Source organism: Treponema sp. JC4 (assembly GCF_000260795.1).
In the GTDB taxonomy this organism is placed as follows: Bacteria; Spirochaetota; Spirochaetia; order Treponematales; family Treponemataceae; genus Treponema_D.
In genome coordinates this window covers 1-115,343 of sequence record NZ_AJGU01000004.1, presented here as the reverse complement: position 1 = coordinate 115,343, position 115,343 = coordinate 1, and the positions used below count along the sequence as shown (strand labels likewise).

The 115,343-nt window shown below is 41.2% G+C and carries 108 protein-coding genes and 2 tRNA genes (1 of these 110 running past the window's edge); 34 read left to right on the top strand and 76 right to left on the bottom strand.

Features of this window, described 5'->3' with window-relative positions; translation table 11 throughout:
- The 4 genes in view from MSI_RS03800 to MSI_RS03785 are tightly spaced (at most 11 nt apart) and all read right to left on the bottom strand, a layout consistent with a single transcriptional unit that may run on beyond the window.
- Positions 1–304 carry the 5' end (the start) of an ABC transporter ATP-binding protein gene (locus MSI_RS03800; RefSeq protein ID WP_009103896.1) on the bottom strand. Its footprint begins 401 nt before the window's first position, so only the first 304 of its 705 coding nucleotides appear in the window; its start codon is at positions 302–304; its stop codon lies beyond the left edge, outside the window.
- Complete coding sequence (locus MSI_RS03795) at positions 298–1,101, bottom strand: ABC transporter ATP-binding protein (protein ID WP_009103895.1); 804 nt, start codon at positions 1,099–1,101, stop codon at positions 298–300. The genes MSI_RS03800 and MSI_RS03795 overlap by 7 nt, the downstream gene beginning before the upstream one ends.
- On the bottom strand, positions 1,101–2,105 hold the full coding sequence (locus tag MSI_RS03790) for a branched-chain amino acid ABC transporter permease (RefSeq protein ID WP_009103894.1): 1,005 nt from the start codon (positions 2,103–2,105) through the stop codon (positions 1,101–1,103). The genes MSI_RS03795 and MSI_RS03790 overlap by 1 nt, the downstream gene beginning before the upstream one ends.
- 11 nt (positions 2,106–2,116) lie before the next feature.
- Entirely contained in the window at positions 2,117–3,001 is an 885-nt protein-coding gene (locus MSI_RS03785) for a branched-chain amino acid ABC transporter permease (RefSeq protein WP_009103893.1), read from the bottom strand.
- Between the two features lie 252 nt (positions 3,002–3,253).
- On the opposite strand from MSI_RS03785, the gene MSI_RS03780 reads away from it, so the two are divergent.
- Positions 3,254–4,132 carry an MBL fold metallo-hydrolase gene (locus tag MSI_RS03780; RefSeq protein WP_050983895.1) on the top strand — a complete coding sequence of 293 codons (879 nt, stop codon included), beginning with the start codon at positions 3,254–3,256 and terminating at the stop codon, positions 4,130–4,132.
- Between the two features lie 75 nt (positions 4,133–4,207).
- Here the strand turns inward: MSI_RS03780 and rpmB are convergent, their stop codons facing one another.
- The 5 genes from rpmB to radC all read right to left on the bottom strand — a co-directional run bounded on the left by rpmB (position 4,208) and on the right by radC (position 9,130).
- A complete protein-coding gene (gene rpmB, locus MSI_RS03775; protein ID WP_009103891.1) occupies positions 4,208–4,435 on the bottom strand; it encodes a 50S ribosomal protein L28 in 228 nt (75 codons plus the stop codon).
- 91 nt (positions 4,436–4,526) lie between these two features.
- On the bottom strand, positions 4,527–6,524 hold the full coding sequence (uvrB, locus tag MSI_RS03770; RefSeq protein WP_009103889.1) for an excinuclease ABC subunit UvrB: 1,998 nt from the start codon (positions 6,522–6,524) through the stop codon (positions 4,527–4,529).
- Between the two features lie 98 nt (positions 6,525–6,622).
- Entirely contained in the window at positions 6,623–7,882 is a 1,260-nt protein-coding gene (locus tag MSI_RS03765) for a S1C family serine protease (protein WP_009103887.1), read from the bottom strand.
- A gap of 226 nt (positions 7,883–8,108) precedes the next feature.
- Positions 8,109–8,447 carry a PEGA domain-containing protein gene (locus MSI_RS03760; RefSeq protein WP_009103885.1) on the bottom strand — a complete coding sequence of 113 codons (339 nt, stop codon included), beginning with the start codon at positions 8,445–8,447 and terminating at the stop codon, positions 8,109–8,111.
- Positions 8,448–8,464: 17 nt separating this feature from the next.
- Positions 8,465–9,130, bottom strand: coding sequence for a DNA repair protein RadC (radC, locus tag MSI_RS03755; RefSeq protein ID WP_009103883.1), 666 nt, complete (start codon positions 9,128–9,130; stop codon positions 8,465–8,467).
- Positions 9,131–9,316: 186 nt separating this feature from the next.
- Between radC and MSI_RS03750 the strand changes: the two genes are divergently transcribed.
- Positions 9,317–9,787 (top strand): glucosaminidase domain-containing protein, encoded by a 471-nt coding sequence (locus MSI_RS03750; protein WP_009103880.1) that lies wholly within the window; start codon positions 9,317–9,319, stop codon positions 9,785–9,787.
- Between the two features lie 189 nt (positions 9,788–9,976).
- On the opposite strand, the gene pyrH is transcribed toward MSI_RS03750, so the two are convergent.
- From pyrH to cysS, 5 genes are all read right to left on the bottom strand, one after another.
- Entirely contained in the window at positions 9,977–10,675 is a 699-nt protein-coding gene (gene pyrH / locus MSI_RS03745) for a UMP kinase (protein WP_009103877.1), read from the bottom strand.
- A gap of 92 nt (positions 10,676–10,767) precedes the next feature.
- Positions 10,768–12,477 carry a transglutaminase domain-containing protein gene (locus MSI_RS03740; protein WP_009103875.1) on the bottom strand — a complete coding sequence of 570 codons (1,710 nt, stop codon included), beginning with the start codon at positions 12,475–12,477 and terminating at the stop codon, positions 10,768–10,770.
- A complete protein-coding gene (locus MSI_RS03735; RefSeq protein WP_009103873.1) occupies positions 12,477–13,205 on the bottom strand; it encodes an anti-sigma factor in 729 nt (242 codons plus the stop codon). Before MSI_RS03735 ends, MSI_RS03740 begins: the two co-directional genes overlap by 1 nt.
- Positions 13,186–13,752, bottom strand: coding sequence for an RNA polymerase sigma factor (locus MSI_RS03730; RefSeq protein ID WP_009103871.1), 567 nt, complete (start codon positions 13,750–13,752; stop codon positions 13,186–13,188). Before MSI_RS03730 ends, MSI_RS03735 begins: the two co-directional genes overlap by 20 nt.
- Before the next feature lie 209 nt (positions 13,753–13,961).
- The gene (gene cysS, locus MSI_RS03725) at positions 13,962–15,512 is read right to left on the bottom strand and encodes a cysteine--tRNA ligase (RefSeq protein WP_009103869.1); all 1,551 of its coding nucleotides are present in this window, start codon (positions 15,510–15,512) and stop codon (positions 13,962–13,964) included.
- A gap of 163 nt (positions 15,513–15,675) precedes the next feature.
- Between cysS and murB the strand changes: the two genes are divergently transcribed.
- The 3 genes from murB to MSI_RS03710 are packed head-to-tail and all read left to right on the top strand — an operon-like array spanning position 15,676 to position 17,682.
- Entirely contained in the window at positions 15,676–16,659 is a 984-nt protein-coding gene (murB, locus tag MSI_RS03720) for a UDP-N-acetylmuramate dehydrogenase (protein ID WP_009103867.1), read from the top strand.
- Between the two features lie 31 nt (positions 16,660–16,690).
- The gene (locus MSI_RS03715) at positions 16,691–17,230 is read left to right on the top strand and encodes a hypothetical protein (RefSeq protein WP_009103865.1); all 540 of its coding nucleotides are present in this window, start codon (positions 16,691–16,693) and stop codon (positions 17,228–17,230) included.
- Positions 17,227–17,682 carry a DUF192 domain-containing protein gene (locus MSI_RS03710; RefSeq protein WP_009103862.1) on the top strand — a complete coding sequence of 152 codons (456 nt, stop codon included), beginning with the start codon at positions 17,227–17,229 and terminating at the stop codon, positions 17,680–17,682. Before MSI_RS03715 ends, MSI_RS03710 begins: the two co-directional genes overlap by 4 nt.
- Before the next feature lie 8 nt (positions 17,683–17,690).
- Here the strand turns inward: MSI_RS03710 and MSI_RS03705 are convergent, their stop codons facing one another.
- The 34 genes from MSI_RS03705 to rpsL all read right to left on the bottom strand — a co-directional run bounded on the left by MSI_RS03705 (position 17,691) and on the right by rpsL (position 37,840).
- Positions 17,691–18,839, bottom strand: a complete 1,149-nt coding sequence (locus MSI_RS03705; RefSeq protein WP_009103860.1) for a tetratricopeptide repeat protein — start codon at positions 18,837–18,839, stop codon at positions 17,691–17,693.
- 63 nt (positions 18,840–18,902) lie between these two features.
- Entirely contained in the window at positions 18,903–20,201 is a 1,299-nt protein-coding gene (locus MSI_RS03700) for a PilZ domain-containing protein (protein WP_009103858.1), read from the bottom strand.
- Between the two features lie 69 nt (positions 20,202–20,270).
- Positions 20,271–21,461: a Crp/Fnr family transcriptional regulator gene (locus MSI_RS03695; RefSeq protein ID WP_009103856.1), complete on the bottom strand. Its 1,191-nt coding sequence runs from the start codon at positions 21,459–21,461 to the stop codon at positions 20,271–20,273.
- A gap of 165 nt (positions 21,462–21,626) precedes the next feature.
- Complete coding sequence (locus tag MSI_RS03690; protein ID WP_009103854.1) at positions 21,627–21,863, bottom strand: hypothetical protein; 237 nt, start codon at positions 21,861–21,863, stop codon at positions 21,627–21,629.
- 29 nt (positions 21,864–21,892) lie between these two features.
- Positions 21,893–22,429, bottom strand: a complete 537-nt coding sequence (gene rplQ, locus MSI_RS03685; RefSeq protein ID WP_009103852.1) for a 50S ribosomal protein L17 — start codon at positions 22,427–22,429, stop codon at positions 21,893–21,895.
- Positions 22,419–23,474, bottom strand: coding sequence for a DNA-directed RNA polymerase subunit alpha (locus MSI_RS03680; protein WP_009103850.1), 1,056 nt, complete (start codon positions 23,472–23,474; stop codon positions 22,419–22,421). Before MSI_RS03680 ends, rplQ begins: the two co-directional genes overlap by 11 nt.
- Positions 23,475–23,544: 70 nt before the next feature.
- Positions 23,545–23,925, bottom strand: a complete 381-nt coding sequence (gene rpsK, locus MSI_RS03675) for a 30S ribosomal protein S11 (protein ID WP_009103848.1) — start codon at positions 23,923–23,925, stop codon at positions 23,545–23,547.
- Positions 23,926–23,940: 15 nt separating this feature from the next.
- Complete coding sequence (gene rpsM / locus MSI_RS03670) at positions 23,941–24,309, bottom strand: 30S ribosomal protein S13 (RefSeq protein WP_009103846.1); 369 nt, start codon at positions 24,307–24,309, stop codon at positions 23,941–23,943.
- A 10-nt stretch (positions 24,310–24,319) separates the two neighbouring features.
- The gene (gene rpmJ / locus MSI_RS14275; protein WP_009103844.1) at positions 24,320–24,433 is read right to left on the bottom strand and encodes a 50S ribosomal protein L36; all 114 of its coding nucleotides are present in this window, start codon (positions 24,431–24,433) and stop codon (positions 24,320–24,322) included.
- 142 nt (positions 24,434–24,575) lie between these two features.
- Complete coding sequence (secY, locus tag MSI_RS03665; RefSeq protein ID WP_009103842.1) at positions 24,576–25,910, bottom strand: preprotein translocase subunit SecY; 1,335 nt, start codon at positions 25,908–25,910, stop codon at positions 24,576–24,578.
- Positions 25,911–25,925: 15 nt separating this feature from the next.
- Positions 25,926–26,414: a 50S ribosomal protein L15 gene (rplO, locus tag MSI_RS03660; RefSeq protein ID WP_009103840.1), complete on the bottom strand. Its 489-nt coding sequence runs from the start codon at positions 26,412–26,414 to the stop codon at positions 25,926–25,928.
- A 1-nt stretch (position 26,415) separates the two neighbouring features.
- Positions 26,416–26,595, bottom strand: coding sequence for a 50S ribosomal protein L30 (gene rpmD, locus MSI_RS03655; protein WP_009103837.1), 180 nt, complete (start codon positions 26,593–26,595; stop codon positions 26,416–26,418).
- A gap of 3 nt (positions 26,596–26,598) precedes the next feature.
- A complete protein-coding gene (rpsE, locus tag MSI_RS03650; protein WP_009103835.1) occupies positions 26,599–27,117 on the bottom strand; it encodes a 30S ribosomal protein S5 in 519 nt (172 codons plus the stop codon).
- Positions 27,118–27,126: 9 nt separating this feature from the next.
- The gene (gene rplR / locus MSI_RS03645) at positions 27,127–27,489 is read right to left on the bottom strand and encodes a 50S ribosomal protein L18 (RefSeq protein ID WP_009103833.1); all 363 of its coding nucleotides are present in this window, start codon (positions 27,487–27,489) and stop codon (positions 27,127–27,129) included.
- 11 nt (positions 27,490–27,500) lie between these two features.
- Positions 27,501–28,040, bottom strand: a complete 540-nt coding sequence (gene rplF, locus MSI_RS03640; RefSeq protein ID WP_009103831.1) for a 50S ribosomal protein L6 — start codon at positions 28,038–28,040, stop codon at positions 27,501–27,503.
- A 12-nt stretch (positions 28,041–28,052) separates the two neighbouring features.
- Positions 28,053–28,451 carry a 30S ribosomal protein S8 gene (gene rpsH, locus MSI_RS03635; RefSeq protein WP_009103829.1) on the bottom strand — a complete coding sequence of 133 codons (399 nt, stop codon included), beginning with the start codon at positions 28,449–28,451 and terminating at the stop codon, positions 28,053–28,055.
- Positions 28,452–28,460: 9 nt separating this feature from the next.
- The gene (locus tag MSI_RS03630) at positions 28,461–28,646 is read right to left on the bottom strand and encodes a type Z 30S ribosomal protein S14 (protein ID WP_009103827.1); all 186 of its coding nucleotides are present in this window, start codon (positions 28,644–28,646) and stop codon (positions 28,461–28,463) included.
- Positions 28,647–28,653: 7 nt separating this feature from the next.
- Positions 28,654–29,205: a 50S ribosomal protein L5 gene (gene rplE / locus MSI_RS03625; RefSeq protein ID WP_009103824.1), complete on the bottom strand. Its 552-nt coding sequence runs from the start codon at positions 29,203–29,205 to the stop codon at positions 28,654–28,656.
- Positions 29,205–29,522: a 50S ribosomal protein L24 gene (rplX, locus tag MSI_RS03620; protein WP_009103822.1), complete on the bottom strand. Its 318-nt coding sequence runs from the start codon at positions 29,520–29,522 to the stop codon at positions 29,205–29,207. Before rplX ends, rplE begins: the two co-directional genes overlap by 1 nt.
- Before the next feature lie 12 nt (positions 29,523–29,534).
- Positions 29,535–29,903, bottom strand: coding sequence for a 50S ribosomal protein L14 (gene rplN / locus MSI_RS03615; protein ID WP_009103819.1), 369 nt, complete (start codon positions 29,901–29,903; stop codon positions 29,535–29,537).
- Positions 29,904–29,922: 19 nt separating this feature from the next.
- Positions 29,923–30,198 carry a 30S ribosomal protein S17 gene (gene rpsQ, locus MSI_RS03610; RefSeq protein WP_009103817.1) on the bottom strand — a complete coding sequence of 92 codons (276 nt, stop codon included), beginning with the start codon at positions 30,196–30,198 and terminating at the stop codon, positions 29,923–29,925.
- A gap of 10 nt (positions 30,199–30,208) precedes the next feature.
- The gene (rpmC, locus tag MSI_RS03605) at positions 30,209–30,421 is read right to left on the bottom strand and encodes a 50S ribosomal protein L29 (RefSeq protein ID WP_009103815.1); all 213 of its coding nucleotides are present in this window, start codon (positions 30,419–30,421) and stop codon (positions 30,209–30,211) included.
- A gap of 11 nt (positions 30,422–30,432) precedes the next feature.
- The gene (gene rplP / locus MSI_RS03600) at positions 30,433–30,852 is read right to left on the bottom strand and encodes a 50S ribosomal protein L16 (RefSeq protein WP_009103813.1); all 420 of its coding nucleotides are present in this window, start codon (positions 30,850–30,852) and stop codon (positions 30,433–30,435) included.
- A gap of 2 nt (positions 30,853–30,854) precedes the next feature.
- On the bottom strand, positions 30,855–31,592 hold the full coding sequence (gene rpsC / locus MSI_RS03595) for a 30S ribosomal protein S3 (protein WP_009103811.1): 738 nt from the start codon (positions 31,590–31,592) through the stop codon (positions 30,855–30,857).
- Position 31,593: 1 nt separating this feature from the next.
- On the bottom strand, positions 31,594–31,950 hold the full coding sequence (gene rplV / locus MSI_RS03590; RefSeq protein ID WP_009103809.1) for a 50S ribosomal protein L22: 357 nt from the start codon (positions 31,948–31,950) through the stop codon (positions 31,594–31,596).
- A 12-nt stretch (positions 31,951–31,962) separates the two neighbouring features.
- Positions 31,963–32,247: a 30S ribosomal protein S19 gene (rpsS, locus tag MSI_RS03585; protein ID WP_009103807.1), complete on the bottom strand. Its 285-nt coding sequence runs from the start codon at positions 32,245–32,247 to the stop codon at positions 31,963–31,965.
- Between the two features lie 14 nt (positions 32,248–32,261).
- On the bottom strand, positions 32,262–33,089 hold the full coding sequence (gene rplB, locus MSI_RS03580; RefSeq protein WP_009103805.1) for a 50S ribosomal protein L2: 828 nt from the start codon (positions 33,087–33,089) through the stop codon (positions 32,262–32,264).
- A 28-nt stretch (positions 33,090–33,117) separates the two neighbouring features.
- A complete protein-coding gene (locus tag MSI_RS03575; protein ID WP_009103803.1) occupies positions 33,118–33,402 on the bottom strand; it encodes a 50S ribosomal protein L23 in 285 nt (94 codons plus the stop codon).
- A complete protein-coding gene (gene rplD, locus MSI_RS03570; protein ID WP_009103801.1) occupies positions 33,402–34,040 on the bottom strand; it encodes a 50S ribosomal protein L4 in 639 nt (212 codons plus the stop codon). Before rplD ends, MSI_RS03575 begins: the two co-directional genes overlap by 1 nt.
- Positions 34,041–34,052: 12 nt before the next feature.
- Complete coding sequence (gene rplC, locus MSI_RS03565; protein WP_009103799.1) at positions 34,053–34,673, bottom strand: 50S ribosomal protein L3; 621 nt, start codon at positions 34,671–34,673, stop codon at positions 34,053–34,055.
- A 127-nt stretch (positions 34,674–34,800) separates the two neighbouring features.
- Positions 34,801–35,109 carry a 30S ribosomal protein S10 gene (gene rpsJ, locus MSI_RS03560; RefSeq protein ID WP_009103797.1) on the bottom strand — a complete coding sequence of 103 codons (309 nt, stop codon included), beginning with the start codon at positions 35,107–35,109 and terminating at the stop codon, positions 34,801–34,803.
- Between the two features lie 67 nt (positions 35,110–35,176).
- Positions 35,177–36,364 carry an elongation factor Tu gene (gene tuf / locus MSI_RS03555; RefSeq protein WP_009103795.1) on the bottom strand — a complete coding sequence of 396 codons (1,188 nt, stop codon included), beginning with the start codon at positions 36,362–36,364 and terminating at the stop codon, positions 35,177–35,179.
- Positions 36,365–36,982: 618 nt separating this feature from the next.
- Entirely contained in the window at positions 36,983–37,453 is a 471-nt protein-coding gene (gene rpsG / locus MSI_RS03550) for a 30S ribosomal protein S7 (protein WP_009103793.1), read from the bottom strand.
- A gap of 12 nt (positions 37,454–37,465) precedes the next feature.
- Complete coding sequence (rpsL, locus tag MSI_RS03545; protein ID WP_009103791.1) at positions 37,466–37,840, bottom strand: 30S ribosomal protein S12; 375 nt, start codon at positions 37,838–37,840, stop codon at positions 37,466–37,468.
- A 480-nt stretch (positions 37,841–38,320) separates the two neighbouring features.
- On the opposite strand from rpsL, the gene MSI_RS03540 reads away from it, so the two are divergent.
- Positions 38,321–39,229 (top strand): hypothetical protein, encoded by a 909-nt coding sequence (locus MSI_RS03540; RefSeq protein ID WP_009103789.1) that lies wholly within the window; start codon positions 38,321–38,323, stop codon positions 39,227–39,229.
- 94 nt (positions 39,230–39,323) lie between these two features.
- Here the strand turns inward: MSI_RS03540 and rpoC are convergent, their stop codons facing one another.
- The 11 genes from rpoC to MSI_RS03485 all read right to left on the bottom strand — a co-directional run bounded on the left by rpoC (position 39,324) and on the right by MSI_RS03485 (position 51,076).
- Complete coding sequence (gene rpoC / locus MSI_RS03535) at positions 39,324–43,637, bottom strand: DNA-directed RNA polymerase subunit beta' (protein WP_009103787.1); 4,314 nt, start codon at positions 43,635–43,637, stop codon at positions 39,324–39,326.
- Positions 43,630–47,172 carry a DNA-directed RNA polymerase subunit beta gene (gene rpoB, locus MSI_RS03530; protein WP_009103785.1) on the bottom strand — a complete coding sequence of 1,181 codons (3,543 nt, stop codon included), beginning with the start codon at positions 47,170–47,172 and terminating at the stop codon, positions 43,630–43,632. Before rpoB ends, rpoC begins: the two co-directional genes overlap by 8 nt.
- Before the next feature lie 214 nt (positions 47,173–47,386).
- Positions 47,387–47,764: a 50S ribosomal protein L7/L12 gene (gene rplL / locus MSI_RS03525; protein ID WP_009103783.1), complete on the bottom strand. Its 378-nt coding sequence runs from the start codon at positions 47,762–47,764 to the stop codon at positions 47,387–47,389.
- Between the two features lie 222 nt (positions 47,765–47,986).
- Complete coding sequence (gene rplJ / locus MSI_RS03520; protein WP_009103781.1) at positions 47,987–48,502, bottom strand: 50S ribosomal protein L10; 516 nt, start codon at positions 48,500–48,502, stop codon at positions 47,987–47,989.
- A complete protein-coding gene (rplA, locus tag MSI_RS03515; protein ID WP_009103779.1) occupies positions 48,502–49,182 on the bottom strand; it encodes a 50S ribosomal protein L1 in 681 nt (226 codons plus the stop codon). The genes rplJ and rplA overlap by 1 nt, the downstream gene beginning before the upstream one ends.
- Position 49,183: 1 nt before the next feature.
- The gene (gene rplK / locus MSI_RS03510) at positions 49,184–49,615 is read right to left on the bottom strand and encodes a 50S ribosomal protein L11 (protein WP_009103777.1); all 432 of its coding nucleotides are present in this window, start codon (positions 49,613–49,615) and stop codon (positions 49,184–49,186) included.
- A gap of 293 nt (positions 49,616–49,908) precedes the next feature.
- Positions 49,909–50,472 (bottom strand): transcription termination/antitermination protein NusG, encoded by a 564-nt coding sequence (gene nusG, locus MSI_RS03505; RefSeq protein ID WP_009103775.1) that lies wholly within the window; start codon positions 50,470–50,472, stop codon positions 49,909–49,911.
- Positions 50,473–50,481: 9 nt separating this feature from the next.
- Complete coding sequence (gene secE / locus MSI_RS03500; RefSeq protein WP_009103773.1) at positions 50,482–50,664, bottom strand: preprotein translocase subunit SecE; 183 nt, start codon at positions 50,662–50,664, stop codon at positions 50,482–50,484.
- A gap of 21 nt (positions 50,665–50,685) precedes the next feature.
- A tRNA-Trp gene (locus tag MSI_RS03495) sits at positions 50,686–50,758 on the bottom strand.
- A 39-nt stretch (positions 50,759–50,797) separates the two neighbouring features.
- Positions 50,798–50,974, bottom strand: a complete 177-nt coding sequence (rpmG, locus tag MSI_RS03490; RefSeq protein WP_009103771.1) for a 50S ribosomal protein L33 — start codon at positions 50,972–50,974, stop codon at positions 50,798–50,800.
- A gap of 29 nt (positions 50,975–51,003) precedes the next feature.
- Positions 51,004–51,076 (bottom strand) — tRNA-Thr (locus tag MSI_RS03485).
- A 291-nt stretch (positions 51,077–51,367) separates the two neighbouring features.
- Between MSI_RS03485 and epsC the strand changes: the two genes are divergently transcribed.
- The 6 genes from epsC to MSI_RS03455 all read left to right on the top strand — a co-directional run bounded on the left by epsC (position 51,368) and on the right by MSI_RS03455 (position 61,062).
- Positions 51,368–52,237 carry a serine O-acetyltransferase EpsC gene (epsC, locus tag MSI_RS03480; RefSeq protein ID WP_009103769.1) on the top strand — a complete coding sequence of 290 codons (870 nt, stop codon included), beginning with the start codon at positions 51,368–51,370 and terminating at the stop codon, positions 52,235–52,237.
- 484 nt (positions 52,238–52,721) lie between these two features.
- Positions 52,722–54,344 carry a WD40 repeat domain-containing protein gene (locus MSI_RS03475; RefSeq protein ID WP_009103766.1) on the top strand — a complete coding sequence of 541 codons (1,623 nt, stop codon included), beginning with the start codon at positions 52,722–52,724 and terminating at the stop codon, positions 54,342–54,344.
- Positions 54,345–54,356: 12 nt separating this feature from the next.
- The gene (locus tag MSI_RS03470) at positions 54,357–54,857 is read left to right on the top strand and encodes a hypothetical protein (RefSeq protein WP_009103764.1); all 501 of its coding nucleotides are present in this window, start codon (positions 54,357–54,359) and stop codon (positions 54,855–54,857) included.
- An 88-nt stretch (positions 54,858–54,945) separates the two neighbouring features.
- Positions 54,946–57,666: a hypothetical protein gene (locus tag MSI_RS03465; protein ID WP_009103762.1), complete on the top strand. Its 2,721-nt coding sequence runs from the start codon at positions 54,946–54,948 to the stop codon at positions 57,664–57,666.
- Positions 57,667–57,782: 116 nt separating this feature from the next.
- Positions 57,783–59,942 (top strand): hypothetical protein, encoded by a 2,160-nt coding sequence (locus tag MSI_RS03460; protein ID WP_009103761.1) that lies wholly within the window; start codon positions 57,783–57,785, stop codon positions 59,940–59,942.
- 16 nt (positions 59,943–59,958) lie between these two features.
- Positions 59,959–61,062 (top strand): omptin family outer membrane protease, encoded by a 1,104-nt coding sequence (locus tag MSI_RS03455; protein ID WP_009103759.1) that lies wholly within the window; start codon positions 59,959–59,961, stop codon positions 61,060–61,062.
- 50 nt (positions 61,063–61,112) lie between these two features.
- Here the strand turns inward: MSI_RS03455 and MSI_RS03450 are convergent, their stop codons facing one another.
- From MSI_RS03450 to MSI_RS03440, 3 genes are all read right to left on the bottom strand, one after another.
- Positions 61,113–62,060, bottom strand: a complete 948-nt coding sequence (locus MSI_RS03450; RefSeq protein ID WP_009103757.1) for an Rpn family recombination-promoting nuclease/putative transposase — start codon at positions 62,058–62,060, stop codon at positions 61,113–61,115.
- 179 nt (positions 62,061–62,239) lie between these two features.
- Entirely contained in the window at positions 62,240–62,476 is a 237-nt protein-coding gene (locus MSI_RS03445; protein ID WP_009103756.1) for a hypothetical protein, read from the bottom strand.
- A 53-nt stretch (positions 62,477–62,529) separates the two neighbouring features.
- Positions 62,530–64,107 carry a hypothetical protein gene (locus MSI_RS03440; protein WP_155815471.1) on the bottom strand — a complete coding sequence of 526 codons (1,578 nt, stop codon included), beginning with the start codon at positions 64,105–64,107 and terminating at the stop codon, positions 62,530–62,532.
- Between the two features lie 123 nt (positions 64,108–64,230).
- On the opposite strand from MSI_RS03440, the gene MSI_RS03435 reads away from it, so the two are divergent.
- Together MSI_RS03435 and radA are read left to right on the top strand one after the other, a co-directional pair.
- Positions 64,231–64,731, top strand: coding sequence for a helix-turn-helix transcriptional regulator (locus MSI_RS03435; RefSeq protein WP_009103751.1), 501 nt, complete (start codon positions 64,231–64,233; stop codon positions 64,729–64,731).
- A gap of 143 nt (positions 64,732–64,874) precedes the next feature.
- Positions 64,875–66,236, top strand: coding sequence for a DNA repair protein RadA (gene radA / locus MSI_RS03430; protein WP_009103749.1), 1,362 nt, complete (start codon positions 64,875–64,877; stop codon positions 66,234–66,236).
- Between the two features lie 11 nt (positions 66,237–66,247).
- Here radA and MSI_RS03425 read toward each other — a convergent pair whose 3' ends face one another.
- Positions 66,248–67,201, bottom strand: a complete 954-nt coding sequence (locus MSI_RS03425; protein WP_009103747.1) for a phosphatase PAP2 family protein — start codon at positions 67,199–67,201, stop codon at positions 66,248–66,250.
- Between the two features lie 587 nt (positions 67,202–67,788).
- On the opposite strand from MSI_RS03425, the gene MSI_RS03420 reads away from it, so the two are divergent.
- The 4 genes from MSI_RS03420 to MSI_RS03405 all read left to right on the top strand — a co-directional run bounded on the left by MSI_RS03420 (position 67,789) and on the right by MSI_RS03405 (position 74,404).
- The gene (locus tag MSI_RS03420) at positions 67,789–68,211 is read left to right on the top strand and encodes an Hsp20/alpha crystallin family protein (RefSeq protein WP_009103745.1); all 423 of its coding nucleotides are present in this window, start codon (positions 67,789–67,791) and stop codon (positions 68,209–68,211) included.
- 235 nt (positions 68,212–68,446) lie between these two features.
- Entirely contained in the window at positions 68,447–69,781 is a 1,335-nt protein-coding gene (locus tag MSI_RS13840) for a divergent polysaccharide deacetylase family protein (RefSeq protein ID WP_009103743.1), read from the top strand.
- Between the two features lie 84 nt (positions 69,782–69,865).
- Complete coding sequence (gene tsaD / locus MSI_RS03410; RefSeq protein WP_009103741.1) at positions 69,866–70,897, top strand: tRNA (adenosine(37)-N6)-threonylcarbamoyltransferase complex transferase subunit TsaD; 1,032 nt, start codon at positions 69,866–69,868, stop codon at positions 70,895–70,897.
- A 129-nt stretch (positions 70,898–71,026) separates the two neighbouring features.
- Positions 71,027–74,404, top strand: a complete 3,378-nt coding sequence (locus MSI_RS03405) for a hypothetical protein (protein WP_009103739.1) — start codon at positions 71,027–71,029, stop codon at positions 74,402–74,404.
- Between the two features lie 151 nt (positions 74,405–74,555).
- On the opposite strand, the gene MSI_RS03400 is transcribed toward MSI_RS03405, so the two are convergent.
- The 5 genes from MSI_RS03400 to MSI_RS03380 form a co-directional block, all read right to left on the bottom strand.
- Entirely contained in the window at positions 74,556–75,557 is a 1,002-nt protein-coding gene (locus tag MSI_RS03400; protein ID WP_009103736.1) for a LacI family DNA-binding transcriptional regulator, read from the bottom strand.
- A gap of 18 nt (positions 75,558–75,575) precedes the next feature.
- Complete coding sequence (locus tag MSI_RS03395) at positions 75,576–77,504, bottom strand: glycosyl hydrolase 53 family protein (protein ID WP_009103734.1); 1,929 nt, start codon at positions 77,502–77,504, stop codon at positions 75,576–75,578.
- An 83-nt stretch (positions 77,505–77,587) separates the two neighbouring features.
- Positions 77,588–79,840, bottom strand: coding sequence for an EAL domain-containing protein (locus MSI_RS03390; protein ID WP_009103732.1), 2,253 nt, complete (start codon positions 79,838–79,840; stop codon positions 77,588–77,590).
- 83 nt (positions 79,841–79,923) lie between these two features.
- The gene (locus tag MSI_RS03385) at positions 79,924–81,825 is read right to left on the bottom strand and encodes an AMP-binding protein (protein WP_237706482.1); all 1,902 of its coding nucleotides are present in this window, start codon (positions 81,823–81,825) and stop codon (positions 79,924–79,926) included.
- Between the two features lie 55 nt (positions 81,826–81,880).
- Positions 81,881–82,147, bottom strand: coding sequence for a phosphopantetheine-binding protein (locus MSI_RS03380; protein WP_009103728.1), 267 nt, complete (start codon positions 82,145–82,147; stop codon positions 81,881–81,883).
- 89 nt (positions 82,148–82,236) lie between these two features.
- Between MSI_RS03380 and MSI_RS03375 the strand changes: the two genes are divergently transcribed.
- The 6 genes from MSI_RS03375 to MSI_RS13835 all read left to right on the top strand — a co-directional run bounded on the left by MSI_RS03375 (position 82,237) and on the right by MSI_RS13835 (position 88,184).
- Positions 82,237–82,995, top strand: a complete 759-nt coding sequence (locus tag MSI_RS03375; RefSeq protein ID WP_009103726.1) for a glycosyltransferase family 2 protein — start codon at positions 82,237–82,239, stop codon at positions 82,993–82,995.
- Positions 82,996–82,998: 3 nt separating this feature from the next.
- A complete protein-coding gene (locus MSI_RS03370; protein ID WP_009103724.1) occupies positions 82,999–84,018 on the top strand; it encodes an acyltransferase in 1,020 nt (339 codons plus the stop codon).
- Positions 84,019–84,020: 2 nt separating this feature from the next.
- Positions 84,021–84,446, top strand: a complete 426-nt coding sequence (locus tag MSI_RS03365; RefSeq protein ID WP_009103722.1) for a thioesterase family protein — start codon at positions 84,021–84,023, stop codon at positions 84,444–84,446.
- Positions 84,443–85,021, top strand: coding sequence for an outer membrane lipoprotein carrier protein LolA (locus MSI_RS03360; protein ID WP_009103721.1), 579 nt, complete (start codon positions 84,443–84,445; stop codon positions 85,019–85,021). Before MSI_RS03365 ends, MSI_RS03360 begins: the two co-directional genes overlap by 4 nt.
- Positions 85,008–87,350, top strand: coding sequence for an MMPL family transporter (locus MSI_RS03355; protein WP_009103719.1), 2,343 nt, complete (start codon positions 85,008–85,010; stop codon positions 87,348–87,350). The genes MSI_RS03360 and MSI_RS03355 overlap by 14 nt, the downstream gene beginning before the upstream one ends.
- An 81-nt stretch (positions 87,351–87,431) precedes the next feature.
- Entirely contained in the window at positions 87,432–88,184 is a 753-nt protein-coding gene (locus tag MSI_RS13835; protein ID WP_009103717.1) for a hypothetical protein, read from the top strand.
- A gap of 15 nt (positions 88,185–88,199) precedes the next feature.
- Here MSI_RS13835 and MSI_RS03345 read toward each other — a convergent pair whose 3' ends face one another.
- From MSI_RS03345 to nth, 6 genes are all read right to left on the bottom strand, one after another.
- Positions 88,200–88,862, bottom strand: a complete 663-nt coding sequence (locus MSI_RS03345) for an amino acid ABC transporter permease (protein WP_039924150.1) — start codon at positions 88,860–88,862, stop codon at positions 88,200–88,202.
- Between the two features lie 244 nt (positions 88,863–89,106).
- Positions 89,107–89,886 carry a transporter substrate-binding domain-containing protein gene (locus MSI_RS03340; protein ID WP_009103714.1) on the bottom strand — a complete coding sequence of 260 codons (780 nt, stop codon included), beginning with the start codon at positions 89,884–89,886 and terminating at the stop codon, positions 89,107–89,109.
- Positions 89,887–89,959: 73 nt separating this feature from the next.
- Positions 89,960–91,576, bottom strand: coding sequence for an NAD(P)/FAD-dependent oxidoreductase (locus MSI_RS03335; RefSeq protein WP_009103713.1), 1,617 nt, complete (start codon positions 91,574–91,576; stop codon positions 89,960–89,962).
- Positions 91,577–91,618: 42 nt separating this feature from the next.
- A complete protein-coding gene (locus tag MSI_RS03330; protein WP_009103711.1) occupies positions 91,619–92,716 on the bottom strand; it encodes a hypothetical protein in 1,098 nt (365 codons plus the stop codon).
- Complete coding sequence (locus MSI_RS03325; RefSeq protein WP_009103710.1) at positions 92,709–93,554, bottom strand: mechanosensitive ion channel family protein; 846 nt, start codon at positions 93,552–93,554, stop codon at positions 92,709–92,711. Before MSI_RS03325 ends, MSI_RS03330 begins: the two co-directional genes overlap by 8 nt.
- Positions 93,555–93,663: 109 nt before the next feature.
- Positions 93,664–94,308: an endonuclease III gene (gene nth, locus MSI_RS03320; RefSeq protein ID WP_009103708.1), complete on the bottom strand. Its 645-nt coding sequence runs from the start codon at positions 94,306–94,308 to the stop codon at positions 93,664–93,666.
- Positions 94,309–94,492: 184 nt separating this feature from the next.
- Here nth and MSI_RS13830 point away from each other — a divergent pair, with 184 nt between their 5' ends.
- Genes MSI_RS13830 through MSI_RS13825 form a run of 3 tightly spaced genes read left to right on the top strand, consistent with a single transcriptional unit; the run spans position 94,493 to position 99,330 of the window.
- Positions 94,493–95,404, top strand: a complete 912-nt coding sequence (locus tag MSI_RS13830) for a DUF2156 domain-containing protein (RefSeq protein ID WP_009103706.1) — start codon at positions 94,493–94,495, stop codon at positions 95,402–95,404.
- A gap of 4 nt (positions 95,405–95,408) precedes the next feature.
- Positions 95,409–97,277, top strand: a complete 1,869-nt coding sequence (locus MSI_RS03310; protein WP_009103704.1) for a DMT family transporter — start codon at positions 95,409–95,411, stop codon at positions 97,275–97,277.
- A gap of 25 nt (positions 97,278–97,302) precedes the next feature.
- Positions 97,303–99,330 (top strand): SpoIIE family protein phosphatase, encoded by a 2,028-nt coding sequence (locus MSI_RS13825; RefSeq protein WP_009103702.1) that lies wholly within the window; start codon positions 97,303–97,305, stop codon positions 99,328–99,330.
- 73 nt (positions 99,331–99,403) lie between these two features.
- Here MSI_RS13825 and metK read toward each other — a convergent pair whose 3' ends face one another.
- Complete coding sequence (gene metK / locus MSI_RS03300) at positions 99,404–100,603, bottom strand: methionine adenosyltransferase (protein WP_009103700.1); 1,200 nt, start codon at positions 100,601–100,603, stop codon at positions 99,404–99,406.
- A gap of 229 nt (positions 100,604–100,832) precedes the next feature.
- Here metK and MSI_RS03295 point away from each other — a divergent pair, with 229 nt between their 5' ends.
- From MSI_RS03295 to MSI_RS03280, 4 genes are all read left to right on the top strand, one after another.
- Entirely contained in the window at positions 100,833–101,153 is a 321-nt protein-coding gene (locus tag MSI_RS03295; protein WP_009103698.1) for an isoamylase early set domain-containing protein, read from the top strand.
- 108 nt (positions 101,154–101,261) lie between these two features.
- Entirely contained in the window at positions 101,262–102,380 is a 1,119-nt protein-coding gene (locus MSI_RS13820; RefSeq protein ID WP_009103696.1) for a C40 family peptidase, read from the top strand.
- 7 nt (positions 102,381–102,387) lie between these two features.
- Positions 102,388–103,017 (top strand): hypothetical protein, encoded by a 630-nt coding sequence (locus MSI_RS03285; protein WP_009103694.1) that lies wholly within the window; start codon positions 102,388–102,390, stop codon positions 103,015–103,017.
- A 30-nt stretch (positions 103,018–103,047) separates the two neighbouring features.
- Entirely contained in the window at positions 103,048–106,053 is a 3,006-nt protein-coding gene (locus MSI_RS03280; protein WP_039924144.1) for a hypothetical protein, read from the top strand.
- A 76-nt stretch (positions 106,054–106,129) separates the two neighbouring features.
- On the opposite strand, the gene MSI_RS03275 is transcribed toward MSI_RS03280, so the two are convergent.
- Positions 106,130–106,897, bottom strand: a complete 768-nt coding sequence (locus MSI_RS03275) for an NAD-dependent protein deacylase (RefSeq protein ID WP_009103690.1) — start codon at positions 106,895–106,897, stop codon at positions 106,130–106,132.
- A gap of 126 nt (positions 106,898–107,023) precedes the next feature.
- Between MSI_RS03275 and MSI_RS13815 the strand changes: the two genes are divergently transcribed.
- The 3 genes from MSI_RS13815 to MSI_RS03260 all read left to right on the top strand — a co-directional run.
- Positions 107,024–113,179, top strand: coding sequence for an Ig-like domain-containing protein (locus MSI_RS13815; RefSeq protein ID WP_009103688.1), 6,156 nt, complete (start codon positions 107,024–107,026; stop codon positions 113,177–113,179).
- Positions 113,180–113,194: 15 nt separating this feature from the next.
- Positions 113,195–114,334, top strand: a complete 1,140-nt coding sequence (locus tag MSI_RS03265; protein ID WP_009103686.1) for a hypothetical protein — start codon at positions 113,195–113,197, stop codon at positions 114,332–114,334.
- A partial coding sequence (locus MSI_RS03260; protein WP_039924139.1) for a hypothetical protein occupies positions 114,321–115,343 on the top strand: 1,023 nt, incomplete at its 3' end. The genes MSI_RS03265 and MSI_RS03260, both read left to right, overlap by 14 nt.

Genomic DNA, 115,343 nt, shown 5'->3' with positions numbered 1-115,343 from the left:
AAGCGCCCAGCTCAAGATTTTCTTTTACAGAAAGATTTAAGAAAATGCGGCGTCCTTCCGGAACCTGAATAAGATTGCGGGTTACGATTTTATCGGCAGCAAGATTTGTAATGTCTTCGCCGTTAAAAGTGATTGTTCCGCTCTGCTTTTTAATAAGGTTGGAAATAGAATGAAGGGTTGTTGTTTTTCCAGCACCGTTACTTCCAATCAGGGTGATGATTTCACCTTTTTCTACATTAAAAGAAATATTTTTCAAGGCACGAATCGAGCCGTAATTTACACTTAAGTTTTCTACTTTTAACATGCTCCAGCCTCCGATCCAAGATATGCCTTGATAACATCCGGGTTCGACTTAATCTCCGCCGGACTTCCTTCCGCAATAATACGGCCGTAGTTCAAAACCATAATGCGTTCGCAGATGTTCATTACAAACTTCATGTCGTGCTCAATCAAAAGAACAGTAAGCTTAAACTCCTTTCTGATAAGCTCAATCATCTGGCGCAGCTCTTCAGTTTCCTGAGGGTTCATTCCGGCAGCCGGTTCATCAAGCAAAAGAAGCTTTGGATTAGAAGCAAGCGCACGGGCAATTTCAAGCTTGCGCTGCTCACCGTAAGGAAGATTTTTTGCAAGCTCATTTTTCTTTTCGCTGAGCTTCAAAATTGCAAGAAGCTGATCTACCTTCTGATCCATAAGCTGTTCGTCGCGGCGGAAACGAGGCAGACGAAGAAGCACGTCAAAAGGATTTACGATTCTCTGATTATGAAGGGCAATGCGGACATTATCAGCAACTGTCTGACTGTTAAAGAGGCGGATATTCTGGAAGGTTCGCGCAACACCCATCTTATTAAGCTGGGCTGGAGATTTTTTATTTGTAACCCGAACCTTGCCGTTTCTGTCCCAGAAAGTAATCTGACCGCTTGTAGGAGTATAAACTCCGCTCAGCATATTAAATACAGTAGTTTTACCAGCCCCGTTAGGACCAATCAAACCAATTAATTCGCCTTCCTTAAGATCGCAGGAAAAATTAGCAACCGCAGTAAGACCACCAAATACAATAGAAATATCTGCCGCCTGGAGAACTGATTTTCTTTCTTCACTCATTATTTTGCCTCCCCTGCACTTTTCTTTGAAAATACTTTCTTTAATCCGCCGGCCTTAATCCAGTCAACAAAGCCCACAAAAGAGAATTCCTTAAAGCCAAGAAGTCCCTGAGGGCGGAAAAGCATTACGATAATCAAAATTACAGGATAAATCAAAAGTCTGAAGTTCTTTAAGAAACGGAGGAATTCCTGCAGATAAGTCAAAACAAAGGCTGCAAGAACTGAACCGGTTGTAGAACCCATACCGCCAAGAACAACATAAATCAGATAGTTGATGGAGTTGTTGAAAGAAGCCTGTTCAGGTTTTACAAAGCCGATTAAAGAAACGTAAAGGCCGCCGCCGATTCCAGCTACAAAAGAAGCAATAACAAAACCAATCATTTTGTATTTGAAAATCGGAATGCCCGAGCTGTTTGCAGCAATTTCATCATCACGAACCGCAAGAATTGCACGGCCGTATGTCGAGCGGATAAAGTTCTGAATCAAAACAATCAGTAAAATCAGCGTTCCTATAATACAGAAGAAGGCAAGATTAGCGTCAAAAGCCATCATAGTTGTAAACTGCTTACCGTTTGGACCACCTGTAAGAGCCTTAAGGTTTACTAAAACTACGCGGATAATTTCACCAAAGCCTAAAGTTACGATTGCAAGATAGTCGCCGTCCAGCTTCAAAGTTGGAAAGCCGATTAAAAATCCAAAGAAGGCTGTAATCAAAGCTGCAATAATAATACTTACGCTAAGAGGAAGACCTGCAACCTCATTCAACATAATTGTAGAATAACAGCCGATAGCCATAAATCCAGCCTGACCAAGCGAAAGCTGACCTGTAATACCACAGATAATATTTACGCTCAAAGCCATAATGGCATTAATACCGCCCAGGTTGATAATCTGAGCTGTATAAGCGTCCATAATTTCAAACTTAATTAAAACAGACGGAATAAAAAGTGCCGCAAATGCAAAGCAGGCAAGAATTATTGTGCTTCTAACAAACTTATTTTTCATACCCCGCCCCCTTATACCTTTACAGTTCTCTTAGAACCAAACAAACCGGTTGGTTTTACAAGAAGAATAACAATCAGAATTGCAAAAGAAATTGCATCTGCATACTGGGAAGAAATAAATCCCTTAGTCAAAGTTTCTGCAATTCCAAGAATTACACCACCAACCATAGCACCAGGAATAGAACCAATACCGCCAAGAACGGCAGCAACAAAGGCCTTAAGACCAGGCATATAACCCATCATCGGATCAATCTGAGGGTAAGCAGTTGCATAAAGAACACCGCCCGCACCAGCAAGAACCGAACCAATAACAAAGGTAATTGCAATAGTTTTATTTACGCTAATACCCATAAGGCTTGAAGCACCCATATCAAAAGAAACGGCGCGCATAGCCTTACCGGTTTTTGTGTAATTTACAAGAATATTAAGGGCAACCATCAGCACTGCAGAAGAAATAATTACAATCAGCTGAAGGTTAGAAATAGAAACCACTCCCAAAGAGTAGTTCAAAAGTGGCATTGTAGGATACTGACGAGGGTTAGGACCAACAAAAGGAAGAACACGCATAACGTTCTGCAAAATAAGTTCAACCGCAATCGCAGTAATCAAAGAATTCAAGCGAGGGGCATTACGAAGCGGACGATAGGCAAAACGTTCAATAACAAGAGAAAAAAGTCCGCAGAAAATCATGGCAGCAAGGAATGCACAGGTCATACCAGCCACGTTAGCACCCATAGCACGCAAAACAAAATAGCCGGCATAAGCACCCAGCATCATAACATCACCATGTGCAAAGTTGATAAGCTTTACAATACCATAAACCATTGTGTAGCCCAAAGCGATAAGGGCATAAATACTTCCAAGTGATAAGCCGTTGATTAACTGCTGTAAAAACATACTAGCTCCGTCCAACGTTATCCTCCATCATAAAACGATTTTACAAAAAAAATGCGGAATGCCTGGTTCAAACTCGGACACCACTGCCTTCCGCTCACTTTTTAAGTGTATAAAATTCACTTTTTCATGTCAATGAAGAAATTAAGTATTTTTAAATATTAATAGAAGATATGGGATAGGAGTGTGGGTGGGAGGGGACGCCTCCTCCAGCTAACTCTTTCTTTTTTCAATTATCCGTCCTATAATTTTAATATGAAACTTACTTTCTTAGGCACAGGCACAAGTCATGGAATTCCGGTAATAGGCTGCGACTGCAAGGTTTGCAAATCAAGCGACCCGCACGACAGACGCTACCGCTGTTCAGCTTACGTTATCACAGATGGCGGAAAGCACCTTCTGATTGACTGCGGCCCCGAATTCCGCCTGCAGGCCCTGGAAAATAATATACGCGAAGTTGATGCAGTTCTACTTACCCACTCACACGCCGACCACCTGCACGGCCTCGATGACCTCCGCATTTTTTCAACAGCTTTTTCTCACAAGGTCACAAATCCAAAAGCCATTGAACAGATGAAAAAGCCGCCTATCCCGATTTATACAAATCAAAACACCCTCAGGGATGTAGAAGTCCGCTTTGACTATGTTTTCCGTACCCACAAGCAGGGTGGCGGAGTTGCAAAAATCCAGCTCTTCGCCCCGGAAAGTACTTTTGATTACGGCGATATAAAAATCACCCCAATCCCTATGATGCACGGAAGTCTCCCTGTTACAGGCTGGCTTCTTACAGAAAGTAACGACAAGGGCGAAAAAAAATCCATCGCCTATCTTACAGATTTAAATTATATAGAAGATTCTTCACTTGAACTGATAAATAAAAATTGTGGAAAACTTGAACACCTGATAATTGACGGTCTTCGCGTAAAGGAACATTCTACCCACTTCACGATTCTTCAGGCCATGCAGTGCGCCGCAAAAATCCCCGCAGAACACGTCTGGATGACTCATATTACCCACGAAAACAGCCACGAAGAAATTATCAAATATATAAATGAACAGCTTCCAAATGTGCCGGCTCTTGAAAAATGCAAGTCTGTTTTGCCGGCTTATGACAGACTCACAATTGAAACATAAACAGGGCGTTAAAATAAAAAACCGCCCTTGATTCAGGACGGCTTTCAAAGCGTTTGTAATAGACACAAATTCAAACTATTTGTTTTCTACCTGAGCTTCTTTTGGAACTCTTACTTTCTTTGTAACAAAACCAGCATTCAAGCAGTTCATGCAGATTTTGATTGTGCGTACAGTTCCGTTTCCAAGGTCAGCTCTGATAGTATGAAGATTTGGTCTCCAAGTTCTGCGTGTATGGTTATAAGATTTACTTACTTTATTTCCAGACATAACGCCTTTTCCGCAAACATCACACATTCTAGACATAATCTATTTCCTTCCTTACAATGAAATTCAGATTAAAAAGTAGTTTAAAAAATATATAGAAAATAGAAAATAAAGTCAACCATAGCAAACCTTATTTACCATATTGTGCCTCAATTTCCCTAATCTGGTCGCGGATAGCTGCAGCCTGCTCGTATTCCATTCTGTCGGCACAATCGCTCATCTGTTTTGTCAAAGCCTTAATCAGTTTTTTACGCTCTCCAGGATTAAAGAGGTTCGCAGATTTTTTAAGCACTTCTACATTCATGCGGGCATCTTCGTCGGCATCAGTTTTTTCGTGAACAAGAATATCCTGAACCGCCTTTTTGATTGTCTTAGGCGTAATTCCGTGTTCCTTGTTGTAAGCCATCTGAACTTCGCGGCGATGGGCGGTTTCCTTGATTGCGGCTTCCATGGCAGGACTTTTGTGGTCAGCATACATCACAACCTTACCTTCCGCATTTCGAGCCGCACGCCCGATTATCTGAATCAGAGAAGTTTCCGAGCGCAAAAATCCGATTTTATCGGCATCCAGAATTGCGATAAAGCTGACTTCCGGCAGGTCGATTCCCTCTCGCAAAAGGTTAATTCCAATCAGAACGTCAATTTCACCCTCGCGAAGGCTCTTCAAAATCTCAACACGTTCAAAAGTGTCAATTTCAGAATGAATATATTTTACCTTTAAATCAAGCTCAGTAAGATAATCCGTCAAATCCTCCGCCATCTTTTTAGTCAGAGTCAGAACAAGGCTGCGCTCCTGGCGGGCAATACGGTCTTTAATCTCCCGGTAAATATCTTCCATCTGACCTTCGCTAGGCCGCACTTCAATTTCCGGGTCAAGAAGACCTGTCGGGCGGATAAGCTGCTCAACAACCTGAGTACTCTGCTTAATTTCATCCGGACGCGGAGTTGCGGTAACGTAAATCACCTGATTTATTTTTTTATCAAACTCTTCTTTTTTAAGCGGGCGGTTATCAAGGGCACTCGGCAGGCGGAAACCAAAATCAATAAGATTCTGCTTGCGGCTGCGGTCGCCTTCGTACATGGCACCAATCTGAGGAACAGAAACGTGAGCCTCGTCAATCATGCACAAAAAGTCATCCGGGAAGTAATGCAAAAGGGTTGCAGGCGGCTGTCCGCGGCTTCGGCCGGAAATAGGGCCCGAATAATTTTCGATTCCCGGGCAGGTTCCCATTTCCTTAAGCATTTCAATATCGTAAGTTGTTCGGGTTTTAAGGCGCTCGGCTTCCAGCATTTTGCCGGACGCCCTGAACTCTTCAACCCGCTCTTCCATTTCCTTCTGGATTCTGTCACAGGATTCAAGCAGCTTATCATGAGGCACAACAAAGTGCTTTGCCGGGTAAAAAACCGTTTCATCAAGCTCTTCCAAGACGCTGCGGTTCAACACGTCAAAACGGCGGATTTTCACAACTTCGTCCCAGTCAAGCTCAATGCGGTAGGCGGCGTCAGTTTCCATGTAAGGCGGAAAAACTTCGATAACGTCACCCTTAATGCGGAAGTTGCCCCGGTCAAGTACATCATCATTTCTCGAATACTGCAGGGAAATCAGCTGTTCGGCAAACTTCTTTGTATTCAGAACCTGCCCCTTTTCCACGTGAACGCGCATTTCCTTATACAAATCCGGCATACCAAGACCGTAAATGCAGGAAACAGTGGCAACAACAATTACATCCCGGCGCTCCATAAGGCTGTAGGTGGCACTCAGACGCAGCTGGTCAATTTCCTTGTTGATATCGCAGTCTTTTTCTATATAAAGGTCACGCGCCGCAACGTAAGCTTCTGGCTGGTAGTAGTCGTAGTAAGAAACAAAATATTCAACCGCATTATTAGGAAAGAAAGATTTGAACTCGCGGTAAAGCTGGGCAGAAAGAGTTTTGTTGTGACTCAAAATCAAAGTCGGCCGCTGAACCTTTTCAATGATTTTTGCCATGGTAAAGGTTTTTCCAGAGCCCGTAACGCCCTTAAGGGTCTGATACTTATCACCCCGCAAAAATCCTTCAGAAAGCTTTTCTATCGCCTGCCCCTGATCCCCGCTTGGTTCAAAAGGCGAAACAACCTCAAATCGTCGCATTTAATCTCCTGTTGCCGTCGTAATTTTCTGAACAATAACAGTCTTCGTCACGGCAACATCAGCAGTCTGCAAGCATCCTGCTGACATTATAATCAAAATTACAACTTTATTCGCAAACTCTCATTACGTCTTCCCCGACGCACAACCACCGTAATCACATCTCCCGGTCTTTTACTCTCCAGCGCCGAATAATAATCAGCCAGAGTCTTCACATCAACATCATCAATTTTTGTAATAATATCGCCGCCCAGATAAATCACGCTGCTTCGGTTTCCATAGTAAGCCGCTTCAGAACCGCCCCTAAGTCCGGCAGCCTCAGCATTTCCGCCTTTAGTAACTTCCGAAACAAGCATACCAGTCGCAATATCAAGGCCCGCATACTGGGCAATACGACGGCTGTTCTGAACAAGCCGAGCCGCAATAGTTCCCCGGTTTACCTTTCCGTATTTAATCAAATCCGCAACAACGCGCACCGCAGTCTCGCTAGGCACCGCAAAACCAACCCCGCTTGAACTTCCCGAAGAAGACATAATCATCGTGTTGATTCCTATCATGCGTCCGTTAGTATCCAGCAAAGGCCCGCCCGAGTTTCCCGGGTTAATCGAAGCATCCGTCTGAATCATATTGCGGATAATTCTGTTATTGGAATTCTGAATAGGTCGTCCCAGCCCCGAAACAATTCCGGTCGTCATCGTACGTTCCATACCAAAAGGGTTACCAATCGCAATCACCTTCTGCCCAACCTTAAGCGCCGTAGAATCCCCAAAAGAAATCGTCTTCAGTTCCATTCCGCTTGGCGGCGTAAACTTAATCACCGCAAGGTCGCTGTCCAGATCCTGACCAACCACCTCCGCCTCATACTGAGTGCCGTCAAAAAGCGAAACATAAATCTTAGTCGCCCCCTGAATCACGTGCACGTTAGTCAGAATATAGCCGCGTTTATCAATAATCGAGCCCGACCCGGAACCACCGTCCTGCACATAAGGCTCCAGAAACCAGTCGTAACTCGTCACCTTAGTATTAATGTTCACAACCGCTTCGTTACAGGCAGCATAAACACCAATATTCTGCTGCTCATCCTGGGTATAGTTAGCGCCTCCCGTAGAAACAGGGATGATTACCGCCGGATTCTGCTCCAGCCCGTCAATCAGCTCATTACCCTGCTGACTTCCTTCCGCACTTGAAATCTGTCCATCGGGATTTATCTTCTCATTAACAGCGCCAGTCTCGTCCCGGTCTGCAGCCCCTGCTTCATCTTTTGCAAAAGACCGTCTTCCAGTAAAAGTTGAAACACCAAAAACCAAAACCGCCGTCAAAGCGCAGAATTTAAAAACCTGTGAACCCGAATACAATTTCATAGAAGTAAATTTAATAAATAGAAATGAATAAAGCAACCGTATTATAAATAAAAACAAATTAAAAAATGGCTTCCGGTCGCGGGACTTGGGACAAAACCGCGCAATAATGCGCTACACGTTGTTTGTGGCAAAGTAACTATTTGACCGGTCGCTCCCGCAACCTCCACAAACAAAGTGTTTTTGCCCCAAATCCCGCTCCCTCACGCCATTTTTTTTACAATTATTTTCACTCTAAATTTATAAAATACCTTTGCCCGTAATGCGCCTTTACAAAAATAGTATGCTCCTGAACTTCAAAGCCTTCTTTTTCGAGCCTGAGCTGGTAAAAGCCCGGAGTCAAATCATAAATTGTAAGGTTTGTCCGGCCCTGGTAAGTTCCGTTCAAAAAAACATTTACATCAGGCTGATTTGCAAAAATCTCAAGAACCGATTTATGACCTTCAATTTCATACATACGTTCCGGCTCTACAGTTTCCTGCGCAGGCAAGGACGCCCCACAAAAAGCCGTCATTACCAGAATCACAAAAAGAAAAAAATGTCTCTTTTTCAAAAGCCTGATTTTCATACACTAATTTTACCCCTCTAGTCATTATGAAACAAGATATCATGCTCCATAAAACTGCAGTAATTATCGCAGCTGACAATAATATGATCCAGAATTGCAATTCCCATAATTTCAGAAGCCTGTAAAAGAGTCCGGGTCGCCGCAATATCCTCGTCAGAAGGCGTACAATCCCCCGAAGGATGGTTGTGACACAAAACAAGAGCCGTCGCATTATCCTTTATAGCCTCAGAAAAAATCTCACGCGGATGAATCAAAGAACGGTTCAAAGTTCCCACACTCACCACGTGAATCCCGATAATCTGATAACCGCCATCCAGAGTAATCATCAGAAAATGTTCCTTATTGCTGACCGCATAATTCCGCACAAAAGGCACAATATCACTTGGGCAGGCAATCTTCTTTTTAAGATGCCCGTTCCGCCTCTTCCCAAGTTCCAGCGCCGCCGCCACCGCCAGTGCCTTTCCCGCACCAATTCCCCTCACCGCCATCAGATTTTTTACCACCTGATCAGGGTTACTTGCATCCAGAACCTCCCGTATTTTACGAGCCATAATTTCCACCGGCAGCTCTTTAGTGCCAGTTCCCAAAATCAGCATAAGAAGTTCCTCATCATAAGGATAAGACATTCCGTGCTCTAAAGCTTTTTCCCGCACGTCAGGATTATTTTTTATCAGCATTTTCATATATATACACTCCCTCAGATTTAACGTTTTTGACAAAAATTCCGAAAAATTTATTATGAAAAATGCAAAAATTTTACTTTTTTTACTTTACCCCTGATTTCCCTTCTTTTTTATTCCTGTAAATCGATTCCCCGGGAGCCTCAGCCTCTGTATGAACTTTCAAGAAATTTAAATGATAAAGGACAGATGAGTGCCGGCCAGCTTGCAAGTCTTTTTATTGCCCACAATCCTGAGGCCGATTACCAGGAAATAAAGGATTTTGCCCAGCTTTACATTGATGAAGCCGGAATGGAAGGAATTAATTCTGATATTGCTTTTTCTCAGATGTGCCTTGAAACAGGCTTTTTGCGCTTTGGAAATCTTGTGCAGCCGGAATGGCATAACTACTGCGGACTTGGCGCTCTTGGTCCTGAACAGCCTGGCGAACGTTTTGAAACAAAAGAAATTGGAGTCCGCGCCCATATCCAGCACCTTCAGGCCTATTCCACAACAGAAGAGGTTAAATTAAAAAACGAGCTTGTTGATCCCCGCTATAACTGGGTTCACAAAACCAAGCTCGTTACTGATATTTTCGGACTTACCGGCACCTGGGCCACCGACCCCAACTACGCCGCCAAAATTGAACGGCTGCTGCAGGAATTGGAAAGACAATATTAATTTAAGCAATATAATTTTAACTACAACCGGCTCCCGGTCGTGTAGCGTGGTTCAAAACCGCGCGATATCGCGCTACACGCTGATTGTTGCAAAGAAACCATCAGACTGACCGCTTTCGCGGTCACAACAATCAGAGTGTTTTTGAACCACGCTACACTCCCTCGCGCCAGTTACAGTTTATAATAAATATTATCCTATTGTAGTTCCAAAATATTCGTTATCGTTCAAAATCTTTTTAATATTTTCAATATCCTTTCCGCCCGCACAAATAACCTTCATACCAAGTTCGCTTGCTTTTTTAGAAGCAATCGGGTCGAAAGGACAGTTCTTTCCAGGAGTCCATTCATCGCCAACCATCTTGCGGAATTCTTCCCAGCTGATAGTATCAAGAGGCTTAGCATCTGGATTTTTGCGAGGGTCATCAGTATAAACCTTATCAATATTAGAAAGATTTACGATTGTCTTTGCATCAAATTTTTCACCAAGGTAAACAGCATCTGTATCTGTAGAAAATCCTGGTTTCCAGCCGCTTGCAACAAGCACCTGACCGTCAAACTTCAAAGCGGGATCAGTAGGATTATAAACAACATCGTTTTTGCAGTAATCGCCAAAGCTTGCCTTCAAAAGCTGAGCATTAATGCGGGTTGCCATAATTCCAATCCAGTCAGCAGCATTTGCATCAAAGTTAGCGCCAGTTTTTTCGCAAACTTCCTTGTATCCGTTCTGATATACACGTGCAGGAGCTCCGCCACCAGCAACCAGAATCAAACGACGGCTCTTATCTTCCTTGAGCCATTCTGTACACATAGAAATAAACTTTCCCAAAAACTCAGTATCCGGCTTATCCGGAACAATAATTGAACCACCAACACTTAAAATTTTAGTCATAAAAAAATCTCCTTACAATTGAATATTTTCCTAGCGGAGGCTAATTGCCGCCCCCGCTGTCCCCTGCTAAGAGGAAAACGCCTTCGGTTTTGCTAATACACACCCTTTACAACCGGCGTGCTCCAATACGAGCTGTATTTACTTACATTACTTGTCGCTTCTTCCCAGATAGACTGCAAGGCAAAACTTCTAGGCTGCTGAACAATCTTATTATCCACGCTGAAAGGCTTAAGCTCATTCAAACCGCGGCTGAAAAGAACACGGTGCGAATCAAGATTACCAAAATAATATTCCTTAGGCAGAATCTCAATATCACCCCAGCTTTTATATTCTAAACCCGCACCCAGCGAAACATCAACCGGAACCCAGCCGAAATTTTCCAGATAAAATTCGTTCCACCAGTGAGGCTGAGTCGTCAAATCCTGTCCGATTAAGACTCCCGCATCCATCAAACACGGAATACCGCTTGCACGAAGTAAAGCTGTATAAATTACAGCAAAATCATAAGCATCACCGCGTTTTTTAGAAACCAGGTCTTTCGGGTCAGCTCCGCCCTTCCTCATCTTCTTCAGAAGAGTAAAGTTTGAAATCATATACTCATAAATCAGTTTTGCCTTTTTATAAGCATTCTTTTCTTTTCCCGTAATCTGACTAGCAAGGGCAATTACATCAGCATTTTTTGCCGGAATCAAAGAATCAGCAGCAGTTCCAAGATCATAAAGAGGACGTGAATCAGCTTTAGAATAATTTCCAGCCCGTTCAGCAATCACATTTGTATTAATTTCATAAACAGGAAGAACAAAAGTATAATTCATCACATTTTTGATTGTGCTGGACTTTGTCTTTGTAATCTGATGAATAATATCATGCTGATACTTCATCAAAGAAGGAATCGGAGTTACCTCAATTGTTTCAACTCTAGGCTGGGCAGCTGTTTCAAAAGGAATAGGAGCCCGCAAAGTCAAGGTTGAAAGACCGTCACAGACAACATCAGCCACATCAGCAGAATAAGTCAAAAGATAAATCTTCTTGTTGATAAAGGTTTTTGCACCCGCACTTTCGCTTATAGTAAGCTCCATAGGCTCAGAACGCTGTTTGCCGGTATCAACCATAACAACGCCGCTAAAAGCACCGTCGGGCACAATCACGCTTATTTCCGTATTAGACCAGGAAATATAATCAAACTCATCCTCGTTAGCGCAAACCATATTTTCTGTAAAATAAGAAATATTCTTTACATTAGAGTCACGAAGGCGGCGGTTATAATCAATTGTAAAAAGCACCCGGGAATTATTGCGGGCATCACCAAAATTGTTTCCGTAAATTGTAAGCAGGTCGCCAACATTCACCTTAAGTGAAGAAAGTTTCAATATTACAGGGCGGCTTATCTGCTTTACAGTCGTAACAGGAACAGGAATATCAACCTCATTGGCAAAAAGCGAAGGATTTGAACGCATATCCTTAATTCCTACATAAACCAGACCATCTTTTACGTTAGAAGGAAGAACCAGCTTAATACTGCTGTCTGTCCAGGAAATATAAGAGCTGGCAGTCATACGGGTACCCGCAATTTCAACATAACTCATATCACGGGTAGCGCCAAAATTCTTTCCGTTGATTACAATAACATCACCCGGAGAACCTACCGGCGGCACGATAGAATCAATCTGAGGAATCCGTCTTGTAGTAAAACTGATAAAATAAAAAGAAAAAAGAATTATAGAAATAAAAAGCACCGCTACCAGCACACGCAGCAGCGGAGATTTACGCAGAAAATAACTTGTTTTTTTGGAAGAGTCCACTAAAATCTACCCGACATTACTTCGGCAGGCAGCTGGATTTCTGCAGTAACAGGAACAGAGTTCATACCCGGCAAAGTAATTTTAATTGAGATTGTCTCGTTTTCATCAAAATCAGGACGAAGAACTTCAACCCCTTTCATTATTTTACCAGGATTAGCATTTGCGCTTACATTCTGAATCTGGGCTTGAGCATTTCTTCCGCCGTGACCATGCGACGACAAAACTGACTCATTAATATTACCCGAAATCACCATATCATTTCCACTGTTAAAGGAAACATTGTTTGCAGCCGGAGTAAAGGATGTAGCTGTAGAAGCATTCTGTCCCAAAGCAGAAAGCTGAGTAGAAGCAATAGAAGAAGAGCCGGCAGCAGGAGCGTTACCCGCACGCAGAGGAAGCACTACAGCAAGAATAGCCGCAGCAGCAAGACCACTGACTGCATAAGTAATAGTTCGGAAATTAACTTTTGATTCCGATTTTTTACCGGTATTTTTAGCATAACTCATTTTAATCATGAGCCGCTCGTAAGATTTATCTAAAAAGTCGGCAGAAGGGTTAAGCGAATCAGCATCAGATGCCAGAAGCGCGCGCAAACCACGAAGTTTTTCCAGTTCCGCCTTGCACTTTGGGCATGAAGCAATATGAGACTCATACTCTGCCTTATAAATTTCCGGCAGTTCCTTATCCAAATAAACAGAATGAATATCTTTACTCGGGCAAAAAGACATTTTCCTCTCCTATTAATTTAATAAGTTGCTCCCTGGCCCTGAAAATTCTTACCTTTACATTGCCTTCTGTAATTCCAAGCACACGCCCAATTTCCTTGTAGTTCAACTCAGTGTACTCACGCAGAATTACAACTTCCTGCAAATGCTCAGGCAGCTTTTTCAAAGCCTCCCTTGCCTTATCAACAGATTCTTTTTTCAGAAGGTCAGTTTCACCAGATTCAGACTTGCGGTGGTCTTCATACAAAGCCTTTTCGTAAGCCTTACGTTCCCGCTCCTTGCGTTTAACGTAGTTCAATGCCGCATTTTTACTAACCCTGATAAGCCAGTATTTTGCGTCATTAATTGAAGGAAAGACAATTGCCTTTTCATTAGCCTTGATTAAAGAATCATGAGCTAAATCCTCGGCCGCTTCCTCGTCATTCACAATCCGGTAGCAGATTTTAAAAAGCATCATCATAGAAGCATCATAAATCTTTTTAAAATCCACAGGATTTCCGGCATTAAGCGGAGTATTATCTGTCTGACTTTCTACTGCATTATAAAACACGGAAATCCCCTAAAAGTTACATGCCGATTTCAATTTTTTTTGAAATTGCATGATTGCATTATTAAAACAAAAAAATCCAAACGATGGTTACATAATTTTGGCGCATCCCTGTCGGGTCGCTACGTTACGCCCTTCGCTACCGCTCATACGACGCAAGCTAACGCTTGCTTACGTACTTCGGGGCTTCACATCGCTTGCGCATCTACCCATTATCGGTGCCACACAGCTCCATTCGGGCCGTCTACGATAGTAATTCCTCTTGCACTCAGCTGATTACGAATCTCATCTGCGCGGGCAAAATCCTTATTCTTCTTTGCTGCAGTTCTTTCTGCAACCAGAGAGTTTATCTCTTCTGCTTCAGGGTCACCTGCGTGGTCATCCGCAGCCGGAGTAGAATTAATTTTCTGCTGTTTTTCAAGAACGTCAAAGGCATTCTTAATTACATCAAGGCTCAAAACTGCATCCATCTTCAAAATTGAAGCCAAAGCGTCACTTGCCTTTACGCCACCCTTAGCCTGAGCTTCCTTCTGAATTGCAGCCATAGCAACAGGAGTTGCAAGATCGTTTTCCAAGCCCTGCTTAAACTTTTCAAAGTTTTCGCTGTCGTAATTTATTTTTCCAAGGACTTCTGCAAAGTTTTCTTTTGTGAGTCCAAGTTTTTCTTCATCATTTGCGCGGGCAATCAATTTTGCAACGCGGGCATTCAAAGCAGCACGTCCGTTCTTAGCCGACTCAAGCGCATCCAGAGAGAAAATCAGCTGCTTTCTGTAGTGACCGCCCAAAAGGAAGAAGCGGTAATCAAGAGGTTCAAAACCCTTGTCTTTCAAACTGAAGCCCTTTTCTGCCGGAAGAGAAGTCTGCAGGGTAATAAAGTGCCCGCTGGACTTACTCATCTTTCCGCCTTCAAGAATAAGGAATTCGTTGTGCAGCCAGTATTTTACCCAAGGTCCCTGGGCTGCTTCTTCTGGAGTAAAGCTTCCTTCACTCTGGGCAATTTCGTTTGTATGGTGAACAGGCACGTGGTCAATTCCACCTGTGTGAATATCAATGTGCTTTCCAAGATATTTCATGCTCATTGCAGAACATTCAATATGCCATCCAGGATATCCGCGTCCCCAAGGGCTGTCCCAGGTCATAGCCTGATCTTCAAACTTTGAATTTGTAAACCAGAGTACAAAGTCGCCTGGATTGCGCTTGTTTTCATCAACAACTACAACCTTACGTTTTCCAGCTCCAGCTTTGAGCTCATCAAGGTTGAGGTTAGCAAGCTTTCCGTAATCCGGGTAAGTAGAAATATCAAAATAAAGGTTTCCGCCTGCCATATAGGTGTGACCGTTTGCTTCAATCTTTTTAATCAGCTCAATCATTTCCTGAATGTGCTCAGTTGCCTTACAGATTACGTCCGGGTGACGGATATTCAAAGCATCAATATCCTTCATAAAAGCGTCTGTATAAAAACGCGCAACTTCCAGAACCGACTGATGACGTTCCTCAGCAGATTTTTTCATCTTGTCCTCGCCGTCATCACCGTCGCCGGTCAAATGTCCAACGTCTGTAATATTCATTACGTGCTTGATGTCATAACCAAGCAAAGTCAAAGTCTTATCAAGAATGTCCAGAAAAACGTAAGCGCGAAGATTTCCAATATGCGCATAATTGTAAACTGTAGGACCGCAGCCATAAAAACCAACGTGGCCTTCAGTAATAGGATGGAATTCCTCCATCTTGCGTCCCATAGTGTTATACAATCTTAAACTCATTTTTTACCTCTAAATTACTCTATTATACCTAAAATCCAAGCTCTGGGCAAACGCATTGCATTATTTAAAGAAAACTGGCGCGAGGGAGCAAAGTGGGAGCCATTTTTTTAGATAAATCTTTTATGCGTTTGCCCTGAATCAGTTTTTTCATTAAAATTAAAATATGGAAGACTTTTCAAGCTTTGTTGAATACATAAAAAATCACGATAACTTTAAGGGCACAATCACAGAAAACGAACCTCTGGCTCAAAAATCCACTTTTAAGATTGGAGCCAATGCCCGCGTTTTTGTTGCCCCAACCGATTATTATTCCTTCCAGCTTACCCTGCGCCGCATTCTTGCACAAAAGCTTCCATTTTTTATTGTAGGCGGCGCTTCAAACCTTGTTTTCCCGGATGAGGATTTTAAAGGCGTAATTCTTTCTTCCCGCAACTTCAGTGACGCAATGATTTTCCCAAAAGGCGACCTGCCGGAAGATTTTGAACCATACGACTTCCAGAAAGACGATGTTCTAGTTACCTGTTTTTCCGGAACTCCAATGGCCCAGCTTGTAGATTTTTGTATTAAAAATGATTTAAGCGGAGCAGAAGAATTTGCAGGTCTTCCTGGAACCGTAGGCGGGGCCGCTTTTATGAATGCCCGCTGCTTTGAAAAATCCATTTCCGACCTGATTTTTTATTACACCTGGATGGATTATTCTGACCCGGACATTCCCCTTCATCATGACCGCATAAACTTGCAGGACTGGGATTATAAAAAATCACCCTTCCAGAACAACAAGCGTTTTGTAACAACAGTAACCTTCCTCTTAAAGCGTCTTCATGGTGATGCCAAAATGCAAATTGCAAAAAGAAGCCGCAGATATACTCTTGAACGTCTGGAAAAAGGACACTTCAAATATCCAAGCGCAGGGTCAGTTTTTAAAAACAACCACGACTTTGGTGCCCCTAGCGGAAAACTTATAGACGAATGCGGCTTAAAAGGCAGTCAGATTGGCGGCGCCCAAATTGCCCCTTTCCACGGAAACTTTATCATCAATGTTGAAAATGCTCGTGCTGCCGACGTAAAGGCTCTTGTAGAGCTCGCTCAGGAAAAAGTAAAGGAAAAGTTCGGCTTCCAGCTGGAAACAGAAATTATTTTCCTGTAAAAAATATTTTTTATCCTCCGATAATCAGAATATGAAAAAATCTATAGGATTTCTTGCCCTTCTTATTCTTATTATTCCTCTTTTTGCTCAGAATAAAGTTCCGGACGGCTTTAAGGATATTCATCTTGGCATGACCCTTGATGAAACAAAAGATGCCCTTATGAAAGATACAGATTTTGGCTATCACGGAGACCGCGATGTTTCTCTTCTTCCCGGCGAAAACAGAGTTTTAATAGAAACAGACGCAGAACGAGGCCTTGGCTCCAATTTTCTTACCCGCTGCTGGTTTCAGTTTTCAAAAGATTCACTTTATATAATTACAATCAATATGAACCGGGAACGCATGGATTATTACAGCGTTTTTACTACTTTAAAAGAAAAATACGGCGAACCGGATAACATTAATCCACAGATGGCAACCTGGAAATCTGATGCCGTTACAATGACTCTTGAAAAACCTCTTACTCTTAAATATATTGACAATGAAGTTTTTAAAAGCCTTCAGACAAACTCTAATATTCTGCCTTCTGGAAGAGAAATTTCACAGCAGATGTTTCTGGATAAATTATGATTAAAAAAAGTTTTCTTTATAAAACAGCAGCCGCTTTATTTTTTTTCTGCACCATCAGTCTTCCAGCCTTTTCAAAATCCTTAAAAAAAGCTGATATAAAGATAAACCTTCAGGACGGCACAAGCATAAACTGTAACTGTGAACTTGCCGTAAAACCCGAAGAACGCAACTACGGCTTTATGAACAGAAAAAACATTCCCGATGGAACAGGAATGCTTTTTATATTTGAGCAGGAACAGATTTTATCCTTTTGGATGAAGAACACCCCTCATCCGCTTTCAATTGCTTTTATTGATTCCCGCGGAAAAATCCGCAACCTTTACGACATGAAACCCTTCAGCCTTTCTTCCATCTCAAGTACAGTTTCATGCCGCTATGCACTGGAAGTACCGCAGGGCTGGTTTGCTAAAAACAATATCAAGACCGGCGATACAATCTCTTTAGATTTCTAAACTTATCTTCATTCCTGCTCAAGTTTCAAAAGTTCAGCAGCCGCAATTCTGTCATTTGAATCATATTCAAGTACAGTTGAAAAATACTTGCGGGCTTCTTCCTTATTACCCTGAGCCAGAGCAAGATAACCTAAATTAGAAATAATCTTTGTACTTTCAGGTTCAATAGCCATTGCCTTAAAAAGAGCATCCTTTGCAGCATCAAAATCTTTTTCCTGAACATAACAGAGAGAAAGCTCGTTATAAGTATCAGAATTTGAATCTCCACCACATTTCAATGCTTCCAGGAAAGCCATTCTAGCATCGCTGTAACGTTCAAGACGGCGAAGACCCCAGCCCAGCATAAACCAGGCATTCCATACCTTAGGATTATTCTGTAAGAAGCGTCTTATTTCTTCAAGACCTTTTTCTTCCTGTCCCTTGGAAATAAAATCATAGGCAGCACGGAAAGCTTCATCATCCATATTCTGATTTTTAATATTATCAAGGATTTCCTGAGCACGCTCTTTTTTGTAGATTCCGTTTTCGCCAAGGTCTTCATCTTTTATATCACAGGTAAGGGCAAGGTAAGTTTCAAAGGCATCCTTAGCTTCGCGGTATTTATGCTGCTTCATGTAATAAAAGCCTGCATTAAAGAAAGCATCCGGAAGAGGAGGTTCGGCATTCATTGCATTTGCGTAATATTCACCGGCATCGTTATCATAAGCATCGGCATCATCATTTAATCCCGAATTACGGTATGAGTCAGCACGCTGATCAAGAAAGAGGGCAAGATTAAGAATAATAGCAGGATCTTCAGGATCAAGACCATTCAGTGCCAGGAAGATTTCTTCAGCAAGATCAAAATCTTCATTCTTTGTTTTAAGGATAGCTGCCTCACAAAGTTCTTTTTTAATGTTTGGCTTTACCTTTTTAATGATACTTCGATAGTAATCCAGGTGTTCATTCTTTTTGTCATATGCAAGAAGTGTAAGAATACCGGCAAGTATTTGCTCTGTTGTAATTTCTGAAGGATTAAAACTTCCCGGAGCCTCATCAGGCTTTTTCTGAACAGGAAGCTGAATTTTTGTGTCAATTTTAAAAGCTTCATCAGAAGCAACAAAATTTTCTGGAATACTTATATAAAATACAGATTCCAAAGGATTAGAGGGATTCATAAATTTTCCTTACTAGATAGATTTGTCTAATAAAAATACTTATTTTACAAAGAAAGGTCAAATTTATTTCGAAATATCTGTCGCATTTTCAATTGCAGATTCAAGCTGATCATCAAGCTTATTCTTAAAACTTTCAGCCTTTTCTTCTGCTGCGCTCTTTATAAACTCGTGACCTTCAGTATCGATAATTTCATCGGAACCTTCAGATGCCTTTGGCTCAGAACCTTCAGCTTTTTCTTCTTTAGGAACTTCTGCCGCTGGACTTTCACCTGCACTTGCTTCACTTGCAGCCGGACTTTCCCCTTCTGCGCCCTGTGTCTGAGGTTCAGCCGGTTTTTCACCCTCTGCAGCAGCTTCAGCCTGCTCTTCACCCTGAGGATTTTGTGCTGCCTTGGCAGCAGCGACCTTAGCAAGAATCGCGTTCTTTTCTTCCTCTTTTTCAGCCGCCATATTTTCGGCAATTTTCTTTTCGCGTGCAGCCTTAGCTTCTTCTGCCTTCTTAGCCTCTTCCTCAGCAGCTTTAGCAGCAGCCTCAGCATTTTTCATCTGATTTTCGATGATCTTCTTCTGGTAAGAAGTAATATATCGGTTTATATGGAATTTATAGCTCATAGGAATTTCATTTGCATTAAACTGAATGTTTACAATTGAAATATCCTTGCGTCCTTCCATAAAGACAGCATTTACAATAGAGCCGTTAAGAGCAACCTGCTCGTTAGTATCAGAGAAAAGCAGCCTGAGCTGAACAAGTTTATCCTGAAGGAATTTCGGAATACCAAGAAGCATAACCCTTGCACCGCCAAAAGAAACGTCTTTTAAGATACAGCGTCTAGGAACATTGGCAATAAAAATTACCGATTCTTCTTTTAAAATTCCCAATTCACGCATTGAATTCTTATTAATTGCAATGCGCTCTTCCTTACGGATATTAAAGTTTTCGTTAACTTCAACAAATTCACCTACACGGGCAATCAAATCATCAGGCGGACGCTGAGTAAAGCTTAAATTTACAATCGCAAGTTCATTCGAACCCTGATAAGGCTTTACTTCCGCTACAGTACAGTTAACAAAGAAAAATATTGGTGCCCCGTCCTCATCTATAAAACAAAAACGAAGGCTGACAGGAGTTTCTTTTTTCTTATTGATTTCAACATAGGCTCCGCTTGAAGTTCCAACTATTACCTTTGCCATCTGTAAAGATGTAGAATTGATAATACAAGGCCATTGACCGCCATTACACTTAAGATAAATCTGGCGCGGATCCATTCGCAAAAAGTTCAGATTAGCTTTTGTGAAAACAACTTCTTTATCGCGAAAATAATCATAATATCTAGAAATCTTGGTAGTATTCTCAATGCCCATATATCACTTAATTTTAACCCATGCTTACAAATCAGGCAAGAATTTTATATAAAAACTTACGCTCTAAAATCAGACTCCAAAAGTCTTCAAATGCTTTCTTGCATAGAGCGAAGCCTTGTAAACTTCGGTGATATCCTTGATAAAGATTTTTCCTTCAATAATTTTAAAGCGCTTGTCATTTAAGAATTCTGAAATACCGACAGATGTTTTTCTTTCATCCATTCCGCACATTGTTGCAAGTTCTTTTACAGTAAAATCTGTCTGTTTCTGTTTTGAACCAAGAGTATTAAAATCGGTTCTCTGTTTTTCAAGCTGAAGACTTAAAATATCTATCATTTTTTCAAGCGGATTCTGTATATTTGCATTATCAAGCTGACGGTACATAGACCAGAGACGTTCACCAAGAGTTGTTGTAAGGCGTGAAATCAACTGAGGCTGAGTGCTTACCATTGTATTAAAGTTATGACGGTTTACAACCATAAGAGTACAGTCAGTTTTTGCAATAGCACTTGCAGAACGAGGTTTGTTTTCCAAAAGTGCCATCTCACCAAACATATCCCCTTTATCAAGAACTGCAAGTACAACTTCATTACCGTTTACAATTTTAGTGATAGAAACCTGACCACCCTGAATAATAAACATTTCAGCACCAGGAGCAGACTCAGAGAAAATCATAGTATCTGCAGGATAATTTCTTGTCATATCTGATGTCGGTTCAAAATATACAGCATGAGATTTAGGCTTCAAAAGCTTAAATTTATTCTGAGCCGGAATTAAATTAGGCCCTGTAGGACGGGTTTTCAGATACTGATAATAGCCGAACACAGCCACATCATATTTGAGCATTTTTTCATAATACTGCGCAATATGATAAATATGCTCATTATCATCATTTTCAACTTTATTTAAGGTTTTTTTTGTAAGCTGCTCATTCATCTGGCGCATTCGTGCAGCAAAAGTTTTAATAATTTTCAGAGCAACCGGAGTGTTGTTTACAATCAGATCTGAATATTGACTTCGCTGAACAGAAATAGCAATTACATCAGTTTCTGCAATTATTGTTTCAATCTGAGGACGATTTGCAAAACAGGAAACAACACCCAAAAAGTCTCCTGCTCCCAGACGAGTTTTTACACCATTTGCACCCTTCTGACAGCATACAGTACCACTCTGAATAATATAAAAATGATCAGAATTTTCTTTTCCTTCAACAATTATGTATGCCCCTGCCTGGAATCTGTTAACCTGTAAATGTAACAAAACCGTACCCCTGACTTTTAAAATAAAAACTTATATATATTATACCTTTAAAACGGTGCTTTTGCGAGTATTTTGTACTCTGTTTTTTCTGATTTACTATTTATATTTAAAATAAAAAAAATCCGTCCCCATCATAAAGGACGGATTTGCGTAAGCTAAGAATAATTACTCTGCCGATTCAGCAGGTGCTTCTGCAGACTCTTCAGCTGGTTTAGCTTTGCGAGCTTCTACTTTAGCCTTATTCTTCAAATTAGCGTTACAGAATTTACAGATTTTCACTGTCTTGCCATCAATGTCTTTTTCGTAAAGAACTTTAATATCTGTTTTTCCACAGATAGCACAAGTTCCTCTTCCTTTAGCTGGCAATGTTCGAATACCTGCTCCGCGGTGGTTCTTTGACATATCTAACTCCTAAATTAATGAGCTTCAGCTTACTCAGCTTTTGGCTCTTCTTTTTTAGCTGCAGCTTTTTTAGCAGGAGCTTTTTTTGCCTTTGCTTCACCGTCAGCTTCAGATTTTGCCTTAGCTGATTTTTTAGCTTTAGAAGCATCTGAATCAGCAGCTTTTTTAGCTTTCTTCTCTTCTTTAGTTTCTTTAGCTTCTGTATCGAGCTTGTAGTCAACTAATTCAAGAATTACAACATCAGCAGCGTCACCCTGGCGGAAACCGAGTTTAAGAACACGTGTATAACCACCGTTGCGCTCTTTCATGCGTGGACCAATTTCTGTAAAAAGTTTATTCAAGATTTTTTCATCCTGAATGAACTTTGCTACTTCACGACGATTATGAACTGAATCTACTTTTGCTCTTGTGATGAGCTTTTCAGCTGACTTTCTTACTTCAAGAGCCTTAGATTTAGTTGTAGTAATTCTCTCATATCTGAAGAGAGAAGTTACCATATTTCTTGACATAGCACGGCGGTGTGCTGTTGTTCGTGAAAGCGGATTAAAACCATTTCTATGATTCATCGTTTTCTTCCTTCTGCTTCTTTACATTAGCAGCATTCTTAAGATGACTGTAATCTGTCATTCCAAGAGTCAAATTCCATTCCTGGAGTTTTTCAATAATTTCCTGGAGTGATTTTTTACCAAAGTTTCTAGTCTTGGCAATGTCATCTTCTGTCTTACGAGTCAATTCACCAATTGTACGGATATTTTCTTTTCTCAAACAATTTGATGAACGTACGGAAAGTTCAAGTTCCTCAACCGGAGTGTTCAAAAGTTTCTGAATGCTTTCATCACCTTCGTCACCCTCATCAGATCCGATTACATCTTTATCATTGAAGTTTACGAAAATTGCAAAGTGATCTTTAGCAATCTTTGCAGCTTCAGCCAAAGCGTCCTCAGGATTGATAGTTCCATCTGTCCAGATTTCAAGAACCAGTTTATCGTAGTCATTGCGCTGACCAACGCGGCATGGTTCAATAGAATACTTTACTTTTGGAACTGGAGTAAAAATTGCATCCATCGGGATTGTACCAACAATTTCGATGTAATGTTCATTTGTCTCGGCAGGAACATATCCTCTTCCCAAATCAACCTGAATTTCAAGATCCAAGTGAGCGCCTTCCATCATTGTGAAAACAGTTGTGCCTTCAGTCATGATTTCAAGCTGACCTTCTTTTGCAAAATCTTCACTCTTTACAACGCCAGGTCCTTTGAATTCGTAGTTGATTGTGTCTTGTTCAACATCATTTGGCAAACGAAGACGAATCATTTTCAAGGTATTGATAATTTCGAGAGTATCCTCAGAAACGTGTGGAATTGCTTCGAATTCGCTTGAAATTACGTGAGAAATTCCATTCTCATCATAAGTTGTAATACGAATAGAAGTAATAGCATAACCCTGAATTGACGAAAGCAATACACGGCGAAGTGTATTACCTACTGTTGTACCAAACCCTGTCTCAAAAGGATATGCGGTAAACTTACCGTAATTTGGATTTGTACTGATGTGTTCAAATGAAATGCCTTTAGGCTTTTTAAAACCTTTAAGCAAATTTTTGCGAGCCATCCGAACTCCTTACCTAAGTGAATAATTACTCAATATTTGCAATCTTTCATAAGAAAAATTGCAAATAAACCTACATACGGCGTGTCTTTCTTGGACGACATCCGTTATGAGGAATTGGAGTAACATCCGAGATTGATTTTACTTTTAATCCCAAGGCACCAAGGCAACGGATAGCGTTTTCACGACCCATTCCTGGACCTTTTACATATACGTGAACTTCACGCAAACCATAACTTGCTGCTTTCTGTACTGCAGTTTCACAAACAGACTGAGCGGCAAATGGAGTTGATTTTTTAGCTCCACGGAAACCAAGTCCGCCTGAAGATGCCCAAGAAAGAGCATTTCCCTTCAAGTCAGTTACAGTTACGATAGTGTTATTGAACGTAGCCTGGATATAAATATTTCCTTCGAATACGCTCTTCTTTTCCTTTCGCTTTTTAACGGTAGCCATTATTTATCCTCGTTCCTATGCTTTCTTCTTATTAGCAACAGTCTTCTTCTTACCCTTACGAGTACGAGCGTTAGTTCTAGTGCGCTGACCACGTACTGGCAAGCCTCTCTTATGACGAAGACCACGATAGCATCCAATATCCATAAGACGCTTCAAATTAAGACCGATTTCAGAACGAAGACGACCTTCTACCTTATAGTCTCTATCAATAACTTCACGAATTTTACCAATCTCTTCCTGAGTCAGGTCATTAGCCATCTTCATTGGATCAAGTTTAGCTTCTTCGCAAATTTTTGCTGCCGCTGAACGGCCGATACCGTAAATGTAAGTCAATGCGGTACCTAAATGTTTGTTAGGGATATCTACACCCGCGATTCGAGCCATCTGTTACTCCTTAGCCCTGTCTCTGCTTATGTTTTGGATTATCACAAATGATACGGATGATACCGTTTCTTTTGATAACCTTACATTTATCACAGATAGGTTTTACACTGGTTCGTACTTTCATATAAAAGCCCCCATGAGAATATTTTTACCGAATCTTAAGCACCTCGCAATGAGAGCAATTCGGTAAAAGATAATATATCACATATTCCCATTTCTGTTCTACTAGGAATTCACGAAATTTTTAAAAGTTTATTATAAATCTTTTAGAGACTTCGTGATCTGATTTTGCCCTTTTTAGTAAGACCTTCGTGATGATGCATCTTCAAAAGAGCTTCAACCTGACTCATTGTATCAAGATCAACACCAACCATAATGATCAATGAAGTTCCACCCATAAGCATTGAAATTGACTGTGGGAATCCGAACAAGTGCTGAATCACTGTAGGGATAATAGCAATCAATGCAAGGAACAATGAACCTGGCAATACAAGTCTATTCAATATTTTTGTAAGATATTCTTCGGTTTTGTCGGTACGAACACCCGGAATAGATCCGCCATTTTCTCGAATATTTTTTGCAATTTCTGTAGGGTTCAGTGTTACCTGAGTGTAGAAGTATGCAAAGAAAATGATAAGAATAACTAACAAAACATTATACCAAACACCATTTGGAGTCAAAATGCGTGAAAGTGTACCAACCCACTTAGCAGCGTTCTGGCTCTGTGCGAATGTTGATGCAAGTGTTAATGGAAGAGTAAGAATAGAAGAAGCGAAGATCAAAGGAATTACGTTTGAAGGGTTTACTTTAAACGGAATGTAAGTTGTCTGTCCGCCGTACATTTTGCGTCCTACAACGCGTTTTGCATAGTGAACAGGAATCTTTCTCTGACCTGATTCTTCGTAAATTACCAAACCAATAATAGCAACAAACATGATAAGAACAAGGATGACAAATACAAGCTGAATCTCGTTGTTTGAAACCTTCTGTCCTAACTCAACAATTGCGTTAGGAAGGCGGGCAACGATACCAGCAAAGATCATCATTGAAATACCATTTCCAATACCACGAGCTGTAATCTGGTCTCCCAGCCAAACAGTAACCATAGAACCTGTTGTAACAGTCAGCATTGCAAGCAATTTGAATGCAAGCTGATTGTCCAGCATGATACATCCAGGGATACTGTTTGCATAAACAGTAACACCGAAAGACTGAATCAAACATACGATGATTGTTCCAAAGCGTGTGTAAGACGCAATCTTTCGCTGTCCACCATCCTCTTGAGAGATGCGTTTAAGAGATGGGAAAATAATCACAGCAAGCTGCATGATAATCTGCATAGAAATATAAGGCATTACACCAAGCATGAAGATAGAGAAGTTAGAGAAAGCTCCTCCAACAAAGAAGTCCATATAGCTTGCGAATGCATTTTTATTCTGTGATGCAAGGTCGTCAAAGTACTTAATAAGAACATTTGCGTCAATTCCTGGAATTGTAAGAACGCTTCCAAGTCTGAACACTGCCAGAATAAGCAATGTAAAGAACAAACGATCTCTAAGCTCTTTAACTCTAAACATATTTACGATTGGATTGCTTGCCATGTTTTAACTCCGCTTCTACTTGTTGCTTTCAGCAGCGTCATCAGTAACTTTTACTGAACCGCCAGCCTTTTCAATTTTAGCCTTTGCTGATGCAGAAGCTTTGTTTGCTTCAACTGTAAGTTTCTTTGTAATGTCGCCATTACCAAGAATCTTAATCAAAGCTTTTTCAGATGCTTTCTTAGAAACAAATCCCTTTGCAACCAAAGATTCTTTGTTTACTGTTTCACCATCATTGAATTTAGCTTCGAGCTGATCAAGATTAATGCAAACATATTCTTTCTTGAAAGGATAGTTTGAGAAACCTTTGTGAGCAATACGTCTGTAAAGAGGCATCTGTCCACCTTCGAAACCAACGTATGGTACGCTAGTTCCTGTACGTGACTGCTGACCTTTGTTACCTTTACCAGCTGTTGTACCGAGTCCTGAAGAAGAACCACGACCAACGCGCTTAGGTTTTTTATTAGCACCCTGAGGAGCGCTAAGAATTGGATTATATTCTGCCATTTTAGATCTCCTCAACTTTAACTAAATGAGATACAGCAGCAACCATACCTTTTACAGCATCTGTAGCCTCAAGAGTATTAGAAGAATGAATCTTCTTAAGACCAAGGCTTCTTACAGTTGCTTTTTTCTCTGGTTTCTGACCAATTACGCTTTTAATTAATGTAACTTTAATCTGTGCCATACATTAACCCCACAACTCGTCAAGAGTTTTACCTCTGTTAGCAGCAACTTTCTTTGCATCCATAATGTTTACGATTGCATCAAAAGTAGCGCGAACTACGTTTACAGCAGAGCTTGAACCGAGTGATTTAGAAATCAAGTCAGTTGCACCTGCAGCATCCATAATTGCACGAACAGTACCACCAGCGATAAGTCCAGTTCCGGAACAAGCTGGTTTCAACAAAACTGAAGAACTCTTGTATTTACCAAGAACTTCGTGTGGCAAAGTACCATTCTTAAGAGGGAGTACAACAAGGTTACGTTTAGCCTTATCGATACTCTTCTTGATTGCTTCAGATACGTCATTAGCTTTACCAAGTCCGTATCCTACACGACCTTTCTGATCACCAACAATTGTAAGAGCAGAGAAAGACATACGGCGTCCACCCTTTACAGTCTTACAAGTTCTGTTGAGAGTTACGAGTTTTTCTACAAACTCTTTCTCTTTTGGATCTTTATCAAATTTTTTCTGATGTTCTTCCATTTCAAACTCCTAGAATTCAATTCCGGCTTTACGAGCGCCATCAGCGAGTGCTTTTACAACACCATGGTAAAGATATCCGTTACGATCAAAAACGATCTTAGTAATCTTCTTTTCCTTAAGACGAGCTCCAATAGCTTCACCGAGCTTTGCAGCACCTTCAGTGTTAGGCTTAAGTGCAGCAAATTCTTTTTCCAAAGTAGAAATAGAAGCTAAAGTTTTACCTTCATCGTCGTCGATAACCTGAACAGAAATATTCTTGTTGCTGCGAGTAACAGTCATTCTTGGTCTGTCTGCAGATCCGCGAAGAGTCTTGCGGATGTGAATCTTTCTGTGCAAGCGTTTTCTGTCTTTATCGTTCAGTTTCTTAAACATATAGCTTCACCTTATTTTACACCAGTCTTACCAACCTTGCGGCGGATAACTTCGTTGTCGTAGCGGATACCTTTTCCTTTGTAAGGTTCAGGTTTGCGCAACTTACGAATCTGAGAGCTGAATTCACCAACCAACTGTTTATCAATACCAGTAATAGTTACTTTTCCATCTGGAGTTGTAGCAACTGTTACACCGTTAGGAATGATAACAATATAGTCACTTGAATATCCAAGGTTCATAACAAGTTCTTTACCTTTAACTTCTGCACGATAACCTACACCAGTGATTACCAGTGTCTTTGTAAAGCCTTCAGAAACACCTTTTACCATGTTGTTAAGAAGACTTCTGTAAAGACCGTGATCAGCACCAGCCTGTTTTGTATCGTTCAAAGTTGTAAGAACAGCCTCGTTTGACTGAACATCAATTTTAATGTTGCTTGAGAATGGCTGCTTAAGTTCACCTTTAGGACCTTTTACAGTCATTACGTTGTTAGCAACAGTTACTGTTACACCTGCTGGAATAGCAACAGGAAGTTTACCTACTTTAGACATCTCTTCCCCCTATTACCAGATTGTGCAAACTAATTCACCACCAACCATCTTTTCAGCAGCTTTCTTACCAGTTGTTACACCAGAAGAAGTTGAAACGATGATTGTACCATATCCGTTGAATACACGTGGCAAATCTTTATAACCAGAATAAACACGGCGACCTGGTGTAGAAATTTTCTTAACACCGTGGATTACCGGATTATTCTCATCATCATACTTCAAGAAAATGCGGAGAGTATTTTTTCCGTCTTCCTGAACCTTTTTGAAGTTTTTAATATAACCTTCAGTTTTCAGAATCTTCACGATTTCGAGCTTCAGCTTAGAGGCTGGAACATCTACTTTCTCGTGGCGGGCAACAGCCGCATTCCGAACCTTTGTAAGCATGTCTGCTACTGGATCTGATGCACTCATTTTATCCCCCTACCAACTAGATTTTGTAACGCCAGGAAGCTGACCTTCACTTGCTAATTTACGGAAGCAAAGACGACACATCTTAAACTTGCGCAAATATCCACGTGGACGACCGCAAATCTGACAGCGATTGTATTCGCGTGTAGAATATTTCTGTTTGCGGGCTGCTTTAATAATCATTGATTTCTTTGCCATACTTCACCTACTTTCTGAACGGCATGTTGAACTTGGTAAGCAAAGATTTTGCTTCAGCGTCTGTCTTTGCGCTAGTTACTACAGTAATATTCATACCAGCAATTTTTACGATTTTATCGAAATCAATTTCTGGGAAAATAATCTGCTCTGTAATACCAAGAGAGAAATTTCCATGACCATCGAAACCAGTAGCTTTAATTCCACGGAAGTCTTTTACACGTGGGAGAGCAACGTTGATAAGGCGGTCAAGGAACTCATACATGATGTTTCCACGCAATGTTACCATTGCACCAACTTCATTACCCTCACGAAGTTTAAAGTTAGCAATACTCTTCTTAGCTCTAGTTTTTACAGCTTTCTGACCAGTGATAGCAGTCAAGTCAGTAACTGCGGCATCAAGGAGTTTCTTATTTGTGAGAGCTTCACCAACACCCATACTTACAACAACTTTTTTGATTGCAGGAATCTGCATCGGAGTTGTGTAGCTGAACTCTTTTACAAGAGCCGGTGCGATTTCGTCTTTATAGACTTTCTTAAGCCGAGGTACGTAATTTGCCATTACAAGATATCTCCACATTTACGGCAAACACGAACTTTCTTGTCGCCGTCGATTTTGTAACCAATTCTAACTGGTTTACCGCATTTTTTACATACGATTCCAACGTTAGAAATATTAAGAGGAGCCTCAACCTCAGCGATACCGCCCTGGTCCTGCTGACTTCTCTTTTTCATTGCCTTTTTAACAATGTTTACACCAGATACTATTACTGCTTCTTTTTTAAGGTTTACGCGAACAACTTCTCCGCGTTTTCCCTTATCTTTTCCAGCAAGTACTTCTACTGTATCGCCTTTACGGATTTTTGATTTAACTAACATCTCATTTTCTCCTTAAAGAACCTCTGGAGCGAGTGAAATGATCTTCATAAAGTCCATATCACGAAGCTCGCGAGCTACAGGTCCAAAAATACGTTTTCCTTTAGGGTTCTTGCTGTCGTCAACGATAACGCAAGCGTTATCATCAAAACGAATGTAAGTTCCATCAGGGCGGCGGTATTCCTTAGCCTGGCGTACAATTACAGCCTTTTCAATAGCACCCTTTTTGATTGTAGATGTAGGAATAGCATCTTTAATAGCTACTACTACGATGTCGCCGATACCAGCGTATCTGCGGTGTGAACCACCGATAACTTTGATACACTGAGCAATTTTTGCTCCAGAGTTATCAGCAACTGTCATACAAGATTGCATCTGAATCATAATTCATTAACTCCTTAGCTTATTTTGCTCTTTCAACAACTTCTTCGAGACGCCAGCACTTGTTTTTGCTGAGCGGTCTGCATTCTACAATACGAACAGTATCGCCTACATGTGCATCATTTGTTTCATCATGAGCCATGTATTTCTTTGATCTAGTAACATATTTCTTGTAAAGACGATCCATCTTTTTTGTTGTAACTGTTACAACAATGGTTTTATCCATTTTTTCACTTGTAACAAGCCCAGTAAAAGATCTTTTTGCAGCCTTTACAGTCTGAACAGTATTTTCTGCCACGGTTCAGCTCCTATTTATTCTCGCCAGCAATTTCTTTCTGGCGAATAAATGTGTTCAAACGTGCAATTTCACGACGAATTGTACGTTTCTGCAACGGGTTATCTACATGAGATACTACCATCTTGAAACGGAGATCCATGTATTCTCTCTTAAGCTCATCACGTTTAGCAACTAGTTCTTTATAAGACAGTTCTTTGTCATTCTTTTTCTTTGAATCAGCCATCTTATTTCCTCCTAGTCTTTTGTTGGCTTATAAGCGATTTTTGTAATAACTGGAAGTTTATCACTTGCAAGTTCCAAAGCTCTGTGAGCAACTTCAAGATCAACACCACCAATTTCAAACAAAATCATACCAGGTTTGATAACAGCTGCCCAATGATCTGGAGCACCTTTACCCTTACCCATACGAACTTCAGCAGGCTTCTTTGTAATAGGCTTGTCTGGGAAAATACGAATCCAAACATTACCTTTACGTTCAAGCTTACGGTTGATAGCAACACGGGCAGCCTCGATTACACGAGCATCAAGCCATGTTGGTTCCATTGCTACGAGAGCAATGTCGCCGAAGTCGATTGTATTATCACGTGTAGCGTTGCCCTTTTCGCGGCCACGCTGTACCTTACGGTGAATAACTCTTTTAGGACTCAGTGGCATAACTAACTCCTTGCCTTTTTAGGTTCTGCACCTTCAGCTTTGTCAGCAGCAGGACGATTGCGTCTTGGCTTCTTTACAAGCTGACCGGCATCTTCGTTGCGTTCAATACCATAGTTCATTCCGTTATAAACCCATACTTTTACACCGATTTTACCGTATGTAGTAAGAGCTGCGAATGTTCCATAGTCGATATCAGCACGAAGTGTGTGAAGAGGTACACGTCCTTCCTTGTGTTCTTCTGTACGGCTCATATCAGCACCGCCAAGACGACCACTTACACGAACTTTAATACCCTGTGCACCTGCACGCATTGCATTACTTACAGCCTGTTTCATAGCCTTGCGGAATGAACCACGGCCAGAAAGCTGGCGACCGATGTTCTGAGCAATCAAAGATGCGTTCAAATCAGCACGTTTAATTTCCTTAATCTTGATCTGAACTTTCTTTGTAAGCTGTTTCTGGATGTCAGCGCTAATCTTTTCGATTGAAGCACCTTTTACACCAATAATAACACCAGGACGAGCTGTATGAATTACGATTGTAACGCGCTGTGGATGGCGTACAATTTCAATTTCAGCAATATCAGCATTTTTACATTCTGGAAGTTCTGAAACCAATTTACGGATTTTGATATCTTCCAAAACTAAATCTGCATATTCACGTGGATCTGCATACCAGCGTGACTGCCATGTTTTGTTTACGCCCAAGCGCAAACCAATTGGATTTACTTTCTGTCCCACTTTATTCCCCCGCCTTTTCGTCAACGACAACGGTAATATGGCACATACGTTTCAAAAGCTGATCAGCACGTCCACGAGCACGGAACCAAACTCTCTTAAGTCTTGGACCTTCGTCGATTCTGATTTCTTTTACGTAAAGCATATCTTCATCTAACTTGCTATTCAAATTAAGTGCGTTTGAAGCAGCTGACTTCAAAGTAGCGCTGATCAAAGCTGCACCTTTCTGTGGCATATTAGCAAGAATTGCCATAGCTTCCGAATAGGACTTCTGTTTAATTACATTAGCAACTGGGCGAACCTTTGTTGGTGATGCAATAAGGAATTTTGTAGTGGCTACATAACCTTTTTTCTCAGCCATAATATCCACCTATTATTTGCCTTTTCCGGCAGATTTATCTGAACCACCATGGCCGTGATAAGTACGAGTTGGTGCAAATTCACCAAGTTTGTGACCTACCAGGTTTTCTGTAACGTATACAGGAATCCATGATTTACCATTATAAACAGAGATAGTATTACCTACCATTTCTGGGATGATTGTTGAGCAGCGAGAATATGTTTTAATCATTTTTCTGTCTGCTTCTTTATTCATAGCCTGAACCTTTTTGTAAAGTGATTTCTCTACGAAAGGTCCTTTTTTAACAGATCTTGACACGATTATCTCCTCGCCTACTTCTTCTTACGACGGCTAACAATGAAATTGCTAGATGTCTTACGTTTGTTGCGTGTCTGGTAACCTTTACAAGGCTGTCCCCAAGGAGTAACTGGGTTACGACCTTTACCGGCACCTTCACCACCACCAAGCGGATGATCATGAGGGTTCATAGCCATACCGCGAACAGTAGGTCTGATACCCAACCAACGTCTGTGACCAGCTTTTCCAAGCTTAACATTCATGTGTTCTTCGTTTCCTACAACACCGACTGTAGCATAGCAGCGTCCGTTGATTTTTCTCATTTCACCAGAAGGCAAACGAACGATAACATAGTCACCTTCACTACCAGAAATCTGAGCAGAAGCACCAGCTGAGCGAACAAGCTGTCCACCAGCACCAAGTGTCAACTCGATGTTATGAATAGTGAAACCAACTGGAATTGCTTTCAGAGGAAGAGCATTTCCAACTGTAGGAGTTGCATTTTCGCCAGACATGATTTTCTGTCCAACCTGCAATCCTTTTGGAGCGATGATATAACGTTTATCACCGTCAGCATAATAAATCAAAGCGATGTTAGCACTTCTGTTTGGATCGTATTCAATTGCTTTTACGGTTCCTGGGATGCCGTGCTTATCACGCTTAAAATCTATATCACGATAAAGTCTTTTGTGACCGCCACCCTGGTGACGTACAGAGATACGTCCTCCAGCTCCACGACCAGCATGTGACTTACGTTTTGACACCAATGATTTTTCGGGTCTTGCTGATGTCAATTCATCACGACACAAGTCTACACGTCCACGTGTACCAGGTGTCATTGGCTTAAATACTTTAAGAGCCATTTTTGTTCCCCTTAGTTACAACTTGGAATTAAACACCTTCAAAAGCGCTGATTGTTTCACCGTCTGCAAGACGAACAATAGCCTTCTTGTAAGATGCTGTTCTTCCCGGCTTACCGCGAAGACGTTTCATTTTTCCAAGCACATTCATAGTTGTGCAGCCAATTACCTTTACTTTGAACAAGTCAGCAACAGCAGCTTTAATCTGTGTTTTTGTTGCATCTGGGTGCACTACAAATACATATTTATTCTGTTCACGTAAAGTGCTTGCCTTTTCAGATACTACAGGCTTAATAAGGATATCTGTATAAGTCATTATTTAGCCTCCTTATCATCAGCGTAGAAGTCAGAAAGATTTTTTACAGCGCTTTCAAGAGCGATGATCTTTCTTCCGTAGAACAAGTCGTGAGCGTTGAGACGGTTGTAAGACAAGAATGTAAGATTTTTAATATTTCTTGCAGCCTGTTTTACTTTTGCATCGTCATCTTTAAGAATCAAAACTGTTCTTTCATCTTTAGCAAAGTTCTTAAGGATTGCAACCAAGTCCTTTGTTTTACCGCTTTCAACTGTAAAGTCTTCTACGATAGTAAGTCTGTCACCCTGAGCGTGTGAGCTCAAGATTGTCTTCATAGCAAGTCTCTTTTCCTTTTTAGGAATTGAGTAACTGAAGTCGCGTGGTTTTGGTCCAAAAATTGTACCACCACCTACAGTGATAGGAGATTTCTTATCACCACGACGAGCATTACCTGTACCTTTCTGGTTATAAGGCTTTGCGTTACTTCCATGAACTTCTGCACGAGTTTTAGTACAAGCTGTACCAACACGTTTATTTGCTAATTCATTTGTGATTGCGTAATAAATTACGTCGTCATTTACTGGAAGACCGAATACTTTATCATCAAGTGTGATTGTACGCAGTTCTTTTCCAGAAGTTGAATAGACTTTCTTTTCCATATCTTATTCCCCTTATTTCTTAACTGCGGACTTTACGATGAGAGTACAGTCTTTGTTTCCCGGAACAGCTCCGCGAACCATAATTACTTTAAGTTCAGGATCTACTTTAACAATTTTCAAGTTCTGAACAGTAATTTTTTTGAATCCCATATGTCCAGGAAGTTTGATGTTTTTAAAGCTGTGTCCTGGAGTAGTACATTCTCCAGTTCCACCTGGCTCACGATGGAATTTAGAACCGTGTGTTGCACGTCCACCATGGAAGCCCCATCTCTTCATTACACCCTGGAAACCTTTTCCTTTTGAAGTAGCAGTTACGTCTAAGAAGCGACTTCCTTCAAAAAGTTCAAGACCAATTTCATCACCAACATTTACTTCTTTTTCGAAGTTGCGGAACTCTTTCAAGTGGCGCTTAGGGTTGATGTTTTCTGGGAATTGACCGGCATATGCTTTGTTTGCTTTAGAAGCTTTTACATCTTCCAAACCAAGAACAACTGCATCATAACCGCAATTTTCCTTTGTTTTCTTGGCAACGACAACATTTGGCTCGACCTGGATCACGGTTACTGGTGTCAGATTTCCGCTTTCGTCGAAAACTTGAGTCATGCCAATTTTCTTAGCAATCAGACCTTTCATTCTGATATCTCCTGTTAGAACAACTGATTCTGGATAACCAAACCATTGTTCTATTGATTTAATTTCGGCCGTCATCCCTGATCCAAAGGGATCGCACCGTGTAACCTAAACTGGTTACTTAATTTCACTACTGTGTGATAACTACGTCAACACCGGCAGGAAGTTCAAGTTTCATCAAAGAATCCATAACGTCCTGAGATGGATTCATGATATCAATAAGGCGTTTGTGTGTACGCATTTCGAACTGCTCACGAGACTTTTTGTTTACGTGAGGTGAACGCAATACAGTAAACTTATTGATACGTGTAGGAAGAGGGATAGGGCCTGAAACCTTTGCTCCCGCCTTCTGAACAGTCTGCACGATGGCTTTAGCACTCTGATCGATTAACTCTACGTCAAATGCGCGAAGTCTAACTCGAATCTTTCCATTAGCCATTTTCAAATACTCCTTTTCACAACAAAGGAACCGGAGAACCAGCCCCTTTGTTTGAAAAAATTAAAAACTATTCAATAATTTTTACAACCTGTCCAGAAGCGATTGTGTGACCGCCTTCACGGATAGCAAGTTTAAGACCTTCGTCCATAGCGATTGGGTGGATAAGGTTACCGATAACTTTTACGTTGTCACCTGGTTTAACCATATCTGTACCAGCTTCGAGTTCTACAGTACCAGTGATATCTGTTGTACGGAAGTAGAACTGTGGGCGATATCCAGAGAAGAATGGAGAGTGACGTCCACCTTCTTCCTTTGAAAGAACGTAAAGCTGAGCTTCGAACTTTGTGTGTGGAGTGATGCTGTTTGGCTTTGCCAAAACCTGTCCACGAACAACGTCTTTCTTCTCAACACCACGGAGAAGGATACCAACGTTATCACCAGCCATACCCTGATCAAGAGTCTTCTGGAACATTTCGATACCTGTTACAGTTGTATCAGCTGTTGGGCGGATACCTACGATCTGTACTGGGTCGTTCATGTTTACAACACCACGTTCGATCTTACCTGTTACTACAGTACCACGACCAGAAATTGTGAAGATGTCTTCGATTGGCATCAAGAATGGTTTATCAGAATCACGAACTGGATCATCGAACCATGTATCCATAGCCTGAAGAAGTTCTTCGATACAAGCTGTATCTTCAGCTGTAGCGCCTTCCTGGAGAGCTTTGAAAGCTGAACCCTTAATGATTGGTGTGTCAGCAGAGAAGCCATAAGACTGAAGAGTGTCTTTTACTTCTTCAACAACCAATTCAAGAAGATCAGGATCGTCAACCAAGTCAACTTTGTTCAAGAATACGATAATCTTTGGTACACCTACCTGACGAGCAAGCAACAAGTGCTCTTTTGTCTGAGGCATAACTGAGTCTGGAGCAGATACTACGAGGATAGAACCATCCATCTGAGCAGCACCAGTAATCATGTTTTTAATGTAGTCAGCATGTCCCGGACAGTCGATGTGTGCGTAGTGACGTTTGTCTGACTGATACTCAAGGTGACGAGTATTGATTGTGATACCACGCTCTTTTTCCTCTGGAGCGTTATCAATTTCATCATACTTAAGTTTCTTATCACCATACTTATTAGCACAGTATGTAGTGATAGCTGCAGAAAGTGTTGTCTTACCATGGTCTACGTGACCAATAGTACCAACGTTCATGTGAGGTTTGGTTCTTTCGAACTTCTCCTTTGCCATGTTTTTCTCCTTGCCGGTACAAACGCCGGCATACTTATTTTTTATGTGCCGCACTTTAAGCCAGAACGAAAAACCTCCGATACGCGGAAGCCTTCATTCGCAGACACAATGTTTGAAAGATTATATAAATGATAGATAGGAATCGGATAGGAAGAAGATTCAGTTCATTATCTATTCAATGAACCGCAACCCGGTAACCACCATCATTATCATCTCTTCAACTGACAACTGGTTTGGTATATTCGAGTTTTAGTCGTTAGCGACTTAGTCAGAAACCCAAACAAATTGTCTATATCTTTATTACCAACGGTAACAAATTACAAATTTAGGGCCGTGCAACCTGAAAACCACAAAAGGATGTGATTAGCTTTACGGACACACCAGATAACATTTTTACTTAATTATTTTTAATGTTTCTGCCTGACTCTCAAAGAACCCTTCGGCATGCATAAAAAGCCGAACATTTGAAAATATACAGTTTTTAAAAAAAATGTTCAACCCTTTATGAAAAAATTCCGTCCTTTGCGACAAATTACAAGGATTTCAAATAGATAAAAAAAATGGGGACTTCAGTTTCCCGAAGTCCCCATCTCTTAAGCCGCCATCAGGCAGCCAGGTCTACCAGCGGTAGTGAGCAAAAGCTTTGTTTGCTTCTGCCATTTTATGTACATCTTCACGCTTCTTGAATGCTGTACCAGTGTTGTTGTAAGCATCCAAAAGTTCAGCAGAAAGTGTATCAGCCATTCCGTGACCATTGCGGTTGCGGGCTGCATCGATGATCCAGCGCATAGCCAATGCTTCGCGGCGGCTCTCTCTGATTTCCATTGGAACCTGATATGTAGCACCACCAACACGGCGAGATTTAACTTCAACCATTGGTTTTACATTCTCAAGAGCTTTCAAAAGAACTTCGAGAGGATCTTTCTCTGTTTTAGCCTTAAGTTTGTCCATTGCATCATAAATTACTTTCTGGCAAGTAGCTTTTTTACCATCAAGCATCATACGGCAAACAAACTTAGAAATTACTTTAGAATTATATTTAACATCCGGCATCAATGGACGTTCGATTGATTTCTTATGTCTTCCCATCTTAGTCCTCCATTAAGCCTTAGGTTTCTTAGCACCGTATTTAGAACGACCACGTTTGCGATCTTCTACGCCAAGAGTATCTTTTGTACCACGAATGATATGGTAGCGTACACCAGGAAGGTCCTTAACACGACCACCGCGTACCAATACAACTGAGTGTTCCTGCAAGTTATGACCAATACCAGGAATGTATGCAGTAACTTCAATACCATTGCTCAAACGAACACGAGCAATCTTTCTAAGAGCCGAGTTTGGCTTTTTAGGTGTCATAGTCATTACACGTGTACAAACACCACGTTTCTGCGGACAAGAATCAAGTGCGGGAGCTTTGGTTCTGTTAGCTGCAGACTTACGACCCTGACGGATTAACTGATTAATTGTAGGCATCGCCTAATCTCCTATATTTACTCCGGTCAGCACCCCGGAAAGAATTCAAAACTAAAGTTTGATAGGTTTAAAGAGTATATAAAATTCAAAAAATGAATTCAACTGAATTTCCTTATGAATTTGCTGAATTTTCAATAAATTTCAACATTTTTCTTCTATATATTAGATAATTCAGGCGAGCAAACATTTTTAATCAATGGTTTTAGCCTTTCGTTAATACGAAAGGCAGGCGACCCGAAACCAAATTGTTATTTTTAGATAAATCCCAGGCGGGTCGCCGTTACTAGTCGCAACTCCGGCTTCGCTGCCGCTCAGTCGGCTTCACGCCGACCAGGCCCTGCGTTTCTCCCGCCGGTGAAAACTTACGCCGGAAGACACCCCCACCAGATAAGAGCCCCCCCCTACCGCAATATTCCCTGCAAAAGTTTAATCTATCTTTTTTATTGTGCTATAATACATTGGAGCACTTGGTAAAGAAAAATGAAAAAAATAATTTCCATCATTATATTTATTTTACTTACTATAAACGCATTTTGTTTTGACTTTGATAAGGATAATTTTTCTGTTGAACTAGATCTGGAAACTGCTTTATTTGTTTATGAAAATAAAATATATATTCTAGGATGGGACGGGAAATTATGGTCAGATGACAGGCCTGAGAAAATTATAAATGAATACGGTTATCCCGTCTTAAACATTAAGGAAAATCCTTATTATGGTAGATTTATAAAAAAATCACATGGAACATTCTTACTGGATTTTAATGAAGACATTTTTTCTGTAGAATTCTTTGATAACGATAATAATCGTAAAGAATTAATAGACATATATAAAGAGAACGATTGTATAAAATCAATAAAAGCTTCATCTGAACTTACAGAAATAATAAAAAACAATAAGACCGTCTATTCAGTTGAAAATGTTTTGACAGTCGCAAAAGAAAAAGAATCAGATTATTGCTTCAGAACCATTGGTATGCCATGGGTTCCTGATATTAAGTATGACAAAACTCCATATATTGATTTTGAATTAACTTATGAACACAGTTCTATTCATATTTTACCAGGCTTCATAGATTTTTCCCGCCAACATTTATGGAAACAAAATGCAAGACCAAAAACAATTGAAATTATTGATTTAAGCAATTCTGAATCATTAGGAAAATTTACGATTGAAGACAAGATAAAGTTCACAAGCATACAATTAGGCAAGAACGTTACAAAAGTAAGAATTAAATTTCTGGATTTCTATCCGGGAAGTAAATATCAGGATCCATGTGTAGCTGCGATTTATTTTGGAACAGATAAATGGCCTGCTAGCTATAATTATGGAAAAAAAGTATTTGAAAAAGATGGTTATTTCATCAAAATATTAGAACAGCAAGAATAACAGCTGCAATTCTCAAAGTTCATCTAATTTTTACAGCCGCAAAAAAAAAATGCCCTCAGGCCTAAAACCTGAGGGCATCTTAAATAACTATATTCTAGTCATTATCTTCAGTCTCTACAAAGCTAGGCTCTTCAAGCTGAGATTCCTGCTCTTCTTCCAGGCGGCGGCGCTCAAGAATTTCATTCATCTGAGCATCAAGGTCGCGGTCGCTGTCGTCAAAGAGTTTGATATCTTTGTAGTTCTTAATACCAGTACCAGCCGGAATCATATGACCGATAGCAACGTTCTCCTTAATTCCGTGGAGACCGTCAGTTGCACCGGCAATAGCGGCATTTGTAAGAACACGTGTAGTTTCCTGGAATGATGCTGCAGAAATGAATGAGTCAACACCCAAAGAAGCTTTTGTAATACCCTGGAACATTGGACGACCAATAGCTGGCTGACCACCTTCCTCGATTACACGTCTGTTCTCTTCGTGGAACTTGTATTTATCTACCTGCTGTCCGAAGATGAATTTTGTATCGCCTACGGCAACAATTTCAATCTTGCGGAGCATCTGGCGAACGATAATACCAATATGCTTATCATTGATGTCTACACCCTGAGCGCGGTAAACGTCCTGGATTTCGTCCATCAAGTAGTTCTGAAGTGCGTTTTCACCAAGAATTGCAAGAACGTCCTGTGGGTTTGGAGAACCTACACAAAGCTGTTCACCTGCTTCAACATGGTCACCATCGCGAACGATCATTCGTTTTGTCATTGGAACAAGGTGTTCAAATACTTTTCCGAACTCGTCTTCAACAGTTACGATACGCTTACCTTTTGTAATTCCCTTGAATTTAACAAGACCAGAAATCTGTGCAAGTACACAAGGGTTCTTAGGTTTGCGGGCTTCGAACAATTCAGATACACGTGGAAGACCACCAGTAATATCCTGAGATTTCTGAGCAGCTTTTGGCATCTTAGCAAGGATAACTCCGGCTTCAACTGGAGCTTTATCTTCAACAAGAAGAAGAGCACCAGCCGGGAGGTAGTAAGTTCCAAGTTCGTTACCAGCTTCATCAGTAATCAAAATACGAGGCTGTTTTACATCAAGGTGAAGATCTGTGATGTAGCGCTCTTTTGAACCAGTCTGCAAGTCAACTTTTTCTTCCAAAGTTGAACCAACAAGTACGTCTTCAAAGTGGATGAAACCGTTCTGTTCAGCAATAATTGGGTCAGAGAATGGGTCGAATTCACCAAGAGGTTCACCCTTCTTAATCAAATCTCCAGCCTTCTTATAGATTGTAGAACCGTTTACGATTTCAATCTTCTGATCTTTACTTACAAGGTAAAGAGTTCCGTCTTTAAGCATTACACGGCCAGTTACAGCAGCAGCGATTTCTTTTCCACCCTGGTTAAGGATTGGAGTACCACGCATGATGTTTGTTCCGTCTTCAACAAGAACTTTGTCACCAGAACCAACTTTTACTTCGTCCAAAATGCGGATAACAGTCATGCTACCCTTACGAGTAAAGAGCCAGTTTCCGTTCTTCATTTCAACGTGAGTTCCAGAAATGTCTTTAAGGAAGGCGTTGAACTTAAGAACAATGTGGTTATCATCAGTTGTCATTTCGGCAGCACCACCCGAGTGGAATGTTCGAAGTGTCAACTGTGTACCAGGCTGACCGATTGACTGAGCAGCTACGATACCAACTGCTTCACCAATTTCAACAATCTTGTTGCGTGCAAGGTTCTTACCGTAACACTTAACACAAATACCGTGTTTAGCTTCACAGGTAAGTACAGTGCGGAGTTTTACCTTTTCTACACCGGCAGCTTCAATCTTCTGAGCCAGGTCATCATCAATGTACTGGTTTACATCGCAAAGGAGTTCGCCAGTTACTGGATGAACGACACGTTCGATTGTGTAGTGACCTACGATACGGTCTGCCAAATGTACTTTAATATCATCACCGTCTTTAATTGCGGCATAATCAATACCGTTAATTGTCTGACAGTCTTCTTCATTAATAACAACATCCTGAGCAACATCAACCAGACGACGAGTCATGTAACCGGCATCGGCTGTCTTAAGAGCTGTATCCGAAAGACCTTTACGTGCAGCATTAGTAGAAATGAAGTATTCGATAACCGAAAGTCCTTCCTTAAAGTTTGCACGAATTGGAAGTTCAATAATATCTCCGTTAGGCTTAGTCATCAAACCACGCATAGCGGCAAGCTGAGAAATCTGACCACGAGAACCGCGGGCACCAGATTTAGCCATCATCCAGATTGTATTGAAACCGTCTTTATCTTTTTCAAGATTAGACATCATAAGGTTTGTAAGTTTTTCGTTAGTACGAGCCCAGATGTTACATACACGGTTGTAACGCTCTTCTGCTGTAATAACACCCTTAGAGTACTGAGCGATGATATCTTCAACTTCTTTGTTAGAAGTATTAATCATTTCCTTCTTTTCATCAGGAACAAGGATATCATCCATACAAAGTGTTGCACCGTACAAAGTAGCGTTCTTGTAACCTACATCCTTGATTGCATCGTGCATCTGGATTGTAAGCCATGAACCCTTGTTGTGGTAAACGTACTCAATCATCTTCTTGAGTGATTTATCGAACATCTGGCGGTTAACGTATTCAACACCTTCTGGCATTGCTTCGTTGAATGCAAGACGACCTGCAGATGTTTCAATCAAATCACCTTCTTTAAAGTCCTGAGTTCCAGAAACGAATCCTTCGTCACCCTTAACTTTAAGAGCCTTTGAGTTGAATGAATCTTTTGGAGCAGGAACTTTAATAAGAGCCTGCCAGTCAATATTTCCAAGTTCTGCAGCAAGACGAACTTCATCAGGAGTAGAGAAACGTTTTCCTGTTCCTTTTGCGTTCGGTTTGATAGCAGTCATGTAGTAAATACCAAGTACCATGTCCTGAGATGGAGCAACGATTGTGTTACCGTTAGCTGGGTCAAGAAGGTTGCGTGCAGAAAGCATCAAAGTCCAGCATTCCATCTGTGCAGCCTGAGTAAGAGGTACGTGGATAGCCATCTGGTCACCATCGAAGTCGGCGTTGAATGACTTACAAGCAAGAGGGTGAAGCTTAAGAGCTTTTCCTTCTACAAGTACAGGTTCGAATGCCATAATACCAAGTCGGTGAAGTGTAGGCGCACGGTTCAACATAACAGGGTGCTCTTTTACAACTTCATCAAGGATTGCGTAAACTTCTGGAGATTCAGATTCTACGAGCATCTTAGCCTTTTTGATATTGAATACAACATCTTTATCAACAAGCTTTTTCATCAAGAATGGTTTGAACAATTCAAGAGCCATTTTTGTTGGAAGACCACACTGCCAGAGCTTCAATTCTGGACCTACAACGATTACAGAACGTCCTGAGTAGTCAACACGCTTACCAAGAAGGTTCAAGCGGAAACGTCCCTGCTTACCTTTGAGGAGGTCAGAAATTGATTTAAGAGGGCGGTTTGAAGCACCCTTAACTGCGCGCTTGCGTTTTGTGTTATCGAACAAAGCGTCAACTGCATCCTGAAGCATACGTTTTTCGTTACGGATGATGATATCAGGAGCAGAAAGCTGCTGAAGTCTCTTAAGACGGTTATTACGGTTAATAACACGGCGGTAGAGGTCGTTCAAGTCAGATGTAGCAAAGCGTCCACCATCGAGCTGAACCATAGGGCGAAGCTCAGGAGGAATAACCGGGATAACGTCCAAAATCATCCAAGAAACTTTGTTTCCTGACGCACGGAAGTTTTCAACCAGTTCAATACGGCGAAGAAGGCGCTTATCAGATTTAGCACCTTTTTCGATCATCTTTGCACGAAGTTCAGCTGCAAGTTCATCAAGGTCAAGGCGTTCAAGCATAGTCTTGATAGCCTCAGCACCCATGTCAGCTGTGAAAGCAGAACCAGCATAGTGTTCCAATGCTGTCTGATATTCTTCTTCGCTCAAAAGCTGACCTTTTTTAAGGTCTGTATCACCAGCGTCAATTACGATGTACTTTTCATAGTAAAGAACCTGGCGCAGAGCTGCCACCTGAAGGTCAAGCAAAAGACCCATGCGGCTAGGAACTGAGCGGTAGTACCAGATATGGCTTACTGGTGCTGCAAGTTCAATGTGTCCGGTACGTTCACGGCGTACTTTGAAGTGTGTAACTTCTACACCACAGCGGTCACAAATTACACCCTTATAACGGATAGACTTGAACTTACCACAGTAACATTCCCACTCTTTTGTTGTACCAAAGATTCTTTCACAGAAAAGACCGTCTTTCTCTGGGCGGAGAGTTCTGTAGTTAATTGTCTCTGGCTTTTTTACCTCACCGTAAGACCATGATTTAATAGTCTCTGGTGAAGCCAATTTTATCTTAAGACTGTCAAAGTCCTGTACATCACGCATTCTTGTCCTCCTTATCAAATCCGGAAGCTGCTTTATCAATTAAATCCTGATCACGTTCTGTAAGAGCAATCTGTTTACCCTTAGCATCATAAATAGTGAAATCAAGAGCCAAACCGCGCATTTCCTGAACCAATACGTTGAATGATTCTGGAATTCCAATTGGTGATGAAGGATCGCCTTTTACGATAGATTCGTAAATCTTTGAACGACCGTTCATATCATCAGATTTGATTGTCATCATTTCCTGAAGACAGTTTGCAGCACCGTAAGCTTCGAGAGCCCAAACTTCCATTTCTCCAAGACGCTGACCACCGAACTGAGCCTTACCACCAAGTGGCTGCTGTGTAACGAGCGAGTAAGGACCTGTAGAACGAGCGTGCATCTTATCATCAACAAGGTGATGAAGCTTCATAAAGTAGATAACACCAACGAAGATTGGGTTATGGAATGGTTCACCAGTCTGACCTGAGTGAACAATCTGTTTACAGCTGCGAGGGAGACCTGCTTCTTCGAGCTTGTCTGCAATCTGCTCCTGAGTTGGAGACTGGAATACAGGTGCTTCAAAGAACTGGTTGAGGTATTTACCTGCAATACCAAGCTCAGACTCCATAATCTGACCGATGTTCATTCGCGAAGGTACACCAAGTGGATTCAAACATACATCGAGTGGAGTACCGTCTTCGAGATAAGGCATGTCTTCAATAGGAAGAATACGTGCAACAACACCCTTGTTTCCGTGACGTCCGGCCATCTTATCACCTTCACGAAGCTTACGCTTGTTAGCGATAAGAACTTTAATTACCTTATCAACGCCTGGGTTCAAATCATCACCTTCAAGGCGGCTCATCTGCTGAATATCGATTACAACACCTTCAATTCCATGTGGAACGCGGAGTGAAGAATCGCGAACTTCTTTAGCCTTTTCACCGAAGATTGAGCGGAGAAGATTGAATTCTGGAGTTGTTTCTGTTTCTGATTTTGGAGTAACTTTACCAACCAGAATATCACCAGAACGAACTTTTGCACCAATGCGGATAATACCTTCAGCATCAAGGTTAGCAACAGCCTTTTCTGCAGTGTTAGGAATATCGCGTGTAATGCGCTCTGGACCAAGTTTAGTCTCACGGATTTCAACCTGGAATTCTTTAATATGGATAGATGTATACCAGTCTTCGCGAACTACGCGCTGTGAAATCAAAACAGCATCCTCGTAGTTGTAACCATTCCAAGGAACGAATCCTACAAGAATGTTGCGGCCAAGAGCCATTTCACCGTTGAATGTTGCAGGACCGTCGGCAAGAACGCTTCCTACCTTAACTTTTTCGCCTACTCCAACAGTTGGGCGCTGGTGGTTACATGTATCGTTGTTAGTTCTCTGGTATTTGAGCAATGGATATTCATCAATTGCACCAGATTCTGTCTTAACTTTGATGAGTTCACTTGAAACGTAAACTACTTCACCGTCATGCTTAGCTTTTACAAGAACACCTGAATCGTAAGCACATTTTCTTTCCATACCAGTTCCTACGTGAGGTGGTTCTGGGAAGAGCAAAGGTACACCCTGACGCTGCATGTTACAACCCATGAGCGCACGGTTAGCATCGTCGTGCTCAAGGAACGGAATCATAGATGCAGATACAGAAATTACCTGACGTGGAGAAACGTCGATGTACTGAACGTCTTTTGGTGAACGCTGAGTATAGTTACCACGGTTGCGGCAAGAAATTGTTTCTGTTGGGAATGTTCCATCCTCTTTCATACCAGGAACAATCTGTCCGATGTAGTATTTATCTTCATCAATAGCTGAAAGGTATTCGATTTCGTTAGTTGCCTTTCCGTCTACAACCTTGCGGTATGGAGCTTCAAGGAAACCGTAATCGTTGATTCTTGTGTACATAGCAAGAGAAACGATCAAACCGATGTTCGGACCTTCAGGAGTTTCAATAGGACACATGCGTCCGTAGTGTGAATAGTGTACGTCACGAACTTCGAAGCCGGCGCGGTCACGAGAAAGACCACCAGGTCCCAAAGCGTTAAGACGACGTTTGTGTGTAAGTTCAGCCAATGGGTTGATCTGATCCATGAACTGAGAAAGCTGAGAAGAACCAAAGAATTCTTTGATTGCAGCTACAATAGGTTTGATAGAAATCAAATCCTGTGGCTTCATTGTATCAGTTTCTTTAAGGCTCATGCGCTCTTTAGCGATGCGTTCCATGCGGGCAAATGCAGATTTAAGCTGATTTGTCATAAGTTCGCCAACAGAACGGATACGGCGGTTACCCAAGTGGTCAATATCGTCAATCTGCTCGTCACCAATGTAAACTTTAATCAAAGTCTTCATTGTGTTGATGATATCGTCTTTAATCAAAGTAAAGTCTTTTACATCATCAGAGTAGTCGAATTTTTTGTTGAGCTTATAGCGACCAACACGACCAAGGTCATAGCGGCGCTCAGAGAAGAACATAGAAGTCAAATCTTTTTCTGCAGATTCAACTGTCATTGGTTCACCAGGCTGAAGAACTGCGTAAACAGCTGCAAGACAATCTTCCTTAGTTGGTTCGTTATCAATAGAACCTTCTTTTACGAATTTTGCCTCTTCGCGGTCGAAACAGTTGATAATCATCTGAGAATCAAGAGAATTGTTCTTTTCTTCCTTGTTCAAAGGATTAGCACGTGTATCAAAGCGGATTACAGTGATTTTTTCGATTTTGTTAGCTACGAGGTCATCAACATCGTGAGCCTTAAGACGAGTTCCGGCATTGAAAAGACGTTTTTCTTCGCCGTTTTCATCTTTAATAAGTACAGCAGAAGCAAGAACCTTGTCGAACAATGCTTCTTTACTGTCGTTGTCAGATTTAACCTCAACGTCTTCTACATCGTAGAAGCAGCGGATAATTTCTTCGCGAGTTGAATAACCAAGTGCGCGGAGGAAAATAGTTCCGAGGATTTTCTTTTTGCGGTCAATCTTTGCATAAATGTATTCGTTTTTCTGGTCAATTTCGAATTCCAACCAAGATCCGCGGTAAGGAATGATACGAGATGAGTAAACACCCTTGTCGTGGCAGAAAATTACACCAGGCGAACGATGAATCTGAGAAACAACTACGCGTTCAGCACCGTTTACAATAAATGTACCACGGTCTGTCATGAGCGGAATGTCTCCCATGTAGATATCTTTCTGAAGGATTGCTCCTGTCTGAAGGAAATTCAAGTTAATTCGGGCTTTTAAAGGAACAGAGTAAGTTACACCTTTCTGCTTGCACTCAATTTCTGAAAATTTAAGGTTTGCCCAATCCAACTCATAAAACTCATACTCCAATGACATGTCGCCATTTGGGCTTTCAATAGGGAAAGTAGAATTGAAAACGTCCTGAAGTCCCTGATTCAAAAGCTTTTCGCCGTTCTTAAGTCTTTCTGACTGAAGAAAGCTTTCATAAGATGATGTCTGGATTCCAATAAGGTTTGGCACATCCATTACAGTCTGGATGTCTTTACCGATGTACTGACGGTTGATAGTCCGTGTTTTTGCGAACATCAGCTTCTCCTATAGATTTATAAATTCAGATGTAGTCTGCTACATGCTGGAAACTCCGCACAGCACAGAAAACTCTGATTTTTTGCTATATCATGTTGTAAAAATGGAAAATGTAAAAAGTCGTTTTATACGACAAAAGGGATATCCGGTAATTTCTTACCGGATACCCCCTGTTTTACTGCTTTTTAGCAGCTATTAAGCGCATTTGCTACGCTTATTTCTTAGAAGCTTTACCACCAGCTTCTTCGATCTTCTTAACGATTTCGTCAGCGTCAGCCTTGCTTACGCCTTCTTTAAGAGCCTTTGGTGCACCTTCAACCAAAGCTTTAGCTTCACCAAGTCCGAGACCTGTGATTTCGCGAACTGCTTTGATAACAGGGATCTTTTTAGCTGCATCGAATGATTCGAGAGTTACTGTGAACTCTGTCTGTTCTTCTGCACCACCAGCTGCACCTGCTGCTGCTGGACCTGCTGCTACTGCAACTGCTGCTGTAACACCAAATTTTTCTTCCATTGCTTTAACAAGCTCTGAAACCTCGAGAACTGACATGTTTGCGATTGTCTCAAGGATGTCTTCTTTTGTAACTGCCATATTGTCTTCCTTACAATAAAGTATTTATATTTTGCAACCTTTCGGCTGCCGCAGTTGACCTCAACTGAGGTACTCTGCATTTTTTCCACACTAACAGTCAGCAGTTATGAAGCCTGAAAATGTGGAGAGCAGCTGTGCTGCTCATGTTCTATAGCAAAGCGTAAAGAAAAATGCGAGAGCATTTTTTAGCTTTACTTACTTTGTTTCTAAAACTTACTTAGGTTAGTTGGCACCCTCTGCTGTCTTTTTGTCCACGTAAGCCTGCAAAGTAGCTGCGAGCTTCTGAACAGGACCGTTCATTGCAGACATAAGCATAGCAATAAGCTGCTTCTTTCCAGGTACCTTTGAGAAAGCTTCGATCTTTGCAGCATCGTAAACTTCTTTTTCTACATAAGCACCTTTTACAGTCAAAGTAGGAGCATCTTTTGCAAAGTCAAAAAGAACTTTTGCAACTTCGTTAGCATCCTCTTTTGCCATTGCAATTACAGTAGGACCTTTGAGGTAGTCAGCAACATTTTCTACTTTCATATCCTCAAAAGCGATACGTGCAAAGTTATTTTTCATAACTTTAAGAACAGCGTTTTTTTCGCGGAGTTTGTCGCGAAGAGTTGTGATCTGTTCTACTGTAAGACCACGGTAATCAGCAAAGATGAAGTCGTTGTATTCACCAAGAACTTTCTTTGCGTTTTCAATAGCTTCTGCTTTAGCAGGCTGAATTTTCTTTGCTTTGATTGCCATTATTCACCATCCTTATAGTCAACCCAAACGCCTGGGCCCATAGAAGAACTAACAGATACTGACTGAACAAATCCAGCAGCAGATCCAGCAGGCTTTTTACGACCGATTTCAGAAAGGAGAGTCTTAACGTTCTCAACAACCTTGTCTGTGTCCATAGAACACTTACCAACAGCAATGTGAACGATTCCAGCTTTATCAGCGCGGAATTCTGTACGACCTTTCTTAAGTTCAGCAACAGCCTGAGCTACGTTTGGAGTAACAGTTCCAGTTTTTGGGTTTGGCATCAAACCTTTGCGACCAAGAACCATACCAAGACGACCTACATCTTTCATCATATCAGGTGTAGCAACACAAACGTCAAATTCAAGCCAACCACCCTTTACTTTTTCGATGTATTCATCAGAACCAGCGTATGTTGCACCAGCATCCAAAGCTTCTTTTACTTTGTCTTCCTTACAGAAAACCAAAACTTTCTTTTCGCCACGGAACTGATTTGGGAATACCAATGTATCACGTACAGTAGCGTTTTTCTCAAGACGGAGAACAACGTGAGCTTCTACAGTCTCATCGAAGTTAGCAAACTTCATGTCCTGAACCATTTTGCAAGCTGAAGCTACATCATATTTCTTTGTAAGATCATATTTTGCAAGAGCTGCGCGATATTTCTTTCCATGTTTCATATTACTGCTCCACCTCTACACCCATACTGCGAGCAGTACCGGCAATGATTTTCTTTGCTGCTTCGATATCGTTAGCGTTGATATCTGGCATCTTTGTTTTTGCGATTTCTTCAAGAGCTGCCTTAGACAAAGTAGCAACCTTGTCGCGAAGAGGATTTCCAGAACCCTTTTCGATTTTTACTGCCTTCTTAATAAGAACTGCAGCTGGAGGAGTCTTGAGGATGAATGTGTAAGATTTGTCCTGGTAAACTGTGATTACAACAGGAATAATCAGACCTTTTTCCATAGACTTTGTACGGTCATTGAACTCCTGAACGAACTTAGGAGCTGAAACACCGTGAGGTCCAAGAGCTGGTCCGATTGGAGGAGCTGGTGTAGCCGCCCCTGCAGGACACTGCAATTTGATTACAGCTGTGACTTTCTTTGTAGCCATTTTATGTCTCCCAAAAATTGGTGTGGAAGTTCACAAAGGAATCTTCCTAACGAGATGTCTATGTCCAACGGACTTTCATCTCTCCCAAAAACAGGATTAAAATGGTTTGTATTTGGGATACAAACCCCTGAATTTGCCAAACAACATTGAATAAATACAAAGGGTGGTTTTGCCCACAAAGAAGCCCAACCACCGCTGCATTTTATTCTAACAAGTAGGTAAGCCTAAAAAATGCGGTGCATTTTTCTTAACGGCTTGCTATCAATCAAGAAGAAGCATAGCTTCTTCCCTCATTATTTAGTCTTCTCAACCTGCAAGAAGTTTACTTCTACTGGTGTTGAACGACCAAAAATCTGAACTTCAACCTTAAGCTTTTCTTTTTCAAGATTGATTTCTTTAATTGTTCCAGTAAATGATGCAAATGCACCGTCTGTAATTTTAACAACATCGTCGATATCGAAAGACTGACGAACGTGAACTTGTTTTTCACCTTTGATAATTCCAGACTTCTGCAAAAGACTCTTTGCTTCATCAGGGCGGATTGGAACTGGGCGGTCATTGCGGCTTACATTACCAACAAAGCCTGTAACACCCTGAATCTTATAAAGTTTTGTACAAGTTTCTTTCCAGTTGAGTTCAGGAAGATCCATCTCAAGAAGAATATAACCTGGCAAAAATTTATTCATGCGTGTACGTTTTTTGCCGTCTTTAATTTCAACAACTTCTTCAAGTGGAACTTTTACATCAAGAACTACGTTAGGATCGATTTCTGATTTTTCCAGCAAAGATTTGATAGTACGTTCGATTTTTCCTTCGTAGCCTGTATAAGCGTTAAGAATATACCAACTTCTAGACATCTCTACGTCCTATTTCATTAAGAATCTGAAAACCTGAGTGAATGCCAAGTCAAGCACACCAAGCAGAACAGCAACAACAACAGTTGAAATAATTACAACTTTAACAGAAGAAAATACATCTTCCTTTGTCGGCCAATCAACTCTTTTCAACTCTGCTTTGCTTTCGCGAACAAACTGTACTAATTTTGACATATCATTAATTCCTTAAAAAATCAGGGCAGGCAGGATTTGAACCCACGACAGGCGGTTTTGGAGACCGCTGCTCTACCAACTGAACTACTGCCCTATATATTTAATCCCGGCGAACCGGTAAAAATATTAAAAATTATTTTGCTTTTGTTTCTTTGTGCAAGATAGACTTACGGCAGAATGGACAATACTTGTTCTTTTCCAATTTACCTGTGATGTTCTTGCGGTTTTTGTAAGTTGTGTAATTCTTTCTCTTACACTCTGTACACTGCAAAGCGATGATTTCTACAGCGCCCTTTTTCTTGCTAGCCATTTATTTACTCCTGTGTATAAATTCAGTTTAGCCCATTTGCAGAATCGAACTGCAGACCTCCACATTACCGATGTGGTGCTCTACCAACTGAGCTAAAGGGGCAAATTCGCACTTCTGCATTTGCTATAAAAAACGTGCGTTTTATGAATATAAAGAAACACGGGTTTTATGTCAATAAATTCAATCAAGAATTTTCGAAAATTCATCTTGTTTCTTTATGAATTCTACATTATTTTTAACCTATTGAAAAGATAGTTAGGAAGTAAAAGCAAAAGCGGGTCCCAGCGATACGCAAGGGGCGTGATAATTTAGATACAACTGTCAGCTATTTTAGCCCCTTGCTAACGTCCCACTTTTGCTTTTACCTTCATAAAAATATTGCGGAGTTACAAAATGACAATAGACATGCTTATCGATGGTATTCTTGATTCTTATCACCGCTACGGTTTAATTAATAGAAGCGATTCTGATTCCTTCCCTAACCGCCAGAACGTTGTGGAAATTCTGGGAGACATTCAGACTCTGGTATTCCCAGGTTTTAAGAAGGCAGAAGATATTGACCCGGTAAATATCCGCTACGTAACCGGACAGAAAGTTAACAACGTAATAGCAAAGCTTACAAAAGAAATCCAGAAAGCACTTATCTATACCCTTACCACAAAAGCACAGTCAGACTGCCGCCAGAATCCTACAAACTCAAAATGCTTCCAGCTGGCAGAAGAAGTTGCCACAGGCCTTATAGAAGAAATCCCGGAAATCCGCCGCAAAATTCAGAAGGATGTAATTGCCGCCTTTAACGGAGACCCGGCCGCAAAAAGCAATGAAGAAGTAATTCTTTCATACCCGGGCCTTGAAGCCATTCTTGTTTACCGCATCGCCCACTATCTTTACGAAAACGGAGTTCCAATTGTTCCACGTATTATGAGCGAGCACGTACACGGAAAAACCGGAATCGACATTCACCCGGGCGCAAAAATCGGCGAGTCTTTCTTTATTGATCACGGAACCGGTGTTGTTATCGGCGAAACCTGTATAATAGGAACAAATGTTAAGATTTATCAGGGTGTAACACTGGGTGCCCTTAGCGTAAAGAAGTCTCTTACAGGCAACAAAAGACACCCTACTATAGAAGATGATGTAACAATTTATGCCAACGCTACAATCTTGGGCGGTGAAACTGTCATTGGAAAAGGTTCTACAATCGGTGGAAATACCTGGGTAACTAAATCAGTTCCTGCAAATAGCGTAATTACTCAGGATTAAGGTGAGGGGAAAGCCTTCCCCTACCGAAAATCGAAAATCCGTTAAAAATCGAGCTGCGACAGCGGGTCGATTTAGGATTATCGATAAAAATGGTTCGTCGCGAGACTAGCGAGCGATGCGGCGGCACTTCGTTGCGGGCTACCCTCTCGCATAAGGGGTTGCACCCCTTAAAATCCCTGCTTATCAGTTAAAAAAAACACGCTTCCCAGACAGTAACACTAGAAGGGAAGCGTGCCGACCAACATAGTTGGTCATCGGAGAGAGTTTATCAGCTTATTTACAAGCTGATATAAATATAACTTGCATATTTTTCGTTGTCAACAAAATTTTTCATAATTTTTTGTTAATAGATGAACGTTAAACCAATTTTTATCATCATTTAATTACCTTCTTAGTAAATTCTCAAGAATTACCCCTATCCTGCCGATAAACAAATGTCGGAGTCTGTATTTTTTTTCAAAATATATGCTGCGACAGCTTTAGAATGTTGTTTAGCAAAGTTTTTGGAAAACAGAAAACTAAATTTCTCATCTTTTTCTCTTTGATTTGCGCCCTGTGGGGAAAGCTATGCGCTCAGGACATGGTAATTCCTATGGTAAAAACGCCATTCCCGGTTCACGGAGCAACCTGGAACAAAGACGGAACAATTTTTGCCTACACAGAAGAGAATAATATTCTTGTGCGCGATGGAAATGAGTATTCCCTTCTGCAATCCATTCAGACAGAAAACGGTAACCTTCAGTTCATGGAATTTACCCAGGAAACAAAAGGAAACGGCGACCAGCTGGCAACCCTTTCAGAAGAAAACACCCTGGAAATCCGAATTCTGCCGAATGAAACGCCTGTAAATGCGGCTCAATCAGATGCGGCAAACTTCCCTACGGCCATGGCCTACAACTGGAACGGTAACTACCTTGCCACCGCCGACACAGGCAACTGCATCTACATTTACATGCAGAACTACATGACAGAAACTTTGATTGAACGAAAGAGCCAGGTGCTGAACAAGCCCGCAAAGAGCCTGCATTTCAGCCCCGACAACAAATATCTTGCAGTGGGAGCCGAAGATAATCAGATTTACATTCTGGACGTAAGCTCCGGTCACGTACTCTACTCCATGCTCTACCCGAGCGAAATGAACGTCACGCCGATTTTTACAAAAGACAGTAAGGGAATAATCTATCCGCTGAAGAAAAAGCAGGTAGTAATAACCGATTTTTACGGAAACGTCAGCAGGATTATAAAATCCAAAAAGCCAATCCGCTCTCTAAGCCTTTCGCCGGACGGCGATACTCTTATTTTAAACTGCGCAGACAACCAGTTCTACTTTTACAGCATGGAAACCGGAAAATATTTAGGTTACATTCCGCGTTACAGCCATGCAGAACTCACCTGTTACGCATTTGACAACAACGGAAAAAAACTGCTTCAGGGGTATAGAGACGGTTGTATCTATATATTGGATGTGGATGATGTGTTCCTGCTTCCGGGCGAAAAGCCGCCTGCCTTTAAGCTTTATGTTGCAGATGACAGTACCAGCCTGAAAGGTAAAAATCTTGATCCTAAAGACCTCGAAAATCAGCGCGGTGCGCGCCGTCCTTATTTTAAAAGCGGACATCAGATTGTAATAGATTCAAGCTTTGCAGTCCTTCCAACACCTTACATGATAGCTGTCTCTGCCGGAATCGGTTACAAAAACTATAAATGGCTTAAGCCTTTCTATATTGGAGCTGAAGTAGAACCTTTTATTGGTTTCCCTACAAGTCAGTTCCCTTACACATATAAATTACGCGGAGGCTCAATTGAAAGTCCTCTTTTAATGGGCATGAAAGTTTATGCCCCTGTTGGTTTTGCTATGAAGCCTTGGAGTAACGATTGGGAAGTTTTCGGTGAGGTGCTTTTAGGAAGCTCTCTCTGTCAGCTTTGGGATCGTCAGTTCGGGGATTCAAGAATAACAAGTAAGGTTTTTCCATCATTTTATATTGCCGGAAAAGTTGGACTCGGATGGAAATTTATTTCTTTGTCAGTTCGCGGAGAATATGACACGATTCTACAGTTCTCGTTCAGCGCAGATGTAGGAATCAACATCAATCTTCCAGGAGGTTAAGGAGGGCAAAACGTGAATAAGCTTCGTTTTGTAGTAATTCTGCTGCTCCTGCTTCTGGTGATTGGATGCTCGAACAGCGTTCAAACGATGCTTGATGACTACAATTCAAACTTTACAATCACACATGCTGTAGATGACGGTACACAGCCATCTCCTGGAGACCCGGATTTTGTGGCAAGCGAAATGCTTTTCCCAATCTACTATGTTTCCAGTGTGGACACGCTGAATCTTGCTGCTCCGTATAACTGCAGGTCGTATACCTGGGTTTTGACAGACCCTGAAGAAGCTTATGACCCGGCCGTTGGACCAACCGAAATTGATCTGGTTATGTTCAATGACACCGACAGGGTTTCCCGAACGTTTGTCGCCTATATTCCAGAATCGCTTGATAAGGGAGTTCTGGAAATTGGTAAGACCTATAAACTGACTTTGACAGTTACGGAGAAAAACGAGGAGGCAAAAAGTTACACGGACATCGCAGCAGTCGTAATTTATAAAAATTACGATTTCTAATACATGGCAAATACCATGTAAAAAAAAACGGCGAAAGCCGTAAAAAATTTAAAACAAATTCTAATTTTTTCATATGGAGGTAAAAAACATGAAAAAACTAGCAAAGTTATTTGCAATTGCTGCAAGTTTAACTGCCCTGATTTTTTCAGGCTGTTCTAACCTTGTAGATGATGCAAGTATTGAGGGAGAGTCTATAAAACTTGAAGGCTCAAGAAGACTTACCCTCTATGCAACAGGAAGTACAGACAATCTTGTATTCCCGGAAAGTTCTGGTCGTATGATTCTGCCTACTGCTTTAGATGGAACAGGATTAACTTTTGTTCTTTTTGCAGAAAATCAGCTTGACAGTACAAAGAAAACCGCAAAAAAAGTAACATTTGCTGCTACAAGTGGATCTAACGGTCGTACAGGTACAGTTGATATTGACCTTGATACAAGTAAATATTCTCTTACATTGTACGCACTTAAGGCAGATATAAGTGTTGATAATGATTATAGTACAGCTCTTACCGCAGTTACCGGCAGTGCAAATACAGTTCTTAAAGCAACTGCAACAGTTGATATGCGTTATAATGAGAAGGTTAGCTTCTATCTTACCCCTTATGCTTTGGAAGGTGACGGTTCAATAAACCTTACATTCGAAACAGACTGGGATATTCCTTCTCCTTATAAAGATGCAAACACAGGAATCAACTTTATTATTGCAAACATGAAGGATAATGCTACTGTTACTTCAAGTCCTTTTAGTACAACAGCAGATCTTACAGGAAGCAAGCTTAATAAAACTTGGTCTGGCACAGTTGCAGCCGGAACATACAACCTTATTGTTAAGTTCAACCTGAATGCGACAAAATCTTATGTATGGAGCGATGTAATTGTTGTTCTTAAAAATCAGACAACAAAAGCGACTATCAATGTTCCAAATGTAATTGGTACTTTGCCAGTTGCGCCAACAGGCTTTACTGCAAAATATTCTGTCCCAGAAACAGAAAACTCAGATTATTATGATGTTGAATTTATCTGGGATGCTTCAAAAACAGATAACGAGCAGTACTTCCAGATTGAACTTTTGAATCCTGATACTTCTACAACTGATGGTGATAAAACTTACGCAAACCTTTACACAATGAATGGTGCTAATGCAAGTTTTGCTGTTGCCACTGCAAATACAAACTGGGCTTCTGTAAAAACAAATGGCGGTACAATTACAACATTCGATAAGCTTGTTTATGCAGAACCAAATTATCAGGCTGGTTCATTGAATACAAACTCTACTTCTGTAGTTGTATCTCTTCCTCTTGGTGTTCGCTATATGGCACGTATTGCCGCAGTAAACGATGCAGGTCCTTCTGAATATGCTTATGTAAAACTTACATGGGAAGACGCAGGTTCAGGAGCCGAATGGGCAGACCATGTTACTCCAGTAGCTTACAAACGTCGTGATGTAGGTTCTGATGTTACTCCGGCTCAGTTTAATGCTGCTGATTCTGGTGCAAATGCTGTTGGTATTAACCTCTTTAGAGTTAAGTATGACCTTGCAAACGGTATTTATGCTCTTACAACTTATACAGGAACAACAGCGTCTGGTAGTGCCGTAACTTCGCCTGATGTCGGTGAGATTTCTAATGTAGATGCAAATACAACAGCTGAGCAGACTCAAATTCCAACATTAAACGGTACAAAAACTGCAGATATCCGTTACTACACACAGCTTTATGATTCTGTAAGCACAACTCCAGGAACAAATGCAACCGGTGTAAAACTTAACAACCCTCTGAACGAGGTATATACAACAACAGGTGCTGCTCCAACGACAAATCATTACAGCTTGTACAAAGGTGGTGCAAACTGGACAGGTTGGAAAGCAGATTCAACTTCTGGAACAACAGTATATACAGTGGATATTGCCTCTGACAGAACTGTAGCTTTGCCTGACCAGACTCTTAAAGGAACTGCTGCTGCTGTAACAGATCCTGCAACTTATGTTGTTAGTGCTTCAGATGGCAGTTACCCTGGATATAAGAACCTTTCTTTGTTTGCCGTATATGGTGCTGCTTCTGTTACAGTATTCAATCCTGCAGATTATGCAATTCTTGACTGCGATGCTGTTCTTCTTAAAGGTACAGCATCTGGAATTGGTTCTGCTGTACAGATTGCAACACTTGATTCTTCTAAGAGCTTTAATATCAATAACGACAAGACTGCAGGTTACCAATATCTTTACATTGCTCTTCGTGAAACAAATTACGAAAGCGTACGTGTAAAGGTTACTTCTCAGTCTTACGGTACTTTGTTCGATAAGAAAGTAAACGTTGGAGTTGCAGCTTCAAAAACAGAACTTACAGGTAACAAACGTTATGTTCTTACAACTTCTCAGCCAAGCGACTGGGTTGCAGGTTTTGCTAACTATGCAAAATATGCTGACGGTAAGTATACAGACCTTGCAGCAACAGAGGCCTGGGCTGCAGATAAATTCTATAAGATTGTAACAGATGCAACTCAGTTCACATACTTTGAAATTCCTCTTACAACAACATTTGGTGCAGGTACTTACACAATTACAATCATGGGTTACAACAAGAACAATCCTAAGACACCTTATACATACCCTGTAACTATGAATGTAAAGGAAAGTTCTACTGCTGTTTACTCACCTACAACATTTGAGCCTTACAACTGGACTGCTGATAAAGCTAAGTACTTCAAGACAACAGATCCAACTGATGTTACTAAGTTTGAGGCAAACGATGGTGATGATTGGACAAAGGGTACTACAACTTCAACTTATGGTATCTGGCAGAAAGACTAATCTTTCAAATCGGGTTTACAAGAAGGCTTTTGCTTTCTTGTAAATAATCCTTAATTAAGGAAACTGCCTGCTCTGGGACTAAAATCTCGGGGACAGGCAGTTTCCTCACCTTTTTTATGAAGAAGTTCTGTACTGTATTTTTCAGTTTATTTTTTTCTCTTTTTCTGCTGCTTGGCTGTTCCAACGGCCTTAATGAAGAGCAGCCTGGGACTTCTTTACGTTCTTTAAAAATCATTGCGACAAGCAATAATCTTATCAGTTTTTCATCATCTTCTGAGCGTTCAATTTTGCCCTCAGCTGTGGACGCATCATCACTTCATTATTATTACTGGGGCAAAAATAAATCAGACAACAACATAGTACCTGTTACAGAGGTAACTTTATATTCATATTCACAGGATTCTCACAAAGGTTTTGTAGATGTAGTTCTTACGGCAGGCACTTACGAGCTTTATCTTTTTGCTGTAGAAAGTGACAGTCTTGCAATTGGCGGCACTACAGCAACTTACGGAGCAGACGTAACAGCGGTAAAAAATGCAGCCTATTATGTTTCGAGCGCAACAGTAGATGTGCGCTATGTAGAAAGCGTTACTTTTTATTTGACTCCGGCTTCTGATTATACGAACGATATCACATCAGTAACAGGTTACGGAAATGTAAATATTGAACTTTATACAACCTGGACTTTGCCTGATTCTGGTCTTACTGTTATTGTTGGTTTATATGATTTAACAACAAATAAGACAATTGAATACTGGAATCCTGATATGTCACGCTCAGAAAGTACGGAATGGAATCTTGTAGATAACTTTGAGCGTGCAGCTCCGAGCGGTACTCCTAATTATAAGCTCAAATATATCAAACCAGACACTTATAATTTTGTGGTAAAGTTTTATACAGACGGCGGCAAAAACTGCTATGTCTGGTCAGACCTGCTTACAGTTTTTTCAAATCAGAATACAAATGCAACAATTGCAATTCCACCAATTATAGATGCTTTACCAGATGCGGCGCCTTCTAATTTTCGCGCGGGGTGGGCAAATCCTTCTAACTGCGAAGATGACTTCTATTATACCGAGTTTGCCTGGGATGACAATTCTACGAATGAAAGTTATTTCCAGCTTGAACTCATGGATATTTCAAAAATTGACTTCGATGATGCAACTTATTATTCACACATTACAAATATTATGGACAGCTCTGTTGCACTTTCAACTAAGAACACTTCATGGGCAGCTCTGAAAACTGCGGGAGCTTCAGTTTTTGAATGTACTCCGGAAAACTACGGTGATTCTGACAATGTGGTTTTTCAGCATATAAATGGAGACGGTGCTTTATGGTCTAACAACACAAGCATTGTTTATTCTTTTTCTTTGGGAAAACGCTATCTTGCACGACTTTGCGCAATGACTACACGCGGTTCGTCTGATTACACTTATCTTGATTTGGGAAACGGAGGAACTCTTCCTGACAGTTCAAAGCTTTCTCTTTCATTTAATCGCTTTGATTCTTCGGCTTCTTCGCTTAATCTTTATAAAATTACCTACAATTACAATGGCGGGAGATATACCTGCGCTGATGATGCTCAGGCAGATTCTAAAATCAGCAGATATGTTTATAATTCTCAGCTTCTTACGGGAGCAGCTCAGCCAAAAATTATTTATCCTTTGAATTATAATTACGATGGTTCTCATATAGCGAACCTTATTCATCCAACTTACAGTTACTGGCAGAGCTGGAAAAAGGGAAGTCTTGATGGAGATACAGTTATTTTTGATGCTAATAATGTCTGCGAATATACAGATTGCAAAAACCTTTCACTTTTTGCAAATTATGTAAATGGTACAGGAAGTGAAACAAGTTTCGACTTGAATTCAAATCTGTTTGTTTTCGGCGGAAATGCGACTGATGGGGCTCATGGAACACCAGTACAGCAGATAACAATTGGAACAACAAATAGTAATAAGGATGTGCTTACCGTAAATCGCAGCAATTATCCTCACCTTTTTTTTGGTGTAGCTGATAATACATCTTCACCTGTTTACAATGCAGCTGCATCTTCTATTGAAGCGGTAAAACGTTACGGTATAACAGATAATATTTCAGGTTATAACTACAATATAAATATTCAGTACTGCGTAATGTTTGAACTTGATATTTCAAATCCAGTTGAATTTGCAGCGGGAAACTGTTATTACGTTACGCTTAATCTTATAAAAAATGAAAACCCTAATAACCCGGTTTCTTACACTTTAAAATTTTATATTGAAGAATAAAGCAGGAAAATCTTATATGAAATACAATTTGCACACTAAAATAAAATATCTTTTTTCTATAATTTTTTTAGTTTTCTGCGGAAGTTTTCTTATTGCAAAAGACGCTTCTGATATAAATGCTGGTGTTTGGCGCGGATTTTATGTAAGTGCTGCACCACTTTTTGAGCTTAAAAATGGAAATTTTTCGGAAACAACATGTCGCACTGCAACAAAAACAAAATACACTGAAATTTTGTGGAAAGAAGATATGAACTGCCGTGTCGGGGCAAAGGTTGAAGCCGGCTGGTGGTTTATTGGGCTTGAAACTAATGCTCTTTTTGGAATCCCAAAATCAAACGGAAAAATGAGCGAAAACTGGTGGACGGCTGCTTTTGATCCGAATTTTCATCTTGCTGATTTTGAATGTGACACAAAACTTATATCTGATTTTGAAATCGACAGTCGCTTGAAGTTTGATATTCCGCTTTTTAAATTTGTACGGATTCGACCTTATGCTGGTTTCTGCTACAATATTTTGAAGTTAAAAGCTTCGGACGCAAACGGAAAAGCAGGAAGTACATCATCTAAAACTTCTGCGGACAGTGACCAAGCACATTCTTATAAGGTTTCTGGTGAACGTGTAGCCTTTGACCGCGAAACCTTTGATTTTTATCTGGGCTTACAGGCTGGGGTGGTACTTTTTGACCGTCTGACGATACTCGGCGACTTTAATGCGAGTCCTGTGTTTTACATTAACACTATTGACCATCATTATGCTGATACAACAGCCTCACCTTCAGTTTCGGAAAGTTATACACTTAACCGATTTCATACAAACTTTCCAAAGATAAGTTTTGGAGGTTGTCTTGAATACCGCATATGGAAAGAACTTTCTGCAGGAGCTTCTTTTTATTACACAATAATAAATTCAGTTACCGGTGAAGAATACACTTCCCCAAGCGGTTCAAATTACAAAGACCACAACGGATTTGATGCCGAAACTTCTCAAAGTTACTGGAAAGCCTCTGTTTATGCAAAATACCGATTAAAAATTGGAAGAGCAATTACCCCTCGCCCACACGAAAAGCGAGCGAGAAAGCCGAAAGTTAGAAACGGAAAGGTGGAAGTAAGGCAGTATTAAAAAGGAAAGGCTGGCAGTTAGTGCCAGCCTTTTTTGTAAACTTAAGTTTGTTATTTCTGAGATTCTAACTGCGATTTGAGTTCTAAAACTTTTTCGACAGGCAAATCAACAAACTCGGCAATTTCTTGTGTATCCATATTCTTTTTTATCATTTTTATTGCAGTTTCAATGGCTTTCTGCAGGGCGCCTTCCTGACGACCTTGTTGAAGACCTTTTTCTATACCTTGTTGTTCTGCATTGTGAAGTCCGTCATTATAGTCGCGTATAGCTGTATCATACGAATTCTGGATAAACCAGTTTGAGTCGTCCTGGCTCATTCTTCCTATAATCCTATTTGCTTCCATAATTCCTTTCTCGCTCTTTGCAATTTCCGCTATGTAATCTGACATTGCTTCAGAATCTGCATATGCCAGATACAGTCCCCATTTTTGAAGCGGGGTTAGATTTTCTATGGGCTTTCCTGCAAGCTCTTTTAGAACAAGAAGATCAATGTAAATAACATTCAGATGACCTGAAAGTCCATGCCCCTTCTGACTTTTCATAGTATACCACGACATTTCGCTGTTGTCATCTTTTGGAAGATGAAAGTTCAGAACCGAAATCTGATAAACTTTCTCTGCTTTCCAATCATCACCTTTTTTAGCATTGATATTCAAAAGCCGTGCAACCTGTATTTCACTTCTTGCTTCGTAGGCGTAATTACGATTTCGTCCCTGCATTTCGATTGATGCCTTTTCGCCGTTATCAAATGTAACACTTACATCAAAGGACATCTGAGATTCTGTCGTGTTATCAACCGGCGGTTCATTTGCCGTGAGTTTAAGATCTTTTATCTTACGACCAAGGACACTTGAAATGAATGATTCCAGGGCTGCATAAGATTCTTTCGTCTCCTGAGTAAAAATTGCCTTAAAAATCGGATCCATCCGCGGATTCAAAAGCGCCGTAGGTGATGGACGCAAGTTTTCTTTCTTCTGAGTTGATTTTTCTTCTTTCATTTGGATTCTCCCTTTATTTGAATTCTCTCTATATATACACTCCCGCTGACTTTGCTGTTTTGACAAAAATTCGGGAAAAAAGTTTAGAATTTTTGGAGAAATTTTTAGAAAAAGCTATTAATAAGTAAGGTATAATAAAAAAAGGGCTGCCAAATTAATTGACAGCCCCTGCTTAAAAGCTACTTTTGTATTTCTACAATGTAACCACGCCATGTTACTTCACCATTGCTGGCTATAGCTACTGGATTTTTTTCGGATGCACTTTCACTGTAGTCTTCGCCATAATTTTCATTAAAATCATTAATTAATTCTTCTGAACGAGACTGTGCTTCCTGAAAAGTATCAAAAAGTTCAATTCCTTGCATTGTAGGATCTTGCACATCTGGATACTCAATCAGCTTTGCTAATCCAAACATATTTTCCTCCTTATATATTAAGTTTATCCACTGGCCAGGATTTTCTTACTTGGTTATTTGCAGTACAAGTTTTTGCAGTATTCAAAAAACTCATCATTCATAAATAAGGTTCTTGAAATTTCCCGTGTTGCTGAAAAATAATCCTCCACTTTCATTTTGAATATAGGAAAGTAACGTCTGATGGCATCTGAATGTGTATAGAAATAATCTATTGCATGATGCCAATCGATATCACGAACAGGGAAATGAGGTCTCATATCAATTAAGTCGTAAATCTGTTCTGTTATTTCCTTTTTCTCAAGCTGCTTAAATTCTTCACTTGATAATGCTTCGTCAACACAAGATAAGGCATCATTAATACATTGCTGGATATAAGGGGACATTGTATCACCCTTCTGATAATGCATAATTAAGAAAGGGTAGCAGATATCGTATTTTTCCTCCTCTTCGTCGAAACTGCAAGGCTTGTTCACAAACTCTTTAAACCTTGTAATAAATGACTCATCATCTTCTTCTATTATTTTTTCTTCCAGAATTTTTCTTACATCAATCTTTGAACCAAAATATTTATTAAATTCAGTTACCAGATCGTCAAATGTGTAATTTCGAATTGCAGTTTTGCTTTCAGCACCAAATAATGAAGAGTAAAATTCATCATCAAAACCTTTGACTTTATTATTTTCCGGATTTCTTACAAGTCCAAGCTCTTTGAAGCGATCTTTATGCATTCCTGCTTTAATTACCAGATCAAAAAATTTTGTGTATTCTTCTTTTGTTTCTTTTAGATTTATGTAAGAAAATAAATCCTTAAAATCAAAGCCATATGTAAAATACATTGTTAGCTTTTCTTTAAACTCGGGATCTTTTACATCATAGTCCTTAAATCTGTTAGTCCAAAATTCTGAAATCGACTTCTTATCAAAGTGCTGCTCAATAAATCTCTTGTATTTTAAGTTTATATTCCCAAGATAAGCATTTTCCATCAGGTGCAGTTTTTCTACATCTGTAATATTAAGGGGATTTACAATTTCATAAAGTCGTTCAATATTACATATGGCAGGAAGTCCTATTGGTTCTTCAAGATATTTATTAACCATATCTACAGCTATTTCACAGTCACGGTAGCTTATATCCCCGTAAATGAATATTTTTTCCTTTAGCCGGCTTTCCATAAAACAGAAAATTGCTAAATATAAATCCTGTAGAATTTTTGCCATTGATTCTGTCTCTTTGCGAAGCGGTTCCTTTTTTGTTGTGCTCTTATATTTTTGGGAAAAATAATTATTTATATTGAGAATTGCAGGTCCAGCATTCTTGTCATAATGATTTTCTGGTAATTCTCTGTTAAGCCTGAAGTATTCGGAAGTACGCAAATGCTTGTAATCAGCACAGGCTTTCCAATAACGCTCAATTTTTCCGAAATCCTTATTAGACTGTTCTCTTACTTTACAATAACCGTAATGACGGATTCCCTTATAATAGAATCTATCCCAGTCAGCAAGCCCAAGCTTATCTGCCAAAAATAGAGTCTTTTCATAAACTTCTTCCCATTCATCTTGTGTTACTGAATTTGAAAGTATAAAGCCTAGATAAATACTCATAATTACTCCTTGGTTATAATATTTTGACATATGAATTTCTAAGTACTCTTTTAACACTATTACTGTTTAAAGTAAAGCATTTGTTGTAAAAAACTGCATTTTTATCAAAAAACAACACTTTTTTTCACATTTTTTTTGGGATATACTTTGTTTATGAAAATCTTGAAGTTATTAAGAGACAGAAATAAATTTACCCAGGAATTTGTTGCCAGTAAGCTTGGCGTTACCCGACAGTCTTACATGAGATATGAAAGCGGTGAAGTTGAACTTAATGCTTCTGCAATTCGTGCAATTGCAAACTTATATCAGATTGAATATAAAAATATTATCGATGACATATTGCCTGAAGATACGGCTACTTTTTACCTTGAAAGAAATGTTGATATAGATAAATTTCATCAGATTGTTTTGTATGCCCTGCAGGCTGCAGGAGATCTTGTTTATTTGTCTCACTATGATTTTTTTAAGATTATTTATTTGATTCACAAGGATTTTTTTGAGCAGTACAAAGTAAAATTAACCACTCTGTATTATATTGATCAGTCTGAATCAGAAGGTATTCCAATTTATCAGGATGCAATTTACAGAATGGCTGATGAAAACCTTCTTGAATTCTTAAATACCTCAATCCACAAGGGACATACAAAAAAATAATCCCATTAAAGCGTGCCAATTTGAATTATCTTTCCGGCACAGAACTTGCTTTCCTGCAGCGCGAATTTGCTAAATATTCAACAGAATTTTAGAATTTTTGCAGATGACACTTTTAGGGAAAAGCGGTTAAAATCGGTTGCGATATGGCAAAGAAAAACGGGTCTATAATGTATAAATGTTCGCAGTGCGGGTATTCGCAGCCGCGATGGCTTGGGCGGTGTCCGGAATGCGGTGAATGGAATTCGCTTGAAGAGATTATTATAGATAAAAATGCGGTTTCGCCGGCGGGGAGAGGGTCGGAAAAGGCTGAAATGCAGAAGCCGGTCAGTCTTGAAAGCGTTGAAGCGGCTGAAAACGTTCGTTTTTCTACGGGAATTGCGGAATTTGACAGGGTACTCGGTGGTGGGGCGACTAAATGTTCGGCAATTTTGCTGGGTGGAGAGCCGGGAATTGGTAAATCTACCCTGCTTTTGCAGACTGCGGCATCCTGTGCAAAATCATTCGGGCCGGAAAGTAAAATTCTTTATGTAAGCGGGGAAGAGTCGGCGGCTCAGATTAAAGACCGGGCAAAAAGGCTGCAACTGGACTGCAAAAATATCAATCTTTTGTGTACTAACCGTCTGGAAGACACTCTTAATGCCCTTGATAAGCTTAATCCTACCCTTGTAATCGTAGATTCTATCCAGACGGTCTATTCGGCAGAGGCCGGGATTATTCCGGGAACTGTAAATCAGCTTAAATACTGCGCTAATGAGTTTATCCAGTGGGTAAAGGAACGCGATTCTGTTCTGATTATGACTGCCCACGTTACAAAGGAAGGCTCGATTGCAGGGCCAAAATCCATGGAACACATGGTAGATACTGTAATTTCTTTTGAACGCAACGATGATGAAATAAGATTTCTGCATGCCCAGAAAAACCGCTTTGGCTCGGTTGATGAAATAGGTATTTTCAGCATGACAGAAAAGGGGCTTGTTACTCTGAAGGATCCTGCTACCCTCTTTTTGACTCAGCGAAGTGAAAATCAGCCGGCGGGAGTTGCCTGTACACCGGTTTTTGAAGGAAGCCGGGTATTTCTGGTGGAAATTCAGGCGCTTACTGTCCCCGCAAAGGCCAGCATCAGCCGCATTTACAGTGAAAAAGTTGATTCCGGTCGTGTTGCCCGCGTTGCTGCTGTGCTTGAAAAACGCTGTGGCCTTAGATTCAGTGATCAGGATATTTACGTAAACGTTGCAGGCGGTGTCCGTCTTACAGAAAGTTCGATTGATGCGGCTCTGGCGGCGGCACTTTACTCTGCAAGAACTGATATGGCCCTTAAAAATCAGACGGTAGTCTTTGGAGAATTAAGCCTTGCGGGAGAAATCCGTCCGGTTACAAAGGCTAAGAACCGCATTAAGGCAGCCTTGCAGCTTGGGTTTAATGATTTAATCTGCCCGGAAGCTGAAAAAGACTGCAAAAAGGTAGAAAATATCAAACAGCTTGTGAAAGCGGTATTTGGAAAATAATTTTTTCTCTTTTATTCTGATGAATCCGCTGAATCTGCCCATTTTGTAATGAAAATCGGCCAGATGGCGATTGCAAAGAAGCAAAGAATAAAATACGAAAGAAGATTTCCCCAGTGTTTGCCCAATAAAGAGACGATAAAGGCTTTTCCAAAGATGTTTTTCCATGCGATAACAAGTAAAAGTCCTGCCCCGGTAAGAAGAGGAAGATTTTTTGAGCCTGCCGGGATTTTATAATGAATAAAATGTCGTTCAATAAAGCTTCCTGCAATTAATCCCAGCAACATTCCGCAGGCCTGAAAGCAGTCATTCATCATTTTCTGAGGATTTACAAGAAGTTTTCCGTCCACGTAATCCATTGGATATTTTTTGTGAGTTATATAAATCAGCGCTGCGGCTATAGCAAGAATTCCAAAAAGAGAAAGAATATCGAGTTTTTTATTGTCTCCGTCAATTTTTTTCTGGGCAAATCCGACTGCTGTAATGATTAATACTGATTCTAAAAATCCGACAAGGACATCCTGAGGGGTATGAACGCCTAAGTAATTTCGGGAAAAAGCTGTAAGGGCAATCAGGACGCAGCAAAGGACTGCAAGCCACTTTCGCTTTTTCTTTTGCCAGGCAAAGATGCTTCCGTACATTACAGTTCCTTTCATCGAATGGCCGCTTGGGAAGGAATAACCTGTTGCGGCAGTTTTTGAATCTCCTGCAGGTTCGATGAGGGGCGAGCGGATCCAGGGACGGTAGGCACATACGGTTAATTTTATCAGGCCGTTCAGAAAATCTCCTATTCCAAAAGTGGCAAAAAAGCGGTAGCCCCATTTTTTATCGGCTCCCCAAAAGATGATGAAGGGAATATAGGGCAGGATTTCGACTGAGAACTTGGAAATTGAATTGAAAAAGTCATTAAAGATACCACCGGTTACTTCGCGCAGGTTTTGCAGAAATAAGAGATATTGGATGTCCATATTTGACCACCTTGTATGAGATGAATTTATTATAAGGCATATTCTGGAAAACTATATAAATTTTAATTTTTTTAAATAAAACTGGCGTGAGGGAACAAAGCATGGGGCAAAAACATTCTGTTTGTGGTGGTCGCGATAGCGACCAGTCCAATGGTTTCTTTGCCACAAACAGCATGTAGCGCAATATTGCGCGGTTTTGAACCATGCTTTGTGACCGGGAGCCAAGATTTAGATAAAACTTTACATAATTTGATTTATACCTGTTCTTACTGTGTCAAATTTACTCAGTAGAGTGTGTCAGAATGTTAGAAATGAGCTAAATTTCCCGAAGCGGAGAGGAAAGTGGCATTTTTATGGGGCATACCGCGCCGGGCTGGAGGGGCGCGAAGCGGCCGCCGGAGTGAAAGGGAGGCGGCTGGAACGACAGTGGAACCCCGGAATGGCCGGTTAATAGGGGGTCTCGCCCGGAATTTTGTGAAAATTCTTGAAAATTTTATTTTTCTGGGGAGGTTGGCACGGTAATTGCTATATATTAAGTGAAAAATCTGGGAACTTGAAAAAGCTTCCATAAAAAATCGAGGTACGATATGAACGAACTTTCACTTATTAATTCACTTTTCAATGACGTGTTTGACACACCTGCTATGTGCCATACAACTACTGTTACTCCACGTGTAGATATTGAAGAGGACGACAAGAGCTACACTTTGGAGATGGATTTGCCTGGTCGTACTGAAAAAGACGTAAATATTGAGCTTGACCAGAACAATTTGACTATTACTTCTTCTAAATCTGAACAGAAAGAGGAAAAGAAAGAAGAGAAGAAGGCTGGAAAATACATTCTTAAGGAGCGCCGCACAAGCAGTTTTGAACGTCGCTTTGTTTTGCCAAAGGATGTTGATACTGAGAATGTTTCGGCTAACTTTAAGAACGGTGTTTTGACTATTTTGATGCAGAAAAAAGCTAGTGAAGCGCCTAGAAAAATTGAAATCAAGGCTTTGACTGCTTAAATAATTCACTCCCGGCCGGGGAGTATGGGTCAAAACCGCGCGATAACGCGCTACACGCTGATTGTTGCAAAGAAACTATAGAGCTGACCGCTCACGCGGTCGCAACAATCAGAGTGTTTTTGCCCCACACTCCCCGACCTCGCGTTAATTCTCCTTCCCCCTCAAGTTTTAATTTTTCATGCTTTAACACCCCACAATTTGCAAATCCCCACAGAAAACTATAAAATAGAAGAATATGGCTCAAAAGCGCACTTCTAGGACTAAAACTACTGCTAAATCACGACGGACTCAGAAAAAACGCACTAAGAAGGGCAAGGTTTATATTGCTCCTTATAAAATTATTATTTTGTGCGCGGCTATCATTGCCATTTGCATGGGACTTCTGGTTGTGACTACGGCGATGAATCAGCGGGACTGGGATAAGCAGCAGACTATCCTGGAAGAACAGAAGAAAGAGGAAGCGCGAAAGGCGGAAGAAAAGCGGCTGAAGCTGGAAGCGGCTGAAAAACAGAAGAAAGCAGAAGCCTTAAAAAAAGAAGAGGCCCGCAAGGCGGAAGAAAAACGTCGGGCTGAGGAAAAGGCTAAGGCGGATAAGACCCGGGCGGAAAAAGAAAAGGCTGAAAAGGCGCTTGAGGCTAAAAAGCAGGCGGAAATTGCGGCTAAGAAAAAGGCTGATGAGAAAAAATCGGCAACAAAACCTGCTCCACAGGCTGATAAAACTACTAAGCCAGCGGTAACTCCTAAAAAGGAAGAAGAACCGGTAAGGACACCAAATACAGAAACAAAAGTACCTGCCCAGACGACAGAAGGACCTTCAAAAACCACAGTGCCGTCTACCTCACCTGCAGTGTCCGCTCCTGCTTCAAAATTCAATTTCCCTCAGGCTAAAAACGGGGCTCAGCTGGTAATTTTGCTGGATGACGGCGGTCAGAATCTTGCTCACCTGCAGAAATTCCTTGATCTGCCATTCCCGATTACGATTGCTGTGCTTCCTCAGCTGGCTCATTCAAAAGAATCGGCTGCGAAAGTGCGGGCCAGCGGAAAAGAGCTTATGCTTCACCAGCCTATGCAGGCTATTAATACAGGTGTAAATCCGGGACCGGGGGCAATCACTCCGAATATGGATGAGGCTCAGATTAAGGCAACTTTGTTCAAGAATATCAGTGAAATCGGGCCGATTGCGGGCTTTAACAATCACGAAGGCTCGCTGATTACGGCTGATGCAGAAAAAATGGAAACGGTTTTGAAATATGCGTCGGAAAACGGAATCTACTTTCTGGATTCGCGCACTAACGTAAACACCACTGTGCCTGCCGTTGCAAGTGCGCTTGGTTTGTCATATTATGAACGTAACGGTCGTTTTTTGGATAACGTAAAAACCCGCGACAACGTTGTAGCAGAAATTCGTAAAAATCTTGATATTGCAAACCGCGACGGCGTTGTTATAATGATAGGTCACATCTGGTCGGCTGATTTTATGCCGGCTGCCTTAATGGAAGTTTATCCCGAACTTCTGGAAAAGGGATATAAGTTCAAAACGGTTTCAGAATGCCGTGGATTAAAGAGATGAGTGAAGAGGCTATGCCTCTTCTTGATAAATAGCAAAGCGTTAAAAAAAGCACTGCTTTTTTTAGCTTTACCTTAGAGGAATAGTATGAAAGTTTTAGGAATTGAATCATCATGCGATGAAACAGCATGCGCCATCGTTGAAGATGGAAAAACAATTTTGAGCAACGTTGTAGCAACCCAGATTCCTTTTCATCAGATTTATAAGGGCGTTGTACCTGAGATTGCAAGCCGTAAGCACGTTGAATGGATTTTGCCTGTTGTACGCCAGGCTCTTGAAGAAGCAAAATTAACTTTTGATGATATTGATGCAATTGCAGCCACAAACCGCCCGGGTCTTATGGGCTCGCTTATGGTCGGCTTTACTTTTGCAAAAACCCTTGCCTGGTCTTTGAACAAGCCTTTCCTTGCCGTAAACCACATGCTGGGTCATCTTTATGCCGCTCACCTTGTAAATGATATTCAGTATCCTTACCTGGGACTTCTCGTTAGCGGCGGCCACAGTATTATCTGTAAGGTAAATAATTTTGATGATCTTGAGATTCTGGGAACTACAGTTGATGATTCTGTTGGCGAGGCTTTTGATAAGGTCAGCAAATTCTACGGTCTTGGCTATCCTGGAGGAGTTATCATCGATAACCTCGCAAAACAGGGTGATGCCCGTGCCGCAACTTTCCCGGTTCCAAAGCTTGATAATAAAGAACACAGATATGACGTTTCCTTCAGCGGATTAAAAACTGCCGTAATCCACCAGTGCGATATGTTCTGGAACGAAGGATACGAACATTCTAAAGAAAATATGTGTGCCGCCTTCCAGGAAACAGCCTGCAAGACTTTGACCAGCCGCCTCTTCCGCGCGGTAGAAGACACAGGCCTTACAACAGTTGTTGCCGGCGGTGGTGTTGCGGCAAACTCACGACTCCGCTCGCTCCTGGCAGAACGCACAGACTTAACCTGCATCTTCCCGCCGCTCAAGCTCTGCGGAGACAACGGTGCTATGATTGCAGGCGTTGCCTACCACTTCTTAAAACGCGGCGACCGCGACGGCTGGGACAGCGTAACCTGCGCAAGAATCCCTCAGTTCAAGCGTGGACTGGCTAATTTCGCAAACCGAAAATAAGACACGTTCCTTCAAATAAAGCGACTTGACAATACAAATCCTCTAGGATATTTTTAAATTACAACATTTAGGCAACCGATTGCCTAATAAAAACGCAAATGCCGGGGAAGAACCCCAAATGAGGATTGTATGAAAAAAGAAGTAAAAGGATTTTTTACAGAACTGGATGGCTGCCCGGTTTACAAAATTGAAAACTACGACATGATGGAAAACTTTTTTATGACCATCACAAGTTCGTCGGACATCTGGAATTTCTGCTGGTCACAGGGAGGAATTACAGCAGGTCGAATCGACAGCAATCACGCTGTTTTCCCTTATTACACTGCAGATAAGGTTTTTGATGCCCGTACCTACACAGGAAATTACGCCGCTGTAGCAGTAAAAACTTCTGACGGTATCGAACTTTGGGAGCCTTTCTCTTACTTCAACGCAAGTCCTTCTGTAAAAAAACTGATGGAAGGAAATTCTCAGTTTAATATTTATAAAAATTACAACGGAACTGCGGTTTGGTTTGAAGAAATCAATACAAAACTCAACCTTCTTTTTAGAATCGGCTGGACTTCTTCTGACCACTTTGGTCTTGTTAAATCAACTGTAATCAAAAATCTTGGAAAAAGTAAGGTTGAACTTGCAATTCTTGACGGTGCACAGAATATCATGCCTGCCTGCACAACCTCAGATTTACAGAATTCTAACAGCTGCCTTCTTGACGCCTACAAGAAAACCGACCTGGACGAAAAGGGAAATATCGCCCTCTTTGCCCTTTCATCAGTTCTTACAGATAAGGCTGAACCTTCAGAAAGCCTTCTTGCCAACGTAAGCTGGTTCTCTACAGACGATAAAATTATCCTCAACACAAGTGCTCCTGCCGACTTTGCTAGCTTCAATTCCCTTCCAAAAACTGCAGATTTTAATCCTCAGATTGTAACAAAGGGAACCCGCTCTTCCTGCTTCATCTGCAAAAATCTGACTCTTGATAAAGATGAAAAAGCAGACTGGTATCAGGTTTTCAACACTTATCTTGATCTTGCAAAACTTGAAAACCTCAAGGCAGAAATCAAAGACAGAAAAGCTGCACTTAAACTTCTTGAAGCTGATATCAAAAAGACTGATGACCTTATGACTGACTACCTTGCAAATGCAGACGGACTTCAGTCAACTGCCGACACAATGGCCTGCGTTCATCATCAGCAGAACGTAATGTTCAATATTATGCGCGGCGGTATTTTCTGCAATCAGGGAAAAATCGGATTAAAGGATTTTATCGTTTTCATTGAACAGAGAAACACTGGCCTTGTAAAAGAAGCAGAGAATCTCGTAAAGCCTCTCATGGATAAAGGTTCAGATGCAGATTATAAAGAACTTTTTGACGCTGTAAAGAAGCAAGATAATCCTCAGCTAACCCGCCTCTTCTTTGAATACATGCCTCTTACCTTCAGCCGCCGCCACGGTGACCCAAGCCGTCCATGGAACATTTTCTCTATTAAACTGCGCGATACAGACGGAAATCCTATTTTGAATTACGAGGGAAACTGGCGCGATATCTTCCAGAACTGGGAAGCGCTTGCAATGTCTTATCCGGTTTACATCAAAAATATGTGCGTAAAATTCCTGAACGCAATGACAGCAGACGGTTTCAACCCATATAAAATCAACCGTGCCGGAATCGACTGGGAAATTCCTGATCCTAACAATCCATGGGCCTTTATCGGTTACTGGGGAGACCATCAGGTTATCTACTTTGCAAAACTTCTGGAATTCCTTCTTAAAACTGATAAGGCAAATCTTATGGCTTCGCTTGATGAAAAAATCTACACAAGTGCCAACGTGCCTTACCGTATCAAAAGCTATGATGAAATTTTAAAAGATCCTAGAAACACTATCTTCTTTGACCGTGAACTGAGCAATCAGCTGCAGAAAGAAACAAAGAGCCGCGGTTCAGATGCAAAACTTGTCCAGGCTGGCGACGGAAATCCTGCCCTTGTAAGCTTTGCCGCAAAAGCCCTGCAGATTTTAATTACAAAAATCTCTAATCTTGTACCGGGCGGAGGAATCTGGCTGAACACCCAGCGTCCAGAATGGAACGATGCAAACAACGCCCTTGCAGGTTACGGACTTTCGGTTGTTACCCTCTGTTACCTCTACCGCTATATCAGATTACTTGATAATATTTTTGAAGAAAGCGGTGTAAAGGAAGTTACTCTGCCTAAGGTTGTAAAGACAGCGCTTACAGAACTGACTGCCCTTTATACTGGCGCAGACCTTAAGAAGGCCGCAGAAAATGCAGAAGAAAGAAAGGCCTTTACAGACAAGGCCGGCCGCATTTTTGAAAAAGAAAGAAATGATCTTTACAAAGAGGGCTATTCAGGCGGAGAAGAAAAACTCCAGGTTTCACAGCTTCTTGCTTCCCTTGCAGAGTTCAACAAGATGATTGAACTTTCCATTAAGGCTAACCGCCGCGAGGATGGACTTTATCATTCTTACAACACTGTAAAAATTGCTGACGGAAAAATGGAAATCGTTTATCTTCAGCCAATGCTTGAAGGTCAGGTTGCAATTCTTTCTTCTGACCTGCTCTCTCCTGCTGAAGCAGAAAATCTTCTTGAAGCACTCAAAAAGAGTGACATGTACGAAAAACGCCAGCATTCTTACATGCTTTATCCAAACAAGGAACTGCCAGCCTTCCAGAACAAAAACTGCGTGAAGGCAGTGGATGTAAGTGACCTTCAGTCTTTGATTTCCCGCACTGGTAGTCTTTACATGGAAAAAGATGTAAACGATATCTGGCACTTTAATCCGACCTTCAGAAATTCTAATGTAATTAAGGATTTTATTGCCGCCCAGAAGGAAGAAAACCGCCCTACAGCCTCAGAGCAGGAAGCCCTTCTTGCCCTTTACGAAAAGACTTTCAATCATCAGAAGTTTACAGGCCGCTCTGGAACTTTCTATGCTTACGAAGGCCTTGGAAGCATTTACTGGCACATGGTTTCAAAACTGCTGCTTGCAGTACAGGAAAATATCTTTAAGGCAGAAAAACTTGGCGATAAGGCTAATGCCCAGAAGCTTACAGAATCTTACTACGAAGTAAGAGACGGTCTTGGCTACCACAAGAGCCCGGAACTTTACGGCGCTTTCCCGGCAGATCCATATTCACATACTCCAAGCGGACAAGGTGCAAAACAGCCTGGTATGACAGGTCAGGTAAAAGAAGAAGTTCTTACCCGCTTTGGTGAACTTGGACTCTGTCTTGAAGACGGAAAAGCAAGCTTCCTCCCTGTAATTCTTAAAGATTCTGAAATCCGGTCAGACGGCACTTTGAGCTTTACCTGGTGCGGAACTCCGGTTACTTACAGATTTGGAAAAGGCGGTGTAAAAGCAGCCTCGGCAGAAAAAGCAAGCATCAGCGTAAACGGAAGCAAGCGTGCAGGTAACGAGCTGACAGTGGAAGAAACTAAGGCAATATTTGCACGAGAAGGATTAATTAAGAGTATAGAAGTGCAGTTTTAGAAAAAAGCTTTTGCGGAGAACCGTAATTTGCTCCGCCAGCTTTTCGCTCGCCGCAAGCTTTGCTTGCTCTGTAGGCAGTCTACGCGTTGTATGCCCCGCATCGCGAAAAAAGCGTCGCAAATCACGAACCTCCGCAGCGCTTTTTTCTTGACTAGGCACTCACCCTTTTAATTAATTCTGTAGGCAATTCAAGATTCAGAGCTGCCTCGCCCTGACCTGCCTTGCCGCTCACAATCAGTTCTACCGCCTTACAGCCCATGCCCTGCTTCTGAACGTTTACTGTAGTAAGCGGCGGCGTGATGTAAGACGAAGTTTCCAGCCCGTCTATACTTATTACGGCAACCTGAGCCGGAACAGAAATGTTGAGCTTATTCAGGTGGCAGAGCACACCGTAGGCAACTTCATCTGAACCGCAGACAATGGCGCGCGGAAGATGACCGCTTTTCTGTATTTCGGCAACAGCTTCATATCCGCCGCCCATATCAAAAGCTCCGTAAACCTGACACTTTGAAACAAGCACATCTTCAATGCCGTCTACACGGTTATCAAGTTCCCCGATATACGAAAGGTCAGTGTAGCCTTTATGAATGACATATTCGGCAGCCTTTTTTGCGGCATCGCGGCGGTCAAAGCTTACACTTGAAAGTCCGTCAAACTTCCAGTCCACGCAGACAATTTTTTTGATACGTTCTTTCATGCGCTGAACAAGTCTTGTATCCTCGGCGCCCTTAATGCACTGGTCAGTGGCAATCAAAATCAAACCGCCGATTTCTTCTTCATGAATCAGCTCATTAAACAAAACAGGATCTTTAAACTCTTCAAAAAAGCGGATAAAAGCGACTTTAAAATTATTTTCGTGGGCAGCAGTATGGATTCCAGCCAGAATCTCCGCATAATAAGGCCGTCTGAACATATCAGGGTCTCGAAGCACAACGCCTATCCGCTTGGAAGCAAAAGCAACTTCCCCCTGCTGCAAAACCTGAGCCGCCTTGTTGGGGCGGTAACCCAGCCGGTCAATTACTTCAAGAATACGCTGGCGGGTTTCGGGCGCAACAGAACGACCTTCCGTTCCGTTTATAACGTAACTTACCATGCTTCTGGTAACGCCGGCTTCCCGCGCAACATCGTTTTGTGTAACCTGTTTATTTTCCATATGCAAACTCTATAAGATTTATTCTACCTTATAAAGCTCCACATCGTCAAAGTTTCCCCAGTTTCCATTGTTTGTATCAAGGAAAATCTGCAGGGTAAGTTTTTCTTCTTTTACAGGAATCTTAATTTTATACTGCTTCCAGTTCTTCCAGCCTGTATTTACAATCTCTGTTTTTACAAGCTTATTTCCATCAAAACCAACCGCCCGAAGACTGATTTCGTTTTCTCCGCCGCCACCCATAGCCCAGATGGAAGCTTCGTATTCTCCATTTTCAAGGCCTGTAAAGGTCTGACTCAAAGTTGATTTAAAGCCTTTACCCAGCCAGTATTTATAAGTGTACTTTCCGCTGTGTGCATTTCCTTTATTATCTTCAATAAAGCAGGCAGCCGGGTCACCATCAAGAGTCCACTTTCCAAGCTTTCCGCTTTCAAAAGAATTATCCTCTACAAGATTAACTCTTGTGCTTACAGTAACCTTTGCCACAGGAGTAAAATCTGTACCGCTGATTACCCCCTTCAGATACACTACATTGGCTTTTTTCTCTGATTTCCAGTCGTGTTTTTCCCAGACAACCTGAATCTTATTTTCTTTGTCATTTGTAAACAAAACCTTAGCGAATTTTGGAAGTTCAGGCTCTTTTCCCGGAGTTGTTGTAACTTCAATTGGCTCGCCAAGGGCGTATGGCAAAAAGCCGCTTCCATTTGAAGCAGAACCGCCCCAGGCATTTTTTATCTGGCCTTTACCGCCTGCAAGATTCCATACCGAAAGAGAAGGAAGGGCTCGGCCCTTAAAATCAAACATTCCCTGATTTTCCCAGGTGTCGCCTTCTGTCTTAGAAAGCCCGGCACCCTTTACAGGAATCCAGGCCGGCTCCCAGTAGAAAACGCCCAGTCCATTAGGTACAGCGGCTACCACATTCATTACATCACGGATTGCTGTTGCCTGGCCCTGAACGCTTGGAAGGTAACCTTCATTTTCGCCGCTGTAAATCTGGAATACATTCCCCTGAGCATCCCCGTCATCCTCTGTAAAGGCATAAGCAGTTTCCATAACGCAAAGCTCTTTTCCATAAACCTTGCTCAAATCATTCATGTTCTGCTTAAGCTGGGCAGTCGAGCCATGCCAGTAGTTATAGTAAGAAAGACCGATTACATCAAAATCAATTTTAGCCTTTGTTACCTGGTCAAAAACAGTGTGATAAAGTCCGTTATCACAGCCGTCTGCAAGATGAACTACAATTTTGATTTTCTGGTCTTTTCCCAGAACCTTATCTAAAAGAGAGCCCTGGGCACTTCTGACACCGCGGGAAGCCGACTGCAAGAGTTTTGTAAAGCCTTCAAAACCGCCGACCTTTTCTCCCTTATCGCCCCAGATTTTTCCGAGCGGCCACATAAATCCGTTGTTAAGCTCGTTTCCAATCTGAACCATATCAGGACGGGCACCGGCAGCAATAAATTTTTTAAGAGATTCACGGGTAAAAGTTTCTACAGCTGCATTCAGTTGCTTTTCATTCAAACCTTTCCATTCTTCAGGCATATACTGTTTTGCAGGATCTGCCCAGAAATCACTATAGTGGAAATCAATCAAAAGGTTAAAACCGGCATCTTTGGCTCTTTTTGCAAGGGGGATATCAGTTTCTACGCTGTTACTTCCACCACCGTTTACAGGATTATTCCAGACCCTAAGGCGAATCCAGTTTACACCGTGGTCTTTTAGAATTTTAAATAAATCTTCTTCTTTGCCGTCATCGTTATAAAATTTTCCGCCGGCCTTTTCTATATCAGAAAGCGAACTGATATCCACTCCGCGGATAAAATCCTCCGTAATGCCTTTTACAGGTTCAACAATAATATTCTGCTTTACCGCGTCTTCTGCCGGATGAGCCTTTGCAAAAAAAGGTGAAATTAAAAGCAGCGATGAAATAAAAGCAAAAATAATCTTTTTCATAAATCCTCCAGATTATAAACAATAATTTACACGTGTTGATTAATATCACTAATTATGAGGCAGAAATGTAAATCCGTCAAATATTAAATATGAGTTTCAATGAATTTTTCAAAATCCACCTGACTCAAAGGACGTGAATAGAGATAGCCCTGAACACAGTCACAGTCGATTACACGGAGGAAGTCGCGCTGGCTTTCAGTTTCAACCCCTTCAAAAACGGTCTCTTTATCAAGGCGCTTACTCAAACCGATAAAGGATTCAATAAAGGCTGCCGAACGTCTGTCAATTTCGCCGTTAGCATTTGTAGAAGAAAGCAGGAAACTGCGGTCAAATTTAAGAACATCAATAGGCACCTGGGTCAGCATGGAAAGGGAACTTTCGCCGGTACCAAAATCGTCCATGGCAACAGTAAAGCCGTTTTGATGCAGACGGGTGGTAATTTCTGCAAGAATACGGTTTTCGGCAAAGGAACGCTCAATAATTTCAACCTGAATATATTTTGCAGGAACATTGTATTTATTAAATACAGCAAGAAAATCTTCCATGAATTTTTCAGGCTTGTTGTGGTTTCGGCTCATATTTACGCTGACCTGAACTACAGGATGTCCAGCACGTAAGCGGGCATCAAGGAACTTCAAAACTTCTTCATAAACAAAAAAGTCTACCTTAGTAACAAAGCCTGTACGTTCAAAAAGAGGAATAAAATCATTTGGCGGAATTACACCCCGTTCCGGATGCTGCCAGCGGACAAGTGCCTCGGCTCCAATAATTTTTTCATTCTTCAGGCTGATTTTTGGCTGATAAAGTACAAAAAATTCATGATTTGCAAGAGCCTTTTCTGACTGACTTTCCAGGAAATATTCCGTCTGAATGCGCTTAAGGAATTTTGAATCGTAAATTGCATAAAGCAGATCACCCTCTTTATGAAGGTTCTTTTTTGCAATTGAAGCCTGATTAATCAAAACGTGAGTTGAAATTCCCTTATATTTTTCTTCCGGCAGATGAAAGGCAAGTCCAAATTTAAGGGCAAAAGGAATTTTATAGGAATCGGTAATATTGTATTCCTTTCTTGCAATCATCTTAAATACGCGCATGGCCTGCTGTACCGAAGTAATTTTGAAAAATATAAAGAAATGGTCGCTGTCTCCACGGCAGCAGACACCCTGATTTTCATCTGCAACCTTTTTTACTTCGCGGGAAAGAAATTTCAATATCTTTTTAAGTTCTGCATCCCCATGATTCTGACTGATAAACTTGTAACCAAGAATATCTATATCAAGCAGGAAGAATTTCGCTTTTTTATGACGGGCAATCATCTTATCTGCTTCATGCTCAAAGCGGTCCAAACTCCACAATCCGGTAAGAGGATCAAAATCAACGAAGATAAGGGATTTTCTCTGGAATAATTCAATTGTCATAAACTCGCCGAAGAAGAGGGTAAACAAAAGAATAACACAGCAGAGAATTGTTATGATATTTATAAGAAGGCGCTTACGTTCAATTACCAGCATATTTTCATCAGGAAGGGTAAAACACAGAACCCAGCCAGGAGATTTTATATAACTGTAGAAAATAGTAACTGGTATTCCATTTTCATCACGGAAACTTTCTATTCCGGATTTATTTTTTGCAAGAGTTGTCGTAGCAATACGGATATAACGCTTATCATCCTGGGGGTAAGAATGGGAAATCATCTCATGATTTTTATGGATAATAAATTTTCCGTATTTATCAATGATACTGATAGACCCCTTTTGAATAATATTTGCATTCTGGAAAATTTCTTCAAACTGATACAAATCTACGGCACAGCCATAGCCGCCTTTTAGCCTTGCATTCTTATCATAGACAGCCTTTACCATCATAAAAATGTACTTGCCGTCTACTTTTGAACTTTGAGCTGCAGTAATAAAGCTTTTTGAGCCTGAATAGACAATTGCATTATAGTAAGCCCGGTCTGTAACATACTGAGTGTTTCCGTGAATATCGGTAGCGACACCTTCAAAATCAAAATAAAATACATCAAGAAATTCCGGCGGTATTTTACTCTTATTCTTATTGATGTGATAAATAATATCTAGGGTAGTACCCTTTGAAAAAATTTCTTCATCATAGAGAGAATCAAGGGCACCAAAATAAGTATTAAGCCTTTCATTCGCAAGTTCCGCATAACCATCCGCAATCAACTTGGTCGTTTCAAAGGAATTCCTGCGGTAAAAGGACATGATTTTCTTAGAGAAAGTTGAGGTAACAAGTACAATCAGAATACTGGCAACCGCAGAAAGTACAGCTGTGAAAATATATTTTATGACCTTCGGATTCAGCTTATTTCCCATAAAACCTCAACAAATAGTTTACACCATGTTTTGATATAAGAGAAATCTTTTTATGTGATTTTTTAACAATTAATTATAAAAAATCAGGCTTCGCTCTGTAAAAATAAGGCCTTAATATCTTCTTTATGCTTTTTACCCTGAACGTCTGTCGGTAATTTATCCAGAAAACGCCATTTTTTTGGAATTACGACATTTTCAAAATACTGCATCAGATATTTATGGAAGAATTTGTTTATTTCAAGCTTTTTGCAGTCTGCAAATTTTGCCTTTCCCTGGGCATTCAGTTCAATTGCAGCCGCAAGATACTGGCGTCTGTCTTCCATGGCAATAACCTTTACGTCGCTTACAAGTCCGCTGTCAAGAATACGGTTTTCAACTTCCGTCATGGAAATGCGTTTTTCTTCTATTTTTACAATGGAATCGCTGCGGCCTTTAAGCAGGAAGCGTCCGTCTGGCAGCATTTCTGCAAGGTCGGCAGTTGCAAAGCCTTCAGGATTTTTGATATATGGAGAAATAATGCGGAGACAGCCGTCATCGCCAAGCCAGATTTTTGCATTATCAAAAGGAGTCCATTCCTGGCCGTTTTTACTGCGTCTCCAGGCAATTCCGCTGGTTTCTGTAGAACCATAAACTTCAACCGGCCAGAAGCCAAAAGTACGGGCAGATTTTTCTGCAACTTCGTAGGTTAAAAGTCCGCCGCTGGTGAAAATGAAAGAATCATTAAGCGGGAGTTTTCCCTCAATTTCTACGCTACGCTTTAAGAAGGCAGGGGTCGCAATAATCATATATTTATCATCATTGAGAGTTGCAAATTCTTCCGGGAATTCAATGCGCTTACGTCGGACAGGAACTCCAAGAGTAAACGGAAGGGAAACCGTAAACAAAAAACCGTAAATATGATGCTGGCTTACAGTGGCAACAAGCTTTCTACTCAAAAACTCTTCGCCCCACTTTGAAATGATAAAGGCATTATCAAGTTCAAACTCGGTCATTCGCTGCTCAACACCCTTAGGCTTACCGGTACTTCCCGAGGTAAACATAATGATTTTTGTGCTGTCTGCATCAATTATAGGGGTATTTCTGATTTCTCTGTCTTCAGGCTGAGCGCTGGCCTTAAGAATTTCACGGATATCTTCTGCCCCGGAAACCTTCTGATCTGTAAAAAATCCGATTTCGTCTGTCCAGATTTCCTTCAAAAATCCTTCGGTAATATTCTGGGTCAAAAGGATAGTTTTTTTACACTGAAGCAGGGCCACAAAAGTTACAGTAAAAAGCCAGTAATCCTCGCAGTGCAAAATCCACTTTTCTGCAGGACTGGATCCAATAAAAGCCCTCATTTTTGCAGTCGCCTTCAAAAAATCAAGCCAGGTTTTATATTTTTTATCGCTCCATTTTCCTTCAAAACTGATGATGTGATCATCGCTGAAAGATGAAGCGTTAAATTTCGTGATTGGATGTGTTTTTGACATTTTTTTATTTACTCCCTTTCTTATTATAAACTCAATTCCAAATAAAAGCCCCATTAAAATGTAAGAAATTCCCCCGTTATAAAGGACCCAGACCTGCTCGCTTGAAAAAAAGGCCGTATAGAAAGAAATGCTGCCGTTTACAATAAAAAAAATGCACCAGACAATGCAAACGTTACGGCAATAATGTTCCACTTCCTTATGCTCCAGCGAAGAGGGAATGCTGCGGTCAGAGAGGCAGGCAAAACGATATATTATATTGGGAGGAAAAATCAGGGTTGAACCAAACATTACAAGCATCATGACGCTGATTACAAGGGCATACATGCGCAGAAAAACCGTCTGATTAGTTAAAAAGCAGGCGATTCCCGCCGCCATCAAAAGGCTTGCCGTAATTAGTGGTTTAATAGAAAAAGACGAAGCCCTTTTGCTGACTTCCCCGGTAGAACTCAAAAAGAAAGCCAGCGCAAGAACTATCACGCAAAGAGAAATAATTCTTACCGGTAATTTAAAAATCACAAGAAAAGTAAAGATAACTACCGGATAGAGCGCTGAAATAATGTAAAAAAGTATTTTAATTAGCTTCTTCACGCTTTGCTTGAATAAAGGCTGCAAGAGAATCTACACTTGCAAAATAGTTTCGGTTTTCACTATTTTCAGAAGAAAATTTTACACCGAACTTCTTTTTAAGGGCAACGCCAAGTTCAAGAGCATCAATTGAATCAAGTCCAAGGCCTTCACCAAAGAGTGGTTCTGAATCCACAATGTCTTCAGGAGTAACGTCCTCAAGCTGCAAGGAAGTGATAATTGTCTCTTTTATCTGCTGTTTCAATTCGTCCATATATTTAATTATATACTCAAAGCAAAGTTTGGGCAAACACAGTTCTATCTTTTTACTTTTTACATAAAAGACAGTATAATATTTGTACTTTGAATTATAAGCCCGGTTTTATCATTCCGGTTTACAGACACGGTTCAACTATTGAAAGTGTTGTGCAGAGCCTTTTAGCCTTCAACTTTCCCATTATTATCATAGATGATGGAAATGATGAAGACAACAAGGCAAAAATCCTGGAATGTGTAGAAAAATATCCTCTGGTTTCTCTTGTATCCTACAGCAAAAACGCAGGAAAAGGCCTTGCTATGAGCCGGGGTGTAAAAAGAGCCCTTGAACTGGGACTTACACATGTTTTTCAGATTGATGCAGACGGCCAGCATGATGTTCAGGCCTGCAAAAAATTTCTTGAAGTAAGTGAAAATAATCCTGCCGCCCTCGTAAGCGGTTATCCTGAATATGACTCTTCCGCTCCATCCGCAAGAAGAAACGGCCGTAAGTTCTCCTGCCTCTGGGTAAAGATTGTAAGCCTTAATTTTACACCAAAGGATGCCCTCTGCGGCTTTAGAATTTATCCCCTTGAACCTTATGCCCGTCTTTTACGACATCACGCTTTAATTCACCGCCGCATGGGCTACGACGCAGATATTCTGGTTCATTTTTTATGGCAGGGAGTTCCTGTCCTCAATCTGCCGGTAAAAGTTTCCTATCCTAAAGACGGCATTTCTAACTTCCGCATTGTAAGAGATAACCTCAGCATTTCCTTTACCTTTACACGTCTTTTCTTTGGAATGCTTCTGCGGCTTCCAAAACTGATTTATTTCGCAGCAAAAAGGCAGAAAAAGAGCGTTTAGTTTATGGAAGAAAACAATACTGCCAGCTGGAAAAACATCAAGGAAGTTTCAAAATCGGGGCGTTCTATTGCCTTTACGGCTTTTTTAGTCCGCATTTTTCCCCACCGCGTACTTGTGGCATTAACCCGTTTTGTTTCTCTTTTTTACTGGGCCTTTACAAAGTGGGCAAGAAATTATTCCTACATCTATCAAAAAAATCTGATTGATTTTTCAAAAAATCTTCCCGACTACCTGAAGGGAGCCGATATTTCAAAGCTGCCTGCCCGACCCAACACCTACCGCCATATAGCATCCTTTTCAACCTGTCTGGTAGAAAAAATTGAAGGCTGGACTGGAAAAAGCAGCATGGATTTTATTGAATTTGCAAACGGAAAAGTGGGAAACACGGGACTTGTTGCAAATAATGAAGAGGTCAGAAGTCTTTTAAAAAGCAAGAAAGGCTGTATGCTTATCTGCTCTCATCTGGGAAACATTGAACTTTTCAGAAGTATATTAAGCTTTGGAACAGAGGACTTTAACCGTCAGATTCCGGTTACAATCATCATGGATCAGAAGGTAACCCAGAATTTTAATAAGCTGATTGGCAATCTGAATGAAAATGCAAAAATGAATGTAATTGCTTCCGACGACATTTCCATGGCAACTATAGGAATCATGCAGGACACAATCGACCAGGGCGGCCTTGTGGTAATATCAGGCGACCGGGTTCCGGCAACAAACACCAGCCGCAGCCTTGAAGTAAGTTTTTTAGGAAAGCCTGCAAAAATTCCTTACGGGCCATTTTTAATCGCTGCCCTTCTAAACTGTCCGACCTTTTTCATTTTCTCTATGAGAAAGCAGCAGAAAGGCTTTGATCCGACCTATATCGTCAATCTGATAAAATCAAAAATAACTTTTGACGGTGGCCGCAAGGAAAGGGAAGAAAAAATCAGGGAACTGGCAAAGGATTATATGAAAATAATAGAAGAGTTTTGCCTGAAATACCCCTATCAGTGGTATAATTATTTTGACTTCTGGAGTTAATTATGGACTTTTACGTAAAAAACGAAATCACTTTTCCAGTGGAATTCTACGACGTTGATACAATGCGGGTAGTCTGGCACGGAAACTATGTAAAATATATTGAAAAAGCCCGCTGTGCCCTTCTTAACAGTGTAAACTTCGGTTATCTGGAAATGGAAAAATGCGGAACCGCCTTTCCTGTTGTAGACATGAAGCTTAAATACGTACGCTCACTCAGATTCGGCGATACAGTCCGCGTTATTTCCTATCTTACAGAATACGAAAACTGCATCAAAATCAAATATGAAATTTACAATGCAGAAAGCGGAGAACTCTGCACAAAGGCAGAAAGTACCCAGATGGCCATGAGCATTGCAACAAGCGAATCTTCTATTGTATGCCCGCAGATTTTTATTGATAACGTAAAGAAATATATGGAAGGAAAATGAAAAAAATACTTCTTGCCCTTATTTTAAGCCTTTTTGCCGCAGCTTCAGTTTTTTCAGCCTCCTTTGAAGAAGCCTGCATAGTCCTGAGCCCGGAAGAAAAGATTTCCGGAGACTTTTTACAGAAAAGGACGATTGCCGCAAACGGCCGCAGCCTTAAATCAAGCGGCATTTTTACTGTAGGAAAGGGCGAAATAATCTGGCAGACACAAAAGCCTGTAAAAAACACCGTAAAAATCACAGAAGGAAAAATCACGACCTTAGACTCAAAAGGAAAAGAAAGCATTCTGGACAGCAGCCAGAGTCAGGTTTTTACTTTGATTTCAAAGATGATGGCAAGCCTCTTTGCAGGAAAGCGCAGCGAACTGGAAGAATATTTTCTGATTGATTTTGACGGAAGCCTTAATGATAATGCCTCTTTATGGAAGATGACGCTGACTCCCCGCGATTCTACAATTTCTCAGACAGTCAGCAGAATAATCCTTACAGGAAACCTTGATTATATGCTTTCAATGGAAAGCATTCTTGCAAGCGGCGACTCAATCCTTTATGAATTTTTGAACCATGAAAAAGCATAACCTTGCTCTGATTTTATTTCTTCTCATTCATCTGGCTGCCTTTGCCGCCTTTGGAATTTCTGCGGCCTGCGGACGTTTTTTTATCACTTCAGATTTATTTTCCATGATTCCCAATGCCGCTTCCTCTCAGGCCCTGGAAATAGCAGACAAAAAGCTTAGCGGAAGCAGCGGAAAAGCTGTTTTTATTTTAAGTCAGAGCCAGGATTTTCCGGCAGCAAAAAAAAATGCGGAAGAGGCTTACCGGGCGCTAAAAGAAGAGCCTGCCTTCCCGGACTTTTTTGAAAGCCTTACCCTTTATGCAGATTCCCAAGGCTATGCCGGAGTTTCTGATTTTCTGGATAAATACCGCTGGAACCTGCTTGCCCCCCAGAGTGCCGCGCAGCTGCAGACTGAAGAAGGCCGCGCAGACTTTGCGGAAGAGGCGCTGACCAATATTTTCGGAGGATTTTCTCTTGCCAGCCTCGATAAACTTGAGGAAGACCCTTTTTTTCTGGACGAGACCAATCTGAGAACTTTTCTGCAGCTGCTGGAAGACAGCGGCACTAACATGAGCTTAAGGGATGGAGTGCTGGCCTGCGAGTGGAAGGGGGACTGGTTTGTAATGCTTCAGGGGCTGCTCACAGACAAAGGTGCCGCCCTTGCCAAAAAGAAAAACGGCATCCAGCTGATTTATGATGTCTGTCTGCCGCTGGAAAAGGAAGCTGAACTTTCCGAGGCCCCAGCCCGCTTTGTTTTTTCCGGCACACCTTTTCACAGCCACAAAAGTTCGACAAAGGCAAGCCGGGAAATCACTCTCATAAGCGTCATCTCCCTTCTTGCAGTTCTTGCCATGCTGATTATTACCTTCAGAAATCCCCTGCCAATTGCTGCCGCCTTTACTTCAATTTTAATTTCAATTGCCTTTGCCTTCAGCGTAACTTCAGCTCTTTTTGGTCACCTTCACGCGCTGACTCTGGTTTTCGGCACCTCACTGATCGGCTCCTGCATCGACTACAGCCTTCACTTTTTTGTAAACTGGAAGGCCAACCGGGAACTTCACAGCGGAGAGGAAATCAAAAACTTTCTTAAAAAAGGCCTGACTCTTTCTCTTGCCAGCACAGAGCTCTGTTACTTCCTTCTGATTTTTGCCCCCTTCACTCTTTTGCGTCAGATGGCTCTTTTTTCTTTTACCGGCATTCTGTCTTCCTTCCTGACCGTTTTATGGGTTTATCCCCTTTTCAAAATTCAAGATGATGATAAAAGATATATTCCTCTTTTCAATATTGCAAATCCGCCCGCATGGCTTCGCAGGGTCTTTCTTGTAATTTTAATTTTGCCAGCAGCCTTAATTGCCCTAAATCTCAAAAGCCTTCATATAAAAAATAATCTTTCTAATCTCTACAAAATGCAGGGCCGCCTTAAAGACGACACAATTCTTGCCAGTCAGGTAGTCAACTATACTCCATCCAGCTGGTTTGTTCTTGAATCCGACACAGAAGAAGAACTTTTGCAAAAAGAGGAAGCCTTTGCTGCAATTTACGAAAGAAAAACCGGCAAGCATGGCAGCCTCAATAAAAAATACATCTGCACTTCCCGCCTGATTCCTTCAGAAAAAAATCAGCGCCTTTCTATAGAAGCCTGCACAAACCTTATAAGCTCGCCAGAATGTATTTCTCAGTTTGAAATCCTTGATTTTGAAAAGCCTGAAAAGCACCAGAAGGAAATCCTGAAAGATATGGGAAAGGCAGATTTTATAAAGCCTGAAAGTCCTCTCCCACCACAGCTGGAAAAAATTGTAAAAATGCTCTGGCTTGGAAAAATAGATGAAAAGTTCTATTCGGTTTTTATGCCGACAGAAAATTTGCCTGCTGAAAGTTTAGAAAGCCTTGCAAATCCCCAGGAGGGCATTTTTTATGTAAACAAAGTCGCCCAGATTTCAGCCGGCTTAGACCGCCTTTCAAAAATGATTTTAATTATGTTCGCAATTGCCTACATCATCATTCTGATTGTTCTGCGACTCTTTTTTAATTTGCGCCAGACCTTAAAAATTGCCTCAGTTCCTCTTTTCAGCCTGCTTGCAATTCTTGCTGTCTTTACGACAAGCGGCAGTCCGATAGACTTTTTCTGCATAACAGGAATTATTCTGGTTTTTGGACTGGGAATTGATTACATAATTTACATGACCCAGCACAAGGGCGGCCGTCTGGAACGCACCGCAATAATACTTTCTTTTTTGACCACTGCCATTTCCTTCGGTGCTCTGGCCCTCAGTTCTTTTGTACCGGTTCATTCAATTGGTCTTGCAATTTTCACAGGGCTTACCGCAGCCTTTATTGCCACAATGCTGTAAGCTGACCGGCACAAATAGAAAATTTCATTTAAAAAACCTTTTCCTGCTTGTCTTTTCCTACCAATCCTTTATACTGATATCATGAAGAATATCCGGATTAATCCGGAGAGAGTTTTCTTATTTTTTTCATCAGTATTTCTGCTTGTTGCTTTTCTAGCCAGCTTAGTTTTACCCCTCAGGTATAAGACTTTAATTACCTCTCAGACAGTTGTTACTGTTACACATGCAATTTGCTTTTCTCTTTCTATTATTACACTTATAAAGCCGATAATTGCGCTTGAAGTTATTATTGTGCTCAGCGAAAGTGTACTTACTATGATGACCGGCTATTCTCAGTTGGGAGTTTTTCTTTTTTACGCCCTGCTGATTTTGATGTTTGTAAAAGAGCAGTTTAAAACTCACCCTGTTGCGCGCATTTTACCAATTGTAATCATTCATGCCCTTTCTATCCTTGCCTGTGCAAAACTGGGCTGGGTTCACGTTTTTCTGGGCTTTGCTTCTTCATTTTTTTACATGGCATTTTTCTACTGGATTTACGATATTCTGCGAACAAAACTTGCCTGCTTTTTACCGGCAGAAACAAAAAGCAATTCGGTGATTAAAGAAAAGCACGGAGAACCTCTTCATCTGACTGATTATAAGCTTTCTGAACGTCAGATGGATTTTGTTCTGGATAACCTTCACGAAAACTGCACTTACAAAGATTTGAGTGAAAAATATTTTGTAAGTCTTTCTACCGTAAAAAAAGAGTTTTCTATACTGTTTAAGATTTTTGGTGTAAAAAATCTGGAGGAACTGCACCTGCTTTTATTGCAGTACAAAGTTAGCAGATAAGCAGGTGCTTATGTTTTAATTGCTTCTTGCCATTCTACCTTCGAAGGTAGCAAAGAGTTTTGTTAAACCAAGTGTCAAAATCAAGTAGATGATTGCGCAGGTAAGAAGCGGAATCCATGCATTGTAGGTTGTGTTTCGAATCATATCGCCGGATTTTGTAAGGTCGGTAACGGCGATAAAGCTTGCAACAGAAGTTTCCTTAATCAAAACAATAAATTCACTTGTATAAGTTGGAAGAACGGCCTTCATTGCCTGTGGAAGAACGATTTTTGAAAGGGTCTGCCACTTGCTCAAGCCAAGAGAACGGCCTGCTTCTGTCTGTCCGTGGTCTACGCCCTGAATACCGGCACGGAAAATCTCTGTACAGTAGGCACCAGAGTTAATTCCATAGGAAATAATTGCAACCAGAAGTCTGTCCCAGCCCAGCGGTGCAAAAACAACAAAATAAAAAATCATCAGCTGTGTTGCAAGCGGAATACCACGCAAAACAGTTGTGTATACAGTAGCAACAGCACGAAGAATTTTATTATTTGAAACCTTCATCAGGGCAAAAGTACAGCCCAAAACAGTTCCGATAAGTATTGCGAAAAAAGCAATTAAAAGTGTGATTTTCAGACCGCTTAAAATCAAAAGCCAGCGCTGGCCTGCAATCATTGTGTCGTATATTGATTGAAACATAGATTTAGATTATACCGGATTTTGCGGTTAATAGGAAGTTGTGTCAGTTAGGGCTGGAAGAAGGCATTTAAAAAGGCAAAAGCGGCGCGAGGGAGTAGAGCATGGGGCAAAAACACTCTGATTGTGGAGGTCGCGAAAGCGACCTGTCCTATAGTTTCTTTGCCACAATCAGCGTGTAGCGCCTTATGGCGCGGTTTTGAACCATGCTCTGCGACCGGAAGCCGCTTTTGCCTTTTTGGAAGGTTTATTTGCGAACAATAATAACCTGTTCAGAAGCAAAATATGGTTCAGAGAAATCTACGTTCTTTTTGCGTTCTTCTGTAACAGACATACCTGCAGCGATGAAATCAATTGTTCCTGCCTGCAATGCTGGGATAAGGCTGTCGAAGGCCATATCTACTACTTCAAGAGAAGAAGAAGCTTTTTCAGCAATTTTCTGACCCATAGTGATATCAAAACCTACGATGTCAGTTCCTTCAACGTATTCAAACGGTGGGAATGCAGCATTTGTTCCGAGCTTAATTTTTTTAGCGCCTTTTGCATTTTTTGCAGCAGGAATTGTGATGTTTCCGTCTGCAGGCATAAAGGCAGCAACAAGAGCTTCGTAATCGCCGTTTTTCTTCATTTCGGCAATTGTAGCGTTGATAGTATTCAAAAGGTCAGTGTTACCCTTTTTGATGGCAATAGCATATTCTTCTTTGTTTGCAGCAAAATATGGATCGCGGATAATCTTAAGTTTAGGATTGCGTTTTACAATCTGCTGAGCAGGAAGTTCATCAAGAACAACTGCATCAATAGCGCCATTCTTCAAGTCCAAAGCAGCATCCATACCGCTCTTGAAAGATGAAAGTTTTGCACCAGGAACTTCTTCCTGAACATAAAGTTCACCTGTTGTACCGGCCTGAACACCAATCTTTTTTCCTTCAAGATCAGCAACAGAATTGATTTCAACTTTTTTAGGTTTAGCAAAAGCCATACCAGAAATCACAGCTGTCAAAGCAGCCAAAGCAACGATTTTTTTCATGTGTTCACTCCTCTAAAACGTGATGAATAATTTTAACAATATTAAAGAACTTCGACAATATTAAATTTCCCGTCTAAAGTTTTCCTGCCGCTGCTACTCCGTCCATGGCGCTGGAAACAATTCCACCTGAATAGCCGCTGCCTTCGCCGCAAGGATAAAGATTTTTAAGCGCCGTACATTCAAAAGTTTCTTTATCACGGACAATTCTTACAGGAGTACTTGTTCTGGTTTCCATTGCAATCATAAGAGCATCAGGACAGATAAAGCCTTTCATATTTTTATTTATCTGGCGGAAACCTTTTGCAAGGCGGTCAGCAATAAAATGAGGAATCCAGGTGTTTAAATTTGAACTTACAAGGCCTGCTGTATAACTTGAAGGCGGTAAATCTTCCGATTTTTTATTGTCCAGAAAGTCAGAAAGTCGCTGAGCCGGGGCTGCCTGACCTTTTCCGTTTTTGAAGGCAAGTTTTTCAAGCTCGGTGCGGAAGTAAAGGCCTGCAAGATCAGGACAGCCTGCTTTTTTAGCCTGTTCCTTAAACTTCTGCGGAATATCTTCCGGACGGACTTCTACAACAATTGCCGCATTTGACCACTTGGAATTGCGGGCAGCGGCAGACATTCCGTTTACGACAATTTCGTCCGGTCCTGAGGCAGAAGGAACTACAAAACCGCCCGGGCACATACAGAAGGAATAAACTCCCCGCTCATCCACCTGGGTTGTAACACGGTATTCCGCAGCGCCAAGATTTGCATCAAGTTTTCCGTGATACTGAATTGCATCAATCAAAACGCGGGGATGTTCCACGCGGACTCCAACTGCAAAAGTTTTTGCTTCCAGAGCAGATGGGGCTGCCTTTGCAATCATCTGGTAAATGTCTCCGGCTGAATGACCGGTTGCAAGAATTACGGCATCGGCACAAAAATCAGCAGTCTGGCCGCTTTTTGTGTTCTGGGCACGAACTCCCTTCACAACTGCTTTTGCCCCGCCATCATTTTCAGTAATCAACTCTGTAACACGCGTATTAAAATGGAATTCTCCGCCAAGTTCCAAGATTTTTTCCCTCATATTGTTGATTACCTGAGGAAGTCTGTCTGTTCCAATGTGAGGATGGGCATCTGTAAGGATTTTTTTGTCTGCTCCAAAGTAATTAAAAATCATCAGAATCTGATTGATGTTTCCCCGCTTGTTACTGCGGGTATAAAGCTTGCCGTCAGAAAAGGTTCCGGCACCGCCTTCGCCAAAGCAGTAGTTTGAATCTGGATTTACATTGTCTTTTGTACTGATCTGCGCAATATCCCGCTTGCGCTGGGAAGTTTCTTCACCGCGTTCAAGGATTACGGGTTTTATGCCCTTTTCCAGAAGTTTAAGCGCTGCAAAGAGTCCCGCAGGACCACTTCCTACTATAATAACTGATTTTTTTCCGTCAGCATGCTTCCATTCCGGGAGTTTATCTTCGGCAGCTGCCTCTGCACTTTCTCCAATAAATACATTATAGCGCAGGTGCAGTTTTACCTGACCGTGGCGGGCATCAATGGATTTTTTTACAAAAAGTGACTCGAACTTTCCGCCCTTTTCTGCAAGTTCCTTTGCGGCCGGGGATTTTTTTATCTCCGCAGTAATTTTGGAATTTATGATTTTTGGGTTCTGCTCTTCATCCGGCAGAACAGTAATTGTTATCTGAGTTTTCATAGGGGTATTATAACTGTAATTGAAAACGGGAACAACCTTCCCCTACAAAAGCTTAACGCAGCCGAAAGGCGTGTCTTCCCAAGCCAGAAAGTCTGTGATGATTTTATCGGCTTTTGGGGAAACTTCGCGAATTCTGCGTACTGAACCGTCCGAAAGCTGAACCAGCGGATTAATATAGCGGAGTTTGACCCTTAAATTCACGCAAAAATGACCGGCGAGCTTGCCTTGAGAATGAACTATGGAGGTCATTTCGCGGAAGGTGCGATAAAGAGACCTGAGTTGTTGCGAGCCGGACATCTCATCATCAATCTTTTTTATTATTTCTGCTTCCGAAAGGGTCATAAAATCTTCTTCGCGGACAATGCCTTCTTCCACCGCCAGGTTCATTATCTGACCCAGCATGTGCAGGCAGAGCTTGTCTTCGTTGAGCTGGAGAATGTGACCAATCAGGCAGAAATGCCCGGTATATTCGGTGGCAATTTCGGGAGTCGCGAAGCCAAGCTCGGGAAGGCCCTCTTCATTTGTAAGCACGCGTAAATCGCCGTAAGTGCGGCGAATTTCCTCGTAAGTCCAGCTGCCGTCCAGAGCCATACCGCTGGGGTACATGTATTCAAGGCGGTCGGCACTGAGCTGAGGGATTTCGTTGTCGGCAACCGGATAATTGTGATAGTCGCAGACCTGGTCGGCAGTAAGTCCGTCAGCGGCAAGAAGGCGGGCAAGCTGGGCATCGTTTCTGATAAGCAGTTCGTTCGGCTCTTCGGTGGCAGTCTGGGTCAGGGCGTCTCCTTTTCGGAAGTCGGAAACGTGGCTGAAAACCGGAGTCGAAACATCGTGCAAAAGTCCTGCAAGAGTCTGCGCCTTGTCGTGGGTAAAATGCCAGATAATCAGGGCAACGCCCACGCTGTGGTCAAAGCGGGAATAATAAAAGCGGTTGCGGTAAAGCTTCGTCCAGTCGGTGCCGCACAAAAGCCCTATTCCCTTAAGGCGGGTAAGCAGGGGCAGCTCAAGGTAAGGAGTCAGGAAGGCCGGATAGTCAGCACGGGGACAGAGAATTTCGTGATAGTCGGCGACGCTGTAGCTGCGGGGCGGATTACGCTCCAGCATGTAGTTCCACGTGTAAGGTTCAAAGAAGTTAGGCATTGTGTACCACAATTTTATTGTAAGGAATTTCTATTTTCGCCTCGTCAAAAACTTTTTTGATGGCAATAAAGGTTTCGTTTTTTACGGTAATAAAATCCGGATTATCAAACCAGATTACAAGAGTCAGTTTGATTCCGCTGTCTTCAAAGGCTTCAATCCAGGCGTTAGGAACCGGGTCAGTGCGGGCAGTCGGACAGAGAGCCGGCGCTTTTTTCAGGGTTTCAAGCGCAAAGGCAAGGTCACTTTCGTAGGCTACGCTCACGTTTATCAAAAGGCGGCGGTAAGAATTGTAGGAATTATTCGTCAAAAGTGAGTTTATAATAGAAGAATTCGGAATGCGAACCATCTGATTGTCGTAAGTGTGAACGCGGACAGATAGCAGACTGATTGCATCAACTACGCCGGTAATTCCGTTTATGATGATTGTGTCTCCAAGCCGCAGGGATTTTTCGCTCACAATAAAAAGCCCGCTTATCAGATTGCTCACAGAAGTCTGGGCCGCAAAACCAAGGGCTACTCCGGCAATTCCTGCCGCTCCCCAAATGGCAGAAAGCTTGATTCCAAAAAGACTGAGCACATAAACGACTACCGCAAAATAAAAGCAGTAGCGCACAAGCCGCTGCAAAATTGAACGTCTTTCATCGCTCAGCTTGTCTTCCGGAATATTTTTTATAAGTTTTTTTAGAATTTTAAAGGCTATCAAAATAAGAAGAAGAACAATAAAAACTTTTACAATAAAAAAAGCATTATGAATGGTAAAGGAAGTTTTGAACCATTCGGAAATAAATTTTCCAAGCGCGCAAAAATCGTTTTTAATTGCAGTTATTTCTTTTTCCATAAAAATTCCTTATCGGGCGTTCCCGCCGCAAGCGGCGGTCGGCGCTTCCGGGCTCCACTACGTTCGGTGCTTCGCACAGAAAGGCCTTTGGCCTTCCTCCCTCCAGTGCCTAACGTGTTTTTTCATTATAACATTTACATAAATCACTGACTATGCATTCGCTGCACTTAGGATTTCGTGCCGTGCAGACATAGCGTCCGTGAAGCAGAATCCAGTGGTGGGCATGCTGTAAAAATTCCGTCGGGATTCGTGACAGCAGAGAGGCTTCCACCTGCTCGGGAGTATTGCCTTCCGCAAGCCCGATTTTTGGCGCAACGCGAAGCAGATGAGTATCTACGGGCATTGTCGGCTGGTGAAATACCACGTTCAAAACTACGTTTGCCGTTTTTCTTCCAACCCCGGGAAGTGTCATAAGCGCCTCCCGCTCACCCGGAACTACGCCGTCAAAATCTTCTATCAGCTTACGGCTTAGCCCGATAAGGTGCTTAGCTTTGTTTTTATAAAGCCCGATGGATTTTATGTAGGGAATAAGCCCTTCTTCGCCAAGTTCAAGCATGGCACGGGGGTTGTCTGCAACTTCAAAAAGAGGCCTTGTTGCGATATTAACAGATTTGTCCGTTGCCTGCGCGCTCAAAACCACCGCCACAAGCAGGGTATATGCATTTTTATATTCCAGCTCCGAAGCAGGCTCCGGATTTTCTGCCTGCCAGCGCTTCATTATTTCTGTAATTTCTGCTTGAGAAAGAAGGCTCATGTCCACCACTCTACCACAGAAAAATCAGACTTACCAGCAATATTTTTCTTGACGACATAAATTAATTGCTTTTTTCTCTGTTGTTTCAGAAGAAGCGGTATTTCACAATTTATTTGTGAAAATCAAATTCCTATAATATAATTTTATAAGGAATAATTCCTGCTTTTTAGAGGTTCCCTGCCTGATGTTAGAGTTTAAGCCGCTTCTTCTTGAAACAAAAGCATTTCTTGATCCTTTTTTCGTTCAGTATGGGGAAGGCTCCTGTCAGCATTCCTTTGCAGCCGCTTATTGTCTTCAGGAAAAATACGGAAACCTTTATGCAATAGCGAATAATTTTCTCTACATTCTGCGCCAAAACCGCTGCACCCCGAATGAAGAGACTTATCTTTTTCCTCTGGGAAATCTCGCTGACGGTCGTATCGCCATAGATACACTTCTTTCTGAGGCTCACCAGAAGGGAAAGAAACTGCTTTTTGAAACAGTCACCGAAAAAGCAAAGAACTTTCTTGAAGAAAATTATCCGGGACACTTTTATATAGAAGAAAAACGCGATAATGCGGAATACATTTTCAACCGCGAAAATCTTGCCGAGCTTAAGGGTAAGGAATATGAAAGCAAACGGTGGGAAGTGCATCGTTTTCAAAAAGAGTTTGAAGGCCGCTACTCAATAGAAGAACTTACGCCTTCATATTTTGATGAGGTAAAAAGCTTTTCACGCAAGTGGTACGACGATTTTTATACCGAAGAAACCAACGCTCAGCTTCGTGCGGAAGAAAAAGCTTTGGACAATGCCCTGAAACATTTTTATGAACTGGGTTTTAAGGGACTTGTGATTTTAATAGACGGTAAGATTGCCGCTTTTGAATATGGAACGGCATTAAATCAGAATACTTATGATGGTTTTGTAGAAAAAGCAAACCGTTCCTATAAGTACATCTATAAAATGCTGAATAATACGGTTGCAAAACGCTGCCCGGCCTCAATTAAATGGCTTAATTGGGAAGAAGATTTGGGACATGAAGGACTTCGTAAAATGAAATTATCCTACAGGCCCGAATATTTTCTTAAAAAATATCTTGTAAAAGAGAAGGACTAATAAATTGAATAAGTTTGAAGCTGTAATTTCCTTATGTATCATCACTTTTTTTGCCTCAATTCAATATGCATTTCTTGGCGGAGTACCATCTTCTGTTTCTCAGTTCGGATATTTAACCATTACCAACGGAGCGGGTTTTATAATCGTTCTCCTCTTCTTTTTTGGTGAACTTTTCCGTCTTGATAAAAAACAGATTTTTCAGTCCTTTATACTTTCTCTGGAACAGGTTGCCTTTAATGTATTTTTAATTCTTGGCGCCGGAAAGACTGGAGCAACAGTAACCTCCTGCCTGCTTTCTGCCTATTTCGTATTCATTCCGCCTCTGGCACTGCTGCTTTTCCGCGAAAAACCTGATTTAAAAAGCTTCCCGGGCATTGCAATTGTTCTTACAGGCCTCTTTTTTATGATGAACTGCGAAGCTTCTGCCCTTTTGAGCGAAGGAGTTTTGTATCTTGTACTTGCGGATATTGTAATTGCCATTACAATCCTTACAATTTCCCGCTATTCAACAAGCTCTAACCCTTCAATCATCGCTATGGGCCAGCTTTTCTTTTCGCTTATAATTTCTGCTGCCTGCTGGATTGTCGAAGTTCTCTTCTTCGGTAAATCCTTTGCGCTTTCAATTGAACCTTCCTTCTGGATCTGCGTTTTATACGTCAGTCTTTTTATCCGCGGTTTATACAGCATTGTTCAGCTCTATGCCATGCGCTATGTTTCGCCTCTTTCATCATCTTTGATTTTCTCTACAGAAATCATAATGACAATGCTCATGTCGCCGGTGCTTGCCTTTATTTTTGGAACTGAAAAGGAAATCATAACTCCGATGAAGGCAATTGGAGCCGGAATTATGGTTGCAGGTGTTCTTCTTGCAGACAACTCTGTTTACACTGCAATAATCAAGGGCTTTAAAAAACTGACTCAGACGAAATCTGAAAAAAAATCAATAACGGAGCTTATAAAGTACCTTGCTTCCGAGTCAAAAAAATGGTGGCCGATTGTAATTTCCATAGCGGTAATATATACCGGTCTGGACTTAATCGTTCAGAAGATGAATTTCCTGCAATACACAAGTCTTATCGGCCTTAAAAACTTTTTACCAGTAACATCAGGCTTGTTATGGGGAATCTGGGGAGCTGCAGGCTGCTGCCTTGGCTGTCTTTTTTCTTCCCTTATTATGAACACTCCTTCAAATATTGTTCTTGCGGAATGTTTCTGTAATCTTTTTATTGGAGTAGGACTCTGGCTCATCTGGCACAGTACAGTAAAAACTCATTATATAGGCTTTAACAAAAAACGCCATTTTGGCATTTTCATTTTATCTCTTTTCAGCCTTTCAATAATATCATCATATCTGATTTCAATTTTTTCTTCTGAATCTGATTTTTTACCAGTCTTTATTTCCTTCACAACAATGGGACTTTTTGTTGCCCTTCCTCTGATTATTCTTTTTGGAAGCCTTCTTCATGTACAGACAGCAATTCCTTCCAAATATCAGTTTAATCCGGATGTAAAAGGCAGTATTACTTCAGATTCTCATACACTCGCAGTCTTTAACGAACAGATAGAAGAAGGCGCTTCCATAAAGAATATAGGCATTAAGCGCATGTTTGAAGTTCAGAGTTGTATAGAAGAGATTTGTATCAGAATCCTTAATGAATTACCCGAAACCACAATAAATATCAGCATAGTTTTTGGAAATGCAATTTCAGTACGAATTTCATATAAAGGAAAACCATATAATCCCTTTCATATGAAGGTAAGTGATGATGCCCTTTCCATGACAGGTCTTAAAATTCTGCGTCACAGGGCTTTAAGGGCAAGTGTCCTTACAAGCAGAAAAAGAAATGAAACCCGTATTCATATCGTAATATAGAATTTCATACTCAAGGAGCTAAGAAATGGATATAAGCGAAAAAAAACGAAAGACAATCCGCCAAAAGGTAAACTCAATGGTTCTTGCAATCACCATGATTTCTCTTTTACTGACCAGCCTGATTGGTGTATTCAGCATGCTTCGCATTCAGAAAAAAAGCAAGGTCGCCCTGCTCAATCAGACTGTGCAGAAACTTCATGCTTTTTCTGAAGGTAAGGCCAAGCTTGCAGATTCGGAACTCAGAAACTTTCTGAACTGTACTTCCCAGTTTGCCGATTACATTAACGACATTTACAAAAACCCCTCACAGTTTAAGGAAAAGGAAGTTCTTCCTCCTGATGCAAAAAACGGCGGCACCTGGGTTTTGCAGAGAACCTTTGCAACAGAAAAAAATAAGTACGCTGATGTAAAAAGAGAACTCAGCCTGCTTGGTAATGTCGAGCATATTTTTAAGCCGATTATTCATACTTATAATGATAAAATTTTAAGTATTTACATTGCCACAGAAAACGGTTTTATGGTTTCTTACGACCCTAACTCTGATAATGATAAGGCTAACGACGGAATTTCAGAAGTTTACTACGACTATTTTAATTCTCCCTGGTATCTTCTTGCAAAAAATACTGGAAAAACCTGCTTTACCGATGTTTATTCAGACTCTTTTGAACACGGCCTTATGATAAGCTGCGCTTCTCCTTTCTATGACGCCGAAAAGAATTTCAAGGGCGTTGTCTGCATGGACGTTCTTATTTCCGATTTGTATAACGCAACAGTTAATGTTTCTGACATTGAAGGTGCATACGCTTTCTTAATTGATACAAAAGGAAATGCAATTTCTCCTGCCCCGGTAATTGCATCAATTTTTGATGATGAAAATCTTGATGACCCCATCCGTGAAAAAATGCTTAATAAAGAAAACAACGTTGAGCTTACTTCTCATGATGTTTATTACGCCTATTCTCCTTTAGAGACCACAGACTGGGAATTCTGCATCTGCATACCGCAGAAAACTGTTCTTGAGCCTGTAGCAGATATGGCCCGTCATATCAGAATTGCAATTATTATTTTTGCAATCCTTATGATTTTAATTATTGCAATTGTTACGGGAATTGTTCAGGATTTTGCCCAGACTCTTACACACCCTCTTGAATCACTTGTTGAAGACGTAAAAATTATCAGTAAAGGTAATTTTGAACGTCGTGCCAGAGCCTTTGAAAATGATGAAATCGGTGACCTTGCTTCCTGCGTAAATGCAATGTCTGTTTCGCTTCAGAAATATATTTCTGATTTAACTGCGGTTACGGCAGAAAAGGAAAGAATTGGTGCCGAGCTGAACGTTGCAACAAAAATCCAGGCAGATATGCTTCCACAGATTTATCCTGCCTTCCCTGATCACAAAGAATTCGACCTTTTTGGTACCATGGACCCTGCAAAAGAGGTTGGCGGCGACCTGTATGACTACCTGCTTCTTGATGATGACCATCTTATGATTGTTGTAGGCGACGTTTCGGGAAAAGGTGTTCCTGCAGCCCTCTTTATGGTAATTGCAAAAACTCTGCTTGAAACTCACAGCATTCAGCGTCTTTCTCCTTCTGAAATTTTCCAGACTACCAACAATGAACTTTGCAAAGGAAATGAAACAGGTCTCTTTGTAACCTGCTGGCTTGGAATTATAACTTTGAGCACAGGCGAAATGCGATTTGTAAATGCCGGACATCCATTCCCTGTTCTTTATCACAATGGGGAATTCGATTTTGTAAAGACAAAACCAAATTTCGTACTTGGCGGCATGGATGGACTTCCTTTCACAGAACATACTATCACTCTGGAAAAAGGAGACCGCCTGCTTGTTTACACAGACGGTGTTACAGAGGCAACTGATGCAAACGAAAAACTCTTCGGCGATGACCGCTTGCTTGCAGCAATGAAGGGAACAGAAAAAATGACAGCCCCGGAAACCTGTAAAGCACTGCGAAAATCAATCGATGAATTTGTTGGTGATGCAGAACAGTTTGATGACATCACAATGCTTCAGTTAATTCTTAAGGAATAAAAAGAAACAGCTGAAAAAGAAAGGGCTGCCCGAGATAAAACCGGACAGCCCTTTCTTTTTCAGGCTAAGCGTCTTATTTTACAGCCTTTTTCAAAGCCTCAACCTTGTCTGTTTTTTCCCAAGGGAAGCCTTCGCGGCCAAAATGACCGTAAGAAGCAGTCTTGCGGTAAATCGGCTGCTTGAGGTTCAAAGTCTTGATGATTCCGGCCGGAGTACAGTCAAAAACTTCTTTTACGGCAGCTTCAATTTTTTCGCGGGCTACTTTTTCTGTTCCGAAAGTCTGAACCATGATTGAAACAGGGAAAGGAACTCCGATTGCGTAGGCAAGTTCTACTTCTGCGCGGTCTGCAAGGTCTGCGGCTACAATGTTTTTTGCAATGTAACGTGCCATGTAGGCAGCTGAACGGTCTACCTTTGAAGGGTCTTTTCCAGAGAATGCTCCGCCACCATGACGTCCCATTCCGCCGTAAGTATCAACGATGATTTTACGACCTGTAAGTCCTGAGTCTCCGTCAGGGCCACCGATTACAAACTTTCCTGTAGGGTTAATAAAATATTTTACCTTATCATCCAGAAGTCCTGTAGGCTGGAGAACAGGCTTAATCACCTCTTCGATGATTGTCTTTTTGATTGTGTCGTAATCAACATCAGGATTATGCTGATGAGAAACTACAACAGTATCAATGCGAACCGGCTTGTTTCCGTCATATTCAATTGTAACCTGAGATTTTGCATCAGGGCGCAGCCAGGCAATTTTACCTGAATGGCGAAGCTCGTGAGCGCGGAGCAGAATCTGGTGTGAATAGTAAACCGGAGCCGGCATCAAAGCTGGAGTTTCGTTGCAGGCAAAGCCGAACATCATTCCCTGGTCACCGGCACCCTGCTGTCCTTCGTATTCATCAAGACCCTTTCCTACAACACCCTGATTAATATCAGCTGACTGAGCATGGAGTCTGTTCATAAAAAGACAGTTTGCACCGTCAAGACCAACATCAGGCGAATTATATCCGATATCCAGAGCAACGCCGCGGGCAATTTTTTCTACATTGTGATTGAATTCCTTCAAATCAACATCTTTAGAAAATCCGATTTCACCACCAACCAGCAGAAAGTCTGTAGAAGAGAAAGTTTCGCATGCAACGTGAGCATCAGGATCAAGACTAAGGCAGTAATCCAAAACTGCATCAGAAACCTGATCACAAAGTTTATCCGGGTGGCCTTCGCCAACTGATTCAGAAGTAAATAAATAGTGATTGTTAGATAAGATAGACATATTAAGTCTCCTATTTAGCAAGATTTTCACTCTCATACGAGGTGATGTCCGCCCTGCAATTTGGATAAATCGGCGGATAGAAGTGTTTTACACTGATGTAATAACATAATATTAACGTTTTTATCTATAATAATCAAATAAATTCGTATATCTATATATACAAAAACAAAACAAAATGTTAAAATACGCCAAAACACTATATAAATAACAACCCACTTGGAGACTTCAAATGGCATTGAAGAAGAGTTTTTCAAAAGACGGTAAAAAATGTACTGTAACTTTTTCTGTTTCACCAGAAGCAGCTAAAGATGTTTCAAAAGCTAATGTAGTTGGTGACTTCAACAGCTGGAGCAGCACAGATACTCCAATGAAGAAGGCAAAAGACGGTTCATTTACTGCAAAACTTGAACTTGATGCTGACCGTGAATATCAGTTCCGTTACCTTCTTGATGGAACACGATGGGAAAATGACTGGAAGGCAGACAAATACATTCCGGCACCTTATTCAAATGCAGATAACTCTGTGGTTGTTACTAAAAAAGATTTCTAAGCCGAACGGCAGAGTAAACATAAAGGAAGCAGGCTGTCCCAAAAAGGGCAGCCCTTTTTTTATTTCTAAAGCGCTAATGAATTCTTATAAATCATCGAAAATATAGATATGCAGAAAACCAGTTTTAATCATATATCAGATACTTTTGGAAAGCGGATTTTGTTCCTGCTTCTCCTTATTTTCAGCGTTTGCAGTCTGAAACTTTGTGCAGAAGATATTACACCTGCCCAGGCACAGGTAGCACGAGAAACCTTTGTTGCCGAATCTAAAAAATATGTAGGCTGCCCTTATGTTTTAGGTGCCGTTGGACCTGACAGCTTTGACTGCTCAGGCTTGATTTATTATGTTGCCCGCGAATCTGTCGGCATTCAGCTGCCAAGAACTGCAAAGGCCATTTACAGCTACTGCCGCATCGTGCCGGACAAGAGCCGCGAAATTGGAGACCTTGTTTTCTTTAAAACAAACAGCACAGGAAACATTTCGCACGTAGGAATTTACATAGGAAACGGTCAGTTTATTTCTGCCATCAGCGACGGAGAAAACACCGGCGTTATCATTTCTTCATTAAATCAAACTTACTGGAAGGGAAAGTACGTTGCTACCGGTCAGTTCTTAAAGTCTGGAACAGGAAGTGAAGAACAGGTAGAAGAAGCAATTGCCCAGGATGCAAAAGCAAAGGAAAAGCATCCCCGCCAGGTTCACGCTTCCCGCAGCGGAAACAGCATAACAAGCAACGTCATTTTCGATGCCTGCACAAATATCGGCTGGTCTTTAATTTCGCCAAATTCCTTTATGTTCCGCTTCCGTGCAGTTGATATTCAGGTAAATGCCCGCTATAAAAAATGGTTCTTAGAACCTGGTATCGCACTGGGAGCAAGAATCAACTTCAGTCAGGATGTTTTTCAGATTCCGATTTTGTTTACAGCTACAATGAGTGAATACGTTCGCCTTTATGCAGGTCCTGTAATTTCCTTCAGCAATGCTCACCTGGTTACAACTGATAAATCAATTTCTGCTTCAGTATTTCCGGGAACAATCGGCGTTGTTTTTTCAACTCCTAGTTTTTCTATCAAGGATGCAAAAGTTCAGTTTGTACAGGACATAAGCTATTCTGTTTTCAATAACACTGATAACGCTGCCCTCAACTTCCTTGAATCTGCTTCTGCAGGTCTTGTTATGTTTACAGGAATCCGCGTGAGCCTGCCTTTAAGTACTTTTGTTAGATAATAAAATTATGATGAAAAAGCTGCCTGTAATTTTTGCTCTTCTCCTCCTCACCTTAAGCCTTGCTGCCTGCAAGAATACAGCATCCTTTGCCCTTCTTGAGGACAATTCAATTTCTTTTGAACTGGACTGCTCTTTTGAGCAGAACGGTCCTATTCAAAAATTACTTGAAAGCGTAGGAACTGATTTTAATCAGCTTAATCTGGAAGAGCTTAGGGAAGGCCTTTTAGAAGAAGGCTTTAATTCGGTTTCGGTTTACAGAAAAAAGGAAGGCGACATAATCATAAAAGCTCTACTTCCGCCTGATAATCCCATTGTAAGCAGGCAGAATGACCTTATTACCTTCAGATTGACTCCCCTAAACTTCCGCGATTTATACAATGGCTCCGGGGAAAAACTTGCGGCTGTTTTTGATCTTTTTTTAATTCCTGCCCTTGCTGATGATGAAGAAACCGCCTCTTTAGATGAAAATGGCTATCTGGAATTAATCGCTTCCTTCTACGGCCAGAATTTTGCGGATGAAATAAGCCGAAGTTCTTTAAAAATTAATTTAAAAAATAAAAAACAAAATACCGCTCAAAAAACTTTGTCATTTGCCAGTCTTTTTACCATTAAGGAAGCAATTGAATTCTCTCTTTAACTTTGATTTTGATATAGAACACAGGAGTCGATGATGAAAAAACTTCTGATTTTTATTTTTACAGCACTTTTTTCTATAAATCTTTTTGCTTTTGACGGGGCTGTAAGCGGTTGTAAAAAGATTTTAGTTTATAAAACCACCTGGTTTGACCTGATTTATGCAGAAGAAAACGAGCAGACTGCCAGAATTCTGATTGCCAATGCAGACCGCATTTACGAAGAGGCAGCCAGTCAATATGGAATAAAGCCTCAGTGCCGCATGCCCCTTGTAATTACCCAGAAAGTCGAACAGTTCAATGCAAACTGGACATCCTATCCCTATAATCACATTGTAATTTACGACACCCTGCCTACGGAAAATCTTCAGGTACTTCAAGATACAATTCTTGGAACCTTCTGGCACGAAATTACTCATTCAATTACCTACAATATGAAGAATCCCTTCTGGAAAGGACTTGGCCTTTTCTTTGGTGATGAGTTTTATCCGGGTTCAATTACTGTTCCGAGGGGAATGGCAGAAGGCGCCGCCGTTGCAAGTGAAAGCATCACCGGTCAAGGCCGATTAAACAGTGAATTTGCAAAACACGCAATTAAACAGGCAAAAATTGAAGGAGAATTCCCTTATTACAGCGATGTTCAGGGCGCTTCAGACAAATATCCGCTGGGAAGCTTTTACGAATTTAACGGAGCTTTTTACCAGTGGGGTCAGGATAAATACGGTCTGGAAAAATATGCTGACTTCTGGTACAGACTCTGTAACTTAAAGTCAATTTCAGTAAGCGGTGCCTTCAAAAAAGCTTTCGGGCAGACACTTCGTTCGGCATGGAAGGAATTCGAAGGTGACCTTGCTGTACAGGTTGAGGGAACTGAAAAAAATCCTGTACAATCAGGCTTTGCAAGGGACTTTTTTACCCCAGATTCAGATGATTATTCGGTGGCAAACTCTTCGGGCGCCCTTTACGAAAACCTGAAAAAATGTGACCAGGGCTTAATTTATATAAATTCAAAAAACTCTTCCCTTTATTTTGTTGATAAGGGCCAGCTTTCTGAAGGAAAAGAAATCTCTCCAAAAAAACTTTTTACCCTGCAGCAGATGGAAAAAGCTGATATTTCCAAAGACGGACGCTTTATTGCAGTTCAGCTTATGAGCCAGAGGGCAGCCGCCCATAAATCAAAAATTCAGGTTTACGACAGGAAAAACGGAAGTTTTAAGGCTTTGCCAAAGCTTACAAATATTCACGATGCTGTAATTCTGGAAAAGGGCGGGGAATATTATCTTGTCTGTCAGATTTACCAGTCGCCGATTATAAAAATTGAAACTTTTAAACTGGACTTGAACGCAAAGGGAGCTTTGCAGACCTTTACACAATTCTCTTCTTTTAAACTTCCTAAAGGCAGTCTTTTTCAAAGTATAACCTGGCTGCCAGAAATGCATACTGACGGAGCAGCAGCCTTTGCCGCAATCAAAAAATCAGGGCTGAATTATTCTATATGCGGCTATACGATTGAAGGAGGGCTTATTTTTGAAAATGCCCTGCCAGGTAATAATACTGCAGCCCGCTATCTTTCTTATGATGAAGCTTCAAACCGATTTTTATTCAGCTACACAGAGCCGGACACTATGCCCCGCCTTGCAGGTTTTGATTTACAGAGTAAAGCTTTCACTTTTGAAAAGGCAGATTTTTCGGGCGGTATTTTTAATCCGGTTTCTGAAGAGGGAAAACTTATTTACCTTGGAAAGTTTTACCGCCAGAACAGGCTTTTTGTTAAAAATGACCAGGAGCTTTCCCAAGGGCTTTCTGAAAACAAGGCTTACAAAATAAGAAAGCCAGACCTTTCTCTTGGGCAGGTAAATCCGCCGGTGGAAGGGGAATTAAAAACTAAGCCTTACAACCGCATGAACTATTTGCGAGGTTCTCTTTATCCGCTGAGTTCACTTACTTCAAACTCATATAATTACGGTCAGAAAACTTCTTATCTGATGCCGGTTTCTGCATCCTATCTGAATGTAAGCCCCTGGACTTCCGGCATTTTTATAATTGAACTTGGTTTCGGACCTATAACAAATTCGGCTGGTATTCAGGTGGAATACCAGAGCGGAACCTTTACAAATCTTTTTAAGTATGCGCTTCTTGGTTTTTCTGAATTCGATAAGGCGGGATGGAAACAGTCACGCGGAAGTGGAACAATAACTTCTACAATTCCATTCGGACGCATTTCAAAACTGATTTTCAGCGATACCCTGCTGCTTCACTACGGCCGTTCCAACCTGACAAAGGCTCAGGCAAAATTAAAATATGATAAACTGGGTCTTGGCTGGGCCTATTCAGACAGCAATAAAAAATATTTTTATGCTCAGGAAGCCTTTAGCGCAGGCTACAGCAATATTCACCAGTGCGGTGACGGAAAATATTCGAATGCCGGCTTTTCTGCGGCAGCTGTTTTCTCTACCCGTTACAATGCCAACAACCGCTATGATTTAGACAAATACGAATTTTACAATGATCTGGGCTTCAGATCTTCAATTACCCTTCCCCGCCTGCTTCCACTTCGGGATACTTTGAACCTGACTTATAATCTTCCGTCAACAGTCAGCCTTTACCTTTTTGCCCAGGCAAAAAAAGCAGATTTTTCAATTCTTGGCAGCCTGAAGCCTGCAGACTTCCCGGAATTTAATGCCGCAACCCTTGATTTTGAAAGTATTCTTTTTGGCGCAGACATTCAGAAAGGAGCCGGTATTCTTTTCTTTAATGATGCCCGTGTAATTTTCCATTACAAACTGGGCTTCAGTTATACAGAGCTACATGATGATGATAACTGGCGTATTCTGGACTTGGGAGATTATCTAAAAGACCTGGGAGGTCAAGTTCCTTTTGAGCACTTTTTCGGTCTGAAACTAGCAGCAGGGATTACACCAAACTACGGAGTTACGGCTAATTACCGCTTTAAGACAGAAACATATTTTGAAGCAGGCCTAGCCGTAAAAGAAAACAAAAGTTACGGCTACGGAGCATTAGGCTTTAGTATGAACTATTAGGGGGCGTTGCGGGGTCTCCCCGCTGGGTGGGGTAGCGAGCAACGACGTGCGAGCGTAGGGCGGGGCTCCGCCCTCCTTAATTCACCTTAATCTGTCCCAGAACCTCACCTATCTTACCGCGGACAACCAGACTTGCACGGCTATCCTGCATGGTGGCAGTTTTATTTATTAAAACAAGGTTTTCGCCGTGGAAGTAGTCAACAAGGCCGGCAGCAGGGTAAACCGTAAGCGAAGTTCCGCCAATTATCAGGGTGTCGGCATTTTTAATTGCCATAATTGAGTTATTGATTGTGTCGTTATCAAGGCCCTCTTCGTAAAGAACAACGTCCGGCTTAATAAGCCCTCCGCAGCCTTCCTTTGTACAGTGAGGCAGCTTGTCAGGGGCATTTGCGCTTTCTTCAATAATTTTTTCGTCATAAAAAGCGTGGCAGTATTCGCAGTAATTACGCAAAACGCTTCCGTGAAGCTCGTAAACGGTTTTACTTCCTGCCTTCTGGTGCAGCCCGTCAATATTCTGCGTAACTACGGCTTTAAGTTTGCCGGCTTTTTCCAGTTCCGCAAGCTTGTAGTGGGCAGCATTAGGTTCAACGCCCTTAATCAAAAGCTTTTCGCGATAGAAGCGGTAGAATTCCTTTGTATTTTCGTAAAAGAAGGTTCTGCTGATAATCTGTTCCGGCGGATAAGCCCATTTCATATTGTAAAGGCCGTCTACGCTACGAAAATCCGGGATTCCAGATTCTGTAGAAACACCGGCTCCGCCAAAAAACACAATGTTTTTGCTTTTGTCAATTATCTCCTGTAAACTAGAAATATTATCTAAAAGTTTGTTTTTTTTACTTAGCATAAGACCTTCCTTCTTATAGTGGCGAATTATATATTTGCTCTCAAGTTTTCTACTTATAAATTAGACCAATTCTGCCGATAAGTAAATAACTCTCTTTATGTATTTTTTTTATAGAGGTTGTTGATAATGATTAAAAAATGTAAAAGATTGTTTATCACTTTCTCTCTTGCAGCCTTGACCGCTCTTCCGGTCTTTGCGCAGTTTACTGCTCCAAAGGTAGAAAACATAACTGCGCAGAATTTGAACAGCTGGCAGGATAGCTTTGATCTGGATAAACGAAAAACTGGTAAGTACAACATTATGATTACCGCAAAGGATTTGGGTGGAAACACGACTGTAGAAGGCCCGCACAATATCTGGCTTGACCCAAAATCTGACCTCCCGGTTTGTACTATTACCAACCCATATTCAGGCATGCGCGTTATAGGTAACCTGAACATTGTAGGTACCTGTGTTGATGATGATGGCGTTGCAAAAGTTAAGCTCATTCTTGATGAAGGAAAAGAATCTGAACTCCGAGTAGACGCTCAGGGTAAGGAATTCTGGTCATACTACCTGGATACAACTCAGCTTGAAGAAGGCGACCACACAATCAAGGTAATCGGCTATGATATAAATGCCCTTCAGGTAGAAGGAAATCCGACGGTTGTAACCTGGAAACTTGACCGAAAACTTCCTGTAACGAGCCTTTATGACAAAGAAATGGGTATGCTTGTTTCCGGAAAAGTGAATTTTAAAGGTCTTGTAACCGACGGAAACGGAATTAAAAAGCTTGAAGTTTCTACGGACGGTGGCGAGCATTTTAACCTTCTGAAACTGAAAAAACTTAAAAAGAACGGCTCTGAGTGCGAATTTGCCTTTGATATTGATACTAAAAAATTTAATGACGGACCTAATGTTATCTGGTTCCGTGCAACTGATGAAACAACCAGCGTCGGACTTTATTCCTTCCTCTATTTTATTGATAACACAAAGCCTGACGTAAAGATTGTAAGTCCTGCAGAGGGCGAAGTTAAAAACGGAAAATTCTCGGTTGCGGGCTATGCAAAGGATAAAATCGGAGTTACTTCGCTTACCTGGACTTTTGGAAACGAAAGCGGAGAATTTGAACTTACACCTGGAAACCCTTACTGGAAACTTGATTTGAACACAATCGGCATGAAGGAAAAATCTGTTAAATTTTCAGTTCATGCCCTTGACCGTGCAGGAAACACAACAGATGTTGTTCGCAATATTCCTTTGAATCAGGAAGATGATAAGCCTGTAGTTGAAATTAAAAATCCTGCGCCTGACCAGACTTTTGGCGGACGCGACTCTTTTGTTGTTCGTGGTTTTGCAAAGGATGATGATGCCCTTGCTTCTGTAAAAATCGTGATTGACGGAAATCAGGAAGAAGCCTTTATTCAGGAAACAAGAGGTGCTTTCTCTTATACACCAGAATTTCCAGAAGGACTTAAAACCGGTAAGCATTATGTAACCGTTACCGGAATTGATGAAAACGGAATTGAAGGAAATCCGGTAACTGTAAACTTCTATTCTGTCGGTCTTGAAGCAGACTTTACAGACGCTCATATCAGCGGCGGAAAAACTATTACTGATTTTGTTAACGGCATGGAGATTCACCCGGAAAGCGGTTCAACTTTTGAAGTAACTGCAAATTCTACTGTGGGAATTAAATCGGTTCACAAGGAAATCAGATGGGGAAAAGAAGGCCTGGAAGCTTTTGATGAAACTTTTTCTAAGCCTGCTTTGAGCCAGAAAATTACATTGCCAATTACACCGGATTTTCCTAAGGGCGTTTTGCAGCTGGTAATTCAGACAACTGATATCGCTGACCGCGTTTCTGAATTCCGCGGAGTACTTTACGTTACAAACACAACAACCGTAAAGGCAAGCGAGCCTTCTATTGTGCTTGACGACAGCCGTATTGATGAAGACGGCACAATTATCAATAATCCGGAATTCCCGGCAAGCGCATATTTTATTGGTGCCTATGCAACTAAGGTAGAACTTGTGCCTGCAACTCCTTTTGCTACTGCAGAGCTTGACGGAAATCAGATCCGTCTTGTGGCAGGTGATGCTGTGGGTGGTTCTGCAGACGTAAAAATCCGTGTTACAGCAGATAACGGAAAGACTTATGAGTCTAAAACTATCCGTTTTAAATCTGATACTGTAGTGCCGGAAATTGCTCTGGAAACAGAAAATACAAAGCTTTTGAAGGCTCAGCCGATTTATGAAGAAATAATTGTTGAAAAACCTGTTGAAGAAGTTGAGACAGAAAGCCTTGCTGAAGGTGAGGCCGCTGAAGAGACTTCCCAGCCAGAAGAAGAGCCTGAAAAGATTCTTCGTTTGAAAGGTTATGAGCCAATTCTCGTAAAGGGTAAAATTAGCTGCGAAACTGGAGTTGGAAATGCTTATTACAAAGTGCTTTCAACAATTACAGAACTCAAAGGTGGAATAATTGCTGCCCTTCATACAGAAACAAAAGAAGAAGTAAAAATCGACATTGCAAAGAACGGAGATTTCTCTTTTGAAATTAATCCAATGGATTTTGCCGACGGCGTTCACATTATAGAGATTGTGGCTGAATCTGCAGGTGGAAATAAATCTGCAAATGCTATTGCCTTTGAAAAGATTCCGGCAATTGAACCTGTAAATGGAAAAATGCCTGCTGCTAAGGCTCCTTTAATCAGCTGGCATGATGATTTTGATGTTTATGCAGTTGGTGTTTACCAGGGTAACTTTGCAGAAGAAAGCGACTCCTTTAAGATTTTCCCTCGCGCCGAAATGGCAGAAGGAAATAACGCTCTTTCAATGAATGTACTTGCAGAAGGAGCAAAAACACCTGTTGCTGGAAAATACACAGCGGCAAAAGCTCCTAGCCTTGAAGTAAATATTGCCAAAGTAAATGATATTGACTACTTAAGCGGTATGCCGGTAGTTGTACCATACGCTGCAAAAGATGCCGGAAAAATCCAGCTTTACATTAAATCAAGCGTAGCGGTAGGCGGCGTAAATTACGAAATTACAGGTGATGAAGTTTATGGCGGTGACCTTAAACAGACAGGCTCAGCAAAACTTTTGAAGCCTGCCCCGGAAAATCCTGACCTCTGGATTGCAGAAATCCCTCTTGGAAACCTGCCTGTTCGCGTAAATAATTTTACTGCAACTGTAAAAGCCGGTTCTCTTTCTAAAACAGTAAAGGGCGCTGTAAGCGTAGTCCGCGATTACCCGAGAGAATCTATTGAAGATTCTGAAAAAATCTTTGGTTATGCGGCAGGAAATACCGCTTTTGACGAAGAAACAGGAAATTACGTTCTTTCTGACGGTTCAAAATATTACTTCTACGCAAACCTTATGGCTCCACTTCGGGTAGAACTCCTTTCTAAAACTGAAGGCCTTAAGATTGACACAGACGGAAGCCTGATTACCCTTACCGCAGAAAAAGACGGTTATTACTCAGGCGTTTATGTGCGCGTTCACGACCAGTTCGGTAATGCCTACGAATCGCCACGCGTAAACTTTGTTGCAGATAACGCTGCACCTGTGGTAAATATGGTAGAACCTGTTTTTGCCCAGTGGCTTGGAAACACTTTAAAGGTAAGTGGAACTGCAGCGGATCCTAGCGGCATTGCAAAAGCAGAATACTCCTTTGACGGCGGCGAAACTTGGGAGGAATTCCCTATTCCTGCCAGCAAAAATCCTGGCGTAACCTTCAGCACAAGCGCAAGTCTCAATGAAGATCCTGATGGACTTATCTGTGTAGATATCCGCGCAACTGACTATGCTGGAAAAACAAGTTATGTTCATACCGCCTGCTTTAAGGATGTTACTCCACCGGAAGCGACAGTAATTGTTCCAACTCCGGAAGATATCGTAAACGGTGAAACCCTCATTGTTTTTGATATTAAAGATAACGGACATTTAAACAAGGCTGAATACGTGGCACCTCCTGTAAAAGGAAAGCAGCCTGTAAAACACCAGCTTGAACTTGCTCCATTAACAGGCATTCACGTAGGAACAGAAGAAAATCCTATTGATGATGCAATGTCATTCCTCTTCACAGATGATGCAGGAAATACTTCTACAATAGAACTCTGGGATTTTATGATTGATCAGGAATCTGATCTCCCGATTTCAGAAATCCACGTGCCGGAAGAAATGCAGATTATTACCCGCGACTTTACAATTTCGGGTGTAGTATATGATGATGACGGCGACACAACAATGTTCTATAAAATCGATAACAATCCTTTTACTCAGCTTCCTGAGCAGGGAACAAGCTTTGCTATCGACATTCCTCTTAATTCGCTCACAGATAACGAACATACAGTTACAGTTTACGCAGTTGATATTAACGGCGTAAAAGGACCGGAAACTACCCGTACCTTCAGAATTTCTCTGGAAGAACCAAAGGGAGCTGTTGAGCTTCCTACAATCGATACCCATAACCGCGAAAGAATTACAATCAGCGGCTGGGCAAGCGATAAAAACGGAATTGAAAAGGTGGAAGTTTCTCTGGACAGCGGTAACAGCTACAATGATGCTATCGGAACAGAAAAATGGCATTATGATGTAGATACCCGTGCCATCAACGGCGGAACTCAGGTTGTCTTCCTTAAGATTACAGATAAATACGGAATTCAGGGACTTTACTCAAGTATCATCAACATTGATAACGCCGCACCGGAAATCTCTCTTGAACTTCCGCTCGACGATTCAACAACTACAGGAAACCTCTTCTTCTCTGGCTTTACTTATGATAACGTTGGAATTACAGAGCTCTATGCTACAATCAGAAATCTTGATAAATCAGGACGTTCTGTTGTAAGAAACCTTAAAATTGAACGCGTAGTTGGTGAAACTCTTGATATCTCTGATCTGGAAAACGGCTTCTATAATATTGAAGTAACAGGAAAGGATAAGGCAGGAAACGCAACAAACGTCAGCCGCAATATCCACCTGGATAAGAACAAGCAGCCGGCAACAGTAGATATCCTCTACCCTCTTAACGGCGAGCACAAAAACGGTCTCTTTACAATTTACGGACAGTCTGAAGGTGAATACAAAATTGACCATCTGAACCTCTATCTGGACAACCAGAATATTGCACAGACAGAGCTTACAGACTGTGGCTTCTTTAAGTTCGATATGGGACCTGAAAATATTACCGACGGTCTTCATACCTATAAGGTTGGAACAGTTCTTGAAGGCGGAAAGGAAATTATTTCCCGCGAACAGACAATTACCTACAGCTCTGTTGGTCCTTGGGTTACCATCGACAACTTTACTTACGGTGATTTTGCTATAAACCGCCCTTATATTTTTGGCCGCGCAGGCTATTCTATCTCTGAAGACGAAGTTCTTCTTTCAAAAACAAAAGAAGTTACTCCTGAACAGAAGGCAGAAACTGAGGCAAAACGCGTTGTAAAAGTAGAAATCAGCTTTGATAACGGAAAAACCTTTACTCAGGTTTCTAAAAAGCAGGGCTGGGAATACCGAATTGAAAATGAAGATTTGCCTGAAGGCTATCACTTCTTCCTCATCCGTGCTGTAATGGCAAACGGCGAAGTTGCGGTAACCCGAACAATCATTCAGATTGATAATACAAAACCTACAATCCGCCTTATTACACCTGAGCGCGGCGGACGTTATAATCAGGTTTTGGATGTTTCCGGACTTTCAAACGATAATGTAAGACTTTCTGATGTAACCCTTACTTTGCGTAAGGGCGACAAGGCAGCCTACGAAGTTCCAAGCTTTATTCAGGGCTTGTACGTAGACTTCCACTTCTGGGGTGCTACTCTCTTCGACATCGGTGCCGGTCTTACCTTCTTTGACGACAACGTAAAACTTCAGTTCCAGTGGGGACAGTTCACTCAGGAACAGCGCGATTCTGTTTCTGACCTCTTTGGATTTGAACCTACAGGAACCCGCTACGGTGGAAACGTATTCGGCCTTAAGATTATTGCAAATATTGTTTCCATTCCGTTCAGCTACTTCCTTGGACGTGACTTTGAATGGCTGTACTCTAGTATAGGTATTGGAGCGCAATTCAGCTGGTTTGATCTTACTCAAAGTGGAAAAATGCAGACTTTGTCAGCTTTAATTGGACAGATTGAACTTCCAAAGGTAAAATTAAAGAATGCAAAGATGTTCAGTTCCTTTGCTTTCTACTTTGAAGGATCGCTCTGGTTTATTCCTACTGACGTTTCAAGTTCAGTTGAAATCCAGAGTCTTGTACCTCAATTTGCTATCGGTATAAGAACCAATATCTTCTAAGGAGACAGTTTAATTATGAAGACAAATAGGAATATGAGAAAAAAGATAAAAATTTTTGTTATCGCAGCTGGCCTTCTGCTGGCGGCGGGAACAAGTGCATTTGCAGTAGAAGAATATGTAAGTGCAATTTATAAAGAAATTGATACGGTTTTCTCTCATAAGTCGGAAGCAGAACTTAATGCTATCCTTAAGAAAAATCAGAATGACCGTTTCTACTATTTAATAGAAAATTACACGGAAAAGAAAATCCGTCGTCTGATTGTTGCAAACGATTATGATTTTGCCCTGGTTGCAACCGAAGTTGTTATTGAAAACAACCTTGATAATGAGCGTGCCGTTGAAATGTATTCTTCAATTCAGGACGCTTACGAAGACCAGAAAAAATATGAGGAGCAGCAGGAAGCCATCCGTCAGAAGGAAGCTGCCCGCATAGAAAAGGAAAAGGAATCTAAACGAGCAAGTGTTGATAAGCAGTATGTTGCATCTAAGAGCGCAGGCGGCGGTTCTGTTTATATTTCAGGCAAGGACAACGGCGCTAAAGATTCCGGCTGGTATGCTACTTTAGGCTTGGCCAGCGTTTCCCTTCTTACAGAGCAGGAAGCTGATGTAAAAGCAATGAACTACGGTATTGCTGCAAGCTACACCTACGACCATGATGCCACCCATGTAAATCTTGGTCTGGATCTTGGTCTTGATTTCAGGTTTATTGATTTGGGAAGCGGAGATTCAAAAATTCCTCTCTTCCTGGATTTAGATATTTTGGGAAAAATTGCACCTACAAAGGCATTTAAATACTTCTTTGTTCGTGCAGGTTTTACAGCGCTTATGTCAGGAAAATCAAAGGATTCTGTAAAAACAAATCCAGTAGTTAATGATTTCTATACTCCTGCAGTGGGAATACAGTTAGAAAGACTGCCTTTAGGGCCTATAGCCTTTACAATGAATCTTGATTACTATCCTGGCCATCTTTTCTATGATGACATAAAAGCAGCTGTTGGTGCCGGCGCAAATCTTTCTGTGCCGTTCACAAAATTGGATCAAATTAAACTTTCGTTTAATCTTGGGGTAAAAGACAGATTATTCTTAAAAGACGGTAGCATCGAAAATCGTGCTAATATCATTCTTGCAATTGGAGCTGAAAATGTTGGAAAATAAGCTTAAAAAAATCATTCTTTCTCTCACTTTTGTTACTTTTGTTTTTGCTGCTTTCGCGGCCACAACAGATTTATCTTTACGTTTTCTTGATAAAGCTGAACTTGCTTACGAACAGGAGAACGTTGAAGAGGCTTACAAATATGTAAACCAGGCTCTTGCAGTAGCAAAAGACGAATCTTCACAGGCAAATGTCCTCTACTTTGCACGCACAGTTTATGCAGAAAAATTGCAGCGGCTTTTGAACAACTATGATGAGCTGGCTTTTATCGAAGTACAGACAAATCTTGAACGTTACCCTAATATTGAAAACGCTAAGATTAAAAAGCTTGTACGCCAGATAGAATCTCAGGTAACTACAAACGAAAAGGCTCAGGATCGTGCCCGTCAGCAGAAGCAGTTTGACCAGATGATTGAAGCCCAGAAAGAGGCAAACGCTGAGCAGACAAATGCAATCCGCGAACAGATTGAAGCAAGCAACAAAAACCAGGCTGAATTTAAAGAAAGCTTTGAAAAAGGCTTCTCTAACCTTGGAAAGGCTTTCTCTGACAGTGCGGAAGAAACCAAGCGTTCTACAAAAGTGCTTACTTTATCAATCATCGGTATTGCCCTTTTGATTTTGATTATTGTTACACTTATCATTCTTGTTGTACGCAAGGGCTTTAAGGCTCAGCAGGTTCAGCAGGCCCAGTATGTTCAGGCCTTCAAGATGCTTGCTGCAAACCAGAACCAGACAAACCGCATCATGCTTGGCGGCATTACAGATATTTACGGTTCAAATCCTACAATGAGAATTGCGGGCGCTTCTACCTGGGAACCGGCAGCTGCCCTTCCAGACGTAGAATTCACCGAAGAAGATGAAGAAGAACTTAAACAGCTTGCAGTTAAGTGTGAAGAAATCGGTTCAAAAATTGATGCCGCTACAGGACGTAAAAACAACTCTAAAAATGTCAGCGAACTTGTTTACAAGCTTTCTATGGCACTGGGACTTCCACAGGGAATGGCAATGCTC

Coding starts and splice junctions, on each gene's coding strand:
- rpmB (WP_009103891.1), bottom strand. CDS start 4,435: ATGTCTAGAATGTGTGATGTTTGCGGAAAAGGCGTTATGTCTGGAAAT.
- MSI_RS03425 (WP_009103747.1), bottom strand. CDS start 67,201: ATGGACATCCAATATCTCTTATTTCTGCAAAACCTGCGCGAAGTAACC.
- secE (WP_009103773.1), bottom strand. CDS start 50,664: ATGTCAAAATTAGTACAGTTTGTTCGCGAAAGCAAAGCAGAGTTGAAA.
- MSI_RS03370 (WP_009103724.1), top strand. CDS start 82,999: ATGGAAGAAAACAATACTGCCAGCTGGAAAAACATCAAGGAAGTTTCA.
- rplR (WP_009103833.1), bottom strand. CDS start 27,489: ATGTTTAAGAAACTGAACGATAAAGACAGAAAACGCTTGCACAGAAAG.
- nusG (WP_009103775.1), bottom strand. CDS start 50,472: ATGTCTAGAAGTTGGTATATTCTTAACGCTTATACAGGCTACGAAGGA.
- rpmD (WP_009103837.1), bottom strand. CDS start 26,595: ATGGCACAGATTAAAGTTACATTAATTAAAAGCGTAATTGGTCAGAAA.
- MSI_RS03275 (WP_009103690.1), bottom strand. CDS start 106,897: ATGCTAAGTAAAAAAAACAAACTTTTAGATAATATTTCTAGTTTACAG.
- MSI_RS03715 (WP_009103865.1), top strand. CDS start 16,691: ATGAAAAAATCTATAGGATTTCTTGCCCTTCTTATTCTTATTATTCCT.
- rplN (WP_009103819.1), bottom strand. CDS start 29,903: ATGATTCAGATGCAATCTTGTATGACAGTTGCTGATAACTCTGGAGCA.
- MSI_RS03750 (WP_009103880.1), top strand. CDS start 9,317: ATGAGTGCCGGCCAGCTTGCAAGTCTTTTTATTGCCCACAATCCTGAG.
- MSI_RS03440 (WP_155815471.1), bottom strand. CDS start 64,107: ATGTCAAAATATTATAACCAAGGAGTAATTATGAGTATTTATCTAGGC.
- rplB (WP_009103805.1), bottom strand. CDS start 33,089: ATGGCTCTTAAAGTATTTAAGCCAATGACACCTGGTACACGTGGACGT.
- rpsL (WP_009103791.1), bottom strand. CDS start 37,840: ATGCCTACAATTAATCAGTTAATCCGTCAGGGTCGTAAGTCTGCAGCT.
- rplX (WP_009103822.1), bottom strand. CDS start 29,522: ATGTTAGTTAAATCAAAAATCCGTAAAGGCGATACAGTAGAAGTACTT.
- MSI_RS03265 (WP_009103686.1), top strand. CDS start 113,195: ATGAAGACAAATAGGAATATGAGAAAAAAGATAAAAATTTTTGTTATC.
- radA (WP_009103749.1), top strand. CDS start 64,875: ATGGCAAAGAAAAACGGGTCTATAATGTATAAATGTTCGCAGTGCGGG.
- rplF (WP_009103831.1), bottom strand. CDS start 28,040: ATGTCTAAAGTAGGTAAACTTCCTGTTGCTATTCCAGCAGGTGTAACA.
- rpsK (WP_009103848.1), bottom strand. CDS start 23,925: ATGGCTACCGTTAAAAAGCGAAAGGAAAAGAAGAGCGTATTCGAAGGA.
- rplP (WP_009103813.1), bottom strand. CDS start 30,852: ATGCCACTGAGTCCTAAAAGAGTTATTCACCGTAAGGTACAGCGTGGC.
- MSI_RS13840 (WP_009103743.1), top strand. CDS start 68,447: ATGGCTCAAAAGCGCACTTCTAGGACTAAAACTACTGCTAAATCACGA.
- MSI_RS03335 (WP_009103713.1), bottom strand. CDS start 91,576: ATGAAAACTCAGATAACAATTACTGTTCTGCCGGATGAAGAGCAGAAC.
- MSI_RS03700 (WP_009103858.1), bottom strand. CDS start 20,201: ATGGGCATTGAGAATACTACCAAGATTTCTAGATATTATGATTATTTT.
- MSI_RS03765 (WP_009103887.1), bottom strand. CDS start 7,882: ATGAAATTGTATTCGGGTTCACAGGTTTTTAAATTCTGCGCTTTGACG.
- tsaD (WP_009103741.1), top strand. CDS start 69,866: ATGAAAGTTTTAGGAATTGAATCATCATGCGATGAAACAGCATGCGCC.
- rpmJ (WP_009103844.1), bottom strand. CDS start 24,433: ATGAAAGTACGAACCAGTGTAAAACCTATCTGTGATAAATGTAAGGTT.
- rpsM (WP_009103846.1), bottom strand. CDS start 24,309: ATGGCTCGAATCGCGGGTGTAGATATCCCTAACAAACATTTAGGTACC.
- MSI_RS03790 (WP_009103894.1), bottom strand. CDS start 2,105: ATGAAAAATAAGTTTGTTAGAAGCACAATAATTCTTGCCTGCTTTGCA.
- MSI_RS03360 (WP_009103721.1), top strand. CDS start 84,443: ATGAAAAAAATACTTCTTGCCCTTATTTTAAGCCTTTTTGCCGCAGCT.
- MSI_RS03400 (WP_009103736.1), bottom strand. CDS start 75,557: ATGGAAAATAAACAGGTTACACAAAACGATGTTGCGCGGGAAGCCGGC.
- rpmC (WP_009103815.1), bottom strand. CDS start 30,421: ATGGCTGATTCAAAGAAAAAGAATGACAAAGAACTGTCTTATAAAGAA.
- MSI_RS03285 (WP_009103694.1), top strand. CDS start 102,388: ATGATGAAAAAGCTGCCTGTAATTTTTGCTCTTCTCCTCCTCACCTTA.
- uvrB (WP_009103889.1), bottom strand. CDS start 6,524: ATGCGACGATTTGAGGTTGTTTCGCCTTTTGAACCAAGCGGGGATCAG.
- MSI_RS03345 (WP_039924150.1), bottom strand. CDS start 88,862: ATGTTTCAATCAATATACGACACAATGATTGCAGGCCAGCGCTGGCTT.
- rplO (WP_009103840.1), bottom strand. CDS start 26,414: ATGGCAGAATATAATCCAATTCTTAGCGCTCCTCAGGGTGCTAATAAA.
- metK (WP_009103700.1), bottom strand. CDS start 100,603: ATGTCTATCTTATCTAACAATCACTATTTATTTACTTCTGAATCAGTT.
- secY (WP_009103842.1), bottom strand. CDS start 25,910: ATGGCAAGCAATCCAATCGTAAATATGTTTAGAGTTAAAGAGCTTAGA.
- MSI_RS03340 (WP_009103714.1), bottom strand. CDS start 89,886: ATGAAAAAAATCGTTGCTTTGGCTGCTTTGACAGCTGTGATTTCTGGT.
- MSI_RS03450 (WP_009103757.1), bottom strand. CDS start 62,060: ATGAAAGAAGAAAAATCAACTCAGAAGAAAGAAAACTTGCGTCCATCA.
- rplC (WP_009103799.1), bottom strand. CDS start 34,673: ATGAAAGGTCTGATTGCTAAGAAAATTGGCATGACTCAAGTTTTCGAC.
- rpmG (WP_009103771.1), bottom strand. CDS start 50,974: ATGGCTAGCAAGAAAAAGGGCGCTGTAGAAATCATCGCTTTGCAGTGT.
- MSI_RS03460 (WP_009103761.1), top strand. CDS start 57,783: ATGAAGAAGTTCTGTACTGTATTTTTCAGTTTATTTTTTTCTCTTTTT.
- MSI_RS13825 (WP_009103702.1), top strand. CDS start 97,303: ATGGATATAAGCGAAAAAAAACGAAAGACAATCCGCCAAAAGGTAAAC.
- MSI_RS03435 (WP_009103751.1), top strand. CDS start 64,231: ATGAAAATCTTGAAGTTATTAAGAGACAGAAATAAATTTACCCAGGAA.
- MSI_RS03405 (WP_009103739.1), top strand. CDS start 71,027: ATGAAAAAAGAAGTAAAAGGATTTTTTACAGAACTGGATGGCTGCCCG.
- MSI_RS03325 (WP_009103710.1), bottom strand. CDS start 93,554: ATGGAAAAAGAAATAACTGCAATTAAAAACGATTTTTGCGCGCTTGGA.
- MSI_RS13820 (WP_009103696.1), top strand. CDS start 101,262: ATGCAGAAAACCAGTTTTAATCATATATCAGATACTTTTGGAAAGCGG.
- nth (WP_009103708.1), bottom strand. CDS start 94,308: ATGAGCCTTCTTTCTCAAGCAGAAATTACAGAAATAATGAAGCGCTGG.
- MSI_RS03785 (WP_009103893.1), bottom strand. CDS start 3,001: ATGTTTTTACAGCAGTTAATCAACGGCTTATCACTTGGAAGTATTTAT.
- rpsH (WP_009103829.1), bottom strand. CDS start 28,451: ATGAGTGCATCAGATCCAGTAGCAGACATGCTTACAAAGGTTCGGAAT.
- MSI_RS13830 (WP_009103706.1), top strand. CDS start 94,493: ATGTTAGAGTTTAAGCCGCTTCTTCTTGAAACAAAAGCATTTCTTGAT.
- MSI_RS03575 (WP_009103803.1), bottom strand. CDS start 33,402: ATGACTTATACAGATATCCTTATTAAGCCTGTAGTATCTGAAAAGGCA.
- cysS (WP_009103869.1), bottom strand. CDS start 15,512: ATGAGTTTAAGATTGTATAACACTATGGGACGCAAGATGGAGGAATTC.
- rplK (WP_009103777.1), bottom strand. CDS start 49,615: ATGGCTACAAAGAAAGTCACAGCTGTAATCAAATTGCAGTGTCCTGCA.
- MSI_RS03780 (WP_050983895.1), top strand. CDS start 3,254: ATGAAACTTACTTTCTTAGGCACAGGCACAAGTCATGGAATTCCGGTA.
- rplL (WP_009103783.1), bottom strand. CDS start 47,764: ATGGCAGTTACAAAAGAAGACATCCTTGAGACAATCGCAAACATGTCA.
- radC (WP_009103883.1), bottom strand. CDS start 9,130: ATGAAAATGCTGATAAAAAATAATCCTGACGTGCGGGAAAAAGCTTTA.
- MSI_RS03380 (WP_009103728.1), bottom strand. CDS start 82,147: ATGGACGAATTGAAACAGCAGATAAAAGAGACAATTATCACTTCCTTG.
- MSI_RS03295 (WP_009103698.1), top strand. CDS start 100,833: ATGGCATTGAAGAAGAGTTTTTCAAAAGACGGTAAAAAATGTACTGTA.
- MSI_RS03455 (WP_009103759.1), top strand. CDS start 59,959: ATGAAATACAATTTGCACACTAAAATAAAATATCTTTTTTCTATAATT.
- MSI_RS03395 (WP_009103734.1), bottom strand. CDS start 77,504: ATGAAAAAGATTATTTTTGCTTTTATTTCATCGCTGCTTTTAATTTCA.
- MSI_RS03630 (WP_009103827.1), bottom strand. CDS start 28,646: ATGGCAAAGAAATCAATGATTATTAAAGCAGCCCGCAAACAGAAATAT.
- pyrH (WP_009103877.1), bottom strand. CDS start 10,675: ATGACTAAAATTTTAAGTGTTGGTGGTTCAATTATTGTTCCGGATAAG.
- MSI_RS03540 (WP_009103789.1), top strand. CDS start 38,321: ATGAAAAAAATAATTTCCATCATTATATTTATTTTACTTACTATAAAC.
- MSI_RS03365 (WP_009103722.1), top strand. CDS start 84,021: ATGGACTTTTACGTAAAAAACGAAATCACTTTTCCAGTGGAATTCTAC.
- rplA (WP_009103779.1), bottom strand. CDS start 49,182: ATGAAACATGGAAAGAAATATCGCGCAGCTCTTGCAAAATATGATCTT.
- MSI_RS03330 (WP_009103711.1), bottom strand. CDS start 92,716: ATGCCTAACTTCTTTGAACCTTACACGTGGAACTACATGCTGGAGCGT.
- MSI_RS03705 (WP_009103860.1), bottom strand. CDS start 18,839: ATGAATCCCTCTAATCCTTTGGAATCTGTATTTTATATAAGTATTCCA.
- rplV (WP_009103809.1), bottom strand. CDS start 31,950: ATGGCTGAGAAAAAAGGTTATGTAGCCACTACAAAATTCCTTATTGCA.
- epsC (WP_009103769.1), top strand. CDS start 51,368: ATGACAATAGACATGCTTATCGATGGTATTCTTGATTCTTATCACCGC.
- MSI_RS13835 (WP_009103717.1), top strand. CDS start 87,432: ATGAAGAATATCCGGATTAATCCGGAGAGAGTTTTCTTATTTTTTTCA.
- MSI_RS03710 (WP_009103862.1), top strand. CDS start 17,227: ATGATTAAAAAAAGTTTTCTTTATAAAACAGCAGCCGCTTTATTTTTT.
- rpsG (WP_009103793.1), bottom strand. CDS start 37,453: ATGGGAAGACATAAGAAATCAATCGAACGTCCATTGATGCCGGATGTT.
- MSI_RS03355 (WP_009103719.1), top strand. CDS start 85,008: ATGAAAAAGCATAACCTTGCTCTGATTTTATTTCTTCTCATTCATCTG.
- rplQ (WP_009103852.1), bottom strand. CDS start 22,429: ATGAATCATAGAAATGGTTTTAATCCGCTTTCACGAACAACAGCACAC.
- MSI_RS03795 (WP_009103895.1), bottom strand. CDS start 1,101: ATGAGTGAAGAAAGAAAATCAGTTCTCCAGGCGGCAGATATTTCTATT.
- MSI_RS03465 (WP_009103762.1), top strand. CDS start 54,946: ATGAAAAAACTAGCAAAGTTATTTGCAATTGCTGCAAGTTTAACTGCC.
- MSI_RS03735 (WP_009103873.1), bottom strand. CDS start 13,205: ATGTCTTTTTGCCCGAGTAAAGATATTCATTCTGTTTATTTGGATAAG.
- MSI_RS03680 (WP_009103850.1), bottom strand. CDS start 23,474: ATGGCTCGCAAAAATTTGCTTAAAGGTTTTAAAAAGCCTAAAGGCATT.
- rpoC (WP_009103787.1), bottom strand. CDS start 43,637: ATGCGTGATGTACAGGACTTTGACAGTCTTAAGATAAAATTGGCTTCA.
- MSI_RS03420 (WP_009103745.1), top strand. CDS start 67,789: ATGAACGAACTTTCACTTATTAATTCACTTTTCAATGACGTGTTTGAC.
- rpsE (WP_009103835.1), bottom strand. CDS start 27,117: ATGGAAGAACATCAGAAAAAATTTGATAAAGATCCAAAAGAGAAAGAG.
- rplE (WP_009103824.1), bottom strand. CDS start 29,205: ATGGCAAATTACGTACCTCGGCTTAAGAAAGTCTATAAAGACGAAATC.
- MSI_RS03690 (WP_009103854.1), bottom strand. CDS start 21,863: ATGTCAAAGAACCACCGCGGAGCAGGTATTCGAACATTGCCAGCTAAA.
- MSI_RS03475 (WP_009103766.1), top strand. CDS start 52,722: ATGTTGTTTAGCAAAGTTTTTGGAAAACAGAAAACTAAATTTCTCATC.
- rpsJ (WP_009103797.1), bottom strand. CDS start 35,109: ATGGCTAATGGAAAGATTCGAGTTAGACTTCGCGCATTTGACGTAGAG.
- MSI_RS13815 (WP_009103688.1), top strand. CDS start 107,024: ATGATTAAAAAATGTAAAAGATTGTTTATCACTTTCTCTCTTGCAGCC.
- rplD (WP_009103801.1), bottom strand. CDS start 34,040: ATGGAAAAGAAAGTCTATTCAACTTCTGGAAAAGAACTGCGTACAATC.
- rplJ (WP_009103781.1), bottom strand. CDS start 48,502: ATGGCAATCAAAGCAAAGAAAATTCAGCCTGCTAAAGCAGAAGCTATT.
- tuf (WP_009103795.1), bottom strand. CDS start 36,364: ATGGCAAAGGAGAAGTTCGAAAGAACCAAACCTCACATGAACGTTGGT.
- murB (WP_009103867.1), top strand. CDS start 15,676: ATGGAAGACTTTTCAAGCTTTGTTGAATACATAAAAAATCACGATAAC.
- MSI_RS03760 (WP_009103885.1), bottom strand. CDS start 8,447: ATGAAAATCAGGCTTTTGAAAAAGAGACATTTTTTTCTTTTTGTGATT.
- MSI_RS03280 (WP_039924144.1), top strand. CDS start 103,048: ATGATGAAAAAACTTCTGATTTTTATTTTTACAGCACTTTTTTCTATA.
- MSI_RS03390 (WP_009103732.1), bottom strand. CDS start 79,840: ATGGGAAATAAGCTGAATCCGAAGGTCATAAAATATATTTTCACAGCT.
- MSI_RS03445 (WP_009103756.1), bottom strand. CDS start 62,476: ATGTTTGGATTAGCAAAGCTGATTGAGTATCCAGATGTGCAAGATCCT.
- rpoB (WP_009103785.1), bottom strand. CDS start 47,172: ATGTTCGCAAAAACACGGACTATCAACCGTCAGTACATCGGTAAAGAC.